General features: G+C 67.0%; 88 protein-coding genes and 2 tRNA genes (1 of these 90 running past the window's edge). 32 read left to right on the forward strand and 58 right to left on the reverse strand.

Annotation, left to right across the window (positions count from 1 at the left end; translation table 11 throughout):
- Window positions 1–69: 69 nt before the first annotated feature.
- From ACM9HJ_RS19695 to ACM9HJ_RS19745, 11 genes are all read right to left on the reverse strand, one after another.
- Window positions 70–819, reverse strand: a complete 750-nt coding sequence (locus ACM9HJ_RS19695) for a prepilin peptidase (protein ID WP_416573466.1) — start codon at window positions 817–819, stop codon at window positions 70–72.
- Window positions 807–1,544 (reverse strand): hypothetical protein, encoded by a 738-nt coding sequence (locus tag ACM9HJ_RS19700; RefSeq protein WP_416573467.1) that lies wholly within the window; start codon window positions 1,542–1,544, stop codon window positions 807–809. Before ACM9HJ_RS19700 ends, ACM9HJ_RS19695 begins: the two co-directional genes overlap by 13 nt.
- Window positions 1,522–3,633, reverse strand: coding sequence for a secretin N-terminal domain-containing protein (locus ACM9HJ_RS19705; RefSeq protein WP_416573468.1), 2,112 nt, complete (start codon window positions 3,631–3,633; stop codon window positions 1,522–1,524). Before ACM9HJ_RS19705 ends, ACM9HJ_RS19700 begins: the two co-directional genes overlap by 23 nt.
- On the reverse strand, window positions 3,630–4,121 hold the full coding sequence (locus tag ACM9HJ_RS19710; protein WP_416573469.1) for a hypothetical protein: 492 nt from the start codon (window positions 4,119–4,121) through the stop codon (window positions 3,630–3,632). Before ACM9HJ_RS19710 ends, ACM9HJ_RS19705 begins: the two co-directional genes overlap by 4 nt.
- The gene (locus ACM9HJ_RS19715; RefSeq protein ID WP_416573470.1) at window positions 4,099–4,671 is read right to left on the reverse strand and encodes a GspMb/PilO family protein; all 573 of its coding nucleotides are present in this window, start codon (window positions 4,669–4,671) and stop codon (window positions 4,099–4,101) included. The genes ACM9HJ_RS19710 and ACM9HJ_RS19715 overlap by 23 nt, the downstream gene beginning before the upstream one ends.
- Window positions 4,668–5,609, reverse strand: a complete 942-nt coding sequence (locus tag ACM9HJ_RS19720; RefSeq protein WP_416573471.1) for a PilN domain-containing protein — start codon at window positions 5,607–5,609, stop codon at window positions 4,668–4,670. Before ACM9HJ_RS19720 ends, ACM9HJ_RS19715 begins: the two co-directional genes overlap by 4 nt.
- Window positions 5,609–6,244 (reverse strand): prepilin-type N-terminal cleavage/methylation domain-containing protein, encoded by a 636-nt coding sequence (locus tag ACM9HJ_RS19725; protein ID WP_416573472.1) that lies wholly within the window; start codon window positions 6,242–6,244, stop codon window positions 5,609–5,611. The genes ACM9HJ_RS19720 and ACM9HJ_RS19725 overlap by 1 nt, the downstream gene beginning before the upstream one ends.
- Window positions 6,241–6,603: a prepilin-type N-terminal cleavage/methylation domain-containing protein gene (locus ACM9HJ_RS19730; protein WP_416573473.1), complete on the reverse strand. Its 363-nt coding sequence runs from the start codon at window positions 6,601–6,603 to the stop codon at window positions 6,241–6,243. Before ACM9HJ_RS19730 ends, ACM9HJ_RS19725 begins: the two co-directional genes overlap by 4 nt.
- A complete protein-coding gene (locus ACM9HJ_RS19735; protein ID WP_416573474.1) occupies window positions 6,603–7,040 on the reverse strand; it encodes a prepilin-type N-terminal cleavage/methylation domain-containing protein in 438 nt (145 codons plus the stop codon). Before ACM9HJ_RS19735 ends, ACM9HJ_RS19730 begins: the two co-directional genes overlap by 1 nt.
- Window positions 7,040–7,450, reverse strand: a complete 411-nt coding sequence (gene gspG, locus ACM9HJ_RS19740; RefSeq protein ID WP_416573475.1) for a type II secretion system major pseudopilin GspG — start codon at window positions 7,448–7,450, stop codon at window positions 7,040–7,042. Before gspG ends, ACM9HJ_RS19735 begins: the two co-directional genes overlap by 1 nt.
- A 139-nt stretch (window positions 7,451–7,589) precedes the next feature.
- Window positions 7,590–8,162, reverse strand: coding sequence for an RHS repeat domain-containing protein (locus ACM9HJ_RS19745; protein ID WP_416573476.1), 573 nt, complete (start codon window positions 8,160–8,162; stop codon window positions 7,590–7,592).
- Window positions 8,163–8,434: 272 nt separating this feature from the next.
- On the opposite strand from ACM9HJ_RS19745, the gene ACM9HJ_RS19750 reads away from it, so the two are divergent.
- The gene (locus tag ACM9HJ_RS19750) at window positions 8,435–12,748 is read left to right on the forward strand and encodes an RHS repeat domain-containing protein (protein ID WP_416573477.1); all 4,314 of its coding nucleotides are present in this window, start codon (window positions 8,435–8,437) and stop codon (window positions 12,746–12,748) included.
- Complete coding sequence (locus tag ACM9HJ_RS19755; RefSeq protein WP_416573478.1) at window positions 12,749–13,051, forward strand: hypothetical protein; 303 nt, start codon at window positions 12,749–12,751, stop codon at window positions 13,049–13,051. It begins immediately after the preceding gene.
- Window positions 13,052–13,128: 77 nt separating this feature from the next.
- Here the strand turns inward: ACM9HJ_RS19755 and ACM9HJ_RS19760 are convergent, their stop codons facing one another.
- From ACM9HJ_RS19760 to ACM9HJ_RS19785, 6 genes are all read right to left on the reverse strand, one after another.
- Entirely contained in the window at window positions 13,129–14,364 is a 1,236-nt protein-coding gene (locus tag ACM9HJ_RS19760; RefSeq protein ID WP_416573479.1) for a type II secretion system F family protein, read from the reverse strand.
- Window positions 14,345–16,069 carry a GspE/PulE family protein gene (locus ACM9HJ_RS19765; protein ID WP_416573480.1) on the reverse strand — a complete coding sequence of 575 codons (1,725 nt, stop codon included), beginning with the start codon at window positions 16,067–16,069 and terminating at the stop codon, window positions 14,345–14,347. The genes ACM9HJ_RS19760 and ACM9HJ_RS19765 overlap by 20 nt, the downstream gene beginning before the upstream one ends.
- Window positions 16,070–16,246: 177 nt before the next feature.
- Window positions 16,247–18,604, reverse strand: a complete 2,358-nt coding sequence (locus ACM9HJ_RS19770) for a beta-L-arabinofuranosidase domain-containing protein (RefSeq protein ID WP_416573481.1) — start codon at window positions 18,602–18,604, stop codon at window positions 16,247–16,249.
- A 13-nt stretch (window positions 18,605–18,617) separates the two neighbouring features.
- The gene (locus tag ACM9HJ_RS19775) at window positions 18,618–20,027 is read right to left on the reverse strand and encodes an amino acid permease (RefSeq protein ID WP_416573482.1); all 1,410 of its coding nucleotides are present in this window, start codon (window positions 20,025–20,027) and stop codon (window positions 18,618–18,620) included.
- A gap of 123 nt (window positions 20,028–20,150) precedes the next feature.
- Complete coding sequence (locus ACM9HJ_RS19780; protein WP_416573483.1) at window positions 20,151–21,944, reverse strand: DUF885 domain-containing protein; 1,794 nt, start codon at window positions 21,942–21,944, stop codon at window positions 20,151–20,153.
- 39 nt (window positions 21,945–21,983) lie between these two features.
- On the reverse strand, window positions 21,984–23,699 hold the full coding sequence (locus tag ACM9HJ_RS19785; RefSeq protein ID WP_416573484.1) for a DUF885 domain-containing protein: 1,716 nt from the start codon (window positions 23,697–23,699) through the stop codon (window positions 21,984–21,986).
- Between the two features lie 298 nt (window positions 23,700–23,997).
- On the opposite strand from ACM9HJ_RS19785, the gene ACM9HJ_RS19790 reads away from it, so the two are divergent.
- Window positions 23,998–24,639 (forward strand): GntR family transcriptional regulator, encoded by a 642-nt coding sequence (locus tag ACM9HJ_RS19790; RefSeq protein ID WP_416573485.1) that lies wholly within the window; start codon window positions 23,998–24,000, stop codon window positions 24,637–24,639.
- 66 nt (window positions 24,640–24,705) lie between these two features.
- Here the strand turns inward: ACM9HJ_RS19790 and ACM9HJ_RS19795 are convergent, their stop codons facing one another.
- From ACM9HJ_RS19795 to ACM9HJ_RS19805, 3 genes are all read right to left on the reverse strand, one after another.
- Window positions 24,706–27,609: a TonB-dependent receptor domain-containing protein gene (locus tag ACM9HJ_RS19795; RefSeq protein WP_416573486.1), complete on the reverse strand. Its 2,904-nt coding sequence runs from the start codon at window positions 27,607–27,609 to the stop codon at window positions 24,706–24,708.
- Window positions 27,610–27,745: 136 nt separating this feature from the next.
- The gene (locus tag ACM9HJ_RS19800; RefSeq protein WP_416573487.1) at window positions 27,746–29,407 is read right to left on the reverse strand and encodes a peptide MFS transporter; all 1,662 of its coding nucleotides are present in this window, start codon (window positions 29,405–29,407) and stop codon (window positions 27,746–27,748) included.
- A gap of 2 nt (window positions 29,408–29,409) precedes the next feature.
- Window positions 29,410–31,008 (reverse strand): alpha-N-arabinofuranosidase, encoded by a 1,599-nt coding sequence (locus ACM9HJ_RS19805; RefSeq protein ID WP_416573488.1) that lies wholly within the window; start codon window positions 31,006–31,008, stop codon window positions 29,410–29,412.
- 191 nt (window positions 31,009–31,199) lie between these two features.
- Here ACM9HJ_RS19805 and ACM9HJ_RS19810 point away from each other — a divergent pair, with 191 nt between their 5' ends.
- Window positions 31,200–32,909 (forward strand): hypothetical protein, encoded by a 1,710-nt coding sequence (locus tag ACM9HJ_RS19810; protein ID WP_416573489.1) that lies wholly within the window; start codon window positions 31,200–31,202, stop codon window positions 32,907–32,909.
- A gap of 36 nt (window positions 32,910–32,945) precedes the next feature.
- Here ACM9HJ_RS19810 and ACM9HJ_RS19815 read toward each other — a convergent pair whose 3' ends face one another.
- The 4 genes from ACM9HJ_RS19815 to ACM9HJ_RS19830 all read right to left on the reverse strand — a co-directional run bounded on the left by ACM9HJ_RS19815 (window position 32,946) and on the right by ACM9HJ_RS19830 (window position 38,595).
- Complete coding sequence (locus tag ACM9HJ_RS19815; protein ID WP_416573490.1) at window positions 32,946–33,578, reverse strand: glutathione S-transferase family protein; 633 nt, start codon at window positions 33,576–33,578, stop codon at window positions 32,946–32,948.
- 2 nt (window positions 33,579–33,580) lie between these two features.
- Window positions 33,581–34,873: a hypothetical protein gene (locus ACM9HJ_RS19820; RefSeq protein ID WP_416573491.1), complete on the reverse strand. Its 1,293-nt coding sequence runs from the start codon at window positions 34,871–34,873 to the stop codon at window positions 33,581–33,583.
- A 17-nt stretch (window positions 34,874–34,890) separates the two neighbouring features.
- Window positions 34,891–36,192, reverse strand: coding sequence for an MFS transporter (locus tag ACM9HJ_RS19825; RefSeq protein ID WP_416573492.1), 1,302 nt, complete (start codon window positions 36,190–36,192; stop codon window positions 34,891–34,893).
- 63 nt (window positions 36,193–36,255) lie between these two features.
- Window positions 36,256–38,595, reverse strand: coding sequence for a TonB-dependent receptor (locus tag ACM9HJ_RS19830; RefSeq protein ID WP_416573493.1), 2,340 nt, complete (start codon window positions 38,593–38,595; stop codon window positions 36,256–36,258).
- 151 nt (window positions 38,596–38,746) lie between these two features.
- Here ACM9HJ_RS19830 and ACM9HJ_RS19835 point away from each other — a divergent pair, with 151 nt between their 5' ends.
- The 4 genes from ACM9HJ_RS19835 to ACM9HJ_RS19850 are packed head-to-tail and all read left to right on the forward strand — an operon-like array spanning window position 38,747 to window position 43,906.
- Window positions 38,747–39,580: a GntR family transcriptional regulator gene (locus tag ACM9HJ_RS19835; protein WP_416573494.1), complete on the forward strand. Its 834-nt coding sequence runs from the start codon at window positions 38,747–38,749 to the stop codon at window positions 39,578–39,580.
- 1 nt (window position 39,581) lies between these two features.
- Window positions 39,582–40,622 carry a serine hydrolase domain-containing protein gene (locus tag ACM9HJ_RS19840; protein WP_416573495.1) on the forward strand — a complete coding sequence of 347 codons (1,041 nt, stop codon included), beginning with the start codon at window positions 39,582–39,584 and terminating at the stop codon, window positions 40,620–40,622.
- Between the two features lie 45 nt (window positions 40,623–40,667).
- A complete protein-coding gene (locus ACM9HJ_RS19845) occupies window positions 40,668–42,320 on the forward strand; it encodes a carboxylesterase/lipase family protein (RefSeq protein ID WP_416573496.1) in 1,653 nt (550 codons plus the stop codon).
- The gene (locus tag ACM9HJ_RS19850; protein WP_416573497.1) at window positions 42,317–43,906 is read left to right on the forward strand and encodes an AMP-binding protein; all 1,590 of its coding nucleotides are present in this window, start codon (window positions 42,317–42,319) and stop codon (window positions 43,904–43,906) included. Before ACM9HJ_RS19845 ends, ACM9HJ_RS19850 begins: the two co-directional genes overlap by 4 nt.
- On the opposite strand, the gene ACM9HJ_RS19855 is transcribed toward ACM9HJ_RS19850, so the two are convergent.
- Window positions 43,907–46,309 (reverse strand): patatin-like protein, encoded by a 2,403-nt coding sequence (locus ACM9HJ_RS19855; RefSeq protein WP_416573498.1) that lies wholly within the window; start codon window positions 46,307–46,309, stop codon window positions 43,907–43,909.
- Between the two features lie 143 nt (window positions 46,310–46,452).
- On the opposite strand from ACM9HJ_RS19855, the gene ubiG reads away from it, so the two are divergent.
- Window positions 46,453–47,208 (forward strand): bifunctional 2-polyprenyl-6-hydroxyphenol methylase/3-demethylubiquinol 3-O-methyltransferase UbiG, encoded by a 756-nt coding sequence (ubiG, locus tag ACM9HJ_RS19860; RefSeq protein ID WP_416573499.1) that lies wholly within the window; start codon window positions 46,453–46,455, stop codon window positions 47,206–47,208.
- Between the two features lie 3 nt (window positions 47,209–47,211).
- Here ubiG and ACM9HJ_RS19865 read toward each other — a convergent pair whose 3' ends face one another.
- On the reverse strand, window positions 47,212–48,351 hold the full coding sequence (locus ACM9HJ_RS19865) for a winged helix DNA-binding domain-containing protein (protein ID WP_416573500.1): 1,140 nt from the start codon (window positions 48,349–48,351) through the stop codon (window positions 47,212–47,214).
- Between the two features lie 81 nt (window positions 48,352–48,432).
- On the reverse strand, window positions 48,433–49,065 hold the full coding sequence (locus tag ACM9HJ_RS19870; protein WP_416573501.1) for a MarC family protein: 633 nt from the start codon (window positions 49,063–49,065) through the stop codon (window positions 48,433–48,435).
- A gap of 355 nt (window positions 49,066–49,420) precedes the next feature.
- On the opposite strand from ACM9HJ_RS19870, the gene phaP reads away from it, so the two are divergent.
- The gene (gene phaP, locus ACM9HJ_RS19875; protein WP_416573502.1) at window positions 49,421–50,227 is read left to right on the forward strand and encodes a TIGR01841 family phasin; all 807 of its coding nucleotides are present in this window, start codon (window positions 49,421–49,423) and stop codon (window positions 50,225–50,227) included.
- Window positions 50,228–50,376: 149 nt separating this feature from the next.
- Here phaP and ACM9HJ_RS19880 read toward each other — a convergent pair whose 3' ends face one another.
- On the reverse strand, window positions 50,377–53,367 hold the full coding sequence (locus ACM9HJ_RS19880; protein WP_416573503.1) for an ATP-binding protein: 2,991 nt from the start codon (window positions 53,365–53,367) through the stop codon (window positions 50,377–50,379).
- 171 nt (window positions 53,368–53,538) lie between these two features.
- Window positions 53,539–55,341 (reverse strand): YbaL family putative K(+) efflux transporter, encoded by a 1,803-nt coding sequence (gene ybaL / locus ACM9HJ_RS19885; RefSeq protein ID WP_416573504.1) that lies wholly within the window; start codon window positions 55,339–55,341, stop codon window positions 53,539–53,541.
- Window positions 55,342–55,447: 106 nt separating this feature from the next.
- Here ybaL and ACM9HJ_RS19890 point away from each other — a divergent pair, with 106 nt between their 5' ends.
- Entirely contained in the window at window positions 55,448–55,720 is a 273-nt protein-coding gene (locus tag ACM9HJ_RS19890) for a helix-turn-helix domain-containing protein (RefSeq protein WP_416573505.1), read from the forward strand.
- A gap of 145 nt (window positions 55,721–55,865) precedes the next feature.
- On the opposite strand, the gene ACM9HJ_RS19895 is transcribed toward ACM9HJ_RS19890, so the two are convergent.
- The gene (locus tag ACM9HJ_RS19895) at window positions 55,866–57,113 is read right to left on the reverse strand and encodes a class I SAM-dependent rRNA methyltransferase (RefSeq protein WP_416573506.1); all 1,248 of its coding nucleotides are present in this window, start codon (window positions 57,111–57,113) and stop codon (window positions 55,866–55,868) included.
- A gap of 174 nt (window positions 57,114–57,287) precedes the next feature.
- The gene (locus ACM9HJ_RS19900) at window positions 57,288–57,743 is read right to left on the reverse strand and encodes a hypothetical protein (RefSeq protein ID WP_416573507.1); all 456 of its coding nucleotides are present in this window, start codon (window positions 57,741–57,743) and stop codon (window positions 57,288–57,290) included.
- A gap of 326 nt (window positions 57,744–58,069) precedes the next feature.
- Here ACM9HJ_RS19900 and ACM9HJ_RS19905 point away from each other — a divergent pair, with 326 nt between their 5' ends.
- The gene (locus tag ACM9HJ_RS19905; protein ID WP_416573508.1) at window positions 58,070–58,813 is read left to right on the forward strand and encodes a Crp/Fnr family transcriptional regulator; all 744 of its coding nucleotides are present in this window, start codon (window positions 58,070–58,072) and stop codon (window positions 58,811–58,813) included.
- Window positions 58,814–58,844: 31 nt separating this feature from the next.
- A complete protein-coding gene (locus tag ACM9HJ_RS19910; RefSeq protein WP_416573509.1) occupies window positions 58,845–59,801 on the forward strand; it encodes an ornithine cyclodeaminase family protein in 957 nt (318 codons plus the stop codon).
- A gap of 7 nt (window positions 59,802–59,808) precedes the next feature.
- On the opposite strand, the gene ACM9HJ_RS19915 is transcribed toward ACM9HJ_RS19910, so the two are convergent.
- The gene (locus ACM9HJ_RS19915; RefSeq protein WP_416573510.1) at window positions 59,809–61,092 is read right to left on the reverse strand and encodes an NAD(P)/FAD-dependent oxidoreductase; all 1,284 of its coding nucleotides are present in this window, start codon (window positions 61,090–61,092) and stop codon (window positions 59,809–59,811) included.
- Between the two features lie 173 nt (window positions 61,093–61,265).
- Between ACM9HJ_RS19915 and ACM9HJ_RS19920 the strand changes: the two genes are divergently transcribed.
- A complete protein-coding gene (locus ACM9HJ_RS19920) occupies window positions 61,266–62,864 on the forward strand; it encodes a flavin monoamine oxidase family protein (RefSeq protein ID WP_416573511.1) in 1,599 nt (532 codons plus the stop codon).
- A gap of 11 nt (window positions 62,865–62,875) precedes the next feature.
- Window positions 62,876–63,298, forward strand: a complete 423-nt coding sequence (locus ACM9HJ_RS19925; RefSeq protein ID WP_416573512.1) for a c-type cytochrome — start codon at window positions 62,876–62,878, stop codon at window positions 63,296–63,298.
- Between the two features lie 6 nt (window positions 63,299–63,304).
- Here the strand turns inward: ACM9HJ_RS19925 and ACM9HJ_RS19930 are convergent, their stop codons facing one another.
- On the reverse strand, window positions 63,305–65,275 hold the full coding sequence (locus ACM9HJ_RS19930) for an AsmA family protein (protein WP_416573513.1): 1,971 nt from the start codon (window positions 65,273–65,275) through the stop codon (window positions 63,305–63,307).
- A gap of 193 nt (window positions 65,276–65,468) precedes the next feature.
- On the opposite strand from ACM9HJ_RS19930, the gene ACM9HJ_RS19935 reads away from it, so the two are divergent.
- The 4 genes from ACM9HJ_RS19935 to ACM9HJ_RS19950 are packed head-to-tail and all read left to right on the forward strand — an operon-like array spanning window position 65,469 to window position 68,965.
- Entirely contained in the window at window positions 65,469–66,572 is a 1,104-nt protein-coding gene (locus ACM9HJ_RS19935) for an MlaE family ABC transporter permease (protein WP_416573514.1), read from the forward strand.
- A 2-nt stretch (window positions 66,573–66,574) separates the two neighbouring features.
- Entirely contained in the window at window positions 66,575–67,366 is a 792-nt protein-coding gene (locus ACM9HJ_RS19940; RefSeq protein WP_416573515.1) for an ABC transporter ATP-binding protein, read from the forward strand.
- Window positions 67,363–68,337, forward strand: a complete 975-nt coding sequence (locus ACM9HJ_RS19945; RefSeq protein WP_416573516.1) for an MlaD family protein — start codon at window positions 67,363–67,365, stop codon at window positions 68,335–68,337. Before ACM9HJ_RS19940 ends, ACM9HJ_RS19945 begins: the two co-directional genes overlap by 4 nt.
- A 4-nt stretch (window positions 68,338–68,341) precedes the next feature.
- Entirely contained in the window at window positions 68,342–68,965 is a 624-nt protein-coding gene (locus ACM9HJ_RS19950; protein ID WP_416573517.1) for a PqiC family protein, read from the forward strand.
- Here ACM9HJ_RS19950 and ACM9HJ_RS19955 read toward each other — a convergent pair.
- The 3 genes from ACM9HJ_RS19955 to ACM9HJ_RS19965 are packed head-to-tail and all read right to left on the reverse strand — an operon-like array spanning window position 68,947 to window position 71,052.
- The gene (locus ACM9HJ_RS19955) at window positions 68,947–69,699 is read right to left on the reverse strand and encodes a glycosyltransferase family 2 protein (RefSeq protein WP_416573518.1); all 753 of its coding nucleotides are present in this window, start codon (window positions 69,697–69,699) and stop codon (window positions 68,947–68,949) included. The two genes, ACM9HJ_RS19950 and ACM9HJ_RS19955, sit on opposite strands and share 19 nt — an antisense overlap.
- A gap of 10 nt (window positions 69,700–69,709) precedes the next feature.
- Window positions 69,710–70,501 (reverse strand): glycosyltransferase family 10 domain-containing protein, encoded by a 792-nt coding sequence (locus tag ACM9HJ_RS19960; protein ID WP_416573519.1) that lies wholly within the window; start codon window positions 70,499–70,501, stop codon window positions 69,710–69,712.
- On the reverse strand, window positions 70,501–71,052 hold the full coding sequence (locus ACM9HJ_RS19965; protein ID WP_416573520.1) for a hypothetical protein: 552 nt from the start codon (window positions 71,050–71,052) through the stop codon (window positions 70,501–70,503). The genes ACM9HJ_RS19960 and ACM9HJ_RS19965 overlap by 1 nt, the downstream gene beginning before the upstream one ends.
- A gap of 166 nt (window positions 71,053–71,218) precedes the next feature.
- Between ACM9HJ_RS19965 and ACM9HJ_RS19970 the strand changes: the two genes are divergently transcribed.
- Window positions 71,219–71,956 carry a hypothetical protein gene (locus tag ACM9HJ_RS19970; RefSeq protein WP_416573521.1) on the forward strand — a complete coding sequence of 246 codons (738 nt, stop codon included), beginning with the start codon at window positions 71,219–71,221 and terminating at the stop codon, window positions 71,954–71,956.
- A gap of 6 nt (window positions 71,957–71,962) precedes the next feature.
- Here the strand turns inward: ACM9HJ_RS19970 and ACM9HJ_RS19975 are convergent, their stop codons facing one another.
- Window positions 71,963–83,029 (reverse strand): autotransporter-associated beta strand repeat-containing protein, encoded by an 11,067-nt coding sequence (locus ACM9HJ_RS19975; RefSeq protein ID WP_416573522.1) that lies wholly within the window; start codon window positions 83,027–83,029, stop codon window positions 71,963–71,965.
- 398 nt (window positions 83,030–83,427) lie between these two features.
- On the opposite strand from ACM9HJ_RS19975, the gene ACM9HJ_RS19980 reads away from it, so the two are divergent.
- Entirely contained in the window at window positions 83,428–84,414 is a 987-nt protein-coding gene (locus ACM9HJ_RS19980) for a helix-turn-helix transcriptional regulator (RefSeq protein WP_416573523.1), read from the forward strand.
- On the opposite strand, the gene ACM9HJ_RS19985 is transcribed toward ACM9HJ_RS19980, so the two are convergent.
- The 4 genes from ACM9HJ_RS19985 to ACM9HJ_RS20000 all read right to left on the reverse strand — a co-directional run bounded on the left by ACM9HJ_RS19985 (window position 84,403) and on the right by ACM9HJ_RS20000 (window position 87,423).
- Window positions 84,403–84,897 (reverse strand): heme-binding protein, encoded by a 495-nt coding sequence (locus ACM9HJ_RS19985; protein ID WP_416573524.1) that lies wholly within the window; start codon window positions 84,895–84,897, stop codon window positions 84,403–84,405. The genes ACM9HJ_RS19980 and ACM9HJ_RS19985 overlap by 12 nt on opposite strands.
- A 9-nt stretch (window positions 84,898–84,906) precedes the next feature.
- Window positions 84,907–85,884: a nucleoside hydrolase gene (locus ACM9HJ_RS19990; RefSeq protein WP_416573525.1), complete on the reverse strand. Its 978-nt coding sequence runs from the start codon at window positions 85,882–85,884 to the stop codon at window positions 84,907–84,909.
- Between the two features lie 209 nt (window positions 85,885–86,093).
- The gene (locus ACM9HJ_RS19995) at window positions 86,094–86,897 is read right to left on the reverse strand and encodes an anti-sigma factor family protein (protein ID WP_416573526.1); all 804 of its coding nucleotides are present in this window, start codon (window positions 86,895–86,897) and stop codon (window positions 86,094–86,096) included.
- Window positions 86,898–86,901: 4 nt separating this feature from the next.
- Entirely contained in the window at window positions 86,902–87,423 is a 522-nt protein-coding gene (locus ACM9HJ_RS20000) for a sigma-70 family RNA polymerase sigma factor (RefSeq protein WP_416573527.1), read from the reverse strand.
- Between the two features lie 197 nt (window positions 87,424–87,620).
- Here ACM9HJ_RS20000 and ACM9HJ_RS20005 point away from each other — a divergent pair, with 197 nt between their 5' ends.
- From ACM9HJ_RS20005 to ACM9HJ_RS20020, 4 genes are all read left to right on the forward strand, one after another.
- A complete protein-coding gene (locus ACM9HJ_RS20005; protein WP_416573528.1) occupies window positions 87,621–89,237 on the forward strand; it encodes an FAD-dependent oxidoreductase in 1,617 nt (538 codons plus the stop codon).
- A 59-nt stretch (window positions 89,238–89,296) separates the two neighbouring features.
- The gene (locus ACM9HJ_RS20010) at window positions 89,297–90,061 is read left to right on the forward strand and encodes a methyltransferase domain-containing protein (RefSeq protein ID WP_416573529.1); all 765 of its coding nucleotides are present in this window, start codon (window positions 89,297–89,299) and stop codon (window positions 90,059–90,061) included.
- Between the two features lie 41 nt (window positions 90,062–90,102).
- Complete coding sequence (locus tag ACM9HJ_RS20015) at window positions 90,103–90,456, forward strand: hypothetical protein (protein WP_416573530.1); 354 nt, start codon at window positions 90,103–90,105, stop codon at window positions 90,454–90,456.
- A 217-nt stretch (window positions 90,457–90,673) separates the two neighbouring features.
- Window positions 90,674–91,696, forward strand: coding sequence for an NAD(P)H-dependent flavin oxidoreductase (locus tag ACM9HJ_RS20020; RefSeq protein ID WP_416573531.1), 1,023 nt, complete (start codon window positions 90,674–90,676; stop codon window positions 91,694–91,696).
- Window positions 91,697–91,800: 104 nt separating this feature from the next.
- On the opposite strand, the gene ACM9HJ_RS20025 is transcribed toward ACM9HJ_RS20020, so the two are convergent.
- From ACM9HJ_RS20025 to ACM9HJ_RS20040, 4 genes are all read right to left on the reverse strand, one after another.
- A complete protein-coding gene (locus tag ACM9HJ_RS20025; RefSeq protein WP_416573532.1) occupies window positions 91,801–92,352 on the reverse strand; it encodes a DUF924 family protein in 552 nt (183 codons plus the stop codon).
- 114 nt (window positions 92,353–92,466) lie between these two features.
- Window positions 92,467–93,732, reverse strand: coding sequence for a CCA tRNA nucleotidyltransferase (locus tag ACM9HJ_RS20030; RefSeq protein WP_416573533.1), 1,266 nt, complete (start codon window positions 93,730–93,732; stop codon window positions 92,467–92,469).
- Between the two features lie 4 nt (window positions 93,733–93,736).
- Complete coding sequence (locus ACM9HJ_RS20035; protein ID WP_416573534.1) at window positions 93,737–95,014, reverse strand: DUF2336 domain-containing protein; 1,278 nt, start codon at window positions 95,012–95,014, stop codon at window positions 93,737–93,739.
- 20 nt (window positions 95,015–95,034) lie between these two features.
- Complete coding sequence (locus tag ACM9HJ_RS20040; RefSeq protein ID WP_416573535.1) at window positions 95,035–96,702, reverse strand: diguanylate cyclase; 1,668 nt, start codon at window positions 96,700–96,702, stop codon at window positions 95,035–95,037.
- A 108-nt stretch (window positions 96,703–96,810) separates the two neighbouring features.
- On the opposite strand from ACM9HJ_RS20040, the gene ACM9HJ_RS20045 reads away from it, so the two are divergent.
- From ACM9HJ_RS20045 to ACM9HJ_RS20060, 4 genes are all read left to right on the forward strand, one after another.
- A complete protein-coding gene (locus tag ACM9HJ_RS20045) occupies window positions 96,811–97,584 on the forward strand; it encodes a pyrimidine 5'-nucleotidase (protein ID WP_416573536.1) in 774 nt (257 codons plus the stop codon).
- Between the two features lie 123 nt (window positions 97,585–97,707).
- Complete coding sequence (gene dapD, locus ACM9HJ_RS20050; protein WP_416573537.1) at window positions 97,708–98,553, forward strand: 2,3,4,5-tetrahydropyridine-2,6-dicarboxylate N-succinyltransferase; 846 nt, start codon at window positions 97,708–97,710, stop codon at window positions 98,551–98,553.
- 5 nt (window positions 98,554–98,558) lie between these two features.
- On the forward strand, window positions 98,559–98,945 hold the full coding sequence (locus ACM9HJ_RS20055) for a VOC family protein (RefSeq protein ID WP_416573538.1): 387 nt from the start codon (window positions 98,559–98,561) through the stop codon (window positions 98,943–98,945).
- Between the two features lie 114 nt (window positions 98,946–99,059).
- The gene (locus ACM9HJ_RS20060; RefSeq protein ID WP_416573539.1) at window positions 99,060–102,398 is read left to right on the forward strand and encodes an SIS domain-containing protein; all 3,339 of its coding nucleotides are present in this window, start codon (window positions 99,060–99,062) and stop codon (window positions 102,396–102,398) included.
- A gap of 115 nt (window positions 102,399–102,513) precedes the next feature.
- On the opposite strand, the gene ACM9HJ_RS20065 is transcribed toward ACM9HJ_RS20060, so the two are convergent.
- The 5 genes from ACM9HJ_RS20065 to metX form a co-directional block, all read right to left on the reverse strand.
- The gene (locus ACM9HJ_RS20065; RefSeq protein WP_416573540.1) at window positions 102,514–102,987 is read right to left on the reverse strand and encodes a MaoC family dehydratase; all 474 of its coding nucleotides are present in this window, start codon (window positions 102,985–102,987) and stop codon (window positions 102,514–102,516) included.
- A gap of 147 nt (window positions 102,988–103,134) precedes the next feature.
- Complete coding sequence (locus tag ACM9HJ_RS20070) at window positions 103,135–103,431, reverse strand: lipopolysaccharide assembly protein LapA domain-containing protein (RefSeq protein WP_416573541.1); 297 nt, start codon at window positions 103,429–103,431, stop codon at window positions 103,135–103,137.
- 124 nt (window positions 103,432–103,555) lie between these two features.
- Complete coding sequence (locus ACM9HJ_RS20075; RefSeq protein ID WP_416573542.1) at window positions 103,556–103,696, reverse strand: hypothetical protein; 141 nt, start codon at window positions 103,694–103,696, stop codon at window positions 103,556–103,558.
- A gap of 215 nt (window positions 103,697–103,911) precedes the next feature.
- Window positions 103,912–104,550 carry a methionine biosynthesis protein MetW gene (gene metW, locus ACM9HJ_RS20080; protein WP_416573543.1) on the reverse strand — a complete coding sequence of 213 codons (639 nt, stop codon included), beginning with the start codon at window positions 104,548–104,550 and terminating at the stop codon, window positions 103,912–103,914.
- Between the two features lie 9 nt (window positions 104,551–104,559).
- Window positions 104,560–105,774, reverse strand: coding sequence for a homoserine O-acetyltransferase MetX (gene metX, locus ACM9HJ_RS20085; RefSeq protein ID WP_416573544.1), 1,215 nt, complete (start codon window positions 105,772–105,774; stop codon window positions 104,560–104,562).
- Between the two features lie 174 nt (window positions 105,775–105,948).
- Here metX and ACM9HJ_RS20090 point away from each other — a divergent pair, with 174 nt between their 5' ends.
- Window positions 105,949–106,815: a chorismate mutase gene (locus ACM9HJ_RS20090; RefSeq protein WP_416573545.1), complete on the forward strand. Its 867-nt coding sequence runs from the start codon at window positions 105,949–105,951 to the stop codon at window positions 106,813–106,815.
- Window positions 106,816–106,937: 122 nt separating this feature from the next.
- The gene (locus tag ACM9HJ_RS20095; protein WP_416573546.1) at window positions 106,938–107,372 is read left to right on the forward strand and encodes a DoxX family protein; all 435 of its coding nucleotides are present in this window, start codon (window positions 106,938–106,940) and stop codon (window positions 107,370–107,372) included.
- 19 nt (window positions 107,373–107,391) lie between these two features.
- Here the strand turns inward: ACM9HJ_RS20095 and ACM9HJ_RS20100 are convergent, their stop codons facing one another.
- Together ACM9HJ_RS20100 and ACM9HJ_RS20105 are read right to left on the reverse strand one after the other, a co-directional pair.
- Window positions 107,392–108,177, reverse strand: coding sequence for a dioxygenase (locus ACM9HJ_RS20100; protein ID WP_416573547.1), 786 nt, complete (start codon window positions 108,175–108,177; stop codon window positions 107,392–107,394).
- 226 nt (window positions 108,178–108,403) lie between these two features.
- Window positions 108,404–108,479: transfer RNA gene (locus ACM9HJ_RS20105), tRNA-Ile, on the reverse strand.
- Window positions 108,480–108,722: 243 nt separating this feature from the next.
- Here ACM9HJ_RS20105 and ACM9HJ_RS20110 point away from each other — a divergent pair.
- A complete protein-coding gene (locus ACM9HJ_RS20110; protein ID WP_416573548.1) occupies window positions 108,723–110,696 on the forward strand; it encodes a sensor histidine kinase in 1,974 nt (657 codons plus the stop codon).
- 78 nt (window positions 110,697–110,774) lie between these two features.
- On the opposite strand, the gene ACM9HJ_RS20115 is transcribed toward ACM9HJ_RS20110, so the two are convergent.
- From ACM9HJ_RS20115 to ACM9HJ_RS20140, 6 genes are all read right to left on the reverse strand, one after another.
- Window positions 110,775–111,191, reverse strand: coding sequence for an HRDC domain-containing protein (locus tag ACM9HJ_RS20115; protein ID WP_416573549.1), 417 nt, complete (start codon window positions 111,189–111,191; stop codon window positions 110,775–110,777).
- A gap of 164 nt (window positions 111,192–111,355) precedes the next feature.
- Window positions 111,356–111,547 (reverse strand): helix-turn-helix transcriptional regulator, encoded by a 192-nt coding sequence (locus ACM9HJ_RS20120; protein WP_416573550.1) that lies wholly within the window; start codon window positions 111,545–111,547, stop codon window positions 111,356–111,358.
- Window positions 111,548–111,557: 10 nt separating this feature from the next.
- The gene (locus ACM9HJ_RS20125) at window positions 111,558–111,938 is read right to left on the reverse strand and encodes a hypothetical protein (protein WP_416573551.1); all 381 of its coding nucleotides are present in this window, start codon (window positions 111,936–111,938) and stop codon (window positions 111,558–111,560) included.
- Window positions 111,939–112,027: 89 nt separating this feature from the next.
- Window positions 112,028–114,409, reverse strand: a complete 2,382-nt coding sequence (locus ACM9HJ_RS20130) for a penicillin acylase family protein (RefSeq protein WP_416573552.1) — start codon at window positions 114,407–114,409, stop codon at window positions 112,028–112,030.
- Window positions 114,410–114,542: 133 nt separating this feature from the next.
- Window positions 114,543–114,618: transfer RNA gene (locus ACM9HJ_RS20135), tRNA-Ala, on the reverse strand.
- Window positions 114,619–114,781: 163 nt separating this feature from the next.
- Window positions 114,782–115,343, reverse strand: partial view of a polymer-forming cytoskeletal protein gene (locus ACM9HJ_RS20140; protein WP_416573553.1) — the 3' portion only. It continues 200 nt past the right edge of the window; 562 of the gene's 762 nt are visible here — the last part of the coding sequence; the start codon falls outside the window, past its right edge — the gene reads right to left on this strand; its stop codon occupies window positions 114,782–114,784.

The raw sequence follows: 115,343 nt of genomic DNA on the forward strand, positions 1-115,343 counted from the left end.
TACCAGGCTCGGTGATCGTGACCGCTCATCGACCTAAATCGCTAATAACATGTTAATTTTTAATGTGTTTTACCAGGAAGCCAGCATGTAAAGCACCCAGGCGATGCAGGGTCCGAAAGGCATCTCGGCCTCATGCCCCTGTCGTCGCCAGACAATCCGGAAGGCCAAGCCCGCCAGGGCGGAGCCCAGCAGCAGCGGCGCAATGCCTTCCATGCCCACCCACAGGCCGGCGACGGCGAACAGCTTCACATCGCCCAGGCCCAGGGCCTCCTGCCCCACCACCCTGCCGACGCCGTACCGGACCAGCCAGGTTCCCGTTCCCAGCAGCAATCCCGCCATCACCGCCTCCGTCCAGGGGATGGACAGGCCGGCCAGCGACAGCCCCAGTCCCGCCGGGGCGGCGATCAGCAGGCAGCCGTCGGGGATGTAACGGTGCGAGAGATCGACCAGCGTCAGCACCATCAGCGTGATGGCCAGCAGCCAGAGCACCAGCAGGTCGGGCCACAGGCCGCCATTGGCCAGGACGGGGGCGGCGAAGGCCAGGGCGGTCGCGGTTTCCACCACGGGATAACGTGCGGAGATGCCGTTACCGCAATGGCGGCAGCGGCCGCGCAGGGCCAGCCAGGACAGGACCGGCACCAGATCGGGAAAGCCAAGTGCCGTCCCGCAATGGGGACAGCGGGACCGCCCGGTGATCCAGTCCTGGTCGCGCGGCAGCCGCCAGGCGATGGCGGCAGCCAGGCTGCCCATGATCGCCCCGGCCGGAAGGGCGATGGCCAGCCCCGCGCCCAGGCCGGTTCCGGCACTCATCCAGGACATTGCCCATCCTCCAGCACGCGACGGAAGACCAGCCGCCCATCGCGCGGCGCCGCCATCACGACGCGCGACCGGCAGCGTCCGCCCGGCGTGGCGGCCAACAGGCGCAGCATGATGCCTGAGATCAAGCCATCACCGGTGGTGGCACTTCCCAATGTCTGGCTCTGCAATGTCTCAACGCCCGCGAAGGGGCCGCGGGCGGCGATGCTGCCCCATTGGCGCAGCACCTGGCGGGTGGAGGCTTCAAGGCCCGGAACCCGGTCGATATCGTCCAGGCTCCAGAAGGCTTGCTGCCCGGTGCGCGGGGCGGGGTCGTCATCGCCACGCCAGGCGGCGACGGTGCGGGCCGCCCGGCGGGCTTGTTCTCCTGCCAGACCGGTGGCGGCCAGGGCTTCGGCCATCTTTGCCTCGGGCAGGAAATTCAGGTCGATACGGCCGCTTTCCAGGCGCCATTCCACCTGGATGGCGACCCCGTCCACCTGCCTTGTGCCGCGGCGGGGCACGGTGCCGCCGCCCGGTTGCAGCAGCGCGCGCGACAGGGCTTCCAGCGCCAGATCGGCGCGGGCGGCGTCGATGGCGGGATCGGCCGCCGCCGCCAGCCGCCGCGCGGCCAGGCCGTCGCCTGTCATGCGCACCACCAGCGCCGTGCCGATGGCCAGCACGAACAGGGCGGCCAGCAGGGCGAAGCCGCGTCGCCGGGCGGGATCAGGGCCGGGGCGGGCGCGCATCGCCGGGATCCGCCAGGATTTCCAGCCGCCCCATGCTGGCGCGCAGCGCGTCCGTCACTTCGCGTGCACGCGCTGCATCGCGCACGATGACCGGGCGCAGGAAGACCAGCAGTTCGGTGCGGCCCTTGCCGCGCTTGTCGGTGCCGAACAGCTTGCCCAGCACGGGCACGTCGCGCAGATAGGGGATGCCGCTGCCCCCGCTGGTGACGCTGTCGCTGATCAGCCCGCCGAGCGCCACCGTCTCCCCATCCTGGATGCTGACGGTGCTGTTGACGCGGCGCTGGCGGATGGTGGGGCTGTCGATGCCCGAGGTGGTGGTGGTCGCCACGCTGCTGACCTCCTGGCTGACCTCCAGCACGACGGCGCCGCTGCGGTTGATGCGCGGCGTCACCTCCAGAATGACGCCGGTGTCGCGCATCTCCACGCTGTTGACCAGGGGGGCGTTGCCATTCTGCACGCCGGTCGATTGCTGGATGACGATGGGTACCTGGTCGCCCACCTGCAAGCGCGCCTTTTCGTTGTTCAGCACCATCAGCCGTGGGGCCGACAGCACCTGCACATCGGTGACGCTGGACAGGGTGTTCAGGACGACCCCGGTGTCGGGGGTGAGGAAGCTGTAGTTGAAGCCGGGGAAGGTGGGGCCGATGGTGGAGGCATTGGCGAAGCCCACGCGATTATTGCCCCGGTCCAGGAACCACTGCACCCCGAAATTCAGATCGTCGGTCAGGCTGACCTCGGCGATGGTAGCCTCGATCAGCACCTGTTCGCGCGGCGCGTCCAGCTTCGCCAGGGCCTGTTCCATGATGGCGAACTGGCTGGCGGTGCCCATGATCAGCAGGGCGTTGCGCCGCGCATCGGCAACGACGCGGACACCCTTCAGCTCATCCACCGCCTCGTCACCGCTGCCGGTATCGCTCTCGCCCCCCTCGGCGGGGACGCGCGTGTCGAGCTGCATGCCGGCCGGCAGGGTGGGAGACGCGCCGGGGGATGCGGGGCCGGTCTGCCGGCCGTCATCCGTATCTCCACTGCTGCCACCACCGCCCTGGCCGGTCAGCCGGTTCAGCGCCGTGGCCAGTTCGGCGGCATTGCCGTTCTGCACCTCGTAATAATGCATGACGCGGCCGCCATCCGGCCCCTGCCGGTCCAGCCGTTCCACCCATTGCGCGATGGGCGGCAGCAGGCCCGGCCGTTTGGTGGCCACCAGCAGGGCGTTCAGCCGGGGCAGGGGCACGAACTCCACCATCCCCTTCATCGGCCCGTCACCCAGCATCAGGGCATCGCGCAGTTCCGTCTCCAGCCGGGCCGGCTCGACATGGCGCAGCGTGTGGATGGCGAAGGACAGGCCCGCCAGCCAGTCGACATCGAAGCTGGCCACCAGGTCGGAGAAGCCCGAAACCTCCTGGCTGGTGCCGCTGACGATGAAGATGTTGCGCACGGGATCGGCCTGCTGGATGAAGCCGGCCCGCGTCAGCGGGCGCACGACCTTTTCCAGATCCGCCACGCCCACCTGGGTGACGGGGACGATGGTGGTGACGAAGCCGGCCGCCCGCTCGGCCAGCCGTCCCTGCATCACCGGTGCCTGCGCCGCCGCATCGGCCAGGGGAATGACCTGATGGAAACCGCCGCTTTCGACAATGGCGAAACCCTGGCCGCGCAGGGCCGCGTCGACGGCACCCAGCGCCTGGGCACGCGGAAGGGGGCGGCTGGTGCGGATCGTCACCTGGCCCTGGACGCGCGGATCGACGGTGTAGTTCAGGCCCAGCATGCCGCCCAGCACCGCGTCCACGGCGCTGCGTATGTCGGTATTGACCAGGTTGATCTCCACCGGCTGCCCATCGCCGACCCCGGCACCGCCAGTGCCGGCGGATCGGGTGAAGCGGCCGCTGCCGACGACCGTTTCCACCTGCGGGGCGCCGGCCACGGGTGGCGGGGTCAGCACGGTATTGCCCGACAGGGTCGGCGCCGGCGGGGATACGGGCAACCGCGCCCCGGGCCGCGTGGCCGCGGGCGGTTCGGCACACGACGCCAGCAGGCAGGCGGTCAGCAGCAGGGCACAGGCGCGCCGGGGCAGGGTGGAAGACGGGGTCATGGTACCGGTCCTGTGGCGGCTTGCTTGGCAAGGGGAAGGGTGAGAAGGCGGGTTTCCCCGCCGCGGCGCAAGGTGACACTGTCCCGGGCCACCGTTTCGACGGTCCAGTCCTGGAACGGCGATCCGGCGCGCAGCGTCACCGGCTGCTGCGTGCGCTGGTCGATGGCCATGGCCACGCCGCCGCCTGGCGTGGCGATGATGCCGGTCAGCCGCAGATCAGCCTGGGCATTATCCGTGGTGGGCTGAACGGTCTGCCGGGCGGGCGGACGCCGGCCCGGCGTGAAGGGCGGGCGGGCCAGGACGGCGCCCGGTGCCGCGCCCGTCCCGCCGGCCGGCGCCGCCGCCGGCAGCGACAGGGCGGGCAGGGGGGGCGGCGGGGCGCCATTGCCGCCGCCGGCCTGGCTGGCCAGGACCAGGGCCAGGCCCAGCAGGCCGCCCGTGGCCGATGCGGCCGGGAACAGTCCCTCAAGATGCCGGGGTCTGGGCATAGGCATCGATCTCCATCTCCAGCGCCAGGAACGGATCGTCCTGGCTGCCCACCAATCCCGCCTCCATGCCGGCCAGCAGGCGCAGCCTGCCCACCAGCAGCCGCGGCCGCGCCGCCTCCAGCGCCGCGATGGCGGCGACGGCCTGTTCCGTCGGGCCCGCCGCCGACAGGATCACGGTCAGCCGCAGCCGCCCTCCCACCGCCTCGCCCGCGCGGGCATCGATGCTGCGGATGGCCAGGCCCGCCCCCTGCACCAGATTGCGCACCTGGGCCAGCAGGGCGATCTGGATGCCGGCCGCATCGACGCCGCGATGGAACAGCGAGGCCTCGTCCGACAGCTGCTCCAGCCGCCGCGTCTGTTCGCGCAGCGCCCCCTGCTGTTGCAGCAGGGCGGCGGCGGCGGTCAACTGCCTTGCTCGGGCGGCACGCTGCTCAGCCTGGAACAGCAGCGCGTCGCGGCCCTGCTGAAGCAAAGCCAGCGGCGGCAGAAGCAGCAGCCCGCCGGCCAGCAGCATGATATAGGCGGGTCGCAGCATCGGACGCCTTGTCATGGCGCCCCTCCGGCCGCGATGGTGAACAACTCCGCCTTGCCGTCCGGCGTGGGGGTGATGGGCGTGGCGAAGCGGGCATCGGCGAAGGCCGGATGCGACCGCAGCCGGGCCAGCACCGCACCCGCATCGCCGGCCCGGCCGCGCAGGCGCGTGCCGTCCCGCCCCACGGACAGTTCCACCAGCACCGCATCGTCGGGCAGCAGTTCCGCCACCAGGTCCAGCAGGGGACCGCGGGGCGGCTGGGCCAGCAGCAGGCCGCCGGTGCGCTGCTGTTCGGCCAGGAAGGCGATGCGGTCGCGCATGTCGGCGGCTTCGCGCACGGCTGCGGCATCCCGGGCCAGCGCCTGTTCCAGCCGGTCGGTATCCCAGGCCAGATACCCGGCCCAGGCCAGGGGCGGCAAGGCGGCCCCCAGCCACAGGGCGCCGGCCAGCAGCAGGGCCCGCCCACCGGCCCGGCGCAGCCGTGCGCCGTCCAGCCGCAGGAAATCCACCCCATCCTCTCCCGCCACACCCAGCCGGTCGGGCCTGAAGCCGGCCGTCGTCAGGGTAGCGGCGGCGGCATCCAGCACGCCGCGGCGCACGACATGCACCCGCCCACCCTCGGCCAGGGGCACGATGTCCCAGGACAGCAGGGCCGGCCGCAGGGGCAGCAGGTCGGGCAGTCGCAATGACAATGCCCGCCACAGGTCCAGCGGATTGCCGGTCGGGCAGGGCTCCGTCAGGCTCAGCACGTCGGTGGGGTCCAGCAGGCACCAGAGCGGACCCGGTCCCGTCGGCGGGGCGGACAGGATGGCGGTGCCGCCGGGTGCCAGCCGCAGCAGGCGCGGATGCAGGCCCAGCCGGCCGGCCAGCCGGGCCGGCAGGGTGGCGCGGGCCGCGTCACCCACGCTATCCAGCAGCATGGCGGCCAGCAGCCGCGCTTGCGTCCCCCGTGCCATCAAATCTCCTGCCGGCATTGACCGCCGACCGTGTCATAGACGCAAAGCGGGCCCTGTTCCAGCAGCGGCCGCACCACCAGGTCGGGCCATTCCCCCATGCCGGTGCCCGTGACGCGCAGCCGCAGCAGGGAAGGCAGGCCAGGCCGTCCCGTCCAGTCGGGCATCCAGCTGCCGGTGGCGGCATCGTAATAATCCCAGCCGATGCGACCAACACCCTCGATCAGCGCCGCCTGCGCCGCCTGCCCCCCGGGCCGCAGCGGCGTGACGGTCAGGCGCAGGGTTGCCCGCGCTGTGGTTTCCGCCCTTTCCACCGCCAGATCGACCAGCACCGGCCCGCCCGGCCCCAGCCCGTCGGGCAGGCGGGTCAGCAGGCGCAGATGGTCCGGTTCCATGCGCAGCGGTTCCACCGGCGCCGTCTTACCCAGATCGGTAAGGGGGCGGGCCTGGGCGATCACGGCGCGCAGGAAATCATGCGACCGGGCCAGCGCCTGGGTTTCCGCCTGTGCCGCCGCGGCCCCGGCCGACAGCCGCCCCATGACCGGCAGCAACCCGGCGGCCCCGGCGGCCAGCAGGCCCAGCAGGGCCAGGGCCACCAGCGCCTCCACCAGGGTCAGGCCGCGCTCGCCGCTCCTCATGGCATTGCCATCGGATAGGCCTGGGCGGGCAGGCTGGCCAGGACGCGGTCGGGATCGTCGCGATGGCGAACCTCGATCCGGAAGGCCTCGACACCGCCGGACATGGTCATCGGCTCGATGCGCAGGCGGAAGGGCTGGCCCTCCACACTGATATCCAGCCGCTCCCGCGTCGGCAGCAGGTCGACACCCAGCCGATCGGCCGTGGACAGTGCCAGCCGCCAGGCGGCGGCCTGGTTCCAGCCTTGGCGGGCGGCGCGGGCCCCGGCCAAAGCCCCGTCGGCCAGCAGGGCAGCACCCAGGCCGAAAATGGCCAGGGCCAGCAGGCTTTCCAGCAAGGTGAAGCCGCGCCGGTTCCCCATCAGGGCAGCTCCGGCCGCACGGTGCCCAGCGGCCAGTCGACGCGGATCACCGCCGTGTCGTCCCCCAGGCGCAGCTGCAGGCGTCCGCCCGGCGACCAGCCGCCGGGTAGGAACAGCAGGACCGGCTCCGGCCCTGCCGCCTCCACCCGCATCTCCACCCCGGCCAACCGCCGCAGCCGTCGCCGCCGCTCCGGCGTGGCTGCCGCCTGATCCAGCTTGCGCGGGTCGAACCGCACGGGTGCACCGGTCAACAGCGCTTCCGTCTGACGCTGGCGCAACTCCGCCACGGCGGCATCGACGGCCGCATCCATGCCGGTGCCGGGCAGCCGTCCGCCGAGCCCCAGCGCCATGACCCCGCCCAACAATCCGACAATGGCCAGCACCACCAGCGTCTCCACCAGCGTGAAGCCGGCCTGGCCGGCCGGCCGATGGCCCATCACCAGCTCACCAGATCGCGGGCATCGCCCTCGCCGCCGGGTGCCTTGTCGCTGCCGTTGGAATAGAGATCATAGGCCCCGTGCTGGCCGGGGATGCGATAGTTGAAGCGTTCGCCCCAGGGGTCGATCAAGGCCTGACGCTTGCGCAGATAGGGCCCGCGCCAGCGCGGGTCGTCGCCCGGGGCGGCCAGCAGCGCGTCCAGCCCCTCCTCCTTGGTCGGATAACGGCCCATGTCGATGTAGAAAAGGTCAATGGCGGAGACCAGCGTGCCGATCTGCGCCTGGGCCGCGTCACCCTTGGCCTGCCCCAGGCGTCCGATCAGGTTGGGTGCGACCAGCAATGCCAGCAACCCGATGATAACCAGCACGACAAGGGCTTCCACCAGGGTGAAGCCGGCTTGATGGCGCATAGAGTTGGGGAGGCACAGCATTAGCTATATGACTTCTATCGGAGAGATAAGTTTTCCAGGACATAACCGTATCAAAAAAAGGCCGCGTTTCCACGGGCATTATGCAGGAAACAGAGGCCGGCTATTCAGGTCATTGGAGTTAAGGTCTATACTGACCATCTCCTTTGGGGTCACGTCCTTCAGCGTAACCATAAGTCAGATAGTGAAATAGTGGGTTCATGCCAGCTGTTTTAACATCAAGATTGGCATCCAGATATTCGTAAGTGCCAAAAAGACCAGATGGGTCTTTGTTTTGGATCCACCCCGTATTGACATAATGGTACAGCGGATTTGTTGTTATATTGTAAGCATTCTTATAGCCCTCTGTATTGAAAAATGAACTTGGATTTCTATTTTCTACCCAGCCGTAAGACATAAAATGAGTGTAAGGGTCAACACCAGCGGCTGCGACGTCAGGATTAGATCGCAAATAATACTGTGCGTCGAAACAATCGGATGTGATGGTTGGGCCGACATAAGGATTCTTGAAGACTATGCGATTGCCGGCTGCATCATATTCATACACTGCTAGCGCGCCATCAGCGTAAAGCGCACCCGTTACGCGCCCCAAGGCATCATATACGTACTTTGTCTTTCCAGCGAATGCGGGCACAGGCATCGTCGGGATGAGGGCGCCAGCGGCAGCGACGACGCATCTTCTCGATATTTTCATTTCGACACTCTGCTCCCATTAGGGGTGTGCTTGGGCGGCGTATTCTCTATAGGGGAACTTAATTCAAAAAAACACCCGTTGCAAATCATAAGAGTCACGTATATCGAAGTTGTAGTAATAAACGGCCACATTTGGGTGAACGCCATCGTACTCACAAAGCTAAATGGCGATTTGGAATATATTGAAATATAATATATTCTAATATGTACGTCATATACTTTGGTGGTAGATCGCGATCCCAGACTTCGTGGCCAATTTGTGTGAGGATCGTTATGGTTACTTCGAAATATCTGCTCATTGCCGGTTCGATGGCTGCCGCGATTCTCATGTTCAATTCAGCACAGGCGCAGTCGCTTGTAACCATTCCAGCACCGCCGGTCATTACCGCGGTCGATTCGAACGGTGTCGACCTGATCGCCGGTGCGATCACGGTGCCTGGCGAAAGCTTCAGTATCGGCGTTGAGGGTGAAGGCGGGTTGAGCTTCTCCCGCTTCCTCACACGGGATTCCTGGCGACACAACCTTGTCGGCGGCATCAATGTCGCCGGCTCCGTCTATACGGTTTCCGTGGGCAACTCGTCGGAGAGTTTCACGCTCAGCGGCGGAGTTTTCACTTCCGACCAGCGCCAGGGATCCACCCTCACCTTGAGCGGTGGCGTCTACACATTCACGATGCGCGACGGCACCGTGGCCTTGTTTTCAACCGGCACGGGCCCTTTGGCCGGGTGGTACTGGAACTGGTCCAATGCAGGCGCCATCACGTCAATGACTTTCCCGAATGGCGAGAAGCGTACCTGGAATTATAAGTCGGCGACGGTTTGTCATCCAAATCCGGCCAGCGGCGTCGGCTGTTTTCCGATTTCCCGGCTTCAGAGCGTCACTAATAATTTAGGATATCAAATTAAGTTCGAATATCAGAGCAATACGGCCACATGGGTGGCTCATGAATGGTTGGCGCTGAAATCCGTATCGGCCATTAACATGGCATACGATGCATGCGATCCGATGGCGGATAGCTGCCCGAATACAAATACGGTTGGCCCCAAGTTTACCTATACCGGGCCCACCAACTCTGCGAACGGCCCGACGGAGGCCACCGATTCGCTGGGGCGGACAACCAAATATACGTTTACCAACGGCGTTCTCACCGGCATCCGCCGGCCCTCCAGCCCTAGCGCCGACAACGTCACCATCGCGTATGACGGCACCACTAACCGCGTGGACCTTGTCACCAACGGCTCGGTTCCGACCAAGTACAGCTATTCAAGCCCGTCAACCGAACGGATCGTCACCATCGGCAGCTTGCCGATGATTTCGGGTTCGCAATACACGACCAAGCGCACGGTGAGCGTCAAGATCGCGACGTCCACGGTGACATCCGACCAGGATGGCATGAACCGCACGACCAGCTATCAGTATGATGCGTACAACCGTGTGACCCGCGTGACCCGGCCTTCGGGAGCCTATACCGGCTTCGAATACGACCAGCGCGGTAATGTGAAGAAGATGACACAGGTGGCCAGCGTTCCCAATACGCCGGCAAACATCGTGACGGAGGCCTCATACCCCGAGACCTGTGCTACTGCCATTACATGTAATAAGCCGCAGACGGTTACTGATCCCGCCGGCAATATCACCTCTTTCGAATATAGCACCGTGCATGGTGGTGTCACCAAGGTTACATCTCCGGCTGTTGGCTCAGATCAACCGGAGACGCGCCTGAGCTACACCCAGCTATTCGCCTACTACAAGAATAGCCTGGGCACGGTGATCCAGGCGCCGACCGGGGTCCACAAGCTGACCGGTTCCTCGCAATGCCGCAGCGGCGGTGTGACTTGTGCGACAAACCTGGAAACGCGGACCACGACGAGCTATGGCACCAGCACCACGGCCAACAATCTGCTGCCGATCAGCGTGACCATGTTCGGTGCCGACAATTCGGCGACCAGCACGACCTCAATCGAGTATGACAATGCCGGCAACGTGAAGAATGTCGACGGGCCGCTGTCCGGCGACGCGGACAAGACGCGCTACCGGTTCGATGCCATGCGCCAGATGGTCGGCGTCATCATGCCGGACCCTGACGGTGCCGGCCCCCGTCGCCTGCAGGCGACCCGGATGACCTACAATGTGGACGGTCAGTTGACCGTGACGGAGGTGGGGTCGATCGCCAGCCAATCGGATGCGGACTGGGCCAGCACCGGTCCCAATGGCTTCACGATGGCTCAGAAAGCGGTCGTCGATGTGGACGGCATGGGCCGACGCATCCGTGAAACCCTTTATGGTGGCAGCACGATCTACAATCTGCGCCAGTATTCATACGACAATGTCAGCCGGCTTGACTGTGCGGCCGCCCGCATGAACCCCGCAACGTTCGGCAGTCCGCCGACTAGTGCCTGCACATTGCCCGCATCGGGTGGCGATGGCAGTTATGATCGTATTACCCAGACCAGCTACAACAATGCCAATGACATCACGGCGGTGACGGAGGCCTTGGGTACCAGCGGCCTGCGGGGCACGCAACGCACCGGGATTGCCCGTAGCTACAACAGCAAGGGCTTGGTGGAAACTGTTACCGATGCCCTGGGCAACACGACCAAGTACGAATATGATAATTTCGATCGCGTGCAGAAGATCATTTATCCGGACGCCGGCGGCGCCCAGGGCAGCCTGTCCACGGATGATTTCGAGACCTTCACCTATGACGGTGCCGGCCGCGTCCATACTTTCAAGAAGCGCAAAGGTGGAGGGACCAGCAAGACCTTCACCATCACTTATGACCAGATGGGTAGGGTGAAGCAGCGCACCACGGTGTCGGGCACGGCGCAGGCCGATGATTTCACGACCAACTTCACCTATGACAATCTCGGCAATCCGAAGACCACTATCGAAGGCGGCGTGACCGTAACCTACGGCTATGACGCGCTGGGGCGGCGCACATCGGAGGAGACCACGTCGCTGGGTGTCGTTTCCTCGGAATATGATGCGGCCGGCCGCCGCACGAAGGTGACCTGGCCTGGCAATACCTTTTATGTCACCTATGAGTACGATACGGTCGGCAACCTGACCTATGTGCGGGAGAACGGGGCTACTTCGGGCGCCGGTGTGCTGGCTGCCTACAGCTACGATGATCTGGGGCGCCGTACGGGCATGACCTTCGGCAATGGGGTGACGACCGGTTATGGCTACGACGCCATCAACCGTCTCTCCAGCCTCAGCCACAATCCGGCTGGCACCGATTTCGACCAGAGCGTCACGTTCAGCTATAATGCCGCAAGCCAGATCGCCGAACGTGTGGCCAGCAACGAAACGAAATACACGCGCCCGGCACCGGCCAAGATCGACCGTTCCTACGTGATCGACCGGCTGAACCGCGTGGCCCAGGCCCGCAATCATTTCAACGGCGGCGGCGTACCCCAATATTCCACCGCCACCTTCAGCCACGACCCTGCCAGCAACGTGACCGGCGACGGGACCGTCAGCTATGGCTATGACAGCCGCAATCGTCTGATCTCAGGCAATAGTGCCACATTGACTTACGATCCGGTGGGACGTCTGGCGCAAGTCTCGAAAACCGTGGTGCGGCGGTTCCTGTATGACGGAAACAGGATCATCGGGGAGTATAATCAGTCCGGTACCTTGGTGAAGCGTTTCGTTCACGGTGTCGGCACCGACAATCCTCTGGTCTGGTACGAGGGCAGCAGCCGTCGCTCGTTGTTGGCTGATGAACGCGGCTCGATCGTCGCCTGGACCGACAGCAGCGGTACGGCTACCGCCTATACCTACGATGCCTATGGCACGCCGGGGGCGGCAAATGACGGGCTCTTCCAGTACACGGGGCAGATTTGGTTGTCCGAGGTGGGGGTCTATCATTACAAGGCCCGCGCCTATTCCCCGACGTTGGGACGGTTTCTCCAGACGGACCCGATCGGCTATGCCGACGGTATGAACCTCTATGCCTATGTCGGGAATGATCCGATCAACCGTGTCGATCCTTTGGGATTGGCTGACATGCTGCCGGAAATCGTGGTTACGGCAAATCGTCTGCAGCCCTTTGGCATGCGACTGAACTTTCAGAGCTTCGGTACCTTTGGAATGGAAGATATCGAACTGCCGGAGATCGTGATTGATGACAATGCGAAGCCGGGCTGCGACGAAAGTTTATTGGCAACCGCAAACGATCTTGCAAAATGGGGTGATGCCTTTGATTCAGTAGGCGATCAGACACTTGTTGCTGCGGGAGGCGTTTCAGTGGCAGGCTTGGTGTTCGGGGCAACGGGTATTGGCTTGCCAGCCGGGGTTACAGCTCAGGGCGTTTCAGGCGCATTGGCCGCAGGGGGCACTCTAGCCAAACTCGGCGGCTCATTTTTGTCAGTTGGTGCTCATGTCTATGCTTCAATTGCGACGGGCAATCGTTCATTCATGGGGCCAGCAATTCTGTATGCGGTCGCTGGTGTAGCACCCGTTGGAGCAAAACCTTTTAACCTAGGTCCTGTTACCTCCTACTTCCAAGATAAAATGGCAGATTCTGGTTCTGAATTTGCGGGCTTCGGGAATATTCCTGCAAATTGCGGAGAGGTGAAATAAATGACTGAAATGACTATGTTTTTTGTGCTTATGGTCTTCGTGTGGAGTGGCGTAATGATGCGCCACTTGCCTTTTAATGCCGTTGCGGTGATATCAAAAAAGAAGAAACGATATAAAAAATCGATCAAGGCTGATATAGGATTCTCAATGTTCTTTGGGTTTTTTACATTGATACTTACTGTTTTTGCGTTGACCAATTGGCTGCCCGCCAACGTCATGATTGGATTTTTATTGATATCTTGTTGTATTAGCCTAGTTGTCGTGGGGTTGGGGTTACAGGAAGAGAGTGATCTAAATAAATGATGGCTTGCACTTTATCCCCATATTTAAGAGGGGTTATTTTAAAATTAAATTATATCTTGCCAAAATTTATTCTGTAATCACACTGCAATCTCATTGATGCTCATGATCCCGGAGATCAGCGCCGCGAAGATCACCCCGATCAGCCCGCCCAGCACCAGCGTCAACCCCGGCACCAGCAGCGCCAGGAACCGTTCCAGCGCCGTGGACCGTTCCCGTTCCAGCAGCTGGGCCAGATCTGACAGCGCGCGGGGCAGGGCCGCCGTCTGCTCGGCCAGGGCCATCAGCCGGGTCAGCCGCTGCGGAAACAGCGGTTCCGCCGCCATGGCCCGGCTCAGCGCCGCACCACCGCGCACGCGGTCGCGGATGCGGGCGGCGGCGGTGGCCAGGGCGCGGTTGTTCAGGCAGGTGGTGGCGGTGGCCAGCGCATCGGCCAGCGGCACGCCGCCCGTCAGCAAGGCGGCCAGCGTGCGGGTATAGATCGCCACCTCCGCATCCCGGATCAGGCGGCCCAACGGTCCCGTCCGGCGTAGGACCCAACTGTCCATGGCCAGCCTTGCCGCCGGCCGGCGGCGCAGCCGGACCAGGGCCAGCCCGCCCAGCGCGGTGAGCAGCAGCAACCAAGGACCATTCTCGCCTAAGAACCGTCCCGCGGCCAGCACGGCGGCCGTGCTGGCCGGCAGGCGGGTGTTGCTGCCTTCGAACAGGCTTTCGAACTGCGGGATGACGTAACCGGTCAGCAGCGCCAGCGCCGCTATGGTCAGGAAAGTCACCAGGGCCGGATAGATAAGGGCGGAGACCAGCTTCTGCCGGAACTTGGCGCGGCTTTCCTCCAACTCCGCCAGATGGGTCAGGCTGACGGCCAGGCCGCCGCCCTGTTCGCCGGCCGCCACCATGCCCTGGCTTTCCGGCGGGAACAGGGGACCGTGCGCCGCCATGGCGCGGGCCAGCCCCTCGCCGGCGCGCACGCGTCGGCGTAGATCCGCCACCAGGCCGCGGGACAGGGGCCGTCCCATCTGCTCGCCCACCAGCCCCAGGGCCGGTTCCAGCGCGATCCCCGCCTCCAGCAGGTTGGCCAAGTCGCGCAGCAGCGCCAGCCGCTCCGCGGCCGTCAGGACAGGGGCACGGAACAGACCGTGCCCGCCGTCCGCGGTTGCGCGCACGGGCCGCAAGGCCAGCGGCGACAGGCCGCGGGCCCGTAGCAGGTCCAGGGCCGCCCGTTCGCTGCCGGCCGCGACCTGCCCGCTCTCCCGCGTGCCGTCGGCGCGCAGGGCCTTGTAGCGGAAGGATGCGGCCTCACCCGGCCTTGGCGACACGCATCACCTCCTCCGGCGTCGTCAGCCCGGCCAGCACCAGTTCGGCACCGGCTCTTGCCAGCGTGGGGAAGCCGCGTTCGGCCATGGCGCGTTCCAGCCGGTCGGCGTCGGCCCCTTCGCGGATCAGCGCGCGCATCGTCTCGTCCACGGGCAGCCATTCGGCCAGGGCGCGGCGCCCGCGATAGCCGGTACCACCGCAGGCGGCACAGCCTTCGGCCCGCGCGATGGTCCGCGTGGCGGTCGGCAGGCCAAGGGAAACGGCATTGTCCGGTGTCAGTTCCCGCGTGCCCTTGCAATGCGGGCAGAGCGTGCGGACCAGCCGCTGCGCCAGCACGCCATTGATAGTGGCCGACAGGAGATAGGGATCGACCCCCATATCCATCAGCCGGGGCAGGGCGCCGGCGGCACTGTTGGTATGCAGGGTGGACAGCACCAGATGGCCGGTCAATGCGGCCTGCACGGCGATGGCCGCCGTCTCTCCGTCGCGGATCTCCCCCACCAGGATCACGTCCGGATCCTGGCGCAGGAAGGAGCGCAGGACATGCGCGAAACTCAGGCCGATGGCCGGCTTCACCTGCGTCTGGTTCACCCCGTCCAGCATATATTCGACCGGATCCTCCACCGTCAGGATCTTGCGGCTGGCCGCGTCCATGCCGCGCAGCCCGGCATAGAGCGTGGTCGTCTTGCCGCTGCCCGTGGGGCCGGTGACCAGCACGATGCCATGTGGCCGGTCCAGCTCCGCCGCCAGCGCCCGTTCCACCGCTGCCGGCAGGCCCAGCCCGTCCAGCCTGGTACCACCACCGCCGGCCTGGTCCAGCACGCGCATCACCACATCCTCGCCATGGACGGTGGGCACGGTGGCCAGGCGAAAATCGATGTCGCGGCCTTCATAGGTCTGGCGGATGCGGCCGTCCTGGGGCAGGCGGCGTTCACCGATATCCAGGCCTGCCATCACCTTCAGGCGGCTGACCAGGCCTGCCGCATCGCGCCGTGGCAGGGTTTCCGTCTCGCGCAGCAGGCCGTCGACGCGGTAGCGGATCACCAGCCGGTCGGCCATAGGCTCGACATGGATGTCGGTGGCGCGCAGCGACAGGGCCTTCTGCACCAGATCGCCCACCTGCCGCACCACCGGCCCCTCATTGGCCAGGTCGCGCAGCCGCTCCGCGTCGCCTTCCAACAGGTCCGGGGCATCCTCCCCCATCGCCGCCGTTTCCGCGGGCAGGATGCGGGCCAGCAGCGCCTCGATCTCCCGTCCCGTGGCGATGGCCCATCGCGGCTCCCGGCCCAGGGCGAAGACCAGAGCCCGGCGCAGGCGCGGGTCCAGCGGATCGGCCAGCACCACCTCCGGCATGCCATCAGGCCCCGGCAGGGGCAGCACACGATTGGCGCGCAGGAAGGCGGGGTTCAAGGTCTCGTCAGGGGCCGCCGTCACCATCGCCGCCAGCATGGCAGCGCTCCGCAGCGGCAGGCCCAGCGCCGCGGCATAGGCGGCGGCCATCGCTTCCTCCGGGATCAGGCCCAGATCCAGCAGGGTGCGGTCGATGCGTGCTCCCCCCGCGGCGCGGGCGCGGGCCAGGGCGGAGGCCGTCAGTTGACCCTGTCCGGACAGCAGCGCCAGCACCTGATGGACGGGGTGGTCGGCCCCATCGGACCCGGCCTGGAAGTGCGGTGCCTGTGCGGATGCTTCACCGGCATTGGCCATCATCTGCCGTCTCCCACGCGCACCGACTTTAGAGAATGTTTCCAGTCATAATCCCTTATCGGTCGATGGGACAAGATTTTGCTGCCGCCGGGACCGGCGCTGATCGCCGATGATGATGGTGAACCGCGCACCCCATCATCGTCGGCGATGTCTTCCGGGACGATGCCTTCGAGTGTGTGCCTATGCCGGCTTGTCAGCGAACAGGCGCACACCGAAGGCGGGGCCGGCCGATACCCCGGTTTCCGGCTCGAACCGAATGCGGATGCTGTCCTTGCCCTTGGTCAGGGCTTCGGGCACCCGATATTCCCGGTCGAAGAAGGCACCGTCCTTCTCCGCCTTCAGTTCTTCCTTCGCGATGGGAGTGCCGTCGACCAGGATGGCGAAGCGGCGGTTGCGCTCGCCCCCCCAATATGTCGCCTGCAGCACCAGCGGGCCCGGCCGCGTCTTCATGGTGAATTCGAAATAGCCGCCGGACCGCGCATCGCGCCCGTTGCGGCCGCGATAGACCACGGGATAGGAGATCTTGGCGTCCAGCGCATGATCACGCTCGGCCTGCATCTCGCCCAGATGCATCACGTCGGCCGATCGGTCCTGCAGGTCCTTCAACCTTGCCTGCTCCGCCTTGAAATTCTCCTGCTCCACCTGCCACTGGGCGTCGGTGAAGCGGCGGAAATAGACGGCGGTGTTGCGTTCATGCTGGAAGGTGAAGGGCCGCAGGGTCAGGTCGGCGGGGCGCACGACGCCCTGTGTGCGGAATGTCGCCTCCTCCCCCGCCGGCTGCACGGCACCCAGCAGGTCGGACCCGACCAGGACGGGCGGCAGGCCCTTCCATTCCTCGGTGGCGGGGCCCAGGTCGCCGGCCAGGACCAGCGGGCCATAGAGCAGGGCCACGGTGTCGGGATCGTCCACCGTCGCTTCCATCCGCACCGTGCGCGGCAGGGTCAATTCGATCCGGTCGCCGGCCTTCCAGGCACGGGACAGGCGGATATAGCCCTCGCGCGGGGTGGCGTCCGCCGCCTCGCCATTGATGGACAGGCCGGGATTGCCACACCAGCCGGGCACGCGCAGGACCAGCGCACCCTTGCCGGCCGCCTTGGTGACGGTCAGGGTGACATTGTCGCTGAACGGGTACGCCGTCTCCATCCTGAGGCCCGGCGTATCAGCGCCGGGGGCCAGCGTGGAGGCGATGTAGAGATTGACCGTCACATCCGGCCCGGACTTCCAGTAGACGGACTCGCCATGCTTGGCATGGCTTTCGATGCCGGTGCCCACGCAGCACCAGAAATCCTCGAACGGGCTGGAGAATTCGCGGTGGGTGCCCGACATCAGCGGCACCATATAGGCGAACATGCCGGTGCGCGGGTTCTGGTGCGCCATGATGTGGTTGAGATGGGCGCGTTCGTAATAGTCGAAATACCGCGCCTCCGGCATCCCGGCATAAAGATGTCGGGTCAGCTTCAGCATGTTGTAGCTGTTGCAGGATTCGCAGGTCTGTTCGGTGATGTGCTTGGACACCGACCGGGGCGCCTGGAAATATTCACGGTCGGCATTGCCGCCGATGACATAGGAATAATCCCGCGTCACCGTTTCCCAGAAGAAGCTGGCGGCCTTGCCATGGCGTTCGGCACCGGTGATCTCATGCAGACGGGCCAGGCCGATCAGCTTGGGGATCTGGGTATTGGCATGGATGTTGGGCAGACAGTCGACACCCTGGCTGAGCGGCACCAACACCTTGCGGTGATAGATGCGTTCCGCCAGCGCCAGCCAGCGGCGGTTGCCGGTGCGCACATACAGTTCGGCGAAGCTCTCGTTGATGCCGCCATGTTCGCAATCCAGCACCTTTTCGACCTGGTCGTCGTTCAGGTCCGTGAACACGCCATCGATATAGGCACCCAGCTTTTCCGCCACCGGGACGGCGCCGTGCAGGCCGCAATAGCGGTCGGCATCCAGCAGGCCCGCGAACAGCTTGTGCCAGGTGTAGAGCGGGACCCAGCAGCCATTCAGGTCGAAGCCGCGTGAGCGGATATCGCCCTTGCGCACCTCGTCGAAGACCAGCTTGCCATGCTCCACCTTGTCGCCGACCTTGCGGGTGAAGCCGGCGACGAAGCCGTCGGCACTCTGCGCCTGGCACAGGGCCAGTTCGTCGATGATATAGGCCAGCCGGCGCTTGCATTCCCCGTCGCCCGTCTGGGCATGCATCAGGGCCAGCGCCGTCATGTAATGGCCCAGCGTATGACCGGCGATCGTGTCGCTTTCCCAGCCGCCATAGACGGCGCCCTTGGCCGGCAGCCCGGCCTGGGTGCGGAAATTATGCAGCAGCCGGTCGGGTTCCAACTGGTGCAGGTATGTCCGGTTGGCCTCCACCGCGGTCAGGAACACCGAAGGCAGCAACCGCACGCTTTCCAGCGGGAAGGGGACGGATTTGGGCTGAAGCTTGCCGGCGAACGGCATGGCGCTCACCGGTGTCGTGCCCAGCAGCAAGGCGGCGGGTGCCGCACCCAGCAGCAGCCGGCGGGACAGGGGACGAAAGGCGGACATGGGGGTGTTCCCTTCAGGCGGAGGCCAGCAGGCTGCGCTTGCGGCCATAGGCGAGGTAGATGGCGATGCCGATCAGGTTCCAGATGGCGAAACGGACCAGGGTGCCCGTGGGCAGGCTGATCATGAAATAGAGGCAGCCGATCACGGCCAGCGGCGCCACGATCCACACGGCCGGGCAGCGGAACACGCGTTGCAAATCGGGCCGCGTGCGGCGCAGGACCATGACGCAGACCGATACGGCGATGAAGGCCGTCAGCGTGCCGGCATTCGACAGTTCGGCGATCTGGTCCAGGCGGAAGAAGCCCGCCACCAGCGCCACGAAGGCGCCGACCAGCAGGGTCAGGCGCAACGGCCCGCGCCGCTGGGCATCGAGATTGCTGAGCGAGCGGGGCAGCAGCCCGTCACGCGCCATGACGAAGAACACGCGCGTCTGCCCGAACATCATCACCAGGATGACGCTGGGCAGGGCGATGATGGCGGCGGCACCGATGCCGAACGCCGCCGCCGGGTGGCCCAGGCTGCGCAGGATGAAGGCCAGCGGCTCCCCACTGGCCGCGAATTCCGCGAACGGCCAGGCGCCCACGGCGCAGGCCGCCACCAGCATATAGATCAGGGTGCAGACCACCATCGATCCGATGATGCCGATGGTCAGGTCGCGCGCCGGGTTCTTCACCTCCTCCGCCGAGGTGGAGACGGCATCGAAGCCGAAAAAGGCGAAGAACACGATGGCCGCCGCCGCCATCACCCCGCGCACATGCCCGTCCACGCTGTGCGCGGAAAAGCCGTAGGGCATGAAGGGGGTGAAATTCTCCGGCATCATGGCGGGGGCGGCCAGGCCGACGAACACGGCCAGGGCCAGGATCTTGATCACCACCAGCACGATGTTCAGCGTGGCGCTTTCCTTCGCCCCGCGTGCCAGCAGGGCGGTGACGGCCAGGGTGATCAGCACGGCCGGCAGGTTGACGATCCCGCCGCCATGCGGGCCGGAGATCATCCAGGCCGGCAGATGCACGCCCAGGCTTTCCAGCAGTCCGACCATATAGCCCGACCAGCCGACAGCCACGGCGGCGCAGGTGACGGCATATTCCAGCACCAGGCTCCACCCCACCAGCCAGGCCAGGCCCTCGCCCAGTACGGAGTAGGTGTAGGTATAGGCGCTGCCGGCGGCCGGCATCAGGGTCGCCATCTCCGTATAGGTCAGGGCCGCGAAGACGCAGAGGATGCCGCAGGCGGCGAAGGCCAGGATGACGGCGGGTCCCGCCCGCTCCGCCCCGATACCGGTCAAGGTATAGATGCCCGTGCCGATGATGGCCCCGATGCCCAGCGCGATCAGATGCGGCCAGCTGAGCGTGCGTTTCAGCTGGCGCGCCTCCTCCACATGCGTCAGCGCATCCAGCGCCTTGCGCCGTCCCCAGAAAGTCATGCCTTGCTCCTGTCTTCGCAATTGGCCGGTTTGTCGGCCTTGTCGTGATTTGACTGTTGGTCGATGCCGAGGATCGGCGGGCATGAACGGGGGCCCTGTGATCTCCTGTTCATGCCCGCGGCTTTATTTGCCCGCTTCGGTGATCCATCCGTCGATGCGCTGTTCCAGCATGGTCATCGGCATCGGCCCGTCATTCAGCACCAGGGCGTGGAACTGCTTGATGTCGAACTTTGCCCCCAGCGCCTTTTCGGCACGGGCGCGCAGTTCGGAGATTTTCAGCTGCCCGATCTTGTAACCCAGAGCCTGGCCGGGCCAGGCGATGTAGCGGTCGGTCTCGCTCTGGATGTTCTTCTCGGCCAGCGCGCTGTTGTCGCGCAGGCAGTTTGCCGCTTCCTCGCGGCCCATGCCCTTCCAGTGGATGCCGACATCCATGACCAGACGGCAGGCCCGCCACATCTCCATTGACAGCATGCCGAACCGCTCATAGGGCGTGGTGTAGAGCCCCATCTCCGCCACCAGCTGCTCGGTATAGAGCGCCCAGCCCTCGACGAAGGCGGTGACATCGTCCTGGCGGCGGAACTGCGGCACATCCTTCAGTTCCTGGGCCAGGGCGATCTGCAGATGGTGACCGGGCACGCCTTCATGCGCCACCAGGGCCGGAAGTTCATAGAGCGGGCGCATGTTCAGGTGCGAGGTGTTGATCATCAGCCCGCCGGCGATGCCCTGTTCCGGGCTGCCGGGGTGATAGCGGCCGGACGTGTAGCCCTCCTCGATCTCCGCCGGTACCGGGCGCACGCCATAGGGCAGGCGGGGCAGCAGGCTGAAATATTCCGGCAGCTTGTCATCAATGCGCTTGGCCAGCCGACTGGACTTCTCCAGCAGCTGTTCGCGCGAGGTCGCATAGAATTGCGGGTCGGCACGCAGGAAGGCCAGGAACGCCTTGAAATCGCCCTTGAACCCCGTCTCCTTGATGACGGCGTCCATGGCGGCACGGATGCGGGCGATTTCCGTCCGTCCCAGTTCGAACACCTGATCGGGCGTCAGGCTGGTCGTCGTCTCCCGCTTCACGCGGTAGGCGTACCAATCCTTGCCGTCGGGCAGGGATGATGCGCCCAGCACGTCGCGCGATTTCGGCAGATATTCCTTGGCGAAGAAATCCACCAGGGCGGCTTCCGCCGGCCTCACCTTGCCCTTCACGATCTCCAGCCCGCGTTTCAGCAGCGCTTCGCGCTCCGCCGCCGGGATGGTGGACGGCAACTGCTTCAGCGGCGACAGCAGCGCATGGTCTTCCGGCTTCACCTCGGCCAGGGTTCTGGTCATGCGCACGCCGGCATCGGCGATCAGGCGCGGCTGCATGAAGCCGGTCTTGATGCCCCGGCGCATATTGGCCGTCTGCGTGGCGTAATAGGCGGGCAAGCCCTCCATGCGGACCAGATAGGCCTCCGCCTCCTCCTTGCTGCGTAGGCGGGTGCCCTCGGCGATATAACCGGGGACGTTGAAGAAGCCGCTGTCATTGTTGAAGGGGATGCGTTCCTCGTCGAAGCGCGCCCCCTCCAGGTCCATGTTCAACCGGCGCAGCAGCAGGGTGCGGTTGGTGGCATCGGCGCCGGCCAGGGCCGCACCGGGAATGGCGTCCAGCCGGTCGCGCAGGGCGGTGACGGCGCGGGTGCGCTCGGTCACGGCCTGGGGGCTGTCGTCGGGCCAGCGCGTGGCCGCCTGCTTGTCCCCGCGCTGCGCGGCACCGATCGGGTCCAGCTTGTTCAGCAGCGCATCATAATCGGCCAGCACGGTGCGCAGGTCGTCGGCGGGGGCGGCCAGGGCCGGACCGCAGGCGCCGGCCAGCAGGGCCATTGCCAGACCGGCACCGATGGCGCGGCGGCGACGGGTGCGGAATGCGGCCTGTATGGAAATGCTCATCTTTTTGTTTTCCCTGTTCTCGAACGTGTGGTTTTGACGTCAAGGGGTGGCGGTTTTGCCCCGGACCCGCTGTTCCAGCAGGTCCAGCGGCAAGGCACCCGCCGATAACAGCAGATCATGAAAGGCGCGCAGATCGAAGCGGGACCCCATCCGTTCTTCCGCCTCGCGCCGCAGGGCGACGATCCGCATCTCGCCCAGCTTGTAGCCCAGCGCCTGGCCGGGCCAGCCGATATAGCGGTCGGTTTCCCGATAGGCGCCGTCACGCGACATGCCGGTATTTTCCAGCAGGCAGGAGGTGGCCTGGTCGCGGGTCCAGTCCATCGCATGCAGGCCGGTATCCATGACCAGCCGGCAGGCGCGCCAGGCCTCCATCGACAGGCGGCCCATCCGTTCCGCCACGCTGCGATAGATGCCCATTTCCTCGCCCAACCGCTCCGCATACAGCGCCCAACCTTCGACGAAGGCGGTCACATCATCCAGGCGGCGGTAATCGGGCAGGTCGCGGTTTTCCTGTGCCAAGGCGATCTGCAGATGGTGACCGGGCACGCCTTCATGCAGCAGCCAGGCGGGCAGGCCGGCCAGGTCGTTGCCGGCCCCGCCGCCATAGATGACCGCACCCGCCACCCGGGTCTCCGGACTGCCCGGCAGGTAACCCGACGAGATGCTGTCCAGGCCCGCCGGTTTCTGGCGCACGCCATAGGGCAGGCGGGGCAGGGTGCCGAAATAGCGTGGCAGCAGATATTCCGCCCGCTTGGCGATCTCCGCCGCCCGCCGCCCGTAATCGTCGGCATCGATGGCGCGGTTGGCCGGATCGGCGCGCAGGGCCAGCAGATAGTCGCGGGCTGATCCGGTGAAGCTGCTGTCGGCCAGCAGCCGCGCCATCTCCCCCTTGATGCGGGTGATTTCCGCCTGTCCCATGGCATGGATGGCGGCCGGTTCCAGCGTCAGGGTCGTATAGCGCCGGATCTGGAAGCTGTAATAGCGGCCCTTATCCAGTGAACCCGCCCCCAGGCTGGCCCGGGCGCGGGGCAGATAATCCTGCTGGAAGAAATCCGCCAGCCGTGCCTGGGCCGGGCGGACCTTGTCACGGATCAGCGCCACGGCCCGCGCCCGCCATGCGGCCGCGGGTTCGCCGGCAGGCAGGTTGGCAAACGGCAACAGCAGGGCGCTGTCTTGCGGCGGTTCCGTGGCCAGACCGCGCAGGACGCGGGCGGCCTTCTCCACCGTCTGGGCCGGCTGGGTGAAGCGGTCGCGCATGCCCCGGCGCATATTTTCCGTGTGCATGTCGAAATAGGCGGGAATGGAAGCGATGCGGGCCAGCCACGCCTCCGCCCCCTCCCTTCCGTTCAGCACGGTCATGGCGGCCTGGGTTTCCGGCAGGGTGTAGAAACCCTCCCCATCCTGGAACGGGATCCGTGCCTCATCAAAGCCCAGGCTTTCCAGGGCGATGTCCACCTGCCGGCGCATGATGGCATGGCTGAGCGCGTCCGTTTCCGAAAGGGAACCGGGTGCCACCCCGTCCAGCCGCTGCCGGAACGCCGCCAGTTCCCGTTGACGCGTGGCCATCGCTGCCGGACTGTCATCCGGCCAGCGCGACGCGGCGGCGTGGTCGCCCCGCTGGCCGGCGGCCAGCGGATCGGTGCGCGCCAGATAGCGACTGTAATCGGCAGAAAGGTCCCGCCAATCCTCCGCCCCCGCTACCGGCACCAGCATCAGCAGGGCCAGGAACAGCAGGGCGATCCGGGGCGGGGCCATCGGGGGACGTCCAACGGCCAAGGTCATTCCTCATATGATATGATGAATGGTATTTCGTATACTTTAGACGAAATTGACGCCTTTGCAATCCCGAAGCCTGTCGGTGCCGAATTTTGGCGGGTACGGTTAGTATCTTGTTTACCAACAAAAAACCGGGAATCAGCCCAAACATTCTTTTGCAGTCGCCCCGGGAATCCATGACAATCGAACAGCGACCGGACAGGAATTGGTGCGTTGCGCGTGTCAGGAACGCCGGCCCTCAGACCTGGCATCCGGCCTTTTCGTGAAATGGGTTCAAATGAGTATCGTCGTCAGATCGCTCTCCGACCAGACATACGACATTGTATGCCGGCAGATACTGACAGGGGTCATGGCGCCCGGCGCCCCGGTTCGCCAGGATGTCATCGCCACGGAACTGGGGATCAGCAAGATCCCGCTGCGCGAGGCGTTGGGGCGGCTGGAACAGGACGGGCTTCTCTCCTCCTATCCCAATCGCGGCTACATCGTCCGCCCGCTCTCCGCGGATGAGGCGGATGAGATTTTCGCCCTGCGCCTGAAGCTGGAACCCGGCGCCGTTGTCGATGGCGCGCGCTGGGCACAGCCGTCGGATCAGGCGGCGGCAAGGCTGGCGCTGGCGGCGCTGGAAAAGGACCAGGGTGCCGATGGCGGCGACCATGTCACGCAGAATCGGCTGTTCCATCTGTCGCTGATCAAACCCTGCGGACCCATCACCTATCAGCTGCTGTCGCGGCTGCATATCCTGTCGGAACGCTATGTCCGCCGCCATCTGGAACCCAAGGGCCGCGAGGAGCGGGCACGCCGGGAGCACCGGGAAATCCTGGAAGCCTGGCTGGGTGCCGATCTGCCCCGGCTGGAAAAGGTGCTGGCCTCCCATATCGAAGGCACGATGATCGACCTTCGGTCGGAACTGGCGGGTTAAAGAAATGCCCCGCCCGGATAAGGCCGGGCAGGGCAGTTTTCCCCTCTGGACGTGGGAAGGGAGGGGTCAGAAATCGACCGTCAGGCCGACGAACAGATTCATACCCATCGGGTCATAGACACCCGGATAAGTGTTGCCGTTGCCAAACGCGCTGAGCAGGCCGGCAGCGATGGCGGGCGGGGCCTTGTCGAAGATGTTGTTGACGCCGGCGCGCATCGCGACACCGTCCAGCAGCTCCACCGACCCGGACAGGTCGAAATAGCTGTATGAGGCGATCTTGCCGTTGATATTGACCAAGTCGCCCTTCAGGAACTGGTTGTCCGTGTTGCTGGACAGCTTGGTCGACCCGAAATAGCGCCAGTTGACCGACAGGCTGGCATTCATCCAGGGCATGCCCCAGGTGGTGCGCAGCTGGTGGCGCCAGGTCGGGTTGGGCTGACCGCAGGTGGGACCGAACAGGCCCTTGCAGTCGTACGAACCCAGGCCCGGCAGCTGTTCGGTCTTACGCGACAGCAGCCAGGTGCCGACCAGGCCGACATCGACGCGGCCCAGATCGTTGTCGATCACATCTTCCAGCTCGAACCCGTAATTGGCCTGGATATCCAGGCCCGAGGTGCGCAGGAAGCCCGTATTCTGGTTGGTTGACACGACATAGCCGTTATTGCCGAACAGCACCCCGATGGCCGGATCGCGGTGGAACAGCGAGCAGAAGAACGGGTTGCCCGTCTCGATGCACTGGCGGATGACGGTCTGGGTGTCGACGGAGCCGATATACTTGTCGATGCCGATCTTGAAATAGTCGACGGTCAGCGAGAAGTTGCGCACCATTTCCGGGGTCAGCACGATGCCGGCCGTGTAGGTGTTGGCTTCTTCCGGCTTCAGCAGCGGGTTGCCGCCGCCCTGGGCCACGCAGACCTCGGCCGGGCATTCCGGAATATTGCCGTACTGCGCGGCGGTGACGCCGGTCTTCTGGCAGGCTGCCAGCGATGCCGTCGGCTTGGACCCGGCGCAGGGATCGACGGCCGCGACATTGCCCAGGCTCTGCTGGGCGTAAAGCTCGGAGATGTTGGCGGCGCGGACGGCGCGGTTATAGCTGCCACGGAACCGGACATCGCCCGTGGGGGCGTATTGCAGTTCGGTCTTGTAGGTCTTCACCCAATCGTCATTGTTGGAATAGCGCGACATGCGGTAGCCGCCATTGAAGGACAGGTCCTTGACGAAATCCTTGTCCTGGACCAGCGGCACCTGCAATTCGCTGTAGAATTCCTCGACATTCAGCTTGCCGTTGTTGGGCTTGGTACCGCCGGCCTGGGCCAGGGCGTCGGCCTGGAAGTCCAGCGTCTCGTCACGGTGTTCGGCACCGGCCGCGAAGCCGAAGCCCTGGCTGGCCAACGGGCTCTGGAACCCGTAATCGCCCAGTTGGCCGGTGATGCCGGCGCTGAACACGCGTTCGGTCTGTACACCGCGCGTATAGGTCGGGGCATAGAGGTACTGATAGCCCTCCGCGCTGATGCCATTGTACTTGAACACGTCGATGGGCACGCAGGACGTGTCGGTGCCGTCGATCTTCGATTGGCAGGTCGGCACGCCGTTGACATTGACAACCTGCAGGGCCTTCTGGGCCTTGGCATTGTCGACATTGTTCTTGTAGCTCTCCTCCAGCCGGATGCTGGAATAGAGGAAGTTGGCGTCGTAGGTCCAGTTGTCGCCCAGCTTGCCACGCACGCCGCTGCTGACGCGGTAGGCGGTGTGGCGCAGGTCGTCACGGCGCGGCTGGCTGCCGGGGCCGGTCAGGCGATAGCCGATGAACGTGTCCTGGTTCGTCGCGGTGCCGGCGGCTGTGCCGCACAGCATCGTCGCCTGGGCCGACGACATCAGCGGATTGTTGCAGTTGATCTTGAACAGCGTGCCCTGGAACAGCGCCGACGGGGCGGCCTGGGAATAGGTGTGGTCGTCCATGAACATGAACGAGCCATAGACCTCCAGTTCCTGCGCCAGTTCGTAATGGCCGTTGGCGCCGGCCGTCACGCGGCTGTCGGTGCGCTGGATGTAATTGTCGGGTGCGTAATTGTAGAGGAACGAGCTGTCATAGGGCACCCAGTTCTTCTGGCCGTCCTTGGCATTGTTGACCGTCCTGCCCTTGTTGGGGCCGGTCAGCAGCGTGAACAGGCCATAGGCATTGTTGCTGGACCCGCCGCAGACCAGGGCGTTGGGGCCATCCAGGTTCAGGCCGCAGGCGGAATAGTCGCGGCTGTCCTGGGTGACGGGATTGGCCTCACGATAGCCGGCATAAAGGGTGACATTGCCCTTCTTGTCGTCCGAATTGAAGCCCATCGCGACATTGACGTCCTTCTTGGCGCCGTCCCAGACACTCTTGGGTGCCAGTTCGAAACCCTTGGCCCGCATCAGCGAGCGGACATAGTCATTGTCGTTGCGCGTATGGTTGATCGAGTACTGCATATCGGCATGAACGCCATCCAGGTTCTTGCGCAGGATGAAGTTCACCACGCCGGAAATGGCGTCGGAGCCATAGACGGCCGACGCGCCGCCCGACACCACATCCACCCGCTCGATCATCGCGCTGGGGATGAAGTTCACGTCGGCGGTTTCCGGCGGCAGCATGCGCTGCCCGTCGATCAGGATCAGGTTGCGGTTGGAACCCAGATTGCGCAGGTTCACGCGCGCCGTGCCGTCCGATCCGTTCGATACGTTCTCATTGGCGTCCGCTGTGAATTGCGGCAGGCGGTTCAGCACGCTTTCCACCGCCGTGGCGCCCTGGAACTTGATCTCCTCCTGCCCGACGGCGGTCAGCGGGCTGGCCGTGGTCAGGTTCGGCGACCTGATGCGCGTACCGGTGACAACGATCTCCGCCAGTTCCAGATCCTGTGCCGCGACCCCCGTCGCATTCAGCCCGGCCAGCACCATGGCAGTGCCGGCCAACAGGCCGAGCCTGTTGATTACCCGTGACATTCTTCTGTTCTCCCTGAGAGGCGCCCCTTCTTCCGTGCGCTTAGCGAAGATCACTCAGACCCTCGGACGAGTCAAATATCTTATACGATATAATATCATATTATATGAAAAGTGTGACAAGGTTGGCGCGATCATGTCAGGCGGGGCGGCTCCGCCGACGGATCAGCAGCCCCGCCAGAATGATCAGAAGGCCCGCCGCGACCGTGATCAGGCCCGCCTGCTGATAGACCTGGGCATAGCGTTCCAACCCTTCCGCCGGGTTGGTGGCACTATCCGCGACCGTGGCCTGGCCGATCAGGCCCGCCAGTTTCTGGGCATAGGCGGTGCACAGAAACCAGAGGCCCAGCATGGTGGAGGTGATGGCGGGTGGTGACAGACGGGTGATGGCCGCCAGCCCAATGGGCGACAGGAACAGCTCGCCGCCGGCCTGCAGAAGGTAAAGTGCCACCAGCCATCCGAGGCCCAGGCGGGCGCCGTCGGGCAGCAGCAGGATGCCGATGACCAACACCAGGAAACTGGCGCCCATCTGGATGCCACCCAGCCCGGACAGGGTGACCGGGTGGGGCGTGCGGCCCTTGCGGTCCAGCCAGCGCCAGAGGCCGGCCATGGGCAGGGACAGGGCCATGACGAAGGCGAAGGGCACGAATTGCAGGGCGGGGGCCGGGATTTCCAGACCCAGCAAGCGCAATTCCACCCATTCCGCCGTGAACATGTTCAGCGATCCAGGGCTTTGCCCCAGCAAAGTCCAGAACAGCACCGACCCCAGCATCAGCAGGACCAGGACGAGCAGGTCACGCTTCTGGCCGGCCGACAGGCCGCGCGACTGCCAGGCGACATAGACGATGGCGGCCAGGGCGGCGATGTCCAGCAGCCGTTCGACCAGCACCGGACTGTCCAGCAGCGCCCAGCAGCACAGGATCAGTGCCGTTCCGGCAAGGAAGGCGACAAGCGCGGGGCGGCTGGCTGGTGCCACCGGTTGCGGTGCGGGGATGTGGCGACCGGCGCGCATCAGCAGCAAGGCCACGACCATGCCCAGCCCGGCGGCGGCGAATCCGGGTTCCCACCCATGGCGGAAGGCCAGCCAGCCGCAGACCAGACTGCCCGTCAGGCCACCGGCATTGATGCCCATATAGAACAGGGTGAAGCCCTGGTTGCGCAGGGCTTCGTCCCGGCCGTAAAGGCTGCCGACCAGGGCGGAGATATTGGGTTTCAGGAAGCCGACCCCGGCGGCGATCAGGGCCAGCGTCAGATGGAACAGCGTCTGGCGCCCCTGGTCCGGCGTCCGCTCCAGCCGTCCCGACAGGGTCCGTTCCTCCCCCCTGGCGGTGCGCAGGTGCAGAAGATGGCCGTCGCCGGCTTGCGTGATGGACAGGACCTGTGCCGGGCCGTCGGGCAGGGCGATGGTCCGGCCCTCCCCTTCGCGCGGATGCAGCAGGGGCCGGTCGATGGGCATGCCGCCGCCATCGGTCAGCACCAGCGTTTCCCTTGTCTGGCCGGGCATCACCACCATCAGCGCATGGCCCAGCAGCAGCATGGCCAGCCCAGCCACAACCACCCGGCGCGCGCCCAGCCAGCGGTCGGCCAGATGCCCGCCGATCAGCGGGCACATGAAGACAAGCGCCGCGAAGGCCGCCAGATAGCGGTAGGCCTCCTCCCTGGGCAGGTCCAGATGCCAGGTCAGGAAGAAGATCAGGTTCGCCTGCAGCCCGTAATAGGAGAAGCGTTCCCAGAACTCCACGCCGGCCAGGATGGCCAGTTCGCGTGGATGCCGTCCGGTGGCGGGGGTGGAACCCGTCATGCTCATTCCTTCCCGCCGCTTGCCGCAGTGGCGTCCAGGCTGAGGACCGTCACCGATCGGGCCGGCAGCGTGAAGGTGACCCGGTCGCCGTTCAGCACGATGCCGGTGAGGTCCACCGGGGTTACCTGCGCGGGGGTGATGAAGCTGTTATGGCTGTTGATCGCCGGCCCGGTCAGCATGCGGCCCGTGGCCTTGGCCAGGCTGGCACCGGCCAGCCGCATTTCCGCCGGCAGGGCGCGATCGGGATGGGTATTGGCCAGGGCCACCAGGATGCGCCCGTCCTTCGTCCGTGCGGCCGAGGCGCTGACGCCCGGGACGCGGCGGCCGCCCTCCACCAGATCGGGTGCGATGGTCTGCACGGGCAGGGAGGTGGCGCCCTGGAAGTCCTTATACATGTCGAAGACATGATAGGTGGGGGTCAGCAGCATCCGCGCGCCGTCGGTCAGGATCAGGGCCTGGAGCACATTGACCATCTGCGCGATGTTGGCCATGCGCACCCGGTCGGCATGCTTGTGGAAGATGTTCAGGTTGATGGCGGCCGTGACGGCGTCGCGGACGGTGTTCTGCTGTTCCAGGAATCCCGGATTGCTGCCGGGCGTCGGATCGAACCAGTTGCCCCATTCATCCACGGCCAGGGCCACGCGCTTGGCGGGGTCGTACTTGTTCATCACCGCGCTGTGGCGTGTGACCAGATCGTCCATGCGATAGGCGCCGACCATGCTGGCGAACCATTCCGCCGAGGTGAATTCCGTGGCCGATCCCTTCTTCTCCCACGTGCCGGCGGGCAGGGTATAGGCGGAAGTGATATCGTAGAAATGCAGGCTGTAGGCGTCGATCATGTCGCCCGCACCTGCCATGACGGCCTCGGTCCATTTCACGTCGCCGGCATTGGCACCGCTGGCCAGGATCCTGGTGGGCTGGCCGGGGGCGGGCTTGATGAAGGTGCGGATCTGGCGCAACTGGTCGGTGTAATATTCCGGCCGCATATTGCCGCCACAGCCCCAGGTCTCGTTGCCGATGGCGAACCAGTCCAGCGTCCAGGGCTTGTCACGCCCGTTGGCACGGCGTTCCTGCGCCAGGGTCGATCTGGACGGGCTGGTCAGATATTCGACCCATTGCGCCATTTCCCGCGCCGACCCGGTGCCGACATTGCCGTTCACATAGGTGCGGGCGCCGACCAGTTCGGAGAATTCCATGAATTCATGGGTGCCGAACTGGTTGCTCTCCTCCACCCCGCCCCAGTTGGTATTGACGCCCACCGGCCGCTTGTCGCGGGGGCCGATGCCGTCGCGCCAGTGATATTCATCGGCGAAACAGCCGCCGGGCCAGCGGATCAGCGGCACGCGGATGGCCTTCAACGCTTCCACCACATCCTTGCGATAGCCTCGGATATTGGGGATCGGTGATTTCTCCCCCACCCAGATGCCTTCATAGATCAGCCGGCCCAGATGTTCGGCGAACTGGCCCTGGATTTCCGGTGCCAGCACCGGGCCCGGCTGGGCGGCATCGATGGCGATCACCGCGTCCTGGGCGGCGGCCGGCAGAGGCAGCAGAAGGCCCAGCAGGACCAGGAGGTGGCGGCATTGCAATCCAACTCGCATCAGTGGTTCCCCGTTCATTATTTGATATCGGCACTGCCGCGCCGCTTGGCCTGAATGATATTATAATATAGTATACGATATCCGAAAACGGGGGATGTGGCCTATCCCCAATAAATCTCGACAGGAAACGAGGCTTCCACATGATACCCGCGCTCTCACGGCGAGGTTTCTTCGCCGGAACCGCCGCCGGCATGACCTTGGCCATGCCGGCCGCTGCCGCCTTTGCCCAATCCGCCAATCCCGATCTGGTGCTTCTGACCTCCCGGTCGGGCGTGTACACGCCGCCGCGCGGTGACGGGGTGATGCAGTTCAGCTTCGATTTCCCCGAGGCATCGGTGAAGGTCGGCCCGCTGCTGGTCGGCTTCCGCGTGCAGACCTTTGAAAACGCCTATGCCATCGATCCGGCCGCAACACGGGTGGAACGGGACGGGACACTGGTGCGCCTGCGCTGTGACGGGCTGCTGGGGGCGGGCGGGCAGGTGAAGGCGCCCGGCAGCCTGGTCGCCACATTCACGGTCGGTGCCGATGGGCTGGTCGAATGGCAGGTGACGGCCACGGCACCGGTGCCGGTGAAATCCGTCACCAGCATCGTGCGCGGCCTGCCGCGCGGGGAATTGTCGGTTTCCTGCGGGGCCTTCATCGATCCCAAGGATGACGAGAAGCTGTTCGAATATCCCCAGCTTTTCGGGGGGATGAGCACGCCGTTCGCCATGCTGAAGGCGGCTGACGGCCGGCTCTACGAACTGTCGACACGGCAGCGCACCGTGCTGCCGGCGCGGTTCTTCTTCCAGCCGGGGGATGATGGCTACCGTGTGGAACTGATCCACGAGGCGGCGGGGTGGGACCGCAAGCAGACGCTGGAGACCGCCCCCTGGCGTGTCGGGCCGGCGGCCAGCTATGAGGCGGCGGCCGGTGCCCATTTCGCGCATGTGGAAAAGAACTATGCCATCCCGCGCTTTGCCCAGCGACAGGATGCGCCGCGATGGATGCATGATGTGGACCTTGTCCTGTCCATCCATGGCGCGCATTGGACGGGCTATATCTTCAACGATTACCGCCGCACGCTGGAGATCCTGGCCTGGGCCGCGAAGCGGATCGATCCGGCGCGGGTGATGGTGTTCCTGCCGGCCTGGGACGGGCGCTATTACTGGAACTATCCGCTATACGAGCCCGACCCGCGCATGGGTGGGGCAGCCGGGTTCCAGCGGCTGGTGCGCGAGGGGCAGAAGCTGGGCTACCGCATGGTGCCGATGTTCGGCACCAATTCCGCCAATGGCACGCTGGCGGAATTCAAGCAGTTCGCCGATGCCACCAGCGAGCATGTCGATGGCGACCATTTCGACCTGAACTGGGTCGATTGGGACAATGACCGGTCGAACGATGGCTGGATGCCCTTCATGAATCTGGGTGTGGAAAGCTGGCGCAAATTCCTGACGGAACGGATCTCCGCCACCGTCAAGCAGTTCAAGGTGGATGCCTATTTCCTGGATATTGCTGGCGGCTGGGCCAACAACCGCAAGGCCGACATGAATGTCGGCACAAGGTTGATGGTGGAGGAACTGACCCGTCGCCATCCCGGCATCCCGCCCATCGGTGAGATGCTGTACGATGCGCAGATGGCCTATATCCCCATGTCGCAGGTGACGCGCTATGCCATGCATCCGGCCGGGCACGACGCCTATGTGCGCTCGTACGAGCATCTGAGCCGCCCGGCACCCGGCAGGGGCAGTACCGGCGTGCATGAGGCGGGGTTCGGCCGTTACAAGCCGGAGATCGCGCCCGGCCAGCGGGCGATCCCCACCATCACCATCGTCGACGATACCCTGGCCAAGGAGCAGGCGGCGATGGAAGCCTATATCGCCCAGGCTAAGGAATGGGGTGATCGCCGGCGCAAGGGGTGACGTCCGCCCGCGGCTAGGGGTGGCCGGGTGCCGGGTTCAGCGCATGCTGGCCTGGGCACCCTGTGCCGCCTTGGCGGCAAGAAAGCCGGGGCGGGTGGACAGGCGCTCCCAATAGGCGGCGATTTCCGGGCTGAACTTATGGTCCAGGCCCAGGTCGCGGGCGAAGAGCAGAGCGAAGCCGACGCACAGGTCGGCCATGGTGAAACGGCCGGCGCACAGCCATTCCCGATCGCCCAGCGCCCTGGTGAGATGGCGCAGCCGCGACAGGAACCATTGCGTGTAATCGCCCGCCGCCTGTGCCAGCCGCCGCTCCTCCGGTTCCAGCCGCGTATAGCGCAGCACGATCGTCAGCGGGAAGGTCAGCGTCGCCTCGCTGCGATGCAGCCAGTCCAGCCACAGGGCGTAATCGGGCTCGTCCGCGCCCACCGCCAGCGGTGTCGGGCCATGGTGGGTCGCCAGATACTGGGTGATGGCGGCGGATTCCGTCATCCGCACATCGCCATCGATCAGCAGCGGGATGGTGCCCAGCGGATTGATCTCAAGATAATCCGGCCGGTGGAGGCGTGGCGGGAAGGGCAGAAGGTGCAGGCGATAGGGCAGGCCCATCTCCTCCAGCGCCCAGAGCGGGCGGAAGGAGCGCGCATCGGTGCAGTGCCAGAGTTCGATCATGCTCACCCCCGGATCTGCGTTTCGACCAGCCGCTGAAAGGCGGCGGCGGTCGTGGCGACGCTGGAAGCGGACACGCAGCGCGCGTCATCCTCGGCGACATGATGATAGCGGTGGATGCCGAACACCCCGGCGGCAGGGGCGTACCCGGCCTTGACGATCTCCGTCAGTTCGCCGGCGGTGATCTCGTCGGTCGTCCAGGGGGCCTCCAGCCCGGCATGCCCGGCAAAGACGTCGCGCGCCACGGGCAGCAGGGAAGGGCTGACCGACAGGAAGCGCTGTGTGTCCACGCTGGGCAGCGGCCGCCATTTGCCCAGCAGTTCGTGCCAGTCGCGCGCGGCGACATTGGCGCCCAGATGCAGCCAGAAGCGGGTCTCCGCCGGCTTGGGCGCGATGGCCTTCAGCGCTTCCGAGGCACCCAGATTTTCATATTCATGGCCGCTGTGGCAGACGAAGGCCAGGTCATGGTCCGTGACCGCCTCGCTGGCCCACCGCGCCAGCCACAGCCAGGCGGCGATGCCCGGCCCGCGTTCGCCGGCGCAGGTGTACCAGCCGGAACGTGGCGTCGACACGGCCAGCCAGCGCTTTTTTCCACGATCGATGCGGCCGATGAAATTGAAGGCGGGGCGCCGGCCCGTCTGCCCCTGAAGATGCAGCGTGGCGGGTTCCCGGGCGGTCGCGGCGGCGCGGAAGGGTTTGGCATCGTCGGGCGCCAGCAGGGCGACCGGGCCGGCGAACATTGGCTTCTGACCGTCGGCGTTCAGTGCGATCACCTTGCCCGTCGGGCCGTTGGTGATCGCCACCACCGCCTTTGCCCCGGCGGCGAAGGCGGCGCTGATCGGCTCCCGGATCGGCTTGGCCAGCGCGCTGGACCAGCGGCCATGCGGCAGTTCGACCAGGGCAATCGCGCCTGTCAGCGGACCGCCGGCCAGGCCATCGGCGTCGATGCGCACCAGCGAGCCGGTGGCCCCGTCCGGCCCCGTGGTGATGACGATCGGCTGCGGCCAGACGGTGGCGCGGGCGTCGCCGCACAGCAGCTCGGCACGCGTGGTCTCGAAATAGGGTGTGGGCACGCTCTGCCGTTCGACCTTGAAGCCCAGCTGTTCCAACTCACCGACCAGCCATTCCCCGGCGGCGTTGTCGCCGGCACCGCCGGCCTGTTTGCTGCCGAAGCCGATATATTTGGCAAGGTCCGCCGCGACGCGATCTTCCTGTCCCTGCGGCACCTTGGCCAGCGCCGACGCCACGGGAAGGGTGGCACCGGCCGCCAGAAAGCTGCGTCTGCTGGGTTTGAGCATAAAGGACCCTCCCGGTATCAGCGGCTGATGACCGCTTTCGATCTTCCCAGCAACATGACACAGACCAGCGAGATGGTGCATGTCGCGGCGAGGTAGAGCGAGATCGGCAGGGCCGATCCATAATGCGCGAAGAGGGCGGTGGCGATGATCGGGGCGAAGCCGCCCCCTGCCAGGGTCCCGACCTGATAGCCCAGCGAGGCGCCGGAATAGCGCACCTCCTTGGGGAACAGCTCGGCGAACAGGGCCGCCTGGGGGCCGTACATCAGGGCCACGAAGATCAACGCCACCGAAATGGCGACGGTCACCGCCACGGGCGATCCCGCATCGATCAGCGGGAACACGGCAAAGGCCCAGATGCCGGACAGGATGGCGCCGGCCATGAAGATGCCGCGCCGTCCGAACCGGTCCGACAATGCGCCGGACAGGATCAGGGCCGGGATCATGACAAGGCTGCCGATCATCACGGCGGCCAGCAGTAATTCCCGCGACAGGCCGACGGTGGCGGTGCCATAGGCGACGGCATAGGTGATGGCGATATAGAAGCAGACATTGTTGGCGATGAAAGCACCACCGGCCAGCAGGATCGTGCCCCAATGGTCGCGCAGCACCGTCAGCAGTGGCGAGGCCGGCTTGGCCGCCGCCGTCTGGACCGGTGCGACCGGTTCCACAGGGTCGGGTTCTTTGACATGCCAATGCATATAAAGGCCGATGGCGACGAGGCTGACGCTCAACAGGAAGCCGATCCGCCAGCCCCAGACCAGGAAACTGTCCGCATCGATTGATGCGCTGGCCAGCAGGAAGACGCTGTTGGCCAGCACCACGCCCATCGGCACGCCGACCTGGACGAAGCTGCCATAGAAGCCCTGCCGGTGACTGGGCGCGCTTTCGATGGCCAGCAAGGCGGCCCCACCCCATTGGCCGCCGACGGCCAACCCCTGGATGAAGCGCAGCAGCATCAGGGCCAGCGGGGCCAGCACCCCCACACTCTCATAGGTGGGCAGCAGCCCGATGGCGGTCGTGGCCAGCCCCATGACCATCATGGCCAGCACCAGGGCACGCTTGCGGCCATGCAGGTCGCCATAATGGCCGAACAGCATGCCGCCGAAGGGCCGGGCGATGAACCCGACCGCGAAGGTGCTGAACGCCGCGATCTGCGCCACGAACAGCGGCAGTTCCGGCGGGAAGAACAGCTTGGGGAAAACCAGGGCCGCGGCCGTGCCATAGATGAAGAAGTCATACCATTCGACCGAGGCGCCGGCCGATGCCATCAAGGCCACTTTTACACCCGGCGCGCTTTCGGGCTTCTGCTGATCCGACAAATTATCCTCCCCTGATAAAGGTGGCGTGCCGGCCCAGGCGGGTTGCCTGGACCGGCATCGTGATTACCAGCGGTAGGACGCGCTGAAGCCATAGGTGCGCGGGTTGTTGTAGCGGTTGGTCAGCGGGATGGTGCCCGACTGCAATTTCAGGATCGGGATGACATTGTCGGTGGCGTTCTTGACGAAGGCGGCGAAGGTCATGCTCTGGAACTCCACGCCCGCCCGCAGATCGACATTGTCGACATCCTCCAGCGCGATGAAGGGCGTGGCCAGCGTCACCGTATCCTGCCCGCCGCCGCGGGCACCATTATAGGCGACATTGAAGAAGCCGGTCAGGTTCTCGCCGATCGGCTGGCGGATATTGGCATTGACCGACCAGGTCCAGTCCGGCGTCTGCGCCACGGTGGAGCCGACGGTGGGCAGGCCCGTCACCCCTGCCGCGACGGAGACGAACTTGGCATCCTGGCGCGCGCCGGTCAGGCCCAGGTTCAGCACGGCCTTGCCCAGCGGGACCTTGGCATCGAACGCCGCCTCGATACCCTTCACCCGGACCTTGCCGCCATTGAGGTTGAAATAGGTGCCGGCGCGACCGCAGGCATTGGTCACCGTGCAGCCGTCCAGGATGCTGGTGATCGCATCCTCGGTGTTCGACACATAACCCGACAGGCGCAGGAACAGGTCGCGGGTGAAGCTGCCCTTGAACCCGACCTCGTAACTGGTCGTCGTCTCATTGTCGTAGGAGGGGCGCAGCGGGTTCGGCGCCGCCGCGATATAGGTGCCGTTATTGACGCCGCCGGCGCGATAGCCCGACCCCGTCTTGGCATAGAGCAGCATCGGCAGGTCTTCGCCGAAATTATAGCTGGCGGTGGCCGAATAGCTGATGCTGTCCTGGCTGAAATCGAAGGAGCTGGGCACGCCGGACAGATTGCTGGTGTAGAGCAGGTAATTGCTCTGCGTCGCTTCCTTGTAATCATAGGACCAGCGCAGATCGCCGCTCAGCGACAGGCGGCCGATATCATGCTTCAGCGACCCATAGGCCGCCGCCGACCGGTACTTGCTGGGGGTGACCTGACGGGCACCGAAGGCCAGCGGGAACACGGTCGGGCAGTTCGCCGAGGTCGGCAGCAGCTTGTAGCAGAGCGGCGTGGTCGGCGTGCCCCCGCAGATGGCCGACGTGGCGGTCAGCGGGCACGGGCTGGTGACGGCGTCGCGGGTGTAATAATCATTCTGCATCATGCCTTCGACGCCGGCCATCCAGGAGAATTCGTCGCCACCGGCGATATGGATGTCCTGATAGAGTGTCTTGTCGCGGGCATAGGTGGAGGTCTGGCCCAGCGGGTAGAGGCCGATCTGGCCCAGGCGCTGGAAATTCGCCTGGGTGGCGAGGTCGACCGCGGCCGGGAAGCTCTGTGCCGATTCCGACCGCGACCCCATCGTCGTCCAGGTCAGGGTCAGGTCGTCCAGATCGACATCGGCGATCAGCATGGCGCGGACGACATTCTGGTGGACGCCGTTCTTGACGTCGGACGGCACGTCATAGCGCGGGCCGGTGTAACCTTGGGGCAATGCCGCCAGCAGGCCCGGCGGCAGAACCCACTGATTGACGAAGGTCGGCAGGTTCATGTCCATCGCGTCGATCAGCAGCTTGGCATCCACCGCGCCGCTGGAATAACGCATCTGTCCACGGACGATATAGCCGTCGGTATGGTCGTAATATTCGTCCTGGTTGGGATTGTAATAGATACCGCCGCCCTGGCCGGTGACCTGCGCACCCAGGCGCACCGCCACCGTGTCGCTGACCGCCTGGTTGACGATGCCTTCCAGCTGCATCTGCTTCTGGGTGGCGTTGTATGTGGCCTGCACCCGGCCGGTGTCGCGGAACTGCGGCTGGGCCAGCACGATATTGACCGTGCCGAATTCCGAATTGCGGCCATAAAGCGCGCCCTGCGGCCCCTCCAGCACCTCGACACGGGCGATGTCGAAATAATCGATACGCTTGAAATTGCGCCCACCCAGCGTGCTGCTGCCGACATAGGCGCCGTTCACGAACAGGCCGACGCCGGAATCGGCACTGGTGGCGCGCTGGGTGCCGGAACCGCGCACCGACACTTCCGCCAAATTCTCGCTCTGCACGCCGTTGAAGCGCACGCCGGGCACCAGCTGCAACAGGTCGCCCACGCCGGTGACGGGGCCCTTGGCCTCCAGATGGTCGGCGGTTTGCGCCGTGATCGTGCTGGGCACGTCGCGCAGCGTTTCCTCGCGCTTGCGGGCGGTGACGATGATTTCGCTGAGGCTGATATCCTCGGTGGCCTGCGGCGCGCCGGGGGCCGTGGTTTGCGCCATGGCGGGCATCGTGGAGACGAGCGCCAGGGTTGCCGTGGTGGCGGCCAGAATATGTCGCATTGATCCTCCCTTGGGGCGTTTTTTTGCTGCGCCTCGAACATTGTGATCGTTTGTTTTGTGTCGCAATGTCAACGGAATTGTACGACAATTTTTACGTGGACGTACGACAAATCTCTTGCCCCCCGACAAGGGCGGCAATAGAAAGGCTTCCATGGACTGGCAATTCACCCATCCGGGCGTGATCGTCGGCAGAGGGGGCAAGGCGTTGAGCAACAGGGCCAAATCGGTGGATCACGATCCCAGCCTTGATGAAGCGGAGGCGGATGCCATGGGTGTTCCGCCCAATGCCGAAGAACTGGCCCAGGTGCTGCGCCGGCGCATCCAGCGCCAGGAGCTGGCGCCAGATGAATGGCTGCGCGAGGCGCGGCTGTGCGCGGAATTCGGTGTCGGACGGTCGATCGTGCGCCGTGCGCTGCGCACCCTGGCCGATGATGGCCTGATCGAGCTGGAGGAAAATCGCGGCGCGCGCGTTTCATCCACCAGCGTGGAGGAAGTGTTCGATCTCTATGAGGTGCGCGCCGCCCTTTACGGCCTTGCCGCGCGCTTCGCCTGCCTGCGGGCGTCGGATGCATCGATCGCCGTCATGCTGGTCAAGATCGACCAGCTGCTGAAGGACGCCGCCACGGGCGCGCCGGCCGAACAGATCATCGCGCTCAGCGAGGCGATCTTCAGCGACATGGCGGAGGTGGCGAGCCCCGATGCGCAGCGCATGATCGAGGCGATCCGCCGCAAGACGCGTTTCCACTTCTCCTATGTCGCCCTGGCCCTGTCCGCCGACGGTCCCGGTCCCTATGCGCATTGGCGCCGCGTGCGTGCCGCGCTGGTGAAGCGTGACGCCAACGAGGCCAGCCAGGCGGCCCGGGATATCCTCTATTTCATGCAGAGCGAGGTCGCACGGATCATGCTGGCGCATGGTTCCCGGGTCCGCGATGCCGCATCGCTGCCCACGCCTGCCCGCAAGCCACGCATTGTCAAAGGGGGCTGAATTGGCCCGTTTCCATGTGAAGGCACTGCTCGTCGCCGCTTCGCTGGCGACATTGCCCGCATTGCCGATCCCGCTGGCCGCACCGCCGGCCATGGCGGCGGACAGTGCGGAGATGACCCGGCTGCTGGATTATCTGCGCAATCAGAACACCACCGGCTTCCTGGTCATCCAGCGCGGCAAGGTGCTGATCGAGAAGAACTGGCCGGCACCCGACGGCAATCCGCAATTCGCCCTGTTCGCCTATGAGCGCGACGCGGATGGCGCGCTGCTGGAGGATGTGGCCTCGCAGCAGAAAAGCTTCATCGCCGTACTGATGGCGATCGCGGTCGACAAGGGGCTGGTCGATATCGAAAAGCCGGTTTCCGATTATATCGGTGCCGGCTGGTCGAAGGCGGCGCCCGACCAGGAAGCGAAAATCCGCGTCATCGACCTGCTGACCATGAGTTCCGGCCTGGACGACAAGTTCGGCTATACGGCACCGGCGGGTACCGTCTTTTTCTACAACACCCCCGTCTATGCCGTGACCAAGCGCGTCCTGGCGGCGGCGGCCAAGCAGCCGCTGGAGGTGATCACCCGTGACTGGCTGACCGTGCCGGCGGGGATGGCCAGTACCGCCTGGCGCAAGCGGCCGGCGGTGCTGGCCAGCATCGGCAATGATACCGGGCTGGTCACATCCCCGCGAGACACGGCACGGTTCGGCTTCATCATCCTGTCGGGCGGGCTGGCCGGCGATGGCACGCGCATCGTTTCCGAAGCGTCCATGAAGGCGATGCTGGCGCCCACGGCAACCAACCCGGCCTATGGACGGCTATGGTGGCTGAATGGCAGCGCCTATACGCTGGGTGCGCTCGGCAATCGCCGGGAGGGCCCGCTGGTCGCGGCCGCACCTTCCGACATGGTCGCGGCCCTGGGCGCGTTCGACCGCCGCCTTTATGTGGTGCCCAGCCGCAAACTGATCGTGGTGCGCACCGGTGCGGCGTCGGGCGATGCCAAGACATTCGATGAGCAGCTCTGGCAGCGCTTGGTGAAAGTGATCGGCTGAGGGCCATAAGGCCCCGCCGCAAAACATAAGGATCGGGAGGAATGAATGACGTTCGCGCGATTTTCCGCGGCGATAGCCGCCCTGTGCCTGTGCCTGTGCATGAGTGTTGAGGCCGCAGCGCAGCCGGTGGTGAAGGCGCCGGCCGGTACCGTTCGCGGCGTCGAGGCCGATGGGCAGCGCGTGTTCAAGGGCATTGCCTATGCACTGCCCCCGGTCGGGGAACGGCGCTGGAAGCCGCCCCAGCCCGTGCCCGTCTGGGACGGGGTGCGCGACGCCACGCAGTTCAGCCCCGCCTGTCAGCAGCCGGGATATCCGCCGGGCAGCATCTATGCCGAAACCTATGCGGCGATGAGCGAGGATTGCCTGTCGCTGAATGTCTGGGCGCCGGCGAAGGCCAAGAACGCGCCGGTCTTCGTGTGGATACATGGCGGCAACCTGATCCGCGGTTCCTCCAGCCAGCCGATGTTCGACGGTACGGCACTGGCCAAGCGCGGCATCGTGGTGGTGTCGATCAATTACCGCCTGGGCGTGTTCGGCTATTTCGCCCATCGCGAACTGAGCGCGGAATCGCCCGAGGGCACTTCCGGCAATTACGGCCTGATGGACCAGATCGCCGCCCTGAACTGGGTGAAGCAGAACATCGCCGCCTTCGGTGGCGACGTGGCCAATGTCACCATCGCCGGGGAATCCGCCGGTGGTCTGGCAATCCTGCATCTGCTGGCCGCACCGCGCGCCCATGGCCTGTTCACCAAGGCCATCGTGCAGAGCGCATCGCTGATGAACCTGCCCGACCTGAAGCAGGCGCGGTTCGGCCTGCCATCGGCGGAAACGCTGGGCGATTATTACGCGAATGCCTTCGGCGCCAAGACGCTGGCCGACCTGCGCGCCATCGACGGCCCGACGCTCACGGCACTGGCCACCAAGGCGCGTTTCGCCTCCACCGCCATCGTCGACGGCACGCTGCTGCCCCGCCAGCTGGTGGAAATTTTCGAGCGCGGGGAACAGGCGCGGGTGCCGCTGATGACCGGTTTCACCAGTGGTGAGATCCGCACCATGGCCTCCATCCTGCCGGGCCTGCCCGATGCCGGACAGGTCGATGCGGCGAAGTATGAAGCGACGATCCGTGCCAATTATGGGGAGCTTGCCGACCGTTTCCTGACCCTCTATTCGCCGGGCGATATCCGCGAAAGCATCCTGGCGGCCGCCCGCGACGGTTTCTTCGCCTGGACCTCGCAGCGGCTGGTGCGCGAACAGACCAGGCTGGGACAGCCAGCCTATCTCTACTATTTCGACCATGGCTATCCGGCGGCCGACGATCACGGGATGCACGCCTTCCACGCATCGGAAGTGCCCTACATGTTCGGCACGATCGATCGCGTCACCGCCCAGTGGCCGGCGATCCCCGACACGGACGCCGAACGCACCCTGTCCGACGCGATGGTCGATTACTGGGCCAGCTTCGCGCGCACCGGCGTGCCGATCGCCCGCAACCAACCGTCCTGGCCGGCCCATGGCGACAAGCAAGCCTACATGCTGTTCGCCGGCGGGCCGCAGGTCACCCATGATCTGTTGCCGGCGCAATACGCGCTGCATGATCAGGTGATCTGCCGCCGCCGCGCCGCCGGGAACATTCCCTGGAACTGGAACATGGGGCTCATCGCACCGCCGCTGCCGCCCGCACAGGAGAATTGCAAGTGATCGACGGCAGCATGCAGCATTTTCCCCTGACGCTGGACCGCATCCTGGACCATGCCGCGAAATGGCATGGGGATGTCCAGGTGGCGACGGCGAGCGAGGGCGGGGCGATCGCCCGGATCGGCTATGCCGACCTGCACAGCCGGGCCCGCAAGGTCTCCAGCCTGCTGGCCGGGCTGGGCGTGACGGTCGGGGAACGTGTGGCCACCCTGGCCTGGAACAGCCAGGCCCATGTCGAATGCTGGTTCGGCACCATGGGTATGGGGGCCGTGTGCCACACGCTCAATCCAAGGCTGACCGCGACGCAACTGGCCTGGATGCTGGGCCTGTCGGGTGCGCGCATCCTGATCGTCAGTGCCGACCTGCTGGGACTGGCATGTAAGACCGTGGATGAGGCGCCCGGCCTGAAGCACCTGTTCGTCATCGATGGTGATGCGGCGGTCACGGTGCATGGCGGCGTCTCCATCCGGGCGCTGGCCCCGATGATCGACCAGGCGGATGAGGAAGGGGTCGTCTGGGGTGATTTCGCCGAAACGGCGCCCAGCGGCCTGTGTTTCACCTCCGGATCGACCGGGGCGCCCAAGGGGGTGACCTATACCCACCGGTCCAGCTTCCTGCACACGCTGCGCCTGTTGCAGACTGACGTGTCGGGCATCCGCAGCACCGATGTGGTGATGCCGGTAGTGCCGATGTTCCACGCCAATGCCTGGGGCCTGCCGTTTGCCGTGCCCGCCGCCGGTGCCAGACTGGTCCTGCCCGGCCGGCACATGGACGGCGCCAGCCTGGCCCGGCTGATCGCGGCGGAAGGGGTGACGATCGCCATCGGCGTGCCCACCGTCTGGCTGGGGCTGTGCGAATATCTGGAGGCGACGGGCACCACCCTTCCCTCGCTCCGGCAGATCACGGTCGGCGGTGCGCCGATGCCGCCGGCCCTGATGGAACGGATCGAGGGGCAGCTGGGCATCCCTGTCCAGACCAGTTGGGGCATGACCGAACTGTCGCCGGTCGGCACGTTCGGGGTGATGACCAGTCCGGACCGTCAGGCCGCCATTTCCGGCCGGCCGGCGCTGGGCGTCGATCTGATGCTGGCGGACGAGAAGGGTGTGCAGTTGGCCGAACAGCGTGATCAGGAAGGAAGGCTGCATGTCCGCGGGGCGGCGGTGATCGACCGTTATTTCGGGCAGGAAAACCCGGCGACCAACGCCGATGGCTGGTTCGATACCGGCGATCTGGCCAGGATCGACCGTACGGGCAACCTGATGATCACCGGCCGCGCCAAGGATTTGATCAAATCGGGCGGCGAATGGATCAACCCGGCGGAGATCGAGGCTTTGGTCGGTGCCCTGCCGCAGGTCAGCCTGGCCGCCGTGATCGGCCGCAGCGACGTGAAATGGGGCGAGCGCCCGTTGCTGCTGGTCGAACTGCGCGATGATCAGCAGATCACCGACCAGGAACTGCTGGGATCGCTGCGCGGGCAGGTGGCGTCCTGGTGGATCCCCGATGCCGTGGTGCGCGTGCCCAGCATGCCGCGCGGATCGACCGGCAAGATCGACAAGATCCAGCTTCGCGCCGCCTATAGCGCCGGGTGATCACCCGCACGCCTCCACCCAGGCGCGGACCTGTTCCAGCGCCTTGTTGCCCGCCCCCAGCCGCTTTTCCTCCGCCACCAGGATGGCGTGGAAGGCGCGCAGCTTCACGCCGTTGGCGCGGGCGTCGGACATGTCCATGCCGCCCGCGTCGATCACCAGGTCGATGACCCGCTCGGCCGCGTGCAGGCGGCCCAGCAGATAATCATGCTCCCGGTCATGGCGGCTGAAGAAGCCGCCGAAAGCGTTCATGCGGGCACTGCGCAGGTCGGCTGGTGCGCCTGCCCGGCGCAGCAGGCGGGCATCGGGGGGCGCGATGCGGTCCACACGGATGGCGTGGAACTCGTCCAGCTCCACCCAGCCCGAGGTGGAGAAGGTCAGCACATCCCAGAAGGAGAAGCCCAGATAGGCCTCGAATATCTGCCGGCGTGCGGCGGGGCCCAGATAGTTCAGGCCCATCAGGGCGAATATCTCGTCGATCTCCGCCGATTGCGCCTCCAGCTTCCAGGCGCCGGCCAGCTGCGCCAGGGCGCGGTCCAGCGTGTCGGGTGACGGCACCGGCCCGTCGGCGCGCATCAGGTTGCCCAAGGCACTGCGTTCCCCGGCATTGAACATGCCCAACCCGTCATCGGTCAGGCCGGTGCCGCCCGGCAGCCGTTCCAGCGCGCTGTAAAGGCTGGCTTTCATCTCGTCCAGGTCGCGGGCACGCGTGTCGGCATGTTCGCCCTCACCCACCAGCGGATAGATGGCGTTCAGTTCCCGGATCAGGAAGCGCAGGCGGCGGGCGCGGAAGGCGATGTCGAAATCGCGCAGGAACCGCACCCAGGTAGGCCTTTCCCCCGCCCGCCCCTCCTCCAGCCGGTCGGGCAGCACGCCGCGCGCCCGCGCCCAGCCGTTCAGCGCCTTCAGCAGTGATGCCCGCGCCCCGGCATCGGTGCGGCCCAGACAGGGGCACAGCAGGCCGGCCAGTTGCTCCAGCGCCCCTTCGATCTTCAGGCGCAGATAGGCTTCGTATGCGAAGCCGGCCTGCGATGCGGCCTCCGCACTGGCCCGGTCGCGCCAGTGGCGGATCTGTTCGATGGTGGGGGCGGGCGGCAGCGGGCCGTCCAGCACCCGCAGTACCTGTTCGGCCACGCGCGGCCGGGCGGCATCCAGCAGGCCGCGCAGCCGTTCGATCCGCGCATTGCGGCCCGCGATGGCCAAAAGTTCGTCGCGCACCGGCTCGTTGCGCGGAATGTCGGACAGCGCCCCCCGGATGGTGCGGAAGAAGCCCGGCGTCTCCGGCCGCACCCCGCCGGTCAGGCGGGCCGGCTTGGGATCGATATAGACGATGCGACGGTCCACCTCGCGATAGGCGGGGCGACCGGCGATGGCCGACAGGGCGGCGGCAAACGGCTTGTTGTTCAGGACCGACCCGTCGATGAAGCTGGCCTGTTCCGGATCGGCCCCCTGGCGGCGGTATTCGGCGAAATTGCGCTGGAAGAAATGGCCTCTACCTTCCCAGCCCTCACCCCGTTCATTCAGCAGCCGGTCCATCTGCCGCACCTGGGCGGGCGGGAAGGCACCGGGATAGCTGGCTGACGCGCGGGCCGCGAAGATCAGGCCCGGCACGTCGCCATCCTTGAAATCGCTGTCCACCTCTCCCTCCCCGCCACGGCGATAGAGGAAGGTGAAACGGTGGCGATGCTCCCGCTCCAGAATCTCCGGCGGGTCATGGGCGGGGATGCGGGTGGTGTAGCCGTGGAAATCCGTCACCGTCACATGCAGCGACAGAGGCAGGCCGCGGGGCAGCAGGCTGGCCAGCGGCCGTCTGGCGCTGTCGCCCATGGCATGGGCGGCATCCAGCAGGAACCCCATCAGCCGGTTGCCGTCGAATGGCGGGCGGAACCAGCGGGACCGGACGAACAGCGACAGCTTCTCCCGCACCTCCTCATCCGGGGCCAGCCGCTGCAGGCGCCTTGTCATGGCCCACAGCACCGGGCGCATGAACCATTTGCTCCATTTGCCGGCGCGGCTGTCATTGGTCAGCAGGCGGGTGACATCGGCATTTTCCAGCCACAGGACCGTCAGCGGCTCCAGGTCCAGGTCGTGGGCGAGTGCGCGGGCCAGCAGCACACCATTGATGCCGCCGGCACTGGCGCCCGCCACCACATCGATCAGCACACGCAGCGACAGGTCGGGCAGCAGGTCGCGCAGCAGCTCGAAATAGACCGACTCGGTATCGAAGGGGCGGGGATCGCCGGCCAGGGCGGCCTTGAAGCTGGTTGACTGGCCGTTGCGGCCGGCATGCAGGGCCTGGCTGGCGCGCACCAGCTTCCACAGTTCCTTGGTGACGCCATGCATATAGACGGCAAGGCTGACCCCGCCATAGCAGACCAGTGCGACCCGCAGTTCCTTTTCCTTCACCGCGCCGGCACTCCCCGCCCTTTATTCTTGGTTCTGACAGTGCGGCTCGGCGGGCGGGGCGTCAACATGCCACCGATTGCCCCCGCGACAGGGGCCGCCGGCTTTGCTATGCCAGGAGCGCCCATTTCCGGGAGGGACCTGCCATGAACGCCGCCGCCACTGCACGCACCACCGTCGACCCGGCGGAGATCGAACGGTTCAGCCGCATTGCCGCGGAATGGTGGGACCCGGCCGGCAAGTTCCGGCCGCTGCACAAGTTCAACCCGGTGCGTCTGGCCTGGCTGCGCGACGCGATCTGCAAGGCGCATGGGCGCGATCCGTTGGCACCCCGGCCACTGGAGGGGCTGCGCATCATCGATGTCGGCTGCGGCGGCGGGTTGCTGGCCGAACCACTGGCCCGGCTGGGTGCCAGCGTCACCGGCATCGATGCGGCGGAAAAGAACGTGAAGACGGCGGCGGCTCATGCGGCCGAGGCCGGCGTGGATGTCGATTACCGTGCCGCCACGGCGGAGGATCTGGCGGCGGCCGGGGAGCGGTTCGACGTGGTGCTGGCCATGGAGATCGTGGAGCATGTCGCCGATGTCGACCTGTTCGTGGCCGCCGTGGCCGCCCTGGCCAAGCCAGGCGGGCTGGTGTTCATGGCCACCTTGAACCGTACCGGCAAGAGCTTCCTGTTCGGCATCTTGGCGGCGGAATATGTGCTGCGCTGGCTGCCGCGCGGCACCCATGACTGGAAGCGGTTCCTGAAACCATCGGAACTGACGGGCACCCTACGCCGGGCCGGGGTGGTGGTGAAGGAACTGTCGGGCGTGGCCTATAATCCCGTGTCCGACCGGTTCAGCCTGGCGCCCAAGGACCTGGATGTGAATTACATGCTGTGGGGCGTGCGGGGGGAGTGACGGTCAAATCCCGGATATCGTCACCGGCACCCCGCCCGACAGGCGGCGCAAGCCGCGGGTGATGGCGGGCAGTTCCTTCTTGAACAGTTTCTCCAGCGGGCTGACCTGCACTTCCCAGGCGCCTTTGCCCTTGGGTCCCGCCACGCGGCGGTGGGTCCAGGTGGCGACCACCCTGCCCTGGCGCAGGATGACGGGGCTGATCCAGCCAGCCACGCGATAGACCGCGGGGCGGAAACGGTCGTCCAGATACTGGCTGGTATCACTATGGGCCAGCAGGTAGGGATCGAACAGGCCCAGCACGGTGATCTGGCCCGGTTCCGGTGCCGCCCCCTTCACCGCGTCCAGGTCGCGGGCCAGGATGTAGGCGGTCTTGCCGGCCAGCTTCACCGGTACGATCTCATCCCCCAGATCGGCGAAAGCCTGATGGGCGGGGCCGGCATAGCCCCCGATGAATTTGTTGAAATCCCGCGGCGTGGCGGGGCCATAGACGGCAAGGTAGCGGCGCAGCAGCTCGGCCATGGCGGCCCCGCTGTCCAGCACGGTCAGGGGCTGGCCCAGCCATTGCGCCAAGCTGACGAACAGCGCCTCGCGCGCGCCCTCGCCATCCTCCTTCTCCGCCGGGCCGTGGCAGACATGGCCCAGGGCGCAGGCCAGCTTGATGATGCCGCCCCAGCTGTGCTCCAGCATGGGTCGCGCCCATTCGCCCAATGTGGGGACCAGCCGGCGCGACAGATCCATGCGGCTGTGGGCCCCCTGGTCCAATGCCGTCACCACGGCCGCGACCAGGATTTCCACCTGTTCGCGGCTCAACCCCTCCTTGGCGTACCAGTTGTGATAGGCGCCCACCTGCTGGCGCCGGACGGCCATGACCAGGGGCAGGTCGTCGGCCGGCGTCAGATGCAGGGTCGACCGCTGGGCCCAGAGCTTGACCAGGTTGCGATCCTGATAGAGCGCCCTGTCGATATCGGCTTCACCGCCGCCGGCCGCGCTGCGTGCCCGCAATTGCAGGATGGCCGCCGAATGCACCTGTGCCTGTGCCCCCACCAGGGTACGGGCCGCCGTCAGGGCGGTTTCCGCCGGGCGGGTCAGGTGCTGGCGGTCCAGCCGGAAGGCCAGCGCCTGCGGCAACGTGATCTCGGTCATCTTCGGTCCTGCGGCGGATAAAACCGAGGGGCAGGATGCCGGAGTTTCAATTTGAGAACAATAGGGGAACGGTGACGTGGATCACCGCATCAGGAGGCCGCTTTCGATGACGCCATCGATGATGAACTGGCAGGCCAGCGCGGTCAGCAGGATGCCCAGCACGCGGTTGATCACGTTGATGCCGGTGACGCCCAGCAGCTTCGACACCTCGCCCGCGAATACCAGGCAGACCAGCGTGGCCAGCAGCACACCCGACAGCACGGCCAGCACGATGGCCTGCATCATCAGGTCGCCATCGGCCCGGCCCATCAGCAGCACGACCGACGTCATCGCACCCGGCCCGGCGATCAGCGGGATGGCCAGCGGGAAGACGGAGATGTCGGCCTTGTGCATCGCCTCCTCCTTCTCGTCCTGGGTGGCGGTGCGCAGGCCGCTTTCGCGGGCGAAGACCATGTCGATGGCCACCAGCAGCAACAGGATGCCGCCCGCGATGCGGAAGGCACCGACACCGATGCCCAGCGAAGTCAGCAGCAATTCGCCGATGAAGGCGAAGCCGAACAGCAGGCCCGTGCCGATGACGACACCCTTCACCGCCGTGCGCCGGCGGTGGCGCGCATCCATGCCGGCGGTCAGGCCCGCGAACATCGGGCCAAGGCCGATCGGATCGATGGTGACGAAAAAGGCGATGAATGTGGAAAGGACCAGATCGGTCATGAGCCACCAGGCGGGGAACGGGAATGTCGGGGGCGCCCAACTTCTATCCCAGACGCGGGCGACAGGGAAGCGCCGGCCCGGCAGGGCTGCCATGGTACCGCCCCTGACCTGCTGGCAGTGACCGGGCTTTACCCGCCTGGATGCTGACCGAATGGACAGGTGATATTCGTGTTGCACTGCACAAAAGCATATTGACTCCGGTCCATCGCGCCGATATATCTATGTCCATGCTGCATTGCAGCACGCCCGGGTCCCGTCGGCACGAGAATGGCCGGCGCCCCGGTTTTGAAGAGCGGCAGCCGGTGCCGGGGCCGCCTGGCGGACCGGCAACGACAGAGCGCGAAGGAGATGGCATATGGCAACCCGCACGCCGAAAGGACCTGTGGCCGCCGCGACGCCCAAGAAGGTGCCCGCGAAGCCCGCCAGCGTCCCCACGGCCGATAAACCCGTCGCGGCCGTGACGTCGGCGCCTGTGAAGGCTGAACCGGCGCCCGTGAAGCCGGCCCCGGTGAAGAAAGTGTCGCCCCCGGTGGCGAAGACGGCCCCGGTTCCGGTGGCCGAACCCGTGAAGGCCCCCGTCGCCCACGCGGTGGAGGAGGTGAAGGCCGTACCGCCGCCGCCCGAGGTGGTCCCGACACCCGTCGCATCTGCGCCGGTGGTTGAGCCGCCCGTGACCAGGCCCGGTGCCGCGTTCCCGCCCGTACCCGCCGCGATCCCCGTCGCGGCCAGCATTCCCGTACCGGCAGAGCCGGTTGTCAACGCTATCGCCCAGACCAAGGAAAAGGTGGAGAAGATGAGCAAGCAGGTTTTCGCTTCGTTTGAAGATGTCGTCGGCTTCCAGAAGGACAATGTGGAGGCCATCGTGGCTTCCTCCACGATCCTGACCAAGGGCTTCGAGGCCCTGTCGAAGGAGATCGTCGCCTTCACCCAGGCCCAGTACGAGCAGTCGGTCACGACCACCAAGGCCCTGTTCGCCGTGAAGTCAGTGAAGGAACTGGTCGACCTGCAGACCGAATATGCCAAGACCTCCTTCGACGCCCTGGTGGCCGAAGCCACCAAGGTCTCCGAGGCCGGCTTCAAGCTGACCAACGAGGCCGCCGAGCCGATCACGGCCCGCGTCAACGCGACCGTCGAGAAGCTGTCGAAGCTGAAGGCCGCCTGATTTTATTCCCTCAGGCGCCGGGCGCCCACATCCGTGGGCTTGGCTTACGCCGCACGTGCGGCGGGCCGGCAGTCGCCGGCCTGGGGTTTTGAATGATAAACGGGGTGCCGGCGACGGTGCCCCGTTTTTCGTTTTGGAGTGCCTTAACCCTACTCTGCCCGCACTTCCACCGGCAGGGTGATCAGGAAGCGTGTGCCGTGGCCGGGGACCGAGGCCAGGTCGATGGTGCCCTGGAGCGGGCCTGTCACCAGATTGTGCACGATATGCAGGCCCAGGCCGGTGCCGCCGCTGTCGCGCTTGGTGGTGAAGAACGGGTCGAAGGCCTTGGCCTGCACGTCGGCAGGCATGCCGACGCCATTGTCGGTGATGGCGATGGCCACCCGGTCGCTGGCCGCCCGGCCGATGGAGATCAGGATTTCCGGCTTCTCCACGCCCGTGAAGCCATGGACGACGGCATTCTGCACCAGGTTGGCCACCACCTGGGCCAGCAGGCCGGGCAGGGTGCTGATGGCCAGGCCCTGCGTGCCGTCGATGGAGACGGTGACGCGGCGCTGCCGGATCATCGGTTCCAGGCTTTTCAGCACGTCGCCGACATAGGCGGCCAGGTCCACGGTGCGCAGCGCCTCGCTGCTGCGGTCGGCGGAGACCTGCTTGAAACTGCGCACCAGGTCGGCGGCGCGTTCCAGATTGCCGGTGAGGATGCGCAGGCCTTCGTCCAGCTTCTCCAGGAACCCTTCCAGGGCGGCGCGCTTCAGCTGGTTGCCGCCGAAGGACCGGGCGATCTCGTCGCGTTCGCCCTGCAGGTGCGTGGCCATGGTGAAGGCCACGCCCAGCGGCGTATTGATCTCATGCGCCACGCCGGCCACCAGCTGGCCCAGCGAGGCATGCTTTTCCTGCTGCACCAGCCGCCCCTGCGTGGCGCGCAGTTCCGACAGCGTGCTGTCCACCTTGGCATAGGCGGCGGCGTTGGACAGGGCGATGGCGCCATAGGCCGCCAGCGACCGGAAGATCAGCTTCTCCCGCTCCCCATAGGCGTTCTCGTCCGCCGACTGCACCGTCATCACGCCCAGCAGGCGGGCGCCCACCATCAGCGGCGACAGCAGCAGGGTACGCATGAAGCGCGTACCGGGAATATGGGAGGGGGAGGATTGTTCGTGCGGGCCGCGCAGGACCAGCAGTTCCTGATGCTCGCGCGCGCAGCGTGCCACCAGCGATACGGGGTCCGACAGGCGCCGCCGGACGCCGGGCAGCGGCCGCCCGCCTTCCAGCCCGTAACGCAGCTCCAGCTGCTCCCCGCTCTCGTCCACGACATAGACGGAGAAGGCGTCCAGCTCCATCATCGTGCCGGCATGGCGGTGCAGGGCGTGGAACACCGCCTCGGCATCCAGGGTCGACGTGATCTGCTGGCCGATGCGGCCCAGCAGCTCCAGGGTCTGCGTCGCCTCATGCAATGCTGCGGCGCGGGCCGCCTCGGCCGATGCCAGCTGGCGATGATAATCGCCCTCGGCCTTCAGCCGTTCCGTCTCGAACCCCGCCTGCATGGCCAGCAGCCGGTCGCTGACCTCCCGGCTGTGGATGATGCCGCGCGCCTGACCGGCACGGCGTTCCCAATGCAGGGCTTGGCCCATCTCGCCCGCCGCCTCGTATGCGCGGGCCAGGGCCGACAACAGGTCGGCGGACGCGGTATAGCCCTGGATCGACTCGGCCAGATCCAGGGCGCGGCGCAGGAAATGGATGGCGGCGGTGTCCCCTTCCTCCCTGTCGGTCGGCGGGGGCAGGTCGGGGAAACGCTGATGGATGCCGGCCTTGGCCCGCAGCACATCGATCTCCCGCCAGCGGTCGCCGCGCCCGCGCACAAGGGCCAGGGCCGCGTCGGCCGCCGAAACGGCATCGTCGCAGCGGTCCAGCAGGGTCAGGGCGCGGGCCCGGCCGCACTGGGCCTCGGCCTGCAGATCGGTCTGTTCCAGGTCGTCGGCGATGTTCAGCAGGTCGTCGAACCAGCGCAGCCCCGCCGCCGGGTCGCCGACATCCAGCTCCAGATCGCCCAGATACTGGCAGGCGATGGCATGGTTGCGTGACCGCCCGAACGGGGCCAGCCATTCCAGCGATTCCAGCAGCAGGTGGCGGGCACGGCCCGTCTGTTGCAACCGGCGCAGCGTGTCGCCCATGCCGCGCAGGCACTGGCCCACGGCGGCGGGCCAGCCCGTGCCGCGGGCCAGGACATGCGCCCGCTCCCGCCACAGGAATTCGCTGACATAATCGTTCAGGTTGGCGTGTGCCGCCCCGACATTGCCGGCCAGCAGCACGGCCAGCCGCATCTGCCCGGCCAGCACCGCCTGGTCGCAACCGCGCTGGTAATGGCGCAGGGCCTTCTGGAAATCGCCATGGGCGAAACAGATGCCGCCGTGGAAATAGGCGGCGACCGCGTCCAGGCCCGGATGTTCCAGCAGCGGTCCCTGCGGCAGCAGCGGCGCCCATTGCGCCTCCGCCGCCGTGGCGTCGCCGAACAGCGCGTCGCGCGCCATCCAGGCCTGGGCGATCTGCTGGCGCATGGCATCGCCGGCCCGCTGATACAGGCTGTTGGCGTTGCGATGGGCCTGGATGCGGCGGCGGGTCTGGCCACGGTCCAGGGCCAGCAGCGCCTCCGTCATGGCGGCATCGCCCTCGCCCAGCAGGTCGCCGATCTGGCGGAAGGTGGCCCGCGCGCTCTCCAGCAATGCCTCGGCCTGGTCCAGTTCGGCGAACAGGGCCTTGGCCTCCGCCTTGATCAGCAGCAGCCGCGCGGTCAGGCGGCGCAGCTCCCGCTCATTGGCGCCGGTGGCATAGGGCAGCAGCCCCATCGCCTCGCCCACCATCTCCAACGCCGCGCGCGTGTCGCGTTGGCGGTTGTACCAGGCCAGGGTGGTCAGCAGCAGCAGGCGCTGCACCGGGTCCTGGGCATTGACCATATGATGTTCAGCCGACAGCACCTGCTCGGCCAGGCCGTAAAGGTCCAGGGGCGCGACCAGGGAAGAGCCGGGAAGGGTGGGATATTCCACCACCGGCGGCATCTCACCGGAAAAATCGTCAAGATAGGGCAAGGCCGGCGGCCCGCCGGCCGGCGACACATCCTCATCCCTATCCGCCACACTGTCCGCCATGGACCGCCCAGACCCGCACCGCCGTTTTAGCGCACCCCGCCGACGGCATTTCAATCAAATGCTACGCAACATGCGGCCGAAGGGCAAATCCGTTCGGGGGGCCTTTGCACGATTCCCGGCTTTTGCCGCCACCTGTGGTCGCAAAGCCATGGAAAGGGGAACGCGGAACGGTCAGGCCGGCTGCGGTGCCGGCCCCTCGGGCTCGCTGTCGGTCGGGGGCGGCGGCGCGTCGGTTTCCACCGGCAGGTCGACGGCGACGATGGCGGCCGCCACCGGGGCCATGCTGGCCAGGCCTTCCGCGATCATGCCGCGTGCGGTTTCCCGCTCACCCATCACCACGGTGCTGGCGCCGTTCTGGGTCAGATAGACCACTTCCTCGTCGGCATGGGCGCGGGCGATGATGGGCAGGGACGGGCTGGCCACCCGCGTCTGGCGGATGATCTGTCCCGCCTCGAACGAACCGGGTATGGCGATGAACATCAGCCTGGCCCCGTGCAGGTTCAGCGCGGACAGCACGTCGGGCAGGACGGCATTGCCCACCACCACCTCCACGCCCTGCTCACGCAGGCTGTCGATGCGCTTCTGGTTGTCCTCCACCACCAGGTAGGGAATGGCTTCCTCGCGCAGGCGGGCGGAGATCAGGCTGCCCACACGGCCATGGCCGATGATGATGGCATGGCCGGTCAGGCCGGTGGCGGGGATGGGCTCGCGCGTGGGTTCCGGTGCGGCCGGGGCGGTGGGATCGGCACCGGGTTCCAGCTTGTGGCCGAACTTGTCGATCAGGGTGAACATCACCGGGTTCAGCAGGATCGACAGGATGGCGCCCACCAGCACCAGGTCATGCCCCTCCTGCGGCAGCAGGCCCAGATTGAGGCCCAGGGCCGCCAGGATGAAGGAGAATTCGCCGATCTGCGCCAGGCTGGCGGAAATGGTGAGCGCCGTGCTGCGCGGGTGGCCGAAGGCCAGCACGATCAGGTAGGCGGCGATGGACTTGCCGAACACGATGATCAACACCGTGGCCAGCACCGGCAGCGGCCGCTCGATCAGGATGGCCGGATCGAACATCATGCCGACCGACACGAAGAACAGCACGGCGAACGCATCACGCAGCGGCAGGGATTCCTCTGCCGCGCGGTGCGACAGGGGCGAGCCCGACAGGACCATGCCGGCAAAGAAGGCGCCCAGCGCGAAGGAGACACCGAACAGGGTGGCGGCGCCATAGGCCACGCCCAGCGCGATGGCCAGCACGGCCAGCCGGAACAGCTCGCGCGAACCGCTATGCGCCACCTCGTGCAGGACCCAGGGGATGACGCGCTTGCCCACCACCAGCATCAGGGCCACGAAGGCGGCGACCTTGCCGAGCGTGATGGCGATGACGGTGATCAGCTGTTCGGTGGACAGGCTGGCCGAGGCGACGGCGGCTTCCGCACCCTCCGCTCCGGCCTTGTCGCCCAGCAGCCCGGCCAGGGCCGGCAGCAGCACCAGCGCCAGGACCATGGCCAGATCCTCGACGATCAGCCAGCCGATGGCGATGCGCCCGCGCTTGCTGTCGACCAGGCGCCGCTCCTGCAAGGCGCGCAGCAGCACGACGGTGGAGGCGACCGACAGGGCCAGGCCGAAAACCAGGCCGGCGCCCAGGGTCCAGCCCAGGGCCCAGGACAGGCCCATGCCCATCAGTGTGGCGATACCGATCTGGCCGATGGCACCGGGGATGGCGATGGCCTTCACCGACATCAGGTCCTTGACGGAGAAATGCAGGCCGACGCCGAACATCAGCAAGATGACGCCGATTTCCGCCAGCTGCGGCGCCAGGTTCATGTCGGCGACATAGCCCGGCGTGCCCGGCCCGATCATGACGCCGGCCAGCAGATAGCCCACCAGCGGCGAGATTTTCAGTTTCTGCGCAACGGCCCCGAAAATGAACGCCAGCGCCAAGGCTGCGACGATCATGGTGATCAGGGGCACGTCATGCATGGTGGGCCTGCCTTTCAACACCGGGCCAATGACCGCTCGGGCCTTGACCTCTCAACCATTTGATCCAATATCACCCAATATGGTTGAGACTTTCCGGATTACAACCGTGCCCCATGAACTTTCTCCCGCGCAATGCCGTGCCGCGCGCGGCCTGCTGGACTGGAGCCAGGAGCAGCTGGCCCAGGCATCGGGATTGTCGCGCAGCACGGTGCGCGATTTCGAAAGCGGCCGGCATGAACCGCACCGGGGCAGCGTGACGCTGATCCTGCAGACCCTGGCCGGACAGGGGGTGGAACCCGTGGCGGCGGTGGATGGTGCGGGGGAGGGTGTGCGGTTCCGGGTGGGGACGGTGCCGGACCCTCTCCCTCCCATCGGCTGACGCCGACGGGTCCCTCCCTCTCCCGTTCTACGGGAGAGGGTAGAAATTCAAGGATGCCGCAGCCGATACCTTCGCCCTCGCCCGCTTGCGGGAGAGGGAGGGACCCGCCGCGCAGCGGTGGGAGGGAGAGGGGGGGTAATCCCCCTCAATCCAGCGCGAACACCATCGCTTTCAGATACTGCGTCTCCGGCAGCAGCGGATGCACCGGATGGTCGCTGCCCGCACCGGCGAAGCGCAGGATGCGGCCCTGGCGGCCGGCCTCGCCCAGGCCGCGCGCTACTTCCGTGTGGAACAAGGGCGGCTCCATATTGTGGGAGCAACTGGCCACCAGCAGCATGCCGCCGGGCGCCACCAGACGGGCGGCGGCCTTGGTCATGCGGCGATAGGCGCGGCTGCCCACGGCCAGGTCCTTCTTCGATTTCACGAAGGCCGGCGGGTCGGCGATCACCACCTCGAACGTCCTGCCTTCCGCCACCCACTGGTCCATCAGGTTGAAGGCGTCGCCCTTCTGTGCCGTTACCCGGTCGGCCACGCCATTGGCCTCCGCCGCCTTGGTGGCGATGGACAGCGACAGGGCGGAACGGTCGACCAGGGTCACGTGGGCCGCGCCGCGCTTGGCGGCCAGCACGCCGAAGCCGCCGGCATAGGTGTAGAAATCCACCACCGACTTGCCCTTGCACAGGTCGGCGATGAAGGAGCGGTTGTCGCGCTGGTCGAAGAACCAGCCGGTCTTCTGCCCCTCCGACAGGTCGGCGAAGAAGGTGGCGCCATTCTCCTCCAGCCCGATCAGCCCTTCGACCGAACCCTTGACCACCTTCACCTCCTCCGGCAACCCCTCATAGGTGCGGGCCGTGCTGTCATTGCGCAGCACGACGGCCGACGGGTTCAGCACCTCGTCCAGGGCGTTCAGGATCATGGGCAGGCGGCGGTCCATGGCTACATTGTTGGCCTGGACGACGACCACATCGCCGTACCGGTCGATGATCAGGGCCGGCAGGCCATCGCTTTCGGCATGGATCAGCCGGTAGAAGGGCCGGTCATAGAGCCGTTCGCGGATTTCCAGCGCCCGGCGGATGCGGCGCGCGAAGAAGGCGGTGTCGATGGCTTCCGCCGGATCGCGGGTCAGGAACCGCGCGCAGATCAGGGAATGCGGGTTGAAGGCGGCGATGCCCAGCGTGGCCCCGCCGGCATCGGTGACGCGCACCACGGACCCGGCCGGCAACGCCTTGGCCGCCTTGTCCATGTCCACCTCGTTGGAATAGACCCAGGGATGGCCATGCTGCGCGCGCTTGTGCCGGCCCGCCTGGATGCGGATCACGGGCAAGGCGGCCGGCTTGGGCACGGTCTCGGAAGCGGTGGGGGCGGGGGCCGTCGCGGCGGTGATGTCGGTCATGGCGCGGAAAATAACGCCGGGGCCGCCCGCCGCTCAAGTCACAAGGCGGCCACCCTGCCATTCAAAAGCCATGGCTGCCGCAGCAATAGGCCGGCGACTGCCGGCCCGCGCCACGTGGCGCGTAAGCCAAGGGCGCGGATGCGCCCGCCCGGCGCCTGAGGGAACAGAACAACATTACCCCAGCGGCCGGCACAGGCGCAGATCCTCGCGATGGTGGCCATGCTCCAGCGCGCGGGCCAGTGCCATGGACACGCCCGCCCCCACCCCCTCGCGCTGCGGCAGGTGCAGGTGCACGGCCCCGCAATCCAGGTGCCCGGCCACGCGGTCCATGTCTTCCAGCAGCAGGTCGATGGCCGCTTCCGGTTCGATCAGGTCCATGGCCAGGAACATGTCCACCTGCAAGACCCGCCCATGCCTGGGGCTGGGCAGCGCTTGGAAGGCGTAGAGGCCGTGGATATAGCCATGGTCGCCCTCCACCGTGTGGATGCCGCCATCGGGAAGGTCCATCAGGGCTGCGGCATAATGGCGCCAGGCATCGCGGTCATGGGCCGCGCGCCCGGTCTGCACCAGCGGCCAGGCCTGGTCGATGCGCCGGCGGTCCAGCGGCTTGACGGAAAAACGGTCGGACATTGTCACCCGTTCCGGCGAGATATGCACGGCGAAGTCTCTGTCTGTCTGAACATGGCCCGCCGCCGATCGGGAAACGACGGCAGCTTTCGACAGTTAACCGACATGCAAGGGGCCTTGCCTTGATCTAGATCAAGGCGCCCTCGGCCACATGGGCCTAATCGTCTGGATATGTGTTCATCGGCCAATCATTATGAAATCCTTCCATTGGCCGGCGGACCTGACTGGGACATTCCGCCAGCTTTGCTATGCGCCGCGGATCATGTCCAATAGGCGCATCCTGTTTTTGGATGGAAATCCGGAAACGATGCTGGATAGGAGAGCCGGAGATGGCGTTGGCTGAACATGCTTGCACGCGCGAAAGCACCATTGCCGCCCGCGTCGACATCTCCCCCTGCAATGCCTGCCCCGTGCGCACCATGTCCGTCTGCTCCGCCCTGGAAGCGGACGAACTGAAGCGTCTGGCCGATATCCTGGTCTCCGTGAAGGTCGATGCCGGCCATACCCTGTTCGCGGAGGGCGATGGCGCCGACACGCTGTTCAATGTCACCACCGGCACCATGAAGCTCTACAAGCTGCTGCCCGACGGGCGGCGGCAGATCACCGGGTTCCTGCTGCCCGGCGATTTCCTGGGCCTGTCGATCAACGACACCTATGCCTATTCGGCCGAATCGGTGACGTCGGCCACGCTCTGCCGCTTCCCGCGCCGCCGGTTGGAAGGGTTGCTGGAGGATTATCCCAAGATGCAGCGCCGGCTGTTCGCCATGGCGTCCAGCGAGCTGGCGGCCGCCCAGGACCAGATGCTGCTGCTGGGCCGCAAGAATGCCAAGGAGCGTATCGCGTCGTTCCTGCTGATGCTGTCGGAGCGCGCCAAGCGCCGCGGTTATGCCGAGAACCCCGTGCATGTGCCGATGAGCCGGTCGGACATCGCCGATTATCTGGGCCTGACCACGGAAACGGTCAGCCGCACCTTCACCCAGCTGAAGACCAGCCGCGCCATCTCCCTGCTGGAGGGAGGCAAGGTCCGCCTGAACGATCTGGAAGCCTTGCATGAGCTGGCCGAAGGGGTCTGATCCTGCATTCCTGCGGGGGGAGAACGGGGAGATGACCGATCATCGTCAGCCGGTGCTGCTTTCCGGCGGGGATATACACGCCCTGGCCACCCCGTCCGATCTGGTGCAGGCGCTGCGCACCGCCTTCGCCCGGGGCGTCACCGTGCCGGACCGGCTGCATTACACGCTGCCGGGGGATGGACGGGACATGCTGCTGGTGATGCCGGCCTGGCGCGAGGGCGGGCATACGGGCGTCAAGATCATCACCTATATGGCGGGCAATGCCGAGGCCGGGCTGCCCAGCATCAACGGTTCCTACCTGCTGCTGGACGGTCGCACCGGCATTCCCGCCGCGATTTTCGACGCCGCCCCCCTGACCCTGGTCCGCACGGCAGCGGTTTCGGCCCTGGCCGCCTCCATCTTGTCGAAACCCGATTCGCACCGGCTGCTGATGGTGGGTACGGGCAGCCTGGCCCCACATATGGTGGCTGCCCACATGGCCGTGCGCCCCATCCGTTCCGTCCGGCTGTGGGGCCGTGTGGCGGACAAGGTGCAGGCACTGGCCCGCAGCCTGGATCACCTCGGCTGTGAGATTTCCGTCGTCACCGACCTGGGGCGGGCGGTGGCGGAGGCGGACATCGTCAGCTGCGCCACCTCCAGCCGGGAACCGCTGATCCATGGCGCCAATGTCCGGCCCGGCACGCATGTCGATATGGTGGGCAGCTTCACGCCTTCCATGCGCGAGACCGACGACGCGCTGGTGGCCGCCGGCATCCTGGTGGTGGACAGCTGGACGGCGACCACCGAATCCGGGGATGTCGTCACGCCGCTGGCCAATGGCGCCCTGGCCCGGGATCGGATCGCCCTGCTGGAACAGGTGATCCGCGATCCCGCCCGCGGCCGCCGGTCGGCCGATGACATCACCATCTTCAAATCGGTGGGCACGGGCCTGTCCGACCTGGCGGCGGCGGAACTGATCCATCGGCGCTGGCAAGAACGGCAGCGCTGAGCGGATTTCACCAGCGTGCCGACACCGCATGCACTATCTGGGCGCCGGCCTCGTAGAAGGCTTCCTGCGCCCGGGCCAAAGGCGGCCGGGTGAGGGGTGACGGCGGCAGCGGCAGGTCGCCATCCGACAATGTGCCCAGCATCAGCCCCGCCGCCAGTTTGCCGAAGACGGTGCCGGGCGCGATGCCGCGGCCATTATAGCCGCTGAAGCTGATCACATTGCCGGCGAAACGGTGGAACCGCGGCAGGTTGTCGGTGGTCATGCCGATCTGTCCGTACCATTCCGCCTCGAACCCGATTGCGCCGATCTGCGGGAACATCCGGTGCAGCGCGCGCCGCGCCCAGGCCCGGTGGATGGCGGCACCCGTGCCGCGCAGCGCGCCGACACTGCCCAACACCATACGACCCGCCCGGTCCAGGCGGAAGGAACTCAGCACCTGTTTCGTGTCCCAAGCCCCTTCGCGGCCGGGCAGGATGGTTTGTCTTATTGCGGCCGGCAGCGGGGTGGTGGCGATGTTGAAATAGGGCAGGTGGACCTGTTCGGCCCGCAGCTGCGACCAGGGGCCGCTGCCATAAGCGTCGGTGGCCACGATCACCCGGTCGGCCATCAGGCTGCCCCAGCCGGTGGATAGTTTCCATTGCCCGCCTTGGGCCTGCGCGTCGATGACTGGGCTATCCGTGAATATCCGCGCCCCGGCGGCCAGGGCGGCCCGCGCCAGTCCGCGGGCATAGGCCAAGGGCTGGATCGTACCGGCCCGCGCATCCAGCAGCGCACCGGAATAAGCGGCCGATCCCGTGCGGGCCCGGGTCTCCTCCGCGTCCAACAGCCGGACGGGTGCCCCGCGCCGGGCCCATTGTTCGTGGCGCTGGCGGATTTCCGCCAAACCCTGGCGGCCGACGGCGCAATGCAGCGTGCCCTGCCGTACCGCCTCGCAATCGATTCCGTGCCGTTCCACCAGGGCGAAGACCTGTGCCGGCCCGTCGCCCAGCAGGTCCAGCAGCCGTTCCCCATGCAGCGGGCCCAGCAATGCCGGCAGCTGGTCGGGCATGATCCACATGCCGGCATTGACCAGCCCGACATTGCGGCCGGCCCCGCCGAAGCCGGGTTCCACCGCTTCCAGCACCGTGGCATCCACCCCGGCCTCGGCCAGATGCAGGGCGGCGGACAGGCCGGTATAGCCGCCGCCAATGATGGCCACATCCGTCCGCACCGGTCCCACCAGCGGGATGCAGGCGGCCGGCGGCGGTGCCGTCTTTTCCCAAAGCCCGTGGGAGCGGTCGTTTCCCAGCATCCGATATCCCCAACACATGGTCCCGGTGATGGTGACAGATCACCGGGCCTGACAGGAAGGGCACTTGGCAGACGGATTGCTAGCACAAGCCCGGAGCCACCTGCCCCTGCAGGTCGGCCGCTTCCCGGCCGGGTGCCGCCGCCAGGGTGGTACCCCAGCGATCAGGAGATTGTATGAGCGAGACGACAGGCGGGTCCGCATTCAAACGCCGTGATCTCTTCCGCATGATCGGCGCCGTCGCCGGTGCCGGTGCCATGTATCAGGCCATGACCAGCCTGGGTCATGCCGCGGACAGCCAATATACTGGCCCCATAAAACTGCAAGGAGCGCCCAAAGGGGCCAAAGTAATCGTGCTGGGGGCCGGCTGGGCTGGACTGGTGTCGGCGCTGGAATTACGCAATGCCGGCTATCAGGTTCAGATCCTTGAATATAATGGCCGCGTCGGCGGCCGGGCCTGGACTTTGCGCGGCGGCGACACCATCACCGAACTGGGGGGCGAGGTCCAGAAATGCGGGTTCGCGCCTGGATTGTATCTGAACCCCGGCCCCTGGCGCATCCCGTACCATCATCGCGGATATCTGGACTATGCGAAGCGGTTCGGCATCGATCTCGAACCGTTCATCATGGTCAATTATAATGCCTATGTGCATTCATCCGCCTATTTTGGCGGCAAACCGCAGCGCTTCCGGGAAGTGCAGGCGGACTTCCAGGGCCATCTGGCCGAGATGCTGTCCAAGGTTCCCCAGCAGGACAAGCTGGATCAGGTGCTGGGCAAGGAGGATCAGGAGGTCCTGCTGGCCGCCCTGAAGGAATGGGGGGCACTGGACGCCAACCATAAATACACCGCCGGCATCACCAGTGCTGAACGGCGCGGGTATGAGGTGAACAAGGGTGGCGGCCTGATGCCGGAACCCAAGGGCGGGCAGCCGCTGGCGCTCACCGACCTGCTGCGGTCGGATGTCTGGCGGGCGCTGACCTTCGGCCAGACCCATCAATGGCATTCCACCATCTTCCAGCCGGTGGGCGGCATGGACGCCACGCCCAAGGCCATCGGCAAAACCCTGACCGACATCATCACCCTGAACGCCAAGGTCACGGCGATCCAGCAGGATGCCAAGGGTGTGACCGTCACCTATGTCGATGCGACCACGGGCAAGAACCAGCGGCAGGCCACGGCCGACTGGTGCGTCTGCGCCCTGCCGCTGACGGTGCTGAGCCAGCTGGACGTGCAGGTGGGGCCCAAGATGAAGGCCGGCATGGACGCCGTACCCTATTCGGCCGCCGTGAAGACCGGGTTGCAGTTCAAGCGCCGCTTCTGGGAAGAGGATGAGGCGACATATGGTGGCATCAGTTTCACCGACCTGCCCATCCGCCAGATCTCCTATCCCAGCACCGGCTTCAACAAGCCGGGCAAGGGGGTGCTGCTGGGCAGTTTCTGCTACGGCATGAACGCGTTCGAGCCGGCGTCGATGTCGGCGGCCGACCGGGTGAAGCTGGCGGTGGAGGAAGGATCGAAGATCCATCCGCAGTACAAGGCGGAGTTCGAGAACGGGGTGTCGGTCAGCTGGCACCGGTCGCCGACCACCATGGGCTGTGCCGCCCATTGGACGCCCGACCTGCGTGCCAAGCATTACCGCGACCTGGCGGAGATCGACGGGCGCATCGTGCTGGCCGGCGATCACATCTCGCACCTGCCGGGCTGGCAGGAGGGCGCCATCCTGTCGGCCCTGGACGCCGTTTCCCGCCTGCACCGCCGCGCTTTGGCCGCCTGAGGAGATGTGAAATGAAGAAGCAGATCATGCTGGCCGGCCTGACGCTGGCCCTTCTCTCCACAGGCGCCCATGCGGCGGATTCGGCCCAGGTCTCTGCTACCAAGCATGCCAACCTGCTGGGCTATACCAAGTTCCCGCAGCGCGATGGCGAGGCGTTGTACAAGGCGGTCTGCGCCGGATGCCATATGCCCGACGGCAAGGGCGGTACCGGGGCGGGCTTCTATCCCGCACTGGCCGACAATGGCAATCTGGCGGCCTGGGCCTATCCGGCGCTGCTGATCCTGAACGGGTCGAAGGCCATGCCCAGCTTCCGTGCCGAGATGGATGACGAGCAGATCACCGCCGTCGTCACCTATATCCGGACCAAGTTCGGCAACAAATATGACGACCCCGTGCCGCCGGATGAGTTGAAGGCGCTGCGGGAAGCCAAATAACGGGTATCACTTTCCCTTGGCCGGCTTGGGCGGTGGCGGCGGTTTCTTCACCTGCTCCTTCCAGGCCTGGCCGACCAGGGTACGGCAGGGGCTGTCCTCGCCCCCGCCGGCATCCAGGAACGGGATGATGGCGGCCAGCGGCGTCAGCAGCGCGCCCAGCGCCACCGCCGCCGCCCCCTTGCCCGCCAGCCTTCCGCCATCCACCCCCACCTGCGGGTTCTTCAGCGTGCCCCCGATCAGGATGGGCACACGTGCCGTCAGGGGGCTGAAATCCTTGGGCTTGGGCCGCAGGCGGCCATCCAGCCTCTCCTTCGACAGGTCCAGCTGCAAACGGCCGCCGATATTGGTGTCGGTCGTGTCCATCACCAGGGTGCGGGACCGCATGTCGCCCTTGGTGACGCCGAAATCGGCGACCATGCAACGCACGGCGATGGGCTCGTCCCCGCCGATCAGCCGGCCGATGGCTTCAGCCGCGTCAAGCCCTGCCACCTCCACCAGCAGATGGCTGATCCTGCCGTTCTCCATGACCAGCATCACCTCGCCATCGGCATTGCCCAGGATTTCCGCCACCGACCGGCCGCTGCCCTTCAGGTTCAGGCGGCCGGCCATGGTGCCGTCGGTCTGGTCGGCGAAACCGGTATTCTTGAAAAACGGCTTCAGGCCGACATTGCGGATGCCGAGATTGAACTCACCCACCGGCAGGTCTTTCGCCCCGTCCAGAATGATTGTCCCCACCACCTGCCCGATATCGGCCTGGAAACGCAGCGGGTCCAGCACCAGGCGACCCTTAGTCAACTTCAGATGGAAGCCCAGCTCGCGCAGCGGCAGGCCCGGGGCCTCGACATTCGCCCCGGTGAACTGGATATCCATGTCGGCAGCGCGCAGCCGTTCCAGCTTCACCGGCACGGCAGGCAGGACGCGGTCGGGGGCGGCCACGCCGGCCGACGGGTCGGCCTTGCCGGGGTCCAGACCGATCAGACCGCCCAGATCGACCAACCGCAATTGCTTGGACACCAACTCCGCCCGGATCAGCGGTATCTCCTCGCGCGGATCGATGGATAGAAAGCCGCCCAGGTCGCTCTGCCCGACCTTGCCCTTCAGGTCATCGACGCGCCACAGCCCTTCGCCACGGCGCAACCGGCCGCGCAGGTCGTAGGCGGCGGTGGTCGGGGTGGGGATGCCGAAGATGGGGAAGATCTCCGCCAGATCGGGGCCCTTCAGGGTCAGTGCCATGTCGGCGCCGTCCAGCTTGATCGGATCCTTCATGGTCCCGTCCAGGGTGAAGCGCGTGCCGCCGGCCGTGGCCTCCAACTTCAGCCCATAGGGCTCGTCGCCTGCGCGCAGGGCCAGCAGCGATCCGCCGGTCAGCGACAATTTGAAGGGCTTGCCCTCCACCGTGCCGTCACCTTCAATGCGCACCTGCTCGCGCCCGCTGCCGCCCTGGGCCGCGATGCTGCTCAGCCTGCTGTTGAAATCGATGCCCTTGCGCTGGTCGTGATATTCCAGGGTGCCATCGGTGATGGACAGGATGCCGATCAGCGGCATTTCCCGGCGATTGTCGGGGGCGGCGGCACCGGCCACCTTGCCAGCGGTGAAGTCCCAGTTGGCGTGACCCTGCTTGTCCTGCGCCAGCCGTAGTTGGGGTTTGGCCACCACGATACGCGGCAGTTCCACCTGGCCCCGGAACAAAGCCGGGATGGACAGGGTCACGTCCAGCGTTTCGATATCGGCCAGCGGCTGGTCGCCCGCCCAGTCGGCATTGGCGACGCGCAGGCCGGTGACCAGGATGCGGGGGTGCCAGGACCAGTCGATATCCAGGTCGGCGACGGTGACCTCGCGCCCCGTCTCATCCGACAGTCTGCTGCCCAGCCAGGGGGCCAGGCGGCTCCAGTCGAACAGGATGACGGCCAGCACCAGGGCCAGCAGGGTGCCGGCCACGATCCCGGCACCCCAATAGAAGACGGTGCGGCGACGCATGGCGAGGTTCCTTTCTCCCCCCCTGCAAAGCTAACCCGCCCGCACCGCGCTTGTTCCCGCCAGGATGTATCCGGACCTGGGACATCCATCTGTAATTTCAGGCGCGGCGTCGGGAACCGATGGCCTGCCCCGCCCGTTGTACACCGAAAGACGCAACAGCCCGTGGCGATGCGCCAAGGGTCAGGGATGGAAGATGGAGAACGAACTGCGGCGGGAGGGGGATGTGCTGGTGCTGACGGTGCCCGATGGGGGCATCGGCGCTGACCGGCTGGCCCGATCGCCGGATGACGGGGACCTGCCCGCCGATGGCGTCACCACGCTGCGGGTGGAAGCGTCGGCGGACTGGAAATGGGGAACGGTGGATGCCGCCTTTCTGGCCGCCCTGCTGCGCCGGCTGCGCAAGGGCAACGCCGAGGTGACGCTGGAAGGCGTGCCGCGGGAGATGGCCAGCCTGCTGGAGCTGGCGGGCGATGCCGGGGACCCGCCGGCGGAGAAGCCGCCGCCTGGCCTGCGCAAGCGCCTGGGCCTATGGGCGCTGGGCGAATGGAAAGAGATCAAGGCCATGCTGGCCCTGGTGGGCGAGGTGGTATTGCGCCTGCCGCGCTTTGCCGCCGGCCGGGCCAAGGTGCGCCGGAACGAGGTGATCGACGTGCTGGCGGAAAGCAGCACGCGGGCCCTGCTGATCGTCGGCATCGTCAATCTGTTGATGGGCGCCATCCTGGCCTTCGTCGGCGCCGTGCAGCTGCGGGCCTTCGGGGCCGGCATCTATGTCGCCGATCTGGTGGGCATCGCGTCGGTGCGTGAACTGGCGCCGGTGATGACGGCCATCGTCCTGGCCGGCCGCACGGGCGCCAGCTTCGCCGCCCGCATCGCCACCATGCAGGGCAATGAGGAGATCGACGCGCTGGTCACGCTGGGCATCCCGCCGGAGGAATTCCTGGTGCTGCCCCGGGTGGTGGCGCTCGCCCTGCTGATGCCGCTGCTCTACGTCTATGCCTGCGCGGTGTCGCTGGTCGGCGGCATGATGGTGGCCGTGCCGATGATGGATATCACCGCCACCGGCTACATGGTGGAAACCCAGGCGGCGGTAAAAAGTGCCAATTTCGCCATCGGCGGCACCAAGGCCCTGGTCTTCGGGGCCATGGTGGCGCTGATCGGCTGCCGCTGCGGCCTGCGCGCCGGGCGCAGTGCCGCCGATGTGGGGCAGGCCACGACGTCGGCCGTGGTCAATGCCATCGTCGCCATCATTGCCGTGGACGCGGTCTTCGCCGTCTGCGCCAACGCGCTGGACATCTGACCATGGCGGAAACGGCACGGATCAGCGTCAAGGATGTCTGCGTCGGCTATGGCGGCAAGCCGGTGCAGAGCGGTATCGACCTAGAGATCGCCCGGGGCGAGATCTTCGCCATCGTCGGCGACAGCGGATCGGGCAAGAGCACGCTGCTGAAAAGCATGGTCGGGCTGCTGCCCCCGCTGAAGGGAAGCATCCTGTTCGATGGCAAGCCACTGGAGGGTGAGGCGGAGCCGGGTGTGGAAAAGGGCCCGCCGCCCTTCGGCATCCTGTTCCAGGGCGGCGCGCTGTGGAGTTCCATGACCCTGCTGGAGAATATCCTGATGCCCATGGAGATGCATGGCCATGCCGAGCCGGCGGCGCGCGAGGCGCTGGCGCGGTTCAAGCTGGCCCTGGTCGGGCTGGCGGGGCATGAGGAACGGCTGCCGGCCAGCCTGTCGGGCGGCATGCGCAAGCGTGCGGCCCTGGCCCGTGCCCTGGCGCTGGACCCGTCGGTGCTGTTCCTGGATGAACCCTCGGCCGGGCTGGACCCGCTGTCGTCGCGCCGGCTGGACGAATTGATCCTGACCCTGCGCGACGGGCTGGGCATCACGGTGGTCATGGTGACGCACGAGCTGGAAAGCCTCTACGCCATCGCCGACCGCATGCTGTTCCTGGATGGGGAGGAACACAAGCCCACCGCCCTGGGCCCGCCCGCCGAACTGGCGCGCGAGGCCGACAGCGGCAAGGTGCGTGAATTCCTGTCCCGGCGCGGCCTGTCCGACCAACCCCATGCTTCGCAGACGGAGGCATCATCGTGAAGCGACCCAGCCCCACCGCCATCGGCGCCTTCGTGCTGGGCGCCCTGCTGCTGATCGCGGCGGCTGTCGCCTTCTTCGGCGGCAGCGCGCTCTGGGCCCAGCGCCTGCAGGCCGTCAGTTTCTTCGACAGTTCCGTGGCCGGTTTGCAGATCGGCGCTCCCGTCACCTTCCGCGGCGTGCGCGTCGGATCGGTGGAAAGCATGGGCGTGCATGTCAATCCACAGACCCAGAGCTTCATCATTCGCGTCGGCATGGATATCGTGCCCGGTACCGTCGCCACCTTCGGGTCCGACCTGCCGGACGAGGGCGATGACCTGATCCCGACCCTGGTGGCCAAGGGCATGACCGCCAAGCTGGTGATGCAGAGCTTCGTCACCGGCCAGCTGATGGTCGAACTGGATTTCCGCGAAAACGGCAGGGTGGTCGAGGGCGGAGGCGGGGACGGCAAGCCGCAGATCCCCACCGTGCCCACCGACTTGGAGGCCATCACCCAGCAGCTGGAGCGCGTCAAGCTGGACGAGACCATCGCGTCCTTCCAGAAGACGCTGGACGCCGTCACCGGCGTGCTGTCGCAGCCGGAATTCAAGCAGACCATCGTGGAACTGCCGGCCCTGCTGGTGCAGCTGCGCCAGACCCTGGCGACGGTGGAAACGGAGGTGACAGCCCTGTCCGGCTCCGCCCGCGGCGGGATCGACAAGAGCATGGCGTCGATGGACCAGACCATGGCCTCGCTGCGGTCGCTGTCGGCGGCTTTGGAGAAGGAGGTGACGGCCACCGGGGCGGCGGCGCGCGTCACGATGGGCCGCGCCGATACGGCCCTGGACGGGGCCAACGCCCTGCTGGACCCGCGCGGGCGCACCGCCGTACAGATCCAGCGCGCCGTGGACGATCTGGCCACCACGGCCGCCCGCCTGCGCAGCCTATCCGAACGGATCGACCGCGATCCCAGCACCCTTGTCCGGGGGAGATGATCAGATGACCCGCCCGCTACGTTCCCTTCTGCTTCTGTCCTGTGTGCTGGCGCTGGGCGCCTGTGCGTCCGATCCGCCGGCCCTGCTGGCCCTGCCGGCAGCGGGACCGCCGGCCTTGGCCCCCGTTGCCGGTGCCAGCACCACGGTGCTGCTGCGGCCGGTCCGGATACCCGGATATCTCGACGGGCTGACGGTGGTGACGCGCCGGGCCGGCGGGGAGGTTGCCGTGGCCCCGGATACCGAATGGGCCGAACGGTTGGGCGACGGCACCACCCGCGTGCTGGCCGGCGCGCTGGACACGCGGCTGGGCCCTGGCAACCTGCTGATCGAAGGCGATGGCCGCATCCCCGATGCCGATCTCAGCCTGGAGATCATCCGGATGGATCCGGCCGATGGCCGGCTTGTCCTGCAGGCCCGCTGGACTCTGGTGGGCAGCCGGGGCGAACCGCGCACCGTCCGTGCAGGCAGCGAGGACCTGACGGTGGGGCTGTCGGGTGGAACGGCCGCCGATGTGGCCGCCGCCACCAGCCAGGCCCTGGCGGGGCTGGCCGACCGGCTGGCCGGGGCGGTCGCGTCCTTCCCCGTGCAGGCGGAACCGGTCGCCCCCGATCAGTCGTCGCGCAGGTGAAGGCCGGTACCCCGGCGGGCGAGCACAATCTCCTCCGGCGTCAGGGTGGCCAGCCATTCCTGGGTCTGGTCCCAGCTCACCGGGGGTTTGGCACCGGGCGGCGGTTCCTCCCCGATCTCGCGATAGACGCTTTCGAACATGTAGGTGTAGTTCACCGTCCGCAGGTCGGTGACGGCGAAGGAAGCCTTCTCCGCCTTGCAGAAGAAATAGAACAGATCGTCGCCATGCTGCGCCAGTTCCCGCGGGATCGTGCACCATTTGGCCAGCAGATGGTACGACGGGGGCAGGAACAGATAGCAGTTGGTATCCATCCGGTCGAAATGCGGCAGATCGGGGGGCCGGACCCGCAGCAGGCTGCCATCGGCGCGGACCAGGCGGCGTTGTGCGGCCACGATCTCCGGCCGGACCGGGGCGGCATCCGCCGCCGCCAGGCACTGTTCGATATGGTCAGCGTCATACCAGTTGTCGGCATCCAGAAAGGCGATGGCATCGTACTTCTCCCCGGCCGCCAGCAGGGCGCCGATACCGCGCGCCATGTTGCCGTAATCGCCATGCGACCGGTCCAGCTTGAGATGCCGGACGGGTTCGCCGTCCAGCCAGGCCTGGGGATGGCCGTCGGCCACCATGAGATGGTCCACCGGCACCGTCTGGGCCTGCACGCTGCGCAGGCAGCGTTCGATCACCGGCCTTTCCTCCTGGAAATAAGGCGTCACTACGCAATACCGCTTGCCCATGGCACCTCGCTCAATATCCGGACGCATCGAAGATGGTCTTGCGCAGGACGGCCTGATAGTCGGCATATCGGCGCGACCGGCGGGCATTCTCCGCCACGCTGGCCATCCGCTTCCAATAGTCGGCCAGGGTCAGGCCATTGACGGCGTCGATGATCGATCCGCCGGGTGGGACCAGGATCATGCCGTCCGTATCGAAGAAATCGCCGATATTGGGACAGCCCATATAGATCGGCACCGTATAGGTCGCCAGGCAGTCCAGCAGCTTCTCGGTGAAGTAGTTGCGGTCGAAGGCATTCTCCACGGCGATGTGGAACATGCTTTCGAACAGGATGTTCTTGCTGTCCTGGGGCAGCAGGGGGAAGCCGATATCGTCGCGCCCGGTGAACATGCGTCCCTTGTAGATGCGCAGCGGCACCGCCCCCGCGCGCGGCAGGCTGTTCATGAAGGCCAGCCGCTCGCCATAGCCCGGCCGGGTGGGACGCAAGGCCCCCATGCTGAACAGGAAGCTGGCGGAGAACTCCTTGGCCCGCGGCAGTTTCGTCGCCCAGAGCGAGCCGAACTGCCGGATGACGCAGTTGGGAAAGGTGCCATAGGCCGGATCGGCGGCGATGATCAGGTCGAAGAAATGGTATATCGGCCGCAACTCCTCCACACTGATCAGGCTTTCCGCCGGTTCGGTGTGGAGCATCAGCACCTTGTAATTGCCGTTCTCCTCCATCCGCCGGGGCCGGCACCAGTGGATCTCGCAGGCGAATGGCAGGCTGATGCGCATCCATTCGATCCCGAACGTCTCGGCAAGCATCATCTTGTCCGTGGCAGGGTCGGCGGCAGCGCTGCCAGGATGTTGCGGCTGGTATCATCGGCCAGGATGCGGAACTGGTATTCGTCGCACAGGTCCAGCAGCGCATCGATCACCGGGCCCAGCGGCGGGGGCGACGCCTGGCCGGGCGCTTGCCGGATGCCGCCCACCATGATGACGGGCAGGATCAGCCCGTCCCCGAACCAGTGGCGCAGGACCCGGATTTCGTCGAACAGCGGCCGGGGTGCGCCATCCCCGCCATCACGGCTGTCCAGCAGGATGGTGGCACGCTTGTGGTGCGCCGTCCCGCAGACCTGATGAAGCCCGGCGACAGGGTCCCCGCAATAGAGCATGACATTGGTCCGCCAGGGCAGGCGGCCCATCTCATGGGCCACCCGTTCGTTGGCAGCGGCATGCAGGACGGGAGACGCATCGATGCCATGGATATCCGCAAAGCCGGCGCGCATGGCCTTGATGATATTGCCGCCATCCCCGATGCCCGTTTCGATGAAGATATCGGTGAGATACTCACCAAGATCGAATTTTATCGGCACGTGGGTCCCTCGGGGCTCCGGGCGGGCGTTCTTCCGCTTTGGTTCGCCAGGGTAGCGCAGTTGCCCGGACCCCGGAAGGCGGAAACGGCCTTCCTGGGGGCGGGGGGCCGGGCTATCCTGCCCCTGCCGGGCAGCCTCTCCCGGCGATGGAGGCACCCCCGGGACCATGACCAACATCCTTGCCACTTGCTGCGACACCGCCTTCTTCGACAGCTGCCTGACCCTGGTCGCCAGCGTGCAGGAGACCAGCGGGCAGACCGTCGACCGTATCCTGGTCTATGATCTGGGGCTGGAGGTGGAACAGGCGGAATATCTGGACCGCTGCCGGCAGGTGGAGGTGGTGCAGTTCCCGCAATGGGTCGGCCGGATATTTCCCGGCTACCTGTTCCCCGGGCAATATGCCTGGAAACCCTTCGTCATCAAGGATGCCGCCCGCCATGGCGACAGGGTGCTGTACATGGATTCCGGCGCCATGGCGCTGAAGGACCTGAAGACCATCTATGACAGGATCGCGCAGAACGACATTTTCCTGGTCGGGGACAGCCATCTGAACCGGGACTGGACCCATGAGATGTGCTTCAGGATCATGGACGCGACGGAGGACGAGCGGAACGGCAGGCAGATATGGGCCGGGCTGCAGGGCTACAAGCCCGGTGGCCGGTACCAGCGCTATATCGATGACGCCTTCACCTTCTCATGCATCAAGAGTGCCGTGTTCGGCGACCGGGCCAGCCACCGGCACGACCAGAGCCTCTATTCGGTGCTGGCCCAGCGTTACGGCGCCCCGCGCGAGGATATCCACATCTTCGGTGAATGGCGGGGCTTCATGTCGCCGGACCAGGTGATCCTGGTCCATCGCCGCGGCTACCGCCCCGCCGACCGTGTGCTGCGCATGAGGGAATAGGGGTCCTTACCAGGCAATGCGCAGCCCGGCCTTGGCCGTGTGGCTGGTGGCGTTGGACCGGCTTTCCCCGCCATAATCGGCGAACAGGTCGATCCGCCCGTCCAGTTCCATGGTGATCCCGGCGCCATAGGCCAGCCCATCGCGGCCCGGGTCTGCGGCCGCGATGGCGAACCCGCTGCCGGCCAGGGCGGCGGCGCTGCTGCCGGCCCGGTCGTCCCAGTCGCGGACCCAGCCCAGCTTCAGCATGGGCGTGACCAGGGCGCCGCCCTCGGTCTGGAAGGTGCGGGCTGCGCGGACGCCCAGCCGGGTAAGCAGCCCGTCCAGCGTGTCGGCCCGGCCGGACAGGTTGAACAGCCCGGCGCCGGTTTCGGTGAAGCCGTCACGCTTGATCCGGTCGTAACGGACGCTGACCGTGGGCTCGATCTCCAACCCGTCGGCCGTCATCCGGTAGCCGGCGCTGAGTGCTGCCCCCAGGTCCCGGCCATCGGCCTTGGCCGTGGCACGGGTGCCGGCCAGGTCGCGGGTGCCGTTATACTGGTTGAAGGCGTAGGACAGCGATGCCGTCACGAACAGCGGCCCGGCCTCGTGCGCGCCATAGGCGGCCAGGCGATAGCCGTCGATCGTGCCGTCGCCGATACCCTGGTGGCCGTCGATCTTGCTGTTGGTGTAGCCCAGTGCCAGACCGGTCTGCCAGCCGGGCAGCCATTCCCCGTCCAGGCCGGCCGCCGCCGCGATGGCGCGGTTGCGGGCGCCCGGGCTGTTGCCGTCATCGCCGGTGCGGTTGAAACCGGCCGCAGCACTGGTCCAGGCACGCAGAACGGAGGAAGGGCCGCCCCCGGCATTGCCCGCCGCCTGGCCCGGCGCGAAGCTGGCCGAGGTGCGGCCGCCGCTGCCGACGCTGAGGTTCAGTGACGGGTTGCCGGCCTGGCTGCCGGCCCGCCCGGCGCGCAGATCGTGCAGCCTTTCATCCAGGAAGCCGCCGAACAGCCGGCTGGTCTGCAGGGCCGCCGACATGGTTTCCGCATGCAGCACGCCGCCCAGATCGTCCAGGGCGGACCCGATCACCTGTACGTCGCTGCCGGCGGCATAGAGATTGTTGAACAGGCTTGCCGCCTCCCCCTCCAGCCGGCGGCCGGCGGTGGGGCGGATGGCGTCCAGGGCCGCACCCACCGCCTGCTGGTTGGCGTTGGTGGTCAGGCCCAGCCCCGACAGTTCGGCATAGCGGGCGGGGGTGACCACCAGCGTCAGGCTGTTCGTGCCATACAGCGCGTCGAAGCGGGTGCCGGCGGTCAGGCCCTGGGTCGGCTGCTCCAGGCCGGCAAAGCTGCCGGACACACCGCCTGTCGCCTCGATGATGGTGAAACGTTGCCCCAGCAGGGCGGTGAAGCTGTTACTGGCGCTGCCGGTGATGGCGCGCAGGCGCGGGGCCAGGGTGCCGCCATTAGCCGTGAACAGGCCCGGCGCCCCGCCCACCAGCAGCCGGTCGTAGTTGCCGGCACCATTGCCGGTGCCCGTGCCGTCGATCTCCACCAGGAAGGTGCCGCCATTCTGGGTGAAGCTGCCGGCGACCGTCTGGGTGCCGGGGGAATTGCCGGCAGAATAGGTGCCGCCGGCACCGATGGTGACAGTCCCGCGGATGGGGCCCAGACCGTGCAGCAGACCGCCGGTGCCGACAGTGACGGCGACGCTGTTGCTGCCGGCGGTCGTGGCCGCGTCGACGGCCAGCACGCCATTGACGGTGACGGCGCCGTTCAAACTGTCCATGCCGGCGCGCAGGGTGCCGGCGGACACGGTGGTGCCGCCAGTATAGGCGTTGGCACCGGTCAGGACCAAGGTGCCGCTACCTTCCTTGACCAAGCCGCCGCCGCCGGTGATCGGACCGGCCAGGGTCAGGCTGCCATCGGTGCCGACGCGCGCGCTCTGCGTCAGGGTGATGCTGCCGGTATGGGCGCTGATGCCCGTGCCCTCCAGCCGGCCGCCATTCAGGGTCAGCGCCTCTCCGGCCAGCTGGACGCCTTGCAGGCGGAGCGTGCCGCCGGCATCGATGATGGTACCGCTGCCCGCGCCGCCCAGGGCGGCTGCGTCGCCGACGACCAGGGTGCCGGCGGTGACGCGGGTGAGGCCCGCGAAGCTGTTGCCGGCGGAAAGCGTCAGACTGCCGGTCCCGGTCTTCACCAGCCCGCCGGTGCCCGACAGGTGCCCGGCATAGGTGGCGTCGGTGCCCTGGTTGACGGTCAGGGTGCCGGCACCCAGCAGGATATCGCCGCTGACCCCGCCGCCCAGCCCGGCCAGGGTCTGGTCGAAACCGTTCAGGTCCAGAACGGCACCGCTGGCCAGGAACAGGCCTGTACCGGACGACAGCGCGCCCGCCGTGCCCAGGCGCAGGGTGCCGGCATTGACGGTCGCCGTCGCCATCCGGTTGCCGGAACCGGACAGGGTCAGGGTGCCGGCACTGTCCTTGACCAGGCTGTCCAGGGTCATCGTGTCGGCGATGCCGGTATCGCCCGTTCCGGCCACGGTCAGGGTGGCGCCCGCCCCACTGATGGGGCCGGTCAGGGACAGGAGGCCGCCCGCGCTGACCACCCGGCCGCTGCTGCCCAGGGTGATGGCGCCGGCATAGCTATTGGCGCCGGACAGGCCGGTCAGGCTGCCGCCATTTAGGGTCAGCGCCTCCGCGCCCACGGCGATGCCGCCTTGCAGGTTCAGGCTGGCGCCGTCGGCGACGATGGTGCCGCCGGCCGTGCCGCCCAGGGCGCCCGCGTCCAGCAGGGTGATACCGCCCGCCTCGATCCGCGTCGTGCCCTGATGGCTGGCCACGCTGGCCAGGGTCAGGGTGCCGGCGCCCGTCTTCACCAGGTTACCGGCACCGGACAGGGTGCCGGCATAAAGGCCGTCCACAGCTTGGGAAACGGTCAGGGTGCCGGTGCCCAGCGCGATATCGCCGTTGATCCCGGCCGCCGCCGACAGGGTGCCGATGGTCTGGTCGAAGCCGTTCAGGTCCAGCGTGGCACCGGTGGCCAGCGACAGGGGGGAAGTGGCGGAAAGCGCCCCCGCCGCCCCGATGCGCAGGGTGCCGGCATCGATACTGGTGGCGCCGCCATAGAGGTTGGTGCCGGCCAGGGTCAGGGTGCCGGTCCCGTTCTTGGCCAGCCCGCCGCTGCCCGTGGCGATGGCGCCGGTGATCAGCGTATCCCCGGTGCCGCCGATGGTCAGGGTGCTGCTGCCGGTGATGGCACCGGCCAGGGTCAGGGCGCCGGCCCCATCCTTGACCAGCCCGCCGGTGCCCAGTGCGATGGTGCCGGTGATCAGCATATGCCCGGCCCCGCCCAGGGCAAGGGTGCTGCCGCTGCCGGTGATGGTGCCGGACAGGGTCAGGGTGCCGGCCTGACTGTCGATCCGTGCCGGTGCCAACAGGTTGATGCTGCCGGCATAGGTGTTGTCGTCGGACAGGTTGCCCAGGCTGCCACCCTCCAGGGTCAGCGCCTCCGCCCCCACGCGGATGCCGCCGGCCAGTTGCAGGTTGGCGCCGCCGGTGACGATGGTGCCGCCGCCGGTGCCGCCCAGGCCGTTCGCGTCGCGCAGGATGACCGTGCCGCCGCCGATGCGCGTCGTGCCCGTGTGGCTGTTGGCGCCGGCCAGGGTCAGGGTGCCGTTGCCCTGTTTCGCCACGTCGCCGCTGCCGGAGATGCCGCCGCCATAGAGGGCATCCGTCACCTGGTTCACGGTCAGGGTGGCACCGCCCAGCCTGATATCGCCACCGATGGCCCCGCCCAGGTCGCCCACGGCCTGGTCGAAACCGTTCAGGTCCAGCGCCGCGCCCACGGCCAGCGACAGGGTGGAACGGGTGGACAGCACGCCGGCCGTGCCCAGGCGCAGCGTGCCCGCGTCAATGCGCGTGGCACCGGTATAGAGGTTGGTGCCCGACAGGGTCAGGGTGCCGCTGCCGATCTTGGTGACGCCACCGGCCCCGGTGATGGTGCCGGCATAGGTGGCATCGGCGGTCTGGCCGATGGTCAGGGTGCCGGTGCCCAATGCCACGGTACCCGTGCCCGACAGCGTGCCCACCGCCTGGTCGAAGCCGTTCAGGTCCAGGATGCCCGATCCCGACAGGGAAAGCGGCGCGCTGGCCGACAGCGCATTGTCGGCGCCGATGCTCAGCGTGCCGCCTTCGATGCGGGTGGCACCGGTATGAAGGCCGGCCGCGGCCAGGGTCAGGGCGCCGGTCCCCTGCTTGACCAGGGCGCCCGTGCCGATGGCGATGGTGCCGGCGATGGTCGTGTCGCCCGTCCCGCCCACGGACAGGTCCCTGTCGGTGCCGGTGATGGTGCCGGTCAGGGTCAGGCTGCCGGTTCCCTGGTTGACCAGGGCGCCCATGCCGATAGTGACCGCCCCGGTGATCATGGTGTCGCCCGCTCCGGCCACCGACAGGCCGGTATCGGTGCCGGTGATGGCGCCGGTCAGGGTCAGGCTGCCGCCGGCGCTGTCGATGACGGCACCGCTGCCCAAGTGGATAATGCCGGCATAGAGGTTGGCGCCGGACAGGCTGCCCAGCGTGCCGTTCAGGGTCAGCGCCTCAGCCCCTACGCTGATGCCGCCCTGCAAAAGCAGCGATGCACCCTGGGCGACCGAGGTTCCGCTGCCGGTACCGCCCAGGGCCGATGCATTGGCGATGACCAGTGTGCCGGCCGCCACGCTTGTCGTGCCCTGGTGCAGGCTGGCACCGGTCAGGGTCAGGGTACCGGCCCCCGTCTTGGTGACGCCGCCGGTACCGGTAAAGGCACCGGCATAGGTGCCGGTGCCGGCCAGGGTCAGGGTGCCGGTGCCCAGCGCCACGGCGCCGGTACCCGACAGGCTGCCCAAGGTCTGGCTGAAACCGTTCAGGTCCAGCGTGGTGCCGGCGGCCAGCGACAGGGGAGAGGCGGCAGACAGCGCCCCCGCCGATCCCAGGCGCAAGGTGCCCGCGGCCACGCTGGTAGTGCCGGCATAATCGCTGGTGCCGGACAGGGTCAGGGTGCCCGCGCCCGTCTTGGTGAACCCGCCGGCACCGGTGATGGCGCCCTGGAAGCTGCCATCGGTGCCCTGGGCGACCGTCAGGGTACCGGTGCCCAGCGTCACGGTGCCGGCGCCGGTCAGTGCGGCCACCGTCTGGTCGAAACCGTTCAGGTCCAGCCGGGCGCCCGACGCCAATGCGATGTCGGCGTTGGCGGACAGCGCGCCCGCCGCCCCGATGCGCAGCGTGCCGGCATCGATGGATGTGCCGCCGGCATGGGCGTTGGCCCCCGTCAGGGTCAGGGTGCCGGTGCCGATCTTGACCAGATCGCCGCTGCCCAGGATGCGGCCGGCATAGGTGGCGTCGCCGGTCTGGGCGACGGTCAGGGTGGCGGTGCCCAGCGCGATGTCGCCGCCATTGCCGCCCAGGTTGCCGATGGTCTGGCTGAAACCGTTCAGATCCAGCGTGGCGCCCGCCGCCACCGACAGGGCCGACGCGGCCGACAGGGCGTCCGCGGAGCCCAGGCGCAGGGTACCGGCATTGACGAGGGTGGCCCCGCTATAGCTGTTGGCCCCGGACAGGGTCAGGATGCCGGTGCCTTCCTTGGTCAACCCGCCGGTGCCGATATCGATGGCGCCGGTGATCAGCACATCGCCATTGCCGCCCACGATCAGCCCGGTATCCGCCGCCGCGGCCAGCAGTGATGGCATGGCCATGCGGCCGGGCAGGGCGGCGGCGGATGGTGCTGGGCCGTTGCTGATCGTGCCGGACAGGGTCAGGCTGCCGGCCGCGCTGTCGATGCGGCCCCCCGACCCCAGGGCCGACCCCAGGATGATGTCGCCGGCATAGATGTTGGTGCCGGACAGGTTGACCAGGGTACCGCCATCCAGGGTCAGCGTCTCCGTGGCCACGGTGATGCCGCCCTGCAGCTGTAGGGCGGCACCGACATCGACGCGGGTACCGCCCGCGGCGGAACCCAGCGCGCCGGCATGGGTGATGGTGACCGCCCCTTCGGTAATGCGGGTTTCTCCGGCATGAAGGCTGGCGCCCGCCAGGGTCAGGGTGCCGCTGCCGGTCTTGGTGACATTGCCGGTACCGGTGATGTTGCCGGCATAGGTGCCGCTGCTGCCCAGCTGCAGGGTCAGATTGGCCGATCCCAGGGCGATATTGCCGTCGACCCCGCTGCCCAGATTGCCGATCGTATGGTCGAAACCGTTCAGGTCCAGGGTGGCGCCGGCCGCCAGCGACAGGGAGGATGCGGATGACAGGGCGCCGGCGGCGCCCAGGCGCAGGGTGCCGGCATTGACGCTGGTGGTGCCGCTATAGTCGTTGGTACCGGCCAGGGTCAGCACGCCACCGCCATTCTTGACCAGATTGCCGGTGCCGGAAATATTGCCGGCATAGGTGCCGTCGCTGCCCTGGTTCAGGGTCAGGGTGGCCGTGCCCAGGGCGATATTGCCGCTGATGCCGCTGCCGCCGGCCAGGTTGGCGATGGTCTGGCTGAAGCCGTTCAGGTCCAGCGTGGCGCCCGTCGCCACCACCAGGGTGGAACTGGCGGACAGGGCCCCGGCCGCCCCGATGCGCAGGGTGCCGGCATTGACATTCGTGGTGCCGCTGAAGCTGTTGCTGCCGGTCAGGGTCAGGGTGCCGGCGCCATCCTTGTAAAGGCTGCCGCTGCCGGAGATCACGCCGCCATAGGTGCTGTCGCCGGCCTGCATCACGGTCAGCGTGCCGCCGCCCAGCCCGATATTGCCGCGGATGGCGCCGGTATTGGACAGGCTGTCGGTGACATAGCTGAAACTGCCCAGGTCCAGCATGGCGCCGGACCCCAGATAGAGGGCGGTGGCGGCCAGGGCATCCTCCGACCCGATGCTCACGGAACCGCCATTGACATGCAGGCCGCCGCCACCGACGGCATTGGCCAGATACAGCCCGCCACCACCATTCTTGTGGATGGCGCCCGTGCCCAGCGAGATGGTGCCGGCGATGCTGACATTGCCGTCGCCGCCCAGGGTCAGATCTATATTGCTGCTGCTGACACCGCCCGTCAGGTTCAAGGTGCCGGCATTGGCGCTGATAGTGGCCGAGGACCCCAGGGTGATGGCGCCGGCGAAGGAATTGTCGCCCGACAGGTTGCGCAGCGTGCCGCCATTCAGGGTCAGCGCCTCCGCCCCCACGGCGATCCCGCCCTGCAATTGCAGGGCGGCGCCGGAGGCCACGGTGGTGCCGCCGGCCGTGGTGCCCAGGCCGCCGGCATTCTGCAAGGTAAGGGTGCCGGCGCTGATGGTGGTGGTGCCGGTATGGCTGTTGGAACCGGTGATGGTCAGGGTGCCGCTGCCGGTCTTGCCCAGCCCGCCGCTGCCCGACAGGCCGCCGGCATAGCTGCCGTCGCTGGCCTGCTCGATGGTCAGGTTGGCGGTGCCCAGGGCGATGCCGCCATCGATGCTGCTGCCGCTGGCCAGGCTGGACAGGATCTGGTCGAAACCGTTCAGGTCCAGCGTCGCCCCCGCCGCCACGATCAAGGGGGAGGAGGAGGACAGGGCATTGGCCGAACCCATGCGCAGGGTGCCGGCATTGATGCTGGTCGTTCCGGTATAGCTGTTGGTGCCGGTCAGCGTCAGGGTGCCCGTGCCGGTCTTGGTGATGCCGCCCGTGCCGGTGGCCACACCCGACAGGGTCAGGTCGCCGGACCCCTGGATGGTCAGGCCGGTATTCGTGCCGGTGATGCCGCCGCTCAGGGTCAGGCTGCCGCCGGCACTGTCGATGGTGGTCGCCCCGCCCAGGCTGATGGCGCCGGCAAAGGAGTTGCTGCCGGAGACATTGCCCAGCGTGCCGTTCAGGGTCAGCGCCTCCGCCCCGACGCTGATGCCGCCCTGCAGGCGCAAGCTGGCACCACTGGCCACGGTGGTGCCGCCCGCCGTTGCGCCCAGTGCGGTGGCATTGGCGATGATGACGCTGCCATTGCTGATAGTGGTGGTACCGCTATAGGTACTGCCGCCCGACAGGGTCAGGGCGCTGCCACCGGTCTTGGTGACACCGCCGGTGCCGGTGATGGCGCCGGAATAGGTCGCGTCGGCCCCCTGGTTCACGCTCAGGCTGCCGGCCCCCATGCTGACCGTGCCGCCACCGCTGAGGCCGCCGACGGTCCGGCTGTGGCCGTTCAGGTCCAGCGTGGCGCCTGTGGCCACCGACAGTGCCCCCGTGGACAGCGCATCGGCCGCATCCAGGCGCAGCGTGCCGCCATCGACGCTGGTGGCGCCGGTATAGCTGTTGGTGGCAGACAGGGCCAGGGTGCCCGCCCCGTTCTTGGTCAGGCCGCCCGTACCGATGGAAATGGCGCCGGAGACGGTGACATTGCCGGCCCCACCCAGGGTCAGGCCGGTGTTGGTGCCGGTGATGGCGCCCGACAGGGTCAGGGTGCCGGCGTCGCTGGCGATGCTGGTGGCGCCATCCAGGGTGATGGCACCGGCATAGCTGTTGGTGCCCGAGATGCTGCGCAGGGCACCGTTGCTGGCGATGCCGGTGCCGTTCAGGGACAGCGCCTCCGCCCCGACACTGATCCCGCCTTGAAGCTGGAGGGCGGCGCCGGAACTGACGCTGGTGCCGGCGGCGGTGGTGCCCAGCGCCGTGGCGTTCTGGATGTTCAGCACGCCCGCGGTGATGCTGGTGCTGCCGGTATGGGTGTTGCCACCCGACAGGGTCAGGGTACCGGTGCCATCCTTGGTCAGGGTGCCGGAACCCGTACCGATGGCGTCGGACAGGGTGCTGTCGCCAGCCCCACCAACGGTCAGGTTGGTATTGGTGCCGGTGATGGTGCCCGACAGGGTCAGGGTGCCGGCATCGCTGTTGACGCGTGTGGCACTGCCCAGGGTGACGGCGCCGGCATAGGAATTGGTGCCGGAGATGTTGCGCAGGGCGCCGTCGCTGGAAATGCCGGTGCCGTTCAGGGTCAGCGCCTCCGCCCCGACACTGATGTCGCCCTGGATCTGCAGCGCGGTACCGGACGCCACCGAGGTGCCGGCGGCGGTCGTGCCCAGGGCCGTGGCGTTGCTGATGTTCAGCACGCCCGTGGTGACGCTGGTGGCGCCGGTATGGGTGTTGGCACCCGACAGGGCCAGGGTGCCCGCACCCGCCTTGGTGATGCCGCCATTGCTGATCACGCCGCCCAGCGTCGCATCGGTGGCACTGGTGCCGGTGATGTCGTTGACCGTCAGCGTGCGCGTGGAACCGCCCAGTCCGAGCGTGCCCGACAATGTCACCGTATCGGTGGCGGCGGCGCCGGCGATGGTGAAATCGCCGCCCACGGTCATGTTGTTGGCGAAGGCACGGGCCCCGCCGCCGCCCTGGAAGGTGCCGCCATTGATGGTCAGGCCGCCGGTGCCGAAGGAAGTATTGGCATTGCCCTGCACGGTGCCGGCCGACAGCGTGGTCGTGCCGGCATAGTTGGCGTTGGCGCCGCTGATGACCAGGGTGCCGGCGCCAGACTTGGTCAGGCCGCCATCGCCGGCGATGGCACCGGTGCCGGCGATGGTCTTGCTGCCGGTGGTGATGTTCAGGCTGGTGCTGCTGCTGGCATCGTGCAGGTACATCACCGTGCCCTGGGCGCTGCCAGCGGTAGCGGCTGAGCCGGGAGGGCCTATGGTGCTGGTCGTGCCTGCGGCGCCGCCCGTTACCGAATAGGCGCCCGTGAAGCCGCCATCGGTGATGGTCAGGCTGCCGCCACTGCTGACGAAGACGGCACCGCCAAGGGCGGCACCGCCGCCGCCGGCGCCAGTCGCGCCGCCATTGCCGGCCAGCGTGCCGCCGGTGCCGCTTGTAGAGCCACCGCCGCCGCCGGCCCCGAAGCCGCCATTGGCGCCAGCACCGCCGCCACTGCCGCCACCGCCGCCACCGCCGCCAGCACCGAAGCCGCCCGTTCCTCCGCTGGACGCGTTGGACCCGCCGCCGCCGCCGCCGCCATAGGCGCCGCCCGCACCCCCGATGGCAGCGCCACCGCCGCCACCGCCGCCACCGACGCCACCGGCCCCGCCCACGCCCCGGTTGTTGCCGCCGCCGCCGCCGCCGCCGGACAGGCCGCCATTGCCGGCCGTGCGGTCGCCGGCCCCGCCGCTGCCGCCACCGCCGGCGTAATCCGTCCCGTTCTGGCCATTGCCGGCAGCGGTGGAATTGCTGCCCGTTCCACCTGTACCGCCGCCGCCGGCCCCGGTGCCGGCGACATTATTGTTACCCGCCGTGCCGTTATCGCCGCTGTCGCCGCCGCCGCCGCCGCCGCCCGCACCGTTGTTGATACTCTGGATCTCCCCGCCACCGCCATTGCCCAGCCGTCCACCGCCGCCGCCGCCGCCGCCGCCATCGCCGCCGGCACCGCCATCGCCGAATTCACCACCACCGCCACCGGCACCGACATCGGCACCATTGCCGCCATTGCCGGCATAGCCGCCGCCGCCGGCACCGGCGGACGAGAAGGCGATGGAACTGCCGCCGCCACCGCCCAGACCGCCGCCACCACCACCACCACCACCGCCATCACTGGCCCGGTTGCCGCCCTTGCCACCCTTGGCGTCGGCATCGCCGACATTGACATTGGTCAGCGTGACCGAGGCGCCGGTGCCCACGAAGACGGCGCCGCCCGCCCCCAGGCCGCCGCCCCCACCGCCGCCATTCTGGCTGCCATTGCCGCCGTCGCCGCCTTGGGCCAGGGCGTTGAGGATGTTCACGCCGTTGATGGTCACGGTGCCGTTATGGACGAAGAAGACGCGGCCGGTGTCGTTGGCGTCGATATTGAAGCCGTTGCCGGTGAAACCCATGCTGGCCGTGATCATCGGCAGCGACTGGCCGAGCGTGATGTTGCCACCCAGCCGGATGTCGGCATCGCCGCCCTGATTGGCAGCGAAGATGGCGGCCCGCAGGTCGGCTTCGTTGGAGACGGTGACGAAGGCCGATGCCGGTTGCAGTGCCGTCAGCATCAAGGCGGCCGTGGGCAAAGTACCCCATCCCGCCAGCCATCGCCGCGCGCGCCGGGGTGCGGTTGCGTGCGGGCCGGCGGAACGCAACGCGGAGCTGCCCAGCAGGTACTGCCTCATCGATGACTGCCCCCATGATCTCGTTGAAACGGCATCCGGGCGCCCCATGCCCGATGCCGCCGGTGGGGAATTTTGCGGTACCCACCTTGATCCCCACCCAGAAACTTGACGGAACCCGGTGCCGATCGCCAGCCACCCAAAGTCGATATGCAACTTGGCAGAGGTGGCGTCTGGCTCCGGTTTTCCGACGAAAAAACAACATGTTGCAGGTCGGAAAATCGCCCATCCCCGATGTGGGGTTGCCAAGTGAAAACAGCGAACTCTTGTCCGCATCGGCGGCTTGCATCAATGTCCGGTTTATATGAGCAAGCGACGGGAAGTTATGCGTGAGCGTTCGCGTCGTCAGCCAATCCACCGGGCGCCCGGCCGGCTGGTCTTGTCACCACAGAGGCAGCATCTTGTCCGATATCGAATGGCTCATGGATGGCGCGGACGGTTCCCGATCGCTGCTTGTGGAGGAACGCACGCCCGTCGATGACGATAATTGGCGGGGCGTGATCGAGCGGATCGAGGTGGCGCCGGGCCTGCGCGTCTTCCTGGTCGGTGCCGATATCCTGCGGGACATGGTGGTGGAACCACGCAACAATGCCTCCACCACCTGGCTGACGGGGCAGGTCAGTGCCACGGGCGTGCTGGACCATCGTTTCACCAGCGGGCTGGAACTGCGCGTCATGCCGGAGCAGGCCATGCTGTTCCGGCCGCTGGAAACCTCCTCGATCGCCACCCTGAAGGGCGGGCAGGGTCTGCGTCTGGCCGGCTATGCCTTCGATCTGGATCGTGCCGCCAGTCTGTTCGACGGAAGGGTGCCGGCGGTGCTGGCCCCGCTGTTCGCCGCCGATCCGGTCCATACGCCCGTGGTGCCGACCCGCGCCACGGCCCGGTTGCGTCGGCTGGCCGACGATCTGTTCGCGCCGGGATTGAACGGGGCGCTGCGGGCCTTGTTCATGGAAGGGGTGGCGTTGCAGCTGCTGGCGCTGCAGGCCGCTTCGGTGGCCGAGACGGGGGCGGCCCGACCCGGTGCCCTGTCGCCGGCGGAGCGGGCCTTGATCATGGAGGCGCGGGAGCGGCTGCTGGCCGACATGCGCAACCCGCCGGGCCTGGGCGCCCTGGCCGCCGCCGTGGGCCTGACGGAACGCCGGCTGAACGCCGGCTTCAAGGAGATGTTCGCCACCACGGTCTATGAGCTGCTGCGCAACGAGCGGCTGGAACATGCCCGCCGTGCCATCACCACGGAGGATGTGGTCCTGAAGGAGATCGCCTATCGCGTCGGCTACAACCATGTCTCCAACTTCATCCACGCCTTCACCGCCCGTTTCGGCGTGCCGCCCCGCGGATATCCGCAGGCGCGGCCGGCCAGGCGCAGGGGTGAAGCATCAGGCCAGTGATATCACCGCGCCGGGATCGCGCCTCGCCTCCCCAAGGATGAAGTCGGCCAGGGTCTGGCACAGGGGATCATCGTCGCCCGCCGCCCCCGAACTGACGCCCAGGCAGCCCAGATAGAGCGGCTGCGCGCCACCGGGCACCAGCAGGGCACGCGACCCCTTGTAGGCGCACAGGCCGGGGAACCCTGAAAGCTGTGGGTTGAACCCTTCACCCCAGATGTCGGAGCCATAGCCGATCTGTACCGCCGTTGCCGCCTTGGCCAGCGCCGTGCGGTCGGCGGTCAGCACCGTGCAGGGATCGGCATAGGACAGCACCACCCGCCCCATCGGATTGACCAGGCAGAAGGAGAACCGCCCCAGCGATTTCCCCGCCGCGAAGCTGAAGAAACGCGGCAGGAAGGCCGGGTTGAAATCGGCCAGCAGCACGGGCACGCCGGGCGTGTCCTTGGCGATGCGGACCAGGGTCTGGAAGGGCGCGGGGATCATCGGGGTTCCTTAAGCGAAGGCGGCGAACTTGGCGAACATGTCGGCGAAGGTCAGCCGCGTGTCGATGCCGGTATGGATGCGCATGGGCCGGCCGTCGGGATCGGGGACATAGCGGCCATCATCGCCGATGCGCGGGGTGGGGCGGACGATATAGGGGCTGGATGCGCTGTCCGGCTCGAACGAGGATTGCAGCGCCGTGACGGTGACCAGGGGGCTGTCGCCCAGGATATAGGTCTCCCCCAGATTGGCGCTGACAGTATCCGTCACCCGCTCCAGCTGTTTCAGCAAATAGGTGCCCAGGGCGCCGGCGGGGCGCAGGCCCAGTGCCAGCTCCGCGTGGCTGATGATCAGCTGGCGATAGGTGTTGCGCGGGATCTGCCAAATTTCCACCGCGCTGTCGTTGAACAGGGTCTGGGCGGCGGGCAGGTCGATGGCCAGGTTATATTCCTTGTCCTTGCGCGCCGGCACGCCCGGCAGCAGATCGCCATGTTCCATGCCGCCGATCCAGACCAGCTTCAGCCGCCCGGCGATGCGCGGTTCCAGCCGCACCGCCTCCGCCAGCTCGGTCAGACCGGCACCGGCGGCGTAGAACAGTGGCAGCTTGGTATCCTCCCGCATCGCTTCGGCAATGATACGGCGGACGGCGGGCGTGGCTTCCGCCGGCGTCCCCCTGGGCGGGGCGGCGTTGCGGCCGGGGATGACCTCCGGCCGCCTGGTCAGGCGCATCACGTCCATCAGTTCGCGGACGCGGTCGACGGCGTTGTCGGCCTGGCGCGTGGACTTGTCCAGGAAGTCGCCGACATGGATGTGGGAGCCGATGATCAGCGGGATGTCCACGGACGGCGAGGCCAGATGGTGGGCCAGCTGGAACAGCCCGTCCGGATCGCCGGAGAAATCATTGTCGATGATCACCCGCTGGCGCGGCTTTGCAGACAGTGCGAGGGCGGGTGAGGGCAGAAGTCCGATGGCGGCCAAGCCGGCCAGCATATTCCGGCGGGACGGGGTGTACCCGGTACTTATGCCGAATGCCGTTGCCATGGCGCGCTCCTCGATTTTCTAAGTTGAGGGCGTATTTATCATACTTTTTAGGGGCGCTAATCTGTCTTCGTAGGTCGCGGGTGAGCGTCGGCGAACCCCAACAAGCGACGGTGCCACCAATGTCGGGGGTTGCTGACGCTCACCCACGACCTTGCGGATCATCTGCCCGGATTGGGTCGGGCGATCAGGTGGGCCACGCGTTCCAGCGACCTTATGTCGGTGGTGCCCAGCAGGGCATAGACGAAGGGGCCGGAGCGCCAATAGACCACGTCGCCCTCATCGGTATGACCCACCGTGGGGGGCAGGGCGGGCTGGCCGGGCTCGGCCGTGTCTTCCGATACGAACAGCACGGCCGTGCCCTTGGTCTCATGCTTCCAGAACACCTGCACGGCGTCGCCATGGTCCCAGGCCGTCATCTGCGCGCCCATCAATTGCCAACGCGCGCTGGGCGGGGCGGGGATGGGCAGGGGATGGGTGCCGTCCGTGGCGGCCAGCTTGGCGGGCAGGTCGGTTTCGGCATAGGTCAGGGCGCGGTCGGCCCCGACCTCCTTCATCGCGGTGCGATAGGCCTCCGCCGCTTCGTCCGCGAACAGGGGCACGATATGGGCGGCCTCGGCCGATTGCTGCCCGCCCGTGGGCAGCCAGGACAGGCCATAGCCGGCGGCCAGCGGCAGCAGGATCATCAGGGCGCGCTGCAGGACATGGGTGGCCCCGCGCCAGATCAGTTGCCGGCGCAGGCGGCCGGCCAGGTGCCTTGTGCCGGCGTCCAGCGGTGTTGCGAACGCCGTCTCCCCCAGCCCTTCGCGCAGCAGGTCGGCATCGCCCAGGTCGGCCATGATGCGGGCCGCCTCGTCCGGATACTGGGCCAGCCAGCGCTCCACCTCCGCCCGGCGGCGCGCGTCCAGCCCGCCATCGATATAGGCGTTCAGGTCATCCTCGGTGATGGGATCGAAGGGATGCATCCGCCTACTCCACCAGTTTGAACGCGGCCCGGCGTTCCTCGGGCGTCGCGGGGCCGCCTTCCATCTGGCTGCGCAGGGCGACGCGGGCCCGGGCCAGGCGCGACATGACCGTGCCCATCGGAATGTTCAGCATGTCCGCGATCTCGCGATAACTCATTTCCTCCACCACCGCCAGCAGCAGGATTTCCCGCATCCCGTCGGGCAGGGAAAGCAGTCTTTCCACCACCTGCTTTGCTTCCACGCGCAGGTCGGGCAGGACCGGTTGGCTGGACGGGGGCAGCGTGTCGGCCACCAGTTCCAGGCCGGTGCGGGCCACCTGTTCGCGCCGCCAGCCCGACACGAAGGTGTTGTGGGTGATGGACAAGAGCCAGGCCCGCAGGTCCGATCCCGGCCGCCAGCTGCGGCTGCCGGCCAGGGCCCGGGCCAGGCTTTCCTGGACAAGGTCCTCCACCTGCCCCGGATCGCGGGTCAGCACCAGCGCATAGCGGCGCAGGGCCGGGATATGACGGGTGATATCGGGCAGCAAGGGGGCGGAACCGGGTCACAGGTTGGCGTGTTTCATCAGCCATATACGCCCCGCCCCCGGCACTTATTCCCGGCAGCTTGTAAAAATTCCGACATGCCGGCCGATGTTGCGTAGCGGCATGATTTTTCGCGGATGCAGGGAATAGAGGCCGGTCTGGCGCGTAAACGTCCAGATACCCCCATCCGGACGTGCCGAAGATGCTGACCGACCTGTTGTGCCTGCCGCCTGACCAGGAATTCACCGCCGATGTGGCGATCATCGGTGCCGGTGCCGCCGGCATTGCCCTTGCCCTGCGTCTGGCACGGGAAGGCACCGATGTCTGCCTGATCGAAAGCGGCGGGGCCGCACTGGAACAGGACCTGCAGAACCTGAACAGCGGGGAGAATGTCGGCCTGCCCTATTACCCGCTGGACGTGACGCGCAACCGCGTGCTGGGCGGGACCACGGCCACCTGGTCGGGGCGCTGCGTGCCGCTGGACCCGATCGATTTCCGCCGCCGCGACTGGGTGCCGCATAGCGGTTGGCCCGTCACGGCCGCCGACCTTGCCGCCGATTACCACGACGCGGCCGAATTCTGCGGCGTGGGTGAGGCGCGGTTCAACGAGCTGTGGCAGGAGGCGGGGCTGGAAGATCCGGGTTTCGACCCGGATCTGGTGCAGACAAGGTTCTGGCGCATGAAGGCCCAGCGCTTCGGCGAGACGTTCCGGGCGGAGCTGGAGAACAGCCCCCGCGTGCGCAGCCTGCTGCACGGCACCGTGGTCAATATCGATGTGGCCGGCGATGCGCGCCGCGTCACCGGCCTGCGCCTGGCCACCCCGTCGGGTACGCGTCACCGGGTGCGGGCCCGCCATTACGTGCTGGCGGCCGGCGGGATCGAGAATGCCCGCCTGCTACTGGCGTCGACCGATGTGGAGACGGCCGGCATCGGCAATGGCCGCGATCTGGTGGGCCGGTTCTTCATGGAACATCCCAAGTGCCGCACGGCGCGGGTGCGCACCGATGATCCCGTGAGGCTGCTGGAACGGCTGCGCACCACCTACCCCCGCAACATGCCTCCGCTTTGCCCCAGCCTGGTGCTGTCGGAGCGGAAGCAGACGGAGCTGGAGGTGCTGAACAGTTCCATCGCCCTTTATTACCGCTCCCTGCCGGGCGTGACGGATGCGGCCACGGAACTGAACGCGGCCTGGAAGAAGGGGCAGTACTGGCCGGCGGGTGCGGGGCGCAACCTGCTGCGCCTGCTGCCGGTGCTGCCCAGCGTGCCGGGCAACCTGTTCCGCCGCTTTGTCCGCCGCCGCGCCCTGATCGCCCAGCCCACGGCCCTGTATCTGCTGGTACGCGGGGAGCAGGCCCCCAATCCCGACAGCCGCGTGGGCCTGTCGGAAGCGCGCGACCGGCTGGGCCAGCGCCGGGCCGATCTGGACTGGCGCCTGTCGCCGCTCGACAAGCTGTCGGCCCGTGCCGTCACCGAACTGGTGGGCAAGGAACTGTCGCGCACCGGCCTGGGCCGGATCGACATGGATGACTGGCTGTTCGATGGCAGCCCCAACTGGCCGACGGGTCTGGATGATGGCGACCATCATGACGTGCTGCAGGGCGGCCACCACCATATCGGCACCACCCGCATGTCGGCCGATCCGTCCACCGGCGTGGTCGATGCCAATGGCAAGGTCTGGGGCAAGGAGAACCTGTTCGTGGCCGGCAGTTCCGTCTTCCCCACCTCCGGCTGGGCCAACCCGACCCTGACCATCGTCGCCCTGTCCCTGCGGCTGGGCGCGCATCTGGAACAGCGGTTGCTGGTGGCGGAAGCCGCGTAAATCTTGCCCTGCCTTCCACTTCGCGCTTTCATGCATTGAAAGCCGATGGGGAGGGCGCGGTGCAGTGGAATCCCGATCTCTATGAGCGTTATCGCGCCCTGCGGGAACGGCCGGGGTGCGACCTGCTGGCCGCCATCCCGCCCATTGCGGCCCGGACCATGGTGGATCTGGGCTGTGGCACGGGGTATCTGACCCGGCAACTGGCCGACCAGTTCCCCACGGCTGCCGTGACCGGGCTGGATGGTGATCCCGCCATGCTGGCAAAGGCCGGGCAGGAGGCGTCGCGCGTCACCTGGCAACGCGGTGACATCGCCGACTGGCGGCCGGAGATGCCGCCCGACCTGATCTTCTCCAACGCCGCCCTGCAATGGCTACCGGGGCATGAGGCCCTGTTCGCCCGGCTGGTCCTGTCGCTGGCGCGCGGTGGGGTGCTGGCGGTGCAGATGCCGGACAATTACGCCGCCCCGTCGCACCGGCTGCTGCTGGAACTGGCGGGACGGGAGCCCTGGGCGCAGAGCCTGACCGGGGCGCTGCATCATGGATCGGTGCTGACCCCTGAGGATTACTGGCGGGTTCTGCGCCCGCATTGCACCAGCGTCGATATCTGGCACAGTGACTATCTCCAGGAACTGGCGGGCGACGACCCGGTGCTGGAATGGGTGTCGGCCACGGCCCTGCTGCCGGTCATGGCCCGGCTGCCGGGCAATCTGGCGGCGTCATTCCGTGCCGCCTATGGTGCGGCCCTGCGTGACGCCTATCCGCGGCAGGCCGATGGCAGCACCCTCTTCCCCTTCCGGCGTATTTTCATCCTGGCCCGCATCTAGGATAATGGGCATGTGCGCTTAATCAACAGCGGGTGTGGGCAATGCCGTTGAACGTGCTGGAAGTGACGATCTTCGCCATGGTCCTGGCGGGCGGCGACCCGCTGGTCTGTACCAGACAGGATGGGACGGAGGAGATGATCCTCTGTTCCAACGGCCAGGTGGCCACGCTGGATGGCGACCGCATCACCTTCAAGGACCATGTCGCCGTGGTGAAGTTCCCCGATGGCACCCTGGCCTTCTCCAATGGCATCCGTTCGCATTGGGGCAGCGCCGGATGGGTGCAGTTCTCCAACAAGATCTCCATCCGCCGTAATACCGATGGCAGCTTCAAGACCAGCACCGGGCTGCTCTGTCGGGAACTGTCCAAGGACAAGGCCAACTGCCAGAAGGGATGAGGCCAGCGGTCATGAAATGACCGGTGGTACGGCGGCGACTGCTGCCGCGCCGCACGTGCGGCTTAGCCAAGGGCGCGGATGCGGGCGCCCGGCTTCTCGAGGGAACATGAACAGGTGGGCGCAGCGGTAGACGGGTCAGCCCCTTGACCCTTCGCTGTACGAACGGTAGTGAACCCGATCCTGTGGTTATTTTAGAATGCAAGGGGCCCCCGCCGCCATGTCTTCCGCACGTCAGCATCTGGATCAGCTCTGGTCGCGGGGCCGCGACTATCTCGGCACCGACCTCGCCATCATGGGCGGTGCCATGACCTGGGTGTCGGATCGCAATCTGGTGGCGGCCATTTCTAATGCCGGTGGCTTCGGCGTCATCGCGTCCGGTTCCATGTCGCCCGACCTGCTGCGTGATGAGATCCGCGGCACCCAGGCCCTGACGACCAAGCCGTTCGGCGTGAACCTGATCACGCTGCATCCGCAGCTGGACCAGCTGGTCCAGGTCTGCCTGGAGGAGAAGGTGGGCCATATCGTGCTGGCTGGCGGCCTGCCGCCCGGAACGGCGATCAAGGCGGCCAAGGATGGCGGCGCCAAGGTCATGTGCTTCGCCCCGGCTCTGGTCATCGCCAAGAAGCTGATCCGCAGCGGCGCCGACGCCATCGTCATCGAGGGGTCGGAGGCCGGCGGTCATATCGGCCCCGTCTCCACCTCCGTCCTGGCGCAGGAGATCCTGCCGGAGATCCGCGATGTGCCGGTGTTCGTGGCCGGCGGCATCGGGCGCGGGGAGGCGATCGTGTCCTATCTGGAGATGGGGGCGGCCGGCGTGCAACTGGGCACCCGCTTCGTCTGCGCCACCGAATGCCGCGCACATCCCAAATTCAAGCAGGCCTTCATCCGCGGCAATGCGCGCGAGGCCATCGCGTCCGTGGCGCTGGACAACCGTTTCCCGGTGATCCCCGTGCGGGCGCTGCAGAACGAGGGCACCAAGCGCTTCATGGAAAAGCAGCGCGAGGTCATCGCGCGGTTCGATGCCGGCGAACTGGACCAGAAGGAAGCCCAGCTGGAGATCGAGCATTACTGGGCCGGTGCCTTGCGCCGCGCGGTGATCGACGGCGACGTGGAAAACGGCTCGCTGATGGCCGGTCAGTCGGTGGGCATGGTCACCAGGGAACAGCCGGTGGCGGAGATTCTGGCTGATCTGCTGTCCCAGGCCGAGGCGGCGTTGGGCGGGCGGGGTGTGGCGGCGTAACCACCCGTAGGTCAGGTCGAGCCAAAGGCGAGCCCTGACAATATCGCTGGAAGCCTTTCTGTCGGGGCTCGGCATTTGCCTCGACCTGACCTACGATTACGTTTTCAGAACCCTGACCCCGGCATGGCCAGATAGGCCTGCTCGGCCTCCGTACTCTCCCGTCCCAGCACCTTGTTGCGGTGGGGGAAGCGGCCGTACTGGGCGATGACGGCCAAGTGGCGGCAGGCATAGTCCAGCAGGGCCGGGTCGCGGGTGCGGTTGGCGAACAGGCGCACGGCTAGGCGCTGGTCCTCGATCTGTTCGGAATGCTCGAACGGCAGATAAATGAACAGGCGCTGGTCTTCCGGCAGCATCAGGTCCTGTTCCCGCGCGATGGCGTCGGTGGCGATGGCCAGGGCCAGATGGTCGGTGGCGAAGGCGCGCGGGGTGTTGCGGAACATGTTGCGCGGGGCCTGGTCCAGCAGGATGCACAGCGCCAAAACCCCTTCCGGCACCTCCGCCCAGTCGGCCAGATCGCCATTGCTGGCGGCCAGATGGGCGGCCAGCAGGTTCTTGGTCACCTGGACGTCGAAATCCGGCCCGCCGCCGAACCATTTGGCCGGCCCCGCTTCCTGGAACCAGAAGGCCAGCACGCCATCGATGTCACTGGCCCGCATTGCGCGTCTCCCGGGGGGCGGGGAGCCGGCTGCCTTCCGTCCCCGTAATATGCAAGTGATGCAGCGGTCGTGGTCGCATGTCCAGGGGCTGCGTGGCGCAGAAGTCTATGGTGCTCATTCCCGTGCCTGCCGTTCGGCGATGCGGCGGGTCAGTTCGGCCAGGCATTCCTCCCGCGTGGGGCGGTATTCGCGGGCGGCCCACCAGCCTTCCACCCCGGCCAGCAGCACCCCGACCTCCGGCCCCGGCGTCATACCCTGTTCCAGCACGTCGCGGCCCTTCAGGGGGAAGGGCACGACGATCCACACCGCCGCCTCGGCCAGTGCTTCCAGCAGTTCCACGGCCGGGGTGCCGCGCGTGGCGGCCGCCAGCAGCAGCAGGTCGCGATAGGTCTCCGGCCCCAGCTTCTGCAGGGCATGGCGCCGGCTGGTCACCGTCAGGTCGGGATGCACATCCACGGGCGGGGCGCACAGGCCCAGCAGATAGTCGCGGTTGGCGTTAGACAGGCGCAGGCGTTCGGCGGTGTCGGCCGCCGCCGACAGGCCGGTGGGCAGGAGCGCCGCCAGATGCGCCATGGGATGCGCCTCCCCCACCAGCCATTCCAGCCGGTCCAGGGCCGCCAGCCTGGTCAGGTTGGTGGCCTGGGGCAGGGTCTGGGCCACCACCCCGCAATCCATCATCAGGCGCCAGACCTCCACCATCTTGTCCTGGGCCAGGATCTTCATCACTTCCGTCTGCACCCGTTCGCCCGACAGCGACGGCAGCAGCGGTGCCATGGTGGCGCAGGCGGCCAGCGCGTCCGGGTCGGGCCGCGCCTGGCCGAACCGGGCATGGAAGCGGAAGAAGCGCAGGATGCGCAGCACATCCTCCGCGATCCTTTCCCGTGCCTGGCCGATGAAGCGCACGCGGCCGGCCTTCAGGTCGCGCACCCCGCCGAACGGGTCGTACAGTTCCCCCTCCGGGGTCAGCGACATGGCGTTGAAGGTGAAGTCGCGACGCGACGCATCCTCCAGCCAATCATCGGTGAAGGCGACGGTGGCATGGCGTCCGTCCGTCTCCACATCCCGTCGCAGGGTGGTGATCTCGAACGATGCACCCTCGGTCAGGGCGGTGACGGTGCCATGGTCGATACCGGTGGGGAGGGCGCGGATGCCGTCCTGGCGCAGGCGGCGCATCACCTCGTCCGGGGGCAGCGGCGTGGCGATATCGACATCGGCGGCCTGGATGCCCAGCAGCCCATCACGCACGCAGCCGCCGATGAAGCGCGCCTCCTGACCCGTGCGCATCAAGGACTGCATGACCCGGCGCGCCGCCGTGCCCGCCATCAGGCCCACGGGGCCGGGATGGAGGGGGGCGGTGTCCGGATCAGCGATGCCGGTCATGACCTCATGCCTTCAGCCCGAAGAATTCCAGCTGCCAGTTCATCTCGCTGTCCGACATCGGGTAATGCGTGCCCTCGCGCGCGTTCAGCACCGATGTCGGCGGGATGTTGGCCACGCGCAGCTGGATCTGCCGGCACAGGCGCATGGACAGCTTGGCCCGCCAGCACAAGGCGGTGACGCCGCGCGCACTCTGCCCGCCGATGATCTTGTCCACGGCGTCGAGCGGGATGTTGGAGCGCACCGACAAGGCCGCCAGCACGAAGCCGCGATCGCCCTGGGTCAGGGCCGAGGCCACCATATCTTCATCCAGCTTGCCGGCGGCATGGGCCTTCTTGGCCCGTTCCATCGGCCGTTCCTTGGGCGCTTCCTCCGCCCCGTCCTCGGCGATGCCCAGCGGTTCGGCCCCGCCGCCACGGTTGGATGCCCGGGCGCGCTCCTGCACGGCGTTGCGCACCGCACTGCGCACATCGGGCGGCAGGTCGGCGCGGCTTTCCAGCACCTTCATCAGTTGTTCGGAGACGAAGCCGGCGATGCGGGCGGCGGCCTTGGGTGGCAAGGCCGGGCGGCGGACCAGGGGGCCGTGCCAGGGCTCGAACTTCGGTGCCATGTCGATGATGCGGTCCAGCGTCTCCTCGCGGATCTGGGCCGATGCATTGCCCAGCAACGCCGCCACCGCCGCCTCGCTCTGCGTGCGGGCCACGGCTTCGGATACCCCACCCGACAGGCCGGCGCGCTGGGCGATGGCCACCAGCTTGCCGTCCATCGGCTGGCTGCCGATGATCGACAGCAGGTCGTCATCGGTCAGCAGCGGCGAATGACGCAGGACCGGGCCGGAAACCGACAGTTCCAGGTCGTTGGCCAATTGCTGGATCAGGTGCAGCGGTGCGCCCGGCTGGTCCTTCAGCGTTTCGGCCACCACCCGGCGCACGGCGATGGCCTGGTCGCGGGCCAAGGCCTCCACGATGTCCATGGTCATGCGTTCCAGCTGCCCGACCCGGTCGGCCGGTAGCGACGGCACCAGAAGTGCTATCTTGCGGGCGAGGCCGGACCGCACCTCCTCGTCCGGATCGCCGCAGAGCAGCAGGTCGGCCTGGCGCGGGGTGGCGTTGTTGCGCGCGATCTCGCGCCGCACCTCGGCACTGGTGTCATTGGCCAGATAGAACAGGATTTCCGGCTGCATGTCGGCGCGGGCGGCAATGACGCGGCGTTGGCCCGCATCCTCGCTGGCCGCCAGCTTCTTGGCCGTATCGTAATCCATGGGGGAGGAGGAATTGCCCTTCATCGCGGACCCGTACCCTGTTCTCATCCGGCGGCCAGCGCCGGTGCCAGGGCCCGATGGCCCTTGCCCATACGCTTGGCAGCATACATACCCTGGTCACCCCGGTCGACAAGGCCCTGTGCCGCCTCGCCCGACCCGCCGCGGTAACTGGCGATGCCCACCGACACGCCCAGCGGCTTCTCCGGAGATGCCGACAGGGGGCGCAGGAACTCCGCCGCCTCGCGCAGCAGCCGGTCGGCCACGGCGATGGCCTGTTCCTCGTCCACGCGGTCGACCCACAGCACGAACTCGTCACCGCCCAGCCGTCCGGCCAGATCGCCGGCGCGGGCCAGACGGCCCAGCAGCTCGCCCACGGCGCGCAGCACATCGTCGCCGGCCCCGTGGCCCAGCTTGTCGTTGACCGCCTTGAAATTGTCGAGGTCGAAATAAAGCAGGGCGGATGCGCCGCCCGTCTGCTTGTCCAGCCGTCCTTCCAGCATCTCCATGAAGGTGCGGCGGTTATAGAGGCCGGTCAGACCATCGCGTTCCGACAGGGTCTTGAGGCGTTCCTGATAGCGGGCCTGAGCCACGGCCACGCCCACCTGGTCGGCGATGGCCTGAATCATCGAATAATCATCCTCGTTCCAGTCCTGCCCGTCGCCACGCCAGACCAGGATGGCGCCATTCACCTCGTGCCGGAACAGGGTGCGGGTGGCCAGCATGCCGTAGCCGGCAACCATGGTGGTGCCCGGGTCCGGCTGTTCGGCCACTTTTTCCAGGAAGGGGGCGATGGCGCCGGCAATGTCCACGGGCATGGCCAGCTGTGCCGCGGCTTCCATGAAGGCATCGCCGGTGCGGGCATAGAGGCGGGCGCCACCGGCCCCCGTGGCATTGACTGCCACGCCCACCGCGATCTCCAGCGTCTTGCCGGGATCGACGTCGTCGCGGGTGGAGGAGACGATATAGCCCAGATATTTCTCGCGCAGGCGGACCTGGGCCAGTTCCATGCCTTTGACGCGGGCCTCGGTAATGTCACGGCAGGCACCGCGGGCACCGATCCAGTCGCCCTGCGCCCCGATCAGCGGCACGGCGGACGAAATCAGGCAGGCCGCCTCCCCATCCTTGCCGCGCAGCCAGACCTCTGTCCGCTCAATCGCCACGCCGGTATCAAACGGCAGCGGCTGGTCGGCGAAGTCGGACAGCACGAATTCCGACGGGTGGCGGCCCACCAGATCGTCGGGGTGATAGCCGATGGCACCGGCGGCCGACACGAAGACGAAGCGCCCGTCCGGTCCGACTTCCCAGGCGAAATCGGACGAGATGTCGACCAGGTCCTTGTAACGCTGGCGCGATTCGGTCAGCGCGTGGCGCAGGCGGCGTTCCAGTGTCACTTCCCGACCCAGGCACAGCACGCCGCCGCCGGCCAGCAGGACGGTGTTGAATTCCACCACGCCCGGCCCGCTGCCCGTTTCCACCGGCACCGACCGGTGCGGCTCCGTCAGCGGTCCGCCCGATGCGGCCCAGCGGCCGATCTCCGTCAGCCAGCCTTCGTGACGTTCCACCAGCAGGCGCGCACCCTTGTTCAGCAGCACGGACCGCCCCTCGCCATCCAGCGTCAGGCCGGGGCCGGGCCAACCGTCCAGCAACGCGGACAGGGCCACGATATCAATGGCATCGTCGCTGGCCCGGGCTGGGCCGGAAGGGGATGACAAGAGAGGGGTGCTCCTGTGGTAACCATTTCGCTGATCCAGTGGTAACGCACCGGAGCCCTGCGGTCCATCGCACTTGCGGTTACATCGGTGGTTGACCATGTTACAATCATGACAAACGTTTATCGGCACACCGCCACCGCTCCGCTTGCGGGTAGTCCCGCCGCTCCGCTTGCCGGTGCCGATCCGTTCGGCCATGTGGACCATTGGGTCTTCGACCTGGACAACACGCTGTATCCGGCGCGCTGCAACCTTTTCGCGCAGGTGGATGTCCGGATCACAGATTACATCGCCAATGCCCTGGGCATGGACCGGGAGGCGGCGCGCATCAAGCAGAAGGATTATTACCTGCGCCACGGCACCTCGCTGCGTGGGATGATGATCGACCATGGCATGGAGCCGGCGGAATTCCTGGCCTATGTCCATGATATCGACGTGACGCCCGTCGACCCGTCGCCCCTGCTGGCCGCTTCGCTGAAGGCGCTGCCGGGGCGCAAGCTGGTCTTCACCAACGGGTCGGTGCGTCATGCGGAGAATGTGCTGGCGCGCCTGGGAGTGGCCGACCATTTCGACGGCATTTTCGACATCGTCGCCGCCGATTACGTGCCCAAGCCCGATCCTGCCCCCTATGCCACCATGATCAAGCGGTTCGGGTTCAAGCCCGAGCGGGCGGCGATGGTGGAGGATCTGCACCGCAATCTGCTGCCGGCGGCCGATGCCGGCATGACCACGGTCTGGGTGCGCACCGACAGCGAATATTCCCGCCCCGACCTGAAGCCGGGGGAAGTGCGGCCGCTGTCCGATGACCATCCCGGCGCCCACGTGCATCATGTGATCGATGACGTCGAGGGTTGGCTGGACCGGCTGACCAAGCATCTGCGCTGATCGGTCTCGCCCGAACGGTCGTGCGGGCATGGGCGGTCTGCGGGCGCCTTCGTTGACAGGTCCGGCGGGGCCGGCCCAAAGTCGCCGCCGACCTCGCCAACGCACGACAGGGACCGCCCCGCAATGACCAGCCACGCCGATCTCGCCCGCATCATCGACCAGGCCTGGGAAGACCGCGCCAGCCTCGGTTTCTCTACCGAGGGCGATGCGCGCGACGCCGTCAACCGCGCCCTGTCGCTGCTGGATGCCGGCGATGCACGCGTGGCGGAAAAGGTGGATGGCGCCTGGGTCGTGAACCAGTGGCTGAAGAAGGCGGTGCTGCTGTCCTTCCGCCTGAACGACAATGGCCTGATCTCCGGTGCGCCGGGCGGGGCCTTCTGGTGGGACAAGGTCCCGTCGAAGTTCGAAGGCTGGGATGAGACTATCTGGCGCCAGGCCGGTTTCCGCGCCGTGCCGGGTGCTGTCGTCCGCCGCAGCGCCTTTGTGGCGCCGGGCGTGGTGTTGATGCCCAGCTTCGTCAATGTCGGCGCCTTCGTCGACAAGGGCACCATGGTCGATACCTGGGCCACGGTCGGCTCCTGCGCCCAGATCGGCAAGAATGTGCATCTGTCGGGTGGCGTCGGCATCGGCGGCGTGCTGGAGCCGTTGCAGGCTGGCCCGGTGATCATTGAGGATGATTGCTTCATCGGTGCCCGGTCGGAAGTGGTGGAAGGCGTGATCGTGGAGCAGGGTGCGGTCCTGTCCATGGGCGTGTTCATCAGCGCCACCACCAAGATCATCGACCGCACCACGGGCGAGGTGTTCGTGGGCCGCGTGCCGGCCTATTCCGTGGTCGTGCCCGGCAGCCTGCCCGGCAAGCCGCTGCCTGACGGCACGCCCGGCCCGTCGCTGTCCTGCGCGGTGATCGTCAAGCGCGTGGATGCGCAGACCCGGTCCAAGACCTCGATCAACGACCTGCTGCGCGACTGATCGCCATGCCCGCCATCGGCGCCCTGACCCTGCTGGTGCGGGATTATGACGAGGCCATCGCCTGGTATCGGGATAAGGCCGGCTTCCAGCTGGTCGGCGATACCGATCTGGGCGGGGGCAAGCGCTGGGTGCTGATGGCACCCAGGGGAGCTTTGGAGACGCGTCTTCTGCTGGCCCGGGCGGTGGGGCCGGAGCAGGAGGCGCAGGTTGGGTGCCAGGCCGGCGGCCGGGTCTTCCTGTTCCTGCATACCGACGATTTCGTCCGCGACCATGCGGCGATGCAAGCGGCGGGCGTGGTGTTCCTGGAGGAACCGCGACACGAGGCCTATGGCAGTGTCGCGGTGTTCCAGGATCTGTACGGCAACAAGTGGGACTTGTTGCAGCTTCGTTGAGGGTCTCCCTTCTCTCACCGCAATTCCGCCCCTTTCACCCGGCAAACCCACAGCATTTGCACCGGGCGGATGCTCGGGGTATCAACACACAGTATCTTTACAAGGATTGTGGACATGTGCGGCATTGCGGGCTTTCTGTCGAACCTGACCTGGCACCGGGACCATGATGTTTCCTGGATCGCCCTGTTGGCCGACAGTCTGCGCGATGTCGGGATCGACAATCCCGCCGGCATCGATGCGGTGCTGGACCAGTTGCATGCCCGCTTCGACGATCTGATGGCGTTTGCCACGCACTTGGCCCTGGTGGAACGCGCCGACCTGCGTGACCGGCTGGCCGGTGCCGCCAGCCGGATCGAGGGGCTGGAAGCGGAGCTGAAGGCCAGCGCCATCGCCCGCGACCCGGCCGCCGAACGCACGGCGGAGCGGCTGCGCGATTATGGCTGGCAGCTGCGCAACGAGGTGCTGGCCAATATCGACCGCACCCTGTCGCTGATCGGCGGCGTGCCGGCACCGGCGCGGGCCCAGCATTTCACCGCCTGGGCCACCGAACAGGTGCTGGAAAACCTGGACCGGCTGGAAGTGCGCGGGCGCGACAGCGCCGGCGTGTCGATCCAGCTGCGCCTGCCCGGCCCCCTGTCGGACGGGCAGATCGCCGACTGGCGCCGTCAGGCGGCCGCGGCCGCGCGCGACATGTCCGATGCCGATGGCGCCGTCAGTTTCCACACATTGGCCGATGGCGGGGCCACGGCGCGCTTCACCTATAAGGTGGCGCAGCTGATCGGCCAGCTGGGCGACAATGGCGCCACCCTGCGGGCCAAGCTGCGCGCCGATGCGCTGTTCTGGTCCATCGCGGCGCGTGCCGACCAGGTGGGCATCCTGGCCCACACCCGCTGGGCCTCGCACGGGGCCATCAACCTGCCCAATTGTCACCCGCAATCGGGCCGGCTGGCCGGCGACAATGCGCCGGTGCTGGCGCCCGATGCCGATGTGGTGGCCGTGCTGAACGGCGATATCGACAATTACCGGGGGCTGAAGGACGGTCTGGTGCGCGCGAGCGGCCATGAGGTGCCGGCGCAGGTGACCACGGATGCCAAGATCATCCCCGTCACCTTCCGCCTGACGCCCGGCAAGAATACGGGCGACCGGTTCCTGTCGGCGCTGCGTCAGTTCGAAGGGTCGGTGGCCATCGGCCTGCTGCATCCGACGGAACCGCAGCATCTGTATTTCGGGCAGAAGGGCAGCGGCCAGTCGTTGTTCCTGGCGCAGGTGCGCGACGGCCTGATCGTGGCGTCGGAGAATTACGGGCTGGCCCCGCGCGCCCGTGCCTCCATCGCCATGGCCAAGGTGGAAAAGGGCGGGCTGTCCGTCACGCTCTCCACCCTGGATGGGGAGCCGGCACTGACCGCCCGCACCATCGATGACGGGGCGGCCACGGAGCTGAAGCCCGAGACGATCGAGATTTTCAGCCGCGACATCTTCCGCGGCGACTTCGCGCATTTCTTTGAAAAGGAAGTGCATGAAAGTGCCGCGTCGGTGCGCAAGACGCTGGTCGGCCGCTATACCCGCCAGGGCCGCGCCGCCAGCTTCGACCTGGGTGCCGACGGCATCTGGGCAGGATTGCGCCGCCGCCTGTCCGATCCGGCCAAGCCCGCCATCCGCCGTGTGTTCGTGACCGGCCAGGGCACGGCCGCCATCGCCGGCATGGGCGTGGCCCATCTGCTGCGCCAAGCGCTGCCGGGCACATCGATCCATGTGGAGGCGGCCAAGGCATCGGAACTGTCGTCCGACCTGGACGGGGCCAAGCTGGACGATGCCATCGTCATCGCCATCAGCCAGTCGGGCACCACCACCGACACCAACCGCACCGTCGATCTGGCCCGTGCCGCCGGCGCCTGGATCCATGCCATCGTCAACCGCCGCAACAGCCCGCTGGTCCGCAAGTCCGACAGCCACCTGTTCACCAGCGACGGCCGAGACATCGAAATGGCGGTGGCATCCACCAAGGCCTTCTACAGCCAGGTGGCGGCCGGCAAGCTGACCTCGCTCTGCATCGCCGACGCGCTGGGCACGCTTTCCACCACCCAGATCCATGATGAACTGGTGGCCCTGGAAGGGCTGCCCGCCCGTATCCAGGAGGTGCTGGACGAGGAGGAGCAGATCGCGGCGTGCGCCGAACGCTACGCCCCGCAGAACCGCTATTGGGCGGTGGTCGGCAACGGCCCCAACAAGATCGCGGCCGAAGAGATCCGCATCAAGCTGTCGGAGCTTTGCTACAAGTCCATCCCGGTGGATTTCACCGAGGACAAGAAGCATATCGACCTGTCGACCGAGCCGCTGACCCTGGTCATCGCCAACGACCTGCCGCCGCTGCTGGCCCAGGATACGGCCAAGGAAGTGGCCATCTTCAAGGCCCATGCCGGCAAGCCCCTGGTCATCGCCGCCAAGGGGGAAACCTGCTTCGACACCTATGCCGAAACGGTGATCCGTGTGCCGTCGGCCGGGGCCGGCCTGGATTTCGTGCTGGCCACGGTGGTCGGCCATCTCTGGGGCTTCCACGCCGCTCGCGCCATCGACCGCCGCTCACAGGGCTTCCGCGCCCTGGGTGTCTCCATCGAACAGGCGCTGGTCGAGGCGGACCGGCCGCTCTCCCCCATCGTGGAGGCCATCGGCGTGGAGATGCGCCGCATCGCCGAAGGCGAGCAGGACGCGGCATTGCCGCCGCGTGCCGTGGCACAGCTGGCCGCCCTGTCTTCTTCGCTCACCGTCGCTGACACCGGCAGCCGCGCCGCCCTGCTGGCAGGCGGGTCGGAACTGATGCGCAAGCTGTTCGAGGAGACGAGCCGTCCCGTCGACACGATCCGCCATCAGGCCAAGACGGTCACCGTCGGCATCTCCCGTCCCGCGCGGGAGGTGGCGCCGTCGATCCTGTCGACCCTGTCGGCCCTGGGTGTGTCGCATGAGGCGCTGGCCGAGGCCGACCGCCAGACCCTGATCGCCTTCTCGTCGGTCCTGACCAATGTGACCGGCGGCATCCTCTATGCGCTGAAGGGCGAGATGCTGTCGGCCGGTGCCCGCGTCGGCGTCTCGGAAGGCCGCCCGTCCGGTTATGATGGTGGGCGCATCGCCACGGGCAGCAAGCGCCGGGCCCTGCGTCTCGGCCGGGTCATCTTCTCCGCCGGCAACAAGGCGACGGAGAATCTGGTGCTGATCCCGTTCTTCGCGGGGGCCGACTGGCGCGTGGCCGGGCTGGCCATGCTGCACACGCAGCTGATGGAACAGGCGTCCTTGCAGCAGAAGACGGCGCTGCTGAAGGAACTGCACCTCTATGAGGATCTGTTCGACGCCTATCACGATGTCGTGCATGGCGAGGACCGCGACTTCGCCGCCTTCATCGCCAATGTCAGCCCGCGCGACCTGCTGTTCCGGGCCCCGGGGGATGTGGTCAAAGGGTAAGTTTTCGTGCGCCCTCAAGCGCCGGGCGGGCGCATCAGCGCCCTTGGCTTCACGCCGCACGAGCGGTGCTGTGGCAGTCGCCGCCGGAGCGGTTTCGGTTTACCGAAACCCGCTTTCAGCCTTTGACCATCATGGCCAGCCATTCGGCGGCCAGCGCCGGCTTGTCCGATCCCTCGACCTCCACCACCACGCCATAGCGCATCAAGTGCTGGGCCGGCCCCTTGGCGTCCACGGCCATCAGGGTCAGGATGGTGCGGATGCGCTTGCCGCTATGCACGGGCGTGATGAAGCGCAGCTTGTCGAAGCCGTAATTGAAGCTCATGCCCGTGCCGGCCAGGGGCGGCAGCAGGTCCATGCCCACGGCACCCAGCAGCGACAGGGTCAGAAATCCGTGTGCCACGGTGCCGCCCAGGGGCGTGGCCGCGGCGCGCACCGGATCGACATGGATGAACTGGTGGTCGCCCGTCAGGTCGGCGAACCGGTCGATCATGCCCTGATCCACCACCTGCCAGTCGGACCGGGCCAGTTCCGTACCGATCCGCGCCTGATATTCCGCCAGCGTCAGTGCCGGCTGCTTCGCGTCCGTCATCCACATTCCCCCAATTCAAACGCTTGTTTTATGCATCATCACCGGGAGCGGGCTGGATGGCAAGATCGTAGGTCGGGGTGAATGCAATGAACCCCGACAAGCGACGGTGTGGCTTCATGTCGGGGTTCGCCTGTGGCTCACCCCGACCTACGGCGTGGTCACGGGCTTGGTGGCCCGGGCGGCGTCCAGTTCCTTCTGCAGCCGGTCGGCGCGGGCCTGGTGCAGGCGCCCATTGCGGCGATGGCCGTGATGGCCCAGCCAGACGGTCAGCCCGCCCGCGAAGAAACCCACGACCAGCGTGACCAGCACCAGGGCGAAGGCCGGTGCCTCCATGGTTCCGACCAGGGGCCAGAGGGCCAGTTGCACCGGTGTCAGGTTCGACACCGCGAACGAAATGGCCAGCGCCGTCAGCGGCAGGGTGAGGATCCAGGACAGATAGCGCACGGTCAGGTTCCCGTATGATCAAAGAAAAACGGCCCCGGGCGATGCCTGGGGCCGTGGGAGGATAGCAGAAACTACGCGGAACAGGGCAATGGGCGGGGCGGCACGGAGATACCGCCCCCACCCCTCACATCATCGCCGCCCCAACCAACAGGGCCAGCGACAATCCCATCAGGGCCGTGGATACATATTCCAGCCGTTCCAGGCGCTGGCGCGCGCGGCGCAGGTTGCCGGCCATGTCGGCATAGGCGCGTTGGGGTCGGAGCATGTTTTCGGCCTCCCATATCTGGGGCGCGGCCAATCCGAAATGCCACGCCCGGGTTAAAGGGGGCGGTTCGACGACTATCAGGCGGGGAATGCGCTGGGGGGCTGTATTTTCACCCGATTGCCGCCGAACCGTCACAAAACCTTGCACCCAATAATGGTAGGCGGCAAGAGGGAAAGTTCGTTTATAACCTTCTGTATGGTTTTAACGAAATTTCCTTAGCTGCGCTGCAGCAAGAAGACGGACTGCACGCCGAGCCAGTTGGCTCTGATGCTGTCCGCGGGGGCCGCTACGGGCCGGTCGTCGGCGCCCAGGATCAGGCTGCGTTCGATATCGACACCCATATCCTGGCACAGGGCGACCATGTCGGCGATGGTGCAAAAGTGGATATTGGGCGTCTCGTACCATTCATGGCCCAGACGGTCGGTCACCGGCATGCGCCCGCGCAACAGAAGGTCGGCCCGCACCCGCCAATAGCCGAAATTCGGCACCGACACGATGGCATGTCGGCCGATGCGGACCAGATGATCCAGCACGATGCGCGGATGGCGCGTGGCCTGCAAAGTCTGCGACAGGACCACGTAATCGAACCCGTCGCTGGGATAATCCTTCAGGTCTGTATCGGCATCGCCCTGAATCACTGCCAAGCCGCGCGCCACCGAGGCGCGCACCCCGTCCATGGACAGTTCGATGCCGCGCCCGTCCACCTGCTTGCGATGGACCAGGGCATGCAGCAATTCCCCGTCGCCGCAGCCGACATCCAGGACACGGGCACCGGGTTCCACCCAGTCGACGATGCTTTCCAGGTCGCTGCGAATGGATGATGAAGAAGGCGGCAGCAGGGAGGTCACGGCCATATTGTTCGCTCACTCCGCCCTGGCGGCGATGCCGCGCCGCGCCGCATGGCCTTCGATGAAGCCCCTGGCCACCTGATAGAATTCCGGCACGTCCAGCAGGAAGGCGTCGTGACCCTTGTCGGTCTCCACCTCCACGAAGCTGACATTGGCCGCAACGGCGTTCAGCGCATGGACGACGGCCCGGCTTTCGGGTGTGGGGAACAGCCAGTCGCTGGAGAAGCTGATGACGCAGAATTTCACCGGCGTGCCGGCTGGGCGCCCGTCGGGTCCGGTGACGCGGAAGGCATTGGCCAGCACCCCGCCATGGTCGGCCGCCAGATCGAAATAATCCATGGCGCGGGTGATATAGAGGTAGGAGTTGGCGTCGAATCGCTCGACAAAGCTGATCCCCTGGTAGCGCAGATAGCTTTCCACCTGGAAATCCGCGTCGAAGCCGAAGGTGATCGACTTGCGGTCCTGCAAATTGCGGCCGAATTTGCGGTGCAGGGCCGGTTCGGACAGGTAAGTGATGTGCGCGGCCATGCGCGCCACCGACAGGCCCTTGGTGGGCCGCGTGTCCTGGTTCAGGTAATCGCCCTGGCGCCAGTCGGGATCGGCCATGATCGCCTGACGCCCCACCTCATGAAAGGCGATGTTCTGGGCGCTGTGCCGGGCGGCCGTGGCGATGGGCAGGCAGCAATAGACCTTGTCCGGATAGGAGACGGCCCATTGCAGCACCTGCATCCCGCCCATCGATCCGCCGATGACGCAGAACAGTTGGTCGATGCCGAAACTGTCCACCAGCAGCTTCTGGGCCCGCACCATGTCGGCGATGGTGATGACGGGGAAGTTCAGGGCCCAGGGCTTGCCCGTCTGTGGATCAATCTCCTTCGGCCCCTCGCTGCCCATGCAGCCGCCGATGACGTTGGAGCAGATGACGAAGAACCGGTCGGTATCCACGGGCCGGCCGGGGCCGATCATCAGGTTCCACCAGCCCGGCTTGCCGGTCACCGGATGCTGTTCGGCCACATACTGGTCGCCGGTCAACGCATGGCAGACCAGCACGGCGTTGGACCGGTCGGCATTCAGCCTGCCATAGGTGCGATATGCCAGGCGGAAGCCGGACAGCGTGCCGCCGCCATCCAGTTCCAGCGGCTGTTCCGTGCCCAGGCGCAGAAACCCCGCCCGGCTGGAACTGGCGGCTTCGCTGGTATCCTGGCTGTGCGTATCGAATGCCGCGGTCATGCTTGCCGATTATCCCGTCAGGTCGTGCGACCCGGTATGGCGGACCGTTGCGGGCCTGCCCTTGCTGGGGGACAACAGCTATGAAGGGGGCCGACGGGTGTCAATGTTTTCTTTGATTTCGGGGGGGCATCCCGCCTAATACTATCCGCCCCGAAGGACCCGAGCCCGGCCCTCATGCCCACCAAACCGACTTTGGACGATTTGCGCCGCCAGATCGATACGATCGATGCGGAGATCCATACGCTGCTGATGCGCCGTGCGCAGGTGGTGGAGGAGGTGGCCAAGGTCAAACCGGCCGGCCGCCCCTATATCCGCCCCGGTCGCGAGGCGGAGATCGTCCGCAATCTGGTGGAACGGCATAGCGGCGCCTTCCCGGTCGATGCCGTCGTCCGCATGTGGCGCGAGATGATCGCGGCCCTGACCCGTATCCAGGGCCCGCTGGCCGTGGCCGTCGTCTGTCCGGGAGAGGCGATCAGCCCGCTCTGGGACAATGCGCGCGACCATTTCGGATCGACCACCCCGACCTTCCCGGTGAACACGCCGATGGCGGCCTTGCGTGCCGTGTCGGAGGGTTCCGCCACCCTGGCCGTCGTTCCCTGGCCGGAGGAGGATGATAACGACCCCTGGTGGCGCTACATCCTGTCGCCCGATCCCAAGACGCCGCGCATTATCGCCCGCCTGCCCTTCCTGCGTACCGAGGGGCAGAGCGTGGGGCGGGAGGGCGGTGACGCCCTGGTCCTGGCTGCCGTGCCCATGGAAGCCACCGGCGATGATCGCACCCTGCTGGCCGTGGAGGTGACGCAGGATGTCAGCCGCGGCCGGTTGAAGGATGTGCTGGAAGGGTCCGGCTTCGCCACCCTGCAGTTGCGCACCCACCATCTGCCCGGCGGCGGCGGTGCCGTGCATCTGGTGGAGGTGGAGGGCTTCGTGCCGCTGGACGATCCGCGTCTGGCCGCATCGCTGCAGCGCCTGGGCGACAGCGCCTCCAGCGTGCTGCCGATCGGTGCCTATGCCACGCCGGTGACCCTGCCCAAGGGCTGACATCGGTTGGAGGCGTCGCCGGTCGACCCGGCATTGACGCCCCTCCCATGGCCCCATACGCTTCCCGGCAAACAACAAGGCGGGCGGGAGCAACCCGGTTCCGCCAGGGAACAGGGTCCATCATGAATGAGAAGATGAAGCGGCTGCTGCTGCATCCGCCCGTGCGCGTGGGTGAGGATGTGGCGCTACTGGTGCTGCGCCTGATGGTCGGGGCGTTCCTGGTCTGGGGCGTGGCCGACAATATCCTGTCGGCGGAACGCATGGAGGAATTCGTCCGGTTCCTGGAAAAGTTCGGCTTCCCCCTGCCGGAGCTGATGGCGCGCCTGTCGGTCTATGCGCAGTTCCTGTGCGGGCTGGGCTTCATGCTGGGGCTGTCCACGCGCTGGGCCGCCATCCTCTGCATCGTGAATTTCATCGTGGCCATTGTGATGGTCGATCATGTGCTGGGGATCAGGGGCATGTTCCCCAGCGCCTGCCTGATCGCCATCGGCCTGCTGCTGCTGGCCCGCGGGCCGGGGCGGTACGGGCTGGACGGGGTGATCGCCGGCCGGGGCTGACCCGACCGACATTGTTCCCTCAAGCGAACGCGAAGGCATCCATGGCCAGAATGGCACGGTCGGTACTGCTGTGCAGCAGCCGGGCCGGCTTGCCCGGCGTGCCGGTGCCCAGGGCGGTGTAGAGCGGCCAGAGATGCTCGGGCGTGGGATGGTTGCGCTTGGCTTCCGGTGCCAGCCTCTCCCAGGCCAGCAGATCGTCATACCGGCCCTCCAGCAGCGCCTGGCGCATCCAGTCGGCAAACACCGTCACCCAGGCGGGCGAGGGCGCTGCCGGGTCCTGGCCGCGGAATTCATAAAGGTTGTGGCTGAAGCTGCCCGACCCCAGCACCAATACCCCTTCATCGCGCAGGGGACGCAGGGCCGCACCCACCGCCGCATGGTGCGCGGCATCCAGTTGCGGCTGCACCGACAGCTGGGTGACGGGAATGTCGGCTGCCGGCCAGGCCAGAGACAGGGGCGTCCAGGCGCCATGGTCCAGGCCGCGTTCGCCGCTATAGGCCACTTCCAAACCTGCCTGGGCCAGCAGGGCGCCGGCACGTTCCGCCAGGGCCGGCGCGCCGGGGGCGGGGTACTGCATGGCGAACAGGGCGGGCGGGAAGCCCCGGAAGTCGTGGATGGTCCTGGGCTGGGCCGCCAGCGACAAGGCGGGCCGTGGCGTCTCCCAATGGGCGGAGACGGCCAGGATGGCCGTGGGACGCTCCAAGAGGCCGGAAAGCCCCTTCAGGAAGCGATGGGCGGGGGCGTCGGGCTCCAGCGCCAGCATGGGGGAGCCGTGGGAGATGAAGATACCGGGCAAGGGTGCCATGGCGGATGCCGATCTCGCGGTTGCGAAGGAACAAGGCTTCCAGATGGGCATGCGGCCCGGTGATAGAAAGTCCCCAAGCGGCGAAAGCCCTTTCGGCGGCAACCGCCGCCGCGCGCCGCGTGGCGCGTAAGCCAAGCCGACGGATGTCGGCGCCCGGCTTCTCGAGGGAACAGAAAAATGCAAAAGGCCGGCTGAAAAGCCGGCCTTTTAGCGCATCAAGAGGGGATGGTGGGCGCGGGTGGAATCGAACCACCGACCTCTCGCTTATCAGGCGAGTGCTCTAACCCCTGAGCTACGCGCCCCTCTTGTGGAGCGCGGTGATAGAGGGGTGCGGGCCGGGTGTCAAGCGCTTTCGTTCCAAAAAAATCATCGCCGCGTATGTGGCCTTGGCGGCCATGGGATTCCACACCGGCCGCCGGGGCTGTCGCGTTGCCCGCCCCAGCACTTTGGTGATAACACTGTCAGCAGGACGGGGAACAAGGCCAGGCCCTTGCAGGCCAAGCATTTCAGGCACCCCGGCTTTCTGGCGGACAAAGGCGGGGCAGGTGGCTTTCAAGCGGTGGCGGACGGTGCTGGCAGAGGCGGCGCATGCGGATCGCATGCTGGTGCTTGCCCTGCTGGCCGGCGTCGTCCTGGGGGGTGTGCTGCTCTGGTCGCATGCCAGCGACCGCGTCCGCGCCTTTGAAACAGCGCTGGGCGGGCAGATTCGCACCCGCGCCGGCGCGCTGGATATGCAGATGCGGGTCGCAGTCGGGCATCTGGAGGCGCTGCGCCAGCGGGCGGAGTTCTTCTATGCCGAATATCCCGCCCCCGAGGATGTGCCCGCCAGCAGCCTGCTGACCGCCTTCCTGGCCAGCAATACCCGCAACGACCGGTTGTTGGGCTATTCCCTGGACCGGCTGCCCCCACCCTATCTGGTGGACCAGATCGGCAATGTCGTGGCCCTGCCGCTGGCGGCGCTGGGCACGGACACGCACCTGTCGCGTCCCGACGATGCCGGCTGGCGGCAGGAGGCGGCGATGGCGGTGCAACTGCTGCCATTGATGGCCGTGACGCAGAAGGTGGTGCCGGAGACGCGGCGCCTGATCTATGCCTCGCTGTCGGGCATGGTGGCCGTCCATCCGTGGGTGGAGAGCGGGCAGGCGGATCTGCTGCCCCAGGCCGGGACCCTGCCGGCCTTCGTCAATGCCGCTCCCGCCGTCAATCCCGAGGGCAAGCCGGTCTGGACCCTGGTGGGGCCGGTGGGTGACCTGCCGGCCAGCGCCATGCTGGCCCTGCCTTTGACGCTCCAGGGCCGCTATGCGGGGGCCATCGCCATCGATATGCCCATCACCGGCCTGCGCAGCGTGCTGGGGGCGGTGACGCGCACCAGTTCCATGCTGCTGCTGGTGGATGCCAAGGGCGACGTCATCACCGGCAGCAGCCAGCGCTCCGATCAGCCCCTGCCGCGCAACATCGCCGACCTGTTTCCTGACGGCCAGGTGGCGGACGGCACGCTGAGCCATGGCATCCTCGGCAACCATGTCGTCGCCATACCGCTGAAACAGGCGCCATGGCGCGTCGTCTATATCGCGCCGTCCGGTGCCTCGCTGCTGCCCATCCTGACCGATATGCTGATCTCCGTGGCGGGCTTCCTGGCGGCGGTGCTGGTGGTGGTGTTCGTGGCGCGGCGCCTGATGCTGCGGGCGCTGGCCGTGCGCGACACGGCAGCCCTGGCGGAGCGGGAGGCCCGCGACGCGGCGGAGAAGGCGCTGACCGACCTGCGCGCCGCCCATGACGAGCTGGATTTCCTCAATCGGGAGAAGACCCGCTTCTTCTCCCTGATCTCCCACGATCTGCGCGGGCCGTTCAATTCCATGCTGGGCATGACCCAGGAACTGGCCGATCACGCGCCGAAGATGAAGCCGGACGAGGTGGCGGATTTCGCCCGCTCCGTGCATGAAATGGCGCGCAAGGTGTTCGAACTGCTTGAAAACCTGCTGCAATGGTCGCGGGTGCAGATGTCGGGCACGCCCTTCGCGCCGGCCATCTTCCCCATGCGCGAGGTGGTGAGCGATGCCATCCGCGACGTGGCCTCGGCTGCCCAGGGCAAGGAGATCACCATCCTGGATGCCGTCGGCGACCGCTGGGTCCTGGCCGACCGGACCATGATCCTGGCGGTGCTGCGCAATCTGCTGATGAATGCGGTGAAGTTCAGCCACCAGGGTGGTGTCGTGCATGTCACCAGCCGGGCGCTGGGCGACAGGCTGGAAGTGGCGGTGACCGATAAGGGCGTGGGCATGGAGCCCGCACAGTTGGACCTTGCCCTGCGCGGCGGGCCCAAGGCCAGCCGGCCGGGCACGCAGGGCGAAACCGGTACCGGCCTGGGCCTGACCCTGGTGCGCGATCTGGTGCTGCGCCATGGCGGCGAACTGAAGCTGGAAAGCACGCCTGGCCGCGGAACCATCGCCAGCTTCACGGTGCCGCTGTCCACCGACCCGGCCGAAACCCGCCGCCTGATGTCACGGGCGGCGGATTGAGGGCGTTTCCAGGCGAATATGAAAATGTCCTCCCCCATCAAAGGGGAGGGCGGAAACTCATGACCACGGAGAATGCCCTTAACCCGTCAGTTCTTCCATGGTCTGACGGACGACGGCGACGATGGCGGCGCCATGCTTCTGGGTGTTCTCGCCCAGGCTGGAGGCGATGACGGACAGTTCCACCTCCGTCGTGGGGGCGAAGCGTGCCACCTCGGCCAGCAGATGATTGCTGATCACCTCGTCACGCCCGATGCCCTGGGTACGGGCCACGTCACCGCGCCAGGCGTTCAGCGCCTCCTGGATGGCCGATTCGATCTGCGCCTGCTCTTCCCGCCGGCGCAGGTCGCGGAAATGGACCATGACCCGCCAGCCACCCTCGGCATAGGCCGTGTCGATCCGTTCCACCTCCACCGTGCGCAGGAAATTGGCGATGCGCAGCTCATCCTCCTCGGCGGCGGCGTCCCGGATGGAGAAGGTGCGAAGCTCGAGATTCATGGTGCCCACCGCCGCTGTTGACCCGATATCCGCCCCGGCCCATGCCCGTCAGGGCCGGAAGCCCTTGTGAACATACTATAACCTGCCGGGGCGCTACGGGTACTCTCTTCCGTATATTACGCTCCCTCGAGAAGCCGGGCGCTGGCACAAGGTGGGAAAATCCCTCAATCCTCCTGGAAAATCGCCTCGATCGGCTGACCGAACAACCGGGCGATGGCGAATGCCAAAGGCAGGCTGGGATCGTAGCGACCGTTTTCCAAGGCGTTCACCGTCTGGCGCGATACGGACAGCTTGTCGGCCAGATCGCCCTGGGACCAGCCGCGTTCGGCGCGAAGGTCCTTCAACCGGTTCTTCATGGCCGCCCCCTCAGCGATAGCGGCGGCAGGCCAGCATGTAGCCCAGCACCCACAGGACGTTCATCAGCGGCAGCACGGCGAACATCGACAGCCGGGGCAGCCCCTGCCCCTCCAGGAAGCCGTAGGAGAAGGTGATCAGCGCCGTCATGGTGAAGCCGAAGGCCAGTCCCTCGAACTGCATGCGGCGCTGCATCTCATCCAGGCTGCGGATATGGCGCATGATCACCCAGACCGTGGCGATGCCGGGCAGCATGGGCAGCAGAGCCGCCGGGATCAGCAGCACATCGGGAATCCAGCCCCATTGTTCGGCCTTGTTCACCGCCACCAGCACCAGCGCATAGGCCGTCAGGCTGGCCAGCAATTCCATCACATAGCGTCGTGCGTTACCCATCATTTCCCCCATATGTAAAGCATGCTTTACATATGGGGGATGGCAGGTCGATCTGTCAAGTTCACTTTACATGGAAAGCAAACTTTCCATCAAGTGCCCGGCTGCAGCGTCAGGGTCCAGCGTGCGGCACCGGGCAGGAAAGGGGTGGGCCGGCCCTGGGCCCAGTCATCATGGCCCAGCAGGTAGTAGGGGGAGAGCGGGTGGCCGCTCTGGCTGCCGGGCATGTGGAAATAGGCCTCCTCCTCATGGCCGGGAGAAACGGCGAAACGCTGGCTGGCGCCGAATCCAGGCCCCTGGACACGGGGCATCATCGTATCGCCGGGCAGGGCCTGTTCCGGCGGGTCGGTCAGCCAGCCCACGGGGGCCAGGATGCGAGCCAGCGGATGATGGATTTGCGCGGTATTGCGGGCACCCCAGGTGAAGGCGGCGGCACCGCCCGCCTCGGTCACCTGTCCCGCCACCTCGGTCAGGGCGGCGTCGAGCAGCGCGTCCCAATCCTTGTAACCAGGGGGCACCAGCCCCGCCGGCCGGTCGGTCAGCAGGCGGCGCAGCGGCGCTTCCTGCTGGGACGCCGCACGATTGCGGGCCTGGGGGCCTTCCAGTCCCAGATAGGCGCTGTACAGTTTCTGAGATACGGATGTGCGGAAGGCGCGGACGATGCGATAGCCGCTGCTGTCCACCGCTGCCCGCCTGCCCCAGTCGCGCACGGACGGGGTCAGGGCTGCCAGGGCAGCATCGCCTTGGCGCGCCTCCAGTGCCGTCAGCATCTGCGCCTGCCAGAATTCCAGGGCCAGGCCGCGGTCGTCCAGCTGGATGGCCAGCATGTCGGCCGGCGCGAACCGGTCGCGGGCCAGCAGCCCGTCGCGGATCTGGCCCTGACGGGCACCCATGTCGTAACCGCCATCACCCAGCTTGTCATACGCTTCCCCGCCCACGATTCGGGCATTGGCGGTCCAGATGCGGTGATGGTCGGGGTTCAAGACCACCGGCACCTGGTCGGGCGGCAGCATGCCGTTCCAGCCGCGTGTGCCGTCGGCCCAGCTGGCGGGCAGGCTGCCATCATGGCCGAACCGGGCCGGCACGGCGCCGATCACCGTCCAGGCGACATTGCCGGCGGCGTCCCCCACCACCAGATTCTGCTGCGGCTGGCGGGCCACATGGGCGATGGTGATGGCGGTGGCGACACTGTCCGCCCGTTCCAGCCCCAGCAGGCCGGCCAGGTTGATGGCGTCGGGTTCATGCCCCGTCCAGCGCACGGCGATCTTGGTTCCGTCGGGCCGTGTCTCCACCACCGGGCCCCAGATGCTTTCCTCCACCACCAGATCCTGGCAATCGGCCCAGGCGGGGCAGATGCGTTCGGTGGTCCTGGTCAGGGCCTTGGGCCCGTCGGGGGTCTTGTACTGATCGGGCGCCCCTTCCACCGGCTCCAGGATCACGCTATCGGACGTGTCGATATAGGAATTGGTGTAACCCCAGGCGATCTTGCCGTTGCTGCCCGCCACCAGGGCCGGGGTGCCCGGCAGGGTGACGCCGGTGGCATCCATCGCGTCGGTGCCGGTGATGCGCAGCCGGGCGCGGTACCAGGTGCCAGGCACGGCGATGCCCAGATGCATGTCATCGGCCACCAGGGCGGCACCATTCTCCGTCAGCGCCCCGCCCACGGCCCAGGAATTGCTGCCCAGGGTGGGGCCGGGATCGGGATCGACCATGGCGGCCTTGGTGGTGGCCGGCGTGGCCAGGGCCGCCGGCATCGGCGGTTCCGGGAAGCTGGTGCCGTCGATGGCGGCGTCCAAAGGTGTGCCGCGCGGATAAAGGAAGCCCGCCATCTCCGGCCCCAGCTGCGCCAGGGCCTGGGCGCGGATGCGCTCACCCAGCGCATCCTCATCCTGCAAATCCAGGTACATGGCATAGGCGGCCAGGATCGTGTCCTCCGCCTTCCAGGGTTGGGGTGCCGCCATCAGCAAACTATATTCGAACGGACGACCGCCCAGCGCTTCCAGCCCCTGGTTCACCCCGGCGACATAGGCGTCCAGCACCTGCTTCTGGTCGGCCGGTGCCGTGGCCACCACCTGGGCGGCACGATGGCGCAGGCGATGGATGCGGCGGCCCTTATCCAGGTCCAGCACGGGACCGATCGGGCCCAGCAGGCCCGACAATTCGCCCGCCGCCGCCCGGCGGATCAGGTCCATCTGGAAATAGCGTTCCTGGGCATGCAGGAAACCCAGGGCATGGGCCAGGTCGGCGCGGCTGCCACCCTCCAGCGTGGGCACGCCCTGGGCGTCGCGGGTTACTGACACGGGACCCGCCAGCCCCTTCAGGGCCAGGGTTCCCTCCAGCGTCGGCTTGGACAGGGTCAGGTTGATGGTGAAGGCACCCGCGGCCAGCACCAGCAGCCCGCCGATGCCGGCCACCCCATATCCCAGGGCCCGACCCCAGCCGAAGCCCGTCCGTCCGTTCCGCCTGCGCGCCAAGATACCCCCCGCCCCTTATGTGATTGGACGGTCAGTTTCCCTTTTGGGAAGGTGGGGTGCAAGGGGAGCGGCGGGTAATTCAACCCCAAAACGAGAAAGAGCCCCGCCGTTTCCAGCGAAGCCCTTTTCATTTTGGTGGAGCCAAGCGGGATCGAACCGCTGACCTCTACAATGCCATTGTAGCGCTCTCCCAGCTGAGCTATGGCCCCGAAACTCTTGCCCGCCGTCTGGGTGACCGGCGCGGTGGGCGGCTTTATGGACAAACTCCGCGACGGATGCAAGCCCCTTGATCACCTGCCAGGGCAAGGCAGGCATGAAAAAGCCCCGCCGGTGGATGGGCGGGGCCTGTTCAAGGAAAACAAGCGGGCCGGATCAACCCACCGTCTCCTCCTCCGCCGGGGCGGGGCTGTCGACATTGGCGGGGGCTTCGGCCACGACCGGCGCCGGTGCGGCGGCGGCGGCGGAGCCCAGCACCTGGATGGTGCCGGACAGCTGCCCGCCATTTTCCACTTCCAGCGTGCCGTAGCGGATATTGCCGGTGATACGGCCCGTGGAGCGGACCTTCAGCGTGTTGCGCACCGTGATGTCGCCTTCGAACCGGCCGCCGATATCGGCCTCGTCGATCTCCACCGATCCCTTGAACAGGCCGGTATCGGCGATTTCGACGACATGGCCGTCGCGCAGCTTGGCTTCCACCGTGCCTTCGACCACCAGCACGTCGCAGGCGGCGATCTCACCCGACAGGCTGATGTCGCGGCCGACGATCAGCTTGCGCATCTCCGTCGCGGCGGGGCTGTTGCCCTCCACGCCCGTCGGCGCCACGCGCTTGGGCGGGCTGTTGGGGATGTCGACGACGCGGCGCGGAATCTCCGTCTTGAGCGACGGGGCGGCAGAGGAAAGCGGGCCGCCGGGCTGGGTGGAGAAGGGCGTGTTC

The sequence above is a fragment of the Niveispirillum sp. KHB5.9 genome (assembly GCF_048066115.1).
Classification (GTDB): domain Bacteria; phylum Pseudomonadota; class Alphaproteobacteria; order Azospirillales; family Azospirillaceae; genus Niveispirillum.

Bases quoted from the DNA above. Each gene is read 5' to 3' on its own strand.
- ACM9HJ_RS19695 (WP_416573466.1), bottom strand. From the start codon at position 819: ATGTCCTGGATGAGTGCCGGAACCGGCCTGGGCGCGGGGCTGGCCATC.
- ACM9HJ_RS19700 (WP_416573467.1), bottom strand. From the start codon at position 1,544: ATGCGCGCCCGCCCCGGCCCTGATCCCGCCCGGCGACGCGGCTTCGCC.
- ACM9HJ_RS19705 (WP_416573468.1), bottom strand. From the start codon at position 3,633: ATGACCCCGTCTTCCACCCTGCCCCGGCGCGCCTGTGCCCTGCTGCTG.
- ACM9HJ_RS19710 (WP_416573469.1), bottom strand. From the start codon at position 4,121: ATGCCCAGACCCCGGCATCTTGAGGGACTGTTCCCGGCCGCATCGGCC.
- ACM9HJ_RS19715 (WP_416573470.1), bottom strand. From the start codon at position 4,671: ATGACAAGGCGTCCGATGCTGCGACCCGCCTATATCATGCTGCTGGCC.
- ACM9HJ_RS19720 (WP_416573471.1), bottom strand. From the start codon at position 5,609: ATGGCACGGGGGACGCAAGCGCGGCTGCTGGCCGCCATGCTGCTGGAT.
- ACM9HJ_RS19725 (WP_416573472.1), bottom strand. From the start codon at position 6,244: ATGAGGAGCGGCGAGCGCGGCCTGACCCTGGTGGAGGCGCTGGTGGCC.
- ACM9HJ_RS19730 (WP_416573473.1), bottom strand. From the start codon at position 6,603: ATGGGGAACCGGCGCGGCTTCACCTTGCTGGAAAGCCTGCTGGCCCTG.
- ACM9HJ_RS19735 (WP_416573474.1), bottom strand. From the start codon at position 7,040: ATGGGCCATCGGCCGGCCGGCCAGGCCGGCTTCACGCTGGTGGAGACG.
- gspG (WP_416573475.1), bottom strand. From the start codon at position 7,450: ATGCGCCATCAAGCCGGCTTCACCCTGGTGGAAGCCCTTGTCGTGCTG.
- ACM9HJ_RS19745 (WP_416573476.1), bottom strand. From the start codon at position 8,162: ATGAAAATATCGAGAAGATGCGTCGTCGCTGCCGCTGGCGCCCTCATC.
- ACM9HJ_RS19750 (WP_416573477.1), top strand. From the start codon at position 8,435: ATGGTTACTTCGAAATATCTGCTCATTGCCGGTTCGATGGCTGCCGCG.
- ACM9HJ_RS19755 (WP_416573478.1), top strand. From the start codon at position 12,749: ATGACTGAAATGACTATGTTTTTTGTGCTTATGGTCTTCGTGTGGAGT.
- ACM9HJ_RS19765 (WP_416573480.1), bottom strand. From the start codon at position 16,069: ATGATGGCCAATGCCGGTGAAGCATCCGCACAGGCACCGCACTTCCAG.
- ACM9HJ_RS19770 (WP_416573481.1), bottom strand. From the start codon at position 18,604: ATGTCCGCCTTTCGTCCCCTGTCCCGCCGGCTGCTGCTGGGTGCGGCA.
- ACM9HJ_RS19775 (WP_416573482.1), bottom strand. From the start codon at position 20,027: ATGACTTTCTGGGGACGGCGCAAGGCGCTGGATGCGCTGACGCATGTG.
- ACM9HJ_RS19780 (WP_416573483.1), bottom strand. From the start codon at position 21,944: ATGAGCATTTCCATACAGGCCGCATTCCGCACCCGTCGCCGCCGCGCC.
- ACM9HJ_RS19785 (WP_416573484.1), bottom strand. From the start codon at position 23,699: ATGGCCCCGCCCCGGATCGCCCTGCTGTTCCTGGCCCTGCTGATGCTG.
- ACM9HJ_RS19790 (WP_416573485.1), top strand. From the start codon at position 23,998: ATGAGTATCGTCGTCAGATCGCTCTCCGACCAGACATACGACATTGTA.
- ACM9HJ_RS19795 (WP_416573486.1), bottom strand. From the start codon at position 27,609: ATGTCACGGGTAATCAACAGGCTCGGCCTGTTGGCCGGCACTGCCATG.
- ACM9HJ_RS19800 (WP_416573487.1), bottom strand. From the start codon at position 29,407: ATGACGGGTTCCACCCCCGCCACCGGACGGCATCCACGCGAACTGGCC.
- ACM9HJ_RS19805 (WP_416573488.1), bottom strand. From the start codon at position 31,008: ATGCGAGTTGGATTGCAATGCCGCCACCTCCTGGTCCTGCTGGGCCTT.
- ACM9HJ_RS19810 (WP_416573489.1), top strand. From the start codon at position 31,200: ATGACCTTGGCCATGCCGGCCGCTGCCGCCTTTGCCCAATCCGCCAAT.
- ACM9HJ_RS19815 (WP_416573490.1), bottom strand. From the start codon at position 33,578: ATGATCGAACTCTGGCACTGCACCGATGCGCGCTCCTTCCGCCCGCTC.
- ACM9HJ_RS19820 (WP_416573491.1), bottom strand. From the start codon at position 34,873: ATGCTCAAACCCAGCAGACGCAGCTTTCTGGCGGCCGGTGCCACCCTT.
- ACM9HJ_RS19830 (WP_416573493.1), bottom strand. From the start codon at position 38,595: ATGCGACATATTCTGGCCGCCACCACGGCAACCCTGGCGCTCGTCTCC.
- ACM9HJ_RS19835 (WP_416573494.1), top strand. From the start codon at position 38,747: ATGGACTGGCAATTCACCCATCCGGGCGTGATCGTCGGCAGAGGGGGC.
- ACM9HJ_RS19845 (WP_416573496.1), top strand. From the start codon at position 40,668: ATGACGTTCGCGCGATTTTCCGCGGCGATAGCCGCCCTGTGCCTGTGC.
- ubiG (WP_416573499.1), top strand. From the start codon at position 46,453: ATGAACGCCGCCGCCACTGCACGCACCACCGTCGACCCGGCGGAGATC.
- ACM9HJ_RS19865 (WP_416573500.1), bottom strand. From the start codon at position 48,351: ATGACCGAGATCACGTTGCCGCAGGCGCTGGCCTTCCGGCTGGACCGC.
- ACM9HJ_RS19870 (WP_416573501.1), bottom strand. From the start codon at position 49,065: ATGACCGATCTGGTCCTTTCCACATTCATCGCCTTTTTCGTCACCATC.
- phaP (WP_416573502.1), top strand. From the start codon at position 49,421: ATGGCAACCCGCACGCCGAAAGGACCTGTGGCCGCCGCGACGCCCAAG.
- ACM9HJ_RS19880 (WP_416573503.1), bottom strand. From the start codon at position 53,367: ATGGCGGACAGTGTGGCGGATAGGGATGAGGATGTGTCGCCGGCCGGC.
- ybaL (WP_416573504.1), bottom strand. From the start codon at position 55,341: ATGCATGACGTGCCCCTGATCACCATGATCGTCGCAGCCTTGGCGCTG.
- ACM9HJ_RS19895 (WP_416573506.1), bottom strand. From the start codon at position 57,113: ATGACCGACATCACCGCCGCGACGGCCCCCGCCCCCACCGCTTCCGAG.
- ACM9HJ_RS19900 (WP_416573507.1), bottom strand. From the start codon at position 57,743: ATGTCCGACCGTTTTTCCGTCAAGCCGCTGGACCGCCGGCGCATCGAC.
- ACM9HJ_RS19905 (WP_416573508.1), top strand. From the start codon at position 58,070: ATGGCGTTGGCTGAACATGCTTGCACGCGCGAAAGCACCATTGCCGCC.
- ACM9HJ_RS19910 (WP_416573509.1), top strand. From the start codon at position 58,845: ATGACCGATCATCGTCAGCCGGTGCTGCTTTCCGGCGGGGATATACAC.
- ACM9HJ_RS19915 (WP_416573510.1), bottom strand. From the start codon at position 61,092: ATGCTGGGAAACGACCGCTCCCACGGGCTTTGGGAAAAGACGGCACCG.
- ACM9HJ_RS19920 (WP_416573511.1), top strand. From the start codon at position 61,266: ATGAGCGAGACGACAGGCGGGTCCGCATTCAAACGCCGTGATCTCTTC.
- ACM9HJ_RS19925 (WP_416573512.1), top strand. From the start codon at position 62,876: ATGAAGAAGCAGATCATGCTGGCCGGCCTGACGCTGGCCCTTCTCTCC.
- ACM9HJ_RS19930 (WP_416573513.1), bottom strand. From the start codon at position 65,275: ATGCGTCGCCGCACCGTCTTCTATTGGGGTGCCGGGATCGTGGCCGGC.
- ACM9HJ_RS19935 (WP_416573514.1), top strand. From the start codon at position 65,469: ATGGAGAACGAACTGCGGCGGGAGGGGGATGTGCTGGTGCTGACGGTG.
- ACM9HJ_RS19940 (WP_416573515.1), top strand. From the start codon at position 66,575: ATGGCGGAAACGGCACGGATCAGCGTCAAGGATGTCTGCGTCGGCTAT.
- ACM9HJ_RS19950 (WP_416573517.1), top strand. From the start codon at position 68,342: ATGACCCGCCCGCTACGTTCCCTTCTGCTTCTGTCCTGTGTGCTGGCG.
- ACM9HJ_RS19955 (WP_416573518.1), bottom strand. From the start codon at position 69,699: ATGGGCAAGCGGTATTGCGTAGTGACGCCTTATTTCCAGGAGGAAAGG.
- ACM9HJ_RS19960 (WP_416573519.1), bottom strand. From the start codon at position 70,501: ATGCTTGCCGAGACGTTCGGGATCGAATGGATGCGCATCAGCCTGCCA.
- ACM9HJ_RS19970 (WP_416573521.1), top strand. From the start codon at position 71,219: ATGACCAACATCCTTGCCACTTGCTGCGACACCGCCTTCTTCGACAGC.
- ACM9HJ_RS19975 (WP_416573522.1), bottom strand. From the start codon at position 83,029: ATGAGGCAGTACCTGCTGGGCAGCTCCGCGTTGCGTTCCGCCGGCCCG.
- ACM9HJ_RS19985 (WP_416573524.1), bottom strand. From the start codon at position 84,897: ATGATCCCCGCGCCCTTCCAGACCCTGGTCCGCATCGCCAAGGACACG.
- ACM9HJ_RS19990 (WP_416573525.1), bottom strand. From the start codon at position 85,884: ATGCTGGCCGGCTTGGCCGCCATCGGACTTCTGCCCTCACCCGCCCTC.
- ACM9HJ_RS19995 (WP_416573526.1), bottom strand. From the start codon at position 86,897: ATGCATCCCTTCGATCCCATCACCGAGGATGACCTGAACGCCTATATC.
- ACM9HJ_RS20005 (WP_416573528.1), top strand. From the start codon at position 87,621: ATGCTGACCGACCTGTTGTGCCTGCCGCCTGACCAGGAATTCACCGCC.
- ACM9HJ_RS20015 (WP_416573530.1), top strand. From the start codon at position 90,103: ATGCCGTTGAACGTGCTGGAAGTGACGATCTTCGCCATGGTCCTGGCG.
- ACM9HJ_RS20020 (WP_416573531.1), top strand. From the start codon at position 90,674: ATGTCTTCCGCACGTCAGCATCTGGATCAGCTCTGGTCGCGGGGCCGC.
- ACM9HJ_RS20025 (WP_416573532.1), bottom strand. From the start codon at position 92,352: ATGCGGGCCAGTGACATCGATGGCGTGCTGGCCTTCTGGTTCCAGGAA.
- ACM9HJ_RS20030 (WP_416573533.1), bottom strand. From the start codon at position 93,732: ATGACCGGCATCGCTGATCCGGACACCGCCCCCCTCCATCCCGGCCCC.
- ACM9HJ_RS20035 (WP_416573534.1), bottom strand. From the start codon at position 95,014: ATGAAGGGCAATTCCTCCTCCCCCATGGATTACGATACGGCCAAGAAG.
- ACM9HJ_RS20045 (WP_416573536.1), top strand. From the start codon at position 96,811: ATGACAAACGTTTATCGGCACACCGCCACCGCTCCGCTTGCGGGTAGT.
- dapD (WP_416573537.1), top strand. From the start codon at position 97,708: ATGACCAGCCACGCCGATCTCGCCCGCATCATCGACCAGGCCTGGGAA.
- ACM9HJ_RS20055 (WP_416573538.1), top strand. From the start codon at position 98,559: ATGCCCGCCATCGGCGCCCTGACCCTGCTGGTGCGGGATTATGACGAG.
- ACM9HJ_RS20060 (WP_416573539.1), top strand. From the start codon at position 99,060: ATGTGCGGCATTGCGGGCTTTCTGTCGAACCTGACCTGGCACCGGGAC.
- ACM9HJ_RS20065 (WP_416573540.1), bottom strand. From the start codon at position 102,987: ATGACGGACGCGAAGCAGCCGGCACTGACGCTGGCGGAATATCAGGCG.
- ACM9HJ_RS20075 (WP_416573542.1), bottom strand. From the start codon at position 103,696: ATGCTCCGACCCCAACGCGCCTATGCCGACATGGCCGGCAACCTGCGC.
- metW (WP_416573543.1), bottom strand. From the start codon at position 104,550: ATGGCCGTGACCTCCCTGCTGCCGCCTTCTTCATCATCCATTCGCAGC.
- metX (WP_416573544.1), bottom strand. From the start codon at position 105,774: ATGACCGCGGCATTCGATACGCACAGCCAGGATACCAGCGAAGCCGCC.
- ACM9HJ_RS20090 (WP_416573545.1), top strand. From the start codon at position 105,949: ATGCCCACCAAACCGACTTTGGACGATTTGCGCCGCCAGATCGATACG.
- ACM9HJ_RS20095 (WP_416573546.1), top strand. From the start codon at position 106,938: ATGAATGAGAAGATGAAGCGGCTGCTGCTGCATCCGCCCGTGCGCGTG.
- ACM9HJ_RS20100 (WP_416573547.1), bottom strand. From the start codon at position 108,177: ATGGCACCCTTGCCCGGTATCTTCATCTCCCACGGCTCCCCCATGCTG.
- ACM9HJ_RS20115 (WP_416573549.1), bottom strand. From the start codon at position 111,191: ATGAATCTCGAGCTTCGCACCTTCTCCATCCGGGACGCCGCCGCCGAG.
- ACM9HJ_RS20120 (WP_416573550.1), bottom strand. From the start codon at position 111,547: ATGAAGAACCGGTTGAAGGACCTTCGCGCCGAACGCGGCTGGTCCCAG.
- ACM9HJ_RS20125 (WP_416573551.1), bottom strand. From the start codon at position 111,938: ATGGGTAACGCACGACGCTATGTGATGGAATTGCTGGCCAGCCTGACG.